A 115,343-nucleotide genomic window follows, 5' to 3' on the forward strand; every position below is an offset into this window, starting at 1 on the left:
TCCACATATGGCGTTACCTTCATTGTATGAAATACATGAATGAGATGAAAATCAATACTTAAATTGTCTTGAGTGCAAGCCTTGCCTAAAACCGGCAACTGCGGTACAAAAAACATATGAGAGAAATTGCGCTAGATACAGAAACGACAGGTCTTGATCCCTTAACGGGACATCGGGTAATTGAAATCGGTTGCGTGGAGATGTTCGACCGTATCCGCACCGGCAAGACTTTCCAGGCATATATCAATCCTGAACGCGATATGCCGGAAGAAGCCTTCCGCGTTCACGGTATTTCTTTGGAATTCCTGAAGGATAAGCCTGTTTTTGCTAAAGTTGCGCAGGAATGGCTGGATTTCATCGGCGATAGCAGGCTGGTCATTCATAATGCCCAGTTCGATCTGAAATTCCTTAATTACGAATTGGGATTATTGAAATTACCTTCCATTTCAATGGATCGGGCGACAGACACCATCAATATCGCAAGGCGCAAGTTTCCGGGCGCACCAGCCAAACTTGACGCGCTTTGTAAACGTTTCAATATCGATCTTTCCGCGCGTACGAAACATGGCGCGTTATTAGATGCGGAACTGCTCGCTGATGTCTATCTGGAGTTGATGGGCGGAAGGCAGGAAGCCATGCTGCTGCAGGCCGAGCCGGCAAATGCCTCGCTCTCATCTGTCCTGGTGGAAACGGTGACAGAGATAATCACAATAGTAAAACGTGAATTCCCGCCTTCGGAAGATGAACTGGCCGCGCATGAAGAGTTCCTGAAAAAGATTAAGAATCCGCTCTGGAAAGTGGTTGCCTGATTTCACTCCTTGATTGTAAAGTAAACGCTTCCTCCAACTTTCAATGGAGGAATCCGCTTTATAATTCGTCAATCCAAGGAGGCTTATATGAAGACGCTATACACAGCACGTGCCAATGTCAGAGGCGGTCGCGAAGGACATGCCGAAACAGACGATAAGCAGATTTCCGTTAATCTGGCGGCGCCCGGTAGCGGCAAGCAGGGAACGAACCCGGAACAGTTATTTGCCTGCGGTTACGCAGCTTGCTTTGGCAGTGCTGTTCAACACGTGGCACGCCAGCAGAAGATCGACGCAGGTGATATCGATGTACAGGCGGATGTAAAGCTGAATCAGGATGATCAGGGCTTTTCCATCGCCGTCGAACTCAATGTAACGCTCGCGAAAGTTGATGCCAAAACGGCAGAAAAGCTGGTAAACGACGCCCACCAGGTTTGCCCGTATTCTAAAGCGACACGTGGAAATATTGAGGTCAAGCTGAAAGCTAACGGCCAGCAACTTGAAAAAGCGGCATAACGTTAAAGAGGAGCCCCAGACGGGGCTCCTTTATCTTTCGTGTCCATCCCCCGGCAGTAACGCCCCCAGCGCCCTGCCACCTAGCAGATGCACATGGAAGTGCGGCACGCTTTGTGAAGCGTTCTTCCCGTGATTGGTGATCAGGCGGTACCCGCTTTCCTCCAGCTTCAGCTGTCTTGCTATCTTTGTGATAGTATTGAAAAAATAAGCAATAGCCTCCGGTGTGGTATTGCGGGTGAAATCGTCAAAGGAAATATATTCGCCCTTAGGCAGGATAAGCGCATGAGCCGGGGCAGCAGGCGCGATATCCTCAATGGCCAGAACCGACTCATCTTCATAGATTTTTTTGCAGGGTATTTCGCCGCGGATTATTCTGGCAAATATATTGTTTTTATCGTATTTCATAGGTTCCTCTAAAATATTCCAAACTTACGGCAAATATAAAAACCCTATGGCGACCAGTAAATCGAAAAATACCAAAAAAGAAGCGCAGGCGAATCCCATGTGGGGCGGGCAGTTTGCCAGCGGTCCGGCGGAAATCATGGCGCGCATCAACGCTTCCATTGATTTCGACAGTAAGCTTTATTCGCAGGATATCAAGGGGTCGATCGCACATTGTACGATGCTGGCCGAAACAGGGATTATCACAAAGAAAGAAGCCTCTGCAATCATCAAAGGGCTGGAATCCATCAAAGTGGAAATCGAGTCCGGTAAATTTATCTTCAAGCAGGAGCTGGAAGATATACACATGAATATCGAAGCCCGTCTGGCCGAATTGATAGGGGACGTTGCCGGAAAGCTCCACACGGCGCGATCACGCAACGACCAGGCCGTGCTGGATTTCCGCATGTTCGTGAGGGATGCCGCGCAGGCGATAGAGGAACTGCTTAAAGGACTTCAGGCGGCCTTGATTGCCCGTGCAGAAGAATATTGCGACACGATCATGCCGGGCTTCACGCATCTGCAGAGCGCTCAGCCTGTAACGCTTGGCCACCATATGATGGCGTATGTCGAGATGTTTGGGCGCGATCGCGGCCGTGTCAACGATTTGCTGGCGCGCCTGGACGAATGCCCTCTCGGTGCAGCGGCGCTCGCCGGGACTTCGTTCCAGACAGATCGTCACATGACGGCAAAACTGCTCGGCTTTGCCCGTCCGACTGCTAACTCACTGGATTCAGTTTCAGATCGCGACTTCGCCTTGGAATTCTTAAGCGCAGCCTCTATTTCCGCCGTGCATCTTTCACGTCTGGCGGAAGAATTTGTCATCTGGTCGAGCGCACCGTTCGCATTTATCCGCTTTTCTGATTTGTTCACGACCGGAAGCTCAATCATGCCGCAGAAGCGCAATCCGGATGCTGCCGAACTTGTGCGTGGTAAAACGGGCCGCATTGTTGGTTCGCTTATGTCATTGCTGACTACGCTTAAGGGACTGCCGCTTGCATATAACAAGGACATGCAGGAGGACAAGGAACCCGTGTTCGATGCTTCTTTGCAATGGCAGATGGTGTTGAGTGCCACGGCCGGAATGGTAGAAGATTTCAAAGCTGATAAACAGCGCATGCACGCGCTGGCGGGAGATGGCTATTCCACCGCGACCGATCTTGCCGACTGGCTCGTGCGCACACAAAAAATGCCATTCCGTCAGGCACATCATGCCACGGCGCGTATTGTGAAAATTGCTGCCATGAAGAAATGCCAGCTTTCGGAACTGGCGCTGGAAGATATGAAGTCTATTGAACCGGCCATCACGAAGGATATTTACAATTACCTAACAGTAGAGAAATCCGTGGCGAGCCGCACAAGTTTCGGCGGTACATCGCCGGTAAGGGTAAAGGAAGCGATTAAAGCTGCAAAGAAGAAATACCTATGAAAAAACTTGCATGGATAATGGCATTGTGCGTTTTGGTAAGCGGCTGCGGTATCAAAAAGCCGCTGGTACAGCCGGGACAGGAAAAGGGAAACGCAACGCAGCAGAAGAAATCTACAACGCCTGACGCGCAGCCTATAGCGCCGCAGCCGGATAACAGCAATCCGGATATACTGCCAAGCCAGAATGTCCCGCAGAATTAGAGATAACCTTATTTATTGAATACTGAACGATGGATCACTTTACCTATAAAAATTCCGTACTTCACGCTGAAGACGTGGCGTTGAGCGAAATCGCTGCTGCTGTTGGCACGCCGTTTTACTGCTATTCCACGGCGACTCTGCAGCGCCACTATCGCATCTTCAAGGATGCATTGGCAGAGCTTGACCCCCTTATTTGTTACGCGGTCAAGGCCAATACCACCATGGCCGTGCTCAAGACGCTCGCTCAGGAAGGCAGCGGCGCGGATGTGGTTTCCGAAGGCGAAATAAAAGCTGCGCTCGCCGCAGGCATTCCGCGCGAAAAAATCGTTTTCTCAGGTGTCGGCAAAACGCATGACGAAATGGCTTATGCGCTTTCTCAGGGCATATTCCAGTTCAATGTGGAATCGGAGCCGGAACTGTATGTGCTGAGCCAGGTCGCGCACCATATGGGCAAAACCGCGAATATTGCTTTGCGTGTGAATCCTGATGTCATACCGGATACGCATGCCAAGATTTCCACTGGTCAGAAGGAAAGCAAGTTCGGCGTTCCGTTTATCGAAGCCACGGCGTTATATGCGAAAGCGGCCAAGCTTCCGGGCATCGGCGTGCAGGGCGTGTCCGTGCATATCGGCTCGCAGCTGACCAATCTTGCCCCGTTTGCAAGCGCGTTTGCGCGCGTAGTTGAGCTTGTGCGGGAACTGCGTGCCGCCGGGCACCAGATCACCACGCTCGATCTGGGCGGGGGACTTGGCATTCCTTACGGCAATCAGGCGGAGCCGCCATTGCCCGCGGCCTATGCGGATATCGTGAAAGAAGCGACCAAAGGCCTGCAGTGCAAGCTCATATTCGAGCCGGGACGCCTGATTGCGGGTAATGCTGGCATACTTGTCAGCCGCGTGATTTACGTGAAGCACAGCGAATCCCGTGTGTTTGTGATTGTGGATGCTGGCATGAACGATCTTATGCGCCCGACATTATATAGCGCATATCATGACATAGTGCCTGTGAAAGCCAGCGATTCCGGGGAAACCGAGACGGTGGACGTGGTCGGTCCGGTATGTGAAACGGGCGATATCTTTGCAAGCGCTAGACTGCTCAGGGTGCCGGAATCCGGGGATTTACTTGCTTTCCGCTCTGCAGGCGCGTATGGTGCGTCGATGGCGTCAACCTATAATTCCCGTCCGTTGCTGGCGGAAGTCATGGTAAACGGTGAACAATATGCGGTTGTCCGCCTCCGCCAGACCTACGAAGAACTGCTGAAACGCGACAGAATACCGGATTGGTTGTAACTGATTGGAGACGAGGATGGATATGCAGAAGAACACAGAAAAGAAACAGGATAACGCCGCTTTTGACGTAACGCGCGGCGCATTGCCGTCATCGCAGAAAATCTATGTAGCGGGCGAACAGCACAAGGATATACGCGTTGCCATGCGTGCCATTAAATTGTCGGATAAAAACCTGCAGGACGTGAATGTATACGATACGTCCGGCCCGTTCACAGACGAATCCGCACAGATCGACATCCAGAAAGGCCTGGCAGAACTGCGCAGCAGCTGGATTCGCGCACGCGGTGATGTGGAAGAAGTAATCGCACGCACTGTGAAGCCGGAAGATAACGGCAATGCGCGGGAAACGCTGGAATTCCCGAACGTGAAAAAGAAAGTTCTGAGGGCAAAGGACGGCAAAGCCGTTTCCCAGCTGGCTTATGCGCGCGCAGGCCTCGTCACGGCGGAAATGGAATATATCGCCATCCGCGAAAACGAAGGCAGGAAGCTGGAACAGGCCGCCAAAAAACCTGCATACCGCGCAGGCAATCCTTTCGGCGCGAATATCCCGGAGGTGATTACGCCGGAGTTCGTACGTGACGAAATCGCAGCGGGCAGGGCGATCATCCCGGCCAATATCAACCACCCGGAAAGCGAGCCGATGATCATCGGCCGTAATTTCAAGGTCAAGATCAACGCTAATATCGGCAATTCCGCAGTAACTTCAAGCATCGCGGAAGAAGTCGAAAAAATGGTATGGGCGATCCGCTGGGGCAGCGACACTGTGATGGATCTCTCCACCGGTAAGAACATCCATAATATCCGCGAATGGATTATCCGCAATTCACCCGTGCCGATCGGCACCGTGCCGATCTACCAGGCACTGGAAAAAGTCGGCGGCATTGCCGAAGAACTGACCTGGGATGTCTACCGCGACACGCTGATCGAGCAGTGCGAACAGGGCGTGGATTACTTCACGATCCATTCCGGCGTGCGCCTGCCGTTCATCCCGATGACGCAGAACCGCATGACGGGCATCGTCTCGCGCGGCGGCTCCATTCTCGCCAAATGGTGCATGGCGCATCACAAGGAAAACTTCCTCTACACGCATTTTGAGGATATCTGCGAAATCATGCGCGCTTATGACGTCAGCTTCTCGCTGGGTGACGGTCTGCGCCCGGGTTCCATCCACGATGCGAATGACGAAGCGCAGTTCGCCGAACTCAAGACGCTGGGTGAACTGACCAAGGTGGCCTGGAAGTATGACTGTCAGGTGATGATCGAAGGGCCGGGCCATGTGCCGATGCACCTGATCAAGGAAAACATGGACAAGCAGCTCGAATATTGCCACGAAGCGCCGTTCTATACGCTTGGGCCGCTCACGACCGATATCGCGCCGGGTTACGACCATATCACTTCCGGCATCGGTGCGGCCATGATCGGCTGGTACGGCACGGCGATGCTGTGCTACGTCACGCCGAAGGAACATCTGGGCCTGCCGGACCGTGATGACGTGAAAACCGGCGTAGTGACCTATAAGATCGCGGCGCACGCCGCAGACCTTGCGAAAGGCCACCCGTCCGCCTACCAGCGTGACGATGCGCTGTCCAAAGCCCGCTTCGAGTTCCGCTGGCAGGATCAGTTCAACCTCGCGCTTGATCCGGAAACGGCCAAGGATTTCCATGACGAAACCTTGCCTGCCGAAGGTGCAAAAGTGGCGCATTTCTGCTCCATGTGCGGCCCGAAATTCTGCTCGATGAAAATCTCGCAGGAAGTGCGCGATTTCGCCAAGGAAGAAGCCAGCAAAAATGCTACGCAGACCGAGGTCGAACAAGGCATGGAAGAAATGGCGCAGAAATTCCGCGAAGGCGGCAGTGAGCTTTACCGCAAAGTGGGCTAATCAAACTAGCCAAACATAAAAGGCAGGCGTGAGATTCACGCCTGCCTTTTTCTTTTCCAGCAAATTCTCAATTACTGCTTCGCGGGCTGAGGCGCGAGCTGCGGCTTGGCTGGTGCTGCTGCGGGAGCCGGGGCAGGGGCCGCCGTCGCCGGAGCGGCAGAAGCAGCAGGTGCGGGCGCAGGCGTTGCAGCGGGGGCTGGTGTCGCCGTTGCCGGGGGCAACGGAGCTTCCTGCACGGGCGTTACCGCTGTTTCCACAGGTTTGCCAGCCGGAGCAGGCTGCGGAGCGGCCGCAGGGGCAGGCGCAGCCGGGGCTACGTTAGAGCGGATTTTCAGCATGCTGCTGTCATACCCGGCCTTGGTGCTGGTGATATGCGCCTCGTCGCATGGGATTTCGCTGTAAAGCTCCTTATAGGAGCCATTGGCTGCCAGCAGGATGTTCTTCTCCACCGCCGGGTCCGCATGGGCGACGCTTAGGCTCTTGCGCAGCGAACCCATGATAAGATCCAGGTCGCTTTCCTCCACGGCAGCGCATTTATGCAGGTAATAATACGTGATCAGCCAGGTCTCATAACGTTCTTTAAGGAAATCGATATAAGCCTGCTGCTTCCCGTTCACCTCCTTGAATTCCGTAATATCGGAATAGGGGATGTCGGTGTTATTGGCGGGGATGGAATATTTGCCCGTATCCACAGGCTTCTGCGGCGTGGGGTGCTGCGCGGCAATGGCAGGGGGCTCGGCGGCAACTGCGGCGGAGTCGGCCTGTTGCTGCGTTTTCAGGTCGCGCACCTCATTGCCGACCAGCACGACCAGCAGCATCGTCGTCAGCCAGAAGATATGGACATTGCGCCGGTGCAGGATGCGGAGCAGCGCCGCGCTGATGGAAGAATCATGGAATTTGCGGACTTTGATCTTGTCGCGGTAGATGCCGTAGGCAAGGCACAACCAGACCACGAGCAGAATCGCCCATTTCAGCAGCGAGAACATCAGCGTGGAGGAAAGCAGATCCTGTATCATATGCAAGCCCGGGTACGTTGGAGGGATGGCGCATAGTCTAACCTACTGAAATATATGCCAGCTGAAAGCCGGGGGCAGCGCGTGCCTTTTCAATAGGTCCAAGACTTGTGTAGCCCAATGCGCCAAATTATGCAACCGCTTTGGGAAAATAGAAAATTTTCCGGTTATCAGGCACATTAATGATTGACAATTTTCGCTTTCTCCATATTTTTCCTACACGTCTTTTCGTTACGAAAGCGTGCGTAAAATGCCTTATCAAAGGCGCATTGTTGCCCTGCAGCAGATACGCATAGCGGTAATAGAATGATCTGGTAGCTCAGTCGGTAGAGCACCTGACTTTTAATCAGGTTGTCGCGGGTTCGATTCCCGCCCAGATCACCATTTTCCTCAAGGATTTACCTCAATCAAATGGCAAAGCTGGTTAGCTGATTGTGCCGGAATCGTGTCTTGAAGCATGTTGTCTACGATCATTGCATGTTTCCCGAACTTCTCAGGAGCCAGATGTGCATAGCGTCTGACCATCTCGACAGACTCCCATGCCCCCATTTCCTGAATCACGTTCAGAGACACACCACCTTGAGCTAACCAACTTGCCCAAGTATGCCGTAGATCATGCCAACGGAAGTCTTCAATTCCAGCTTCTTTTAATGCATTATACCAAGCTTTTGTTGTTACCTGACCAATAGGATTTCCCTTGTAGGTAAAAACCCGCTTTGGATGTTTACCCAACTGGTTCAGCAATACATCAATCGCCGTAGCATTAAGCGAAACGTGAATATCCCTTCCGCCCTTGGCTTGGTCTGCATATATCCACGCCACTTTACGCGGTATGTCTATCTGTGACCATTCCAATTCAAGCACGTTTGACTGGCGTAGTCCGGTAGCAAGTGAAAACCTTACTATATCGACCAGATGTTCTGGTAGTTTAGTAAGTAGTGTCAGCACTTGTTCCGGCGTTAGCCAACGGACACGCCTTTTAGGTTCAGGATAAAGCCGGATACGCGGAGCTTTATCAATCCATTCCCATTCAAAGGCAGCCCGGCGAAGGATAGAACGAATCAGAGCAAGAACACGGTTTGCTGTAGCAGCACTGTTGTTCTCTTTCTTCTTAGCTCCAACCTCTGCAATCACGTCACGCGTTAGGTCTGTTAAAAGCTTGCCCCTAAAGAATTGTTGTAACCACCGTATAGTGTCCACATCCATCTGATGTGTTTTCTTATGCGAGGTTTCCTGCAACCATTTCAGGGCAGCTTCGTCCCAACTGCGTTTTGGCTTCTCTCCTAACTGCTCAGTCCGCCACGATTCGGCTTTTAGCTTGTCGTGGTATTCCTGAGCGGCTTTCTTGTCTTCTGTGCGAGCAGAGCATCTAATGCGCTGGCCGCTTGGTGTGGTGAAACTAATCCACCACGTGTTTCCGCGTTTAGTGAGTGACATTCAGGGGTCTCCTTATACTGCACTCGCAACGCTTGCCAAGAAGGGTTATACCGGGAACGCAAGTATTCCGCAAGGTCGTCATCAATGAAGACCCAGCATTTGCCAGCCTTCGCACCGGGAATAACGCCTAACTTAGCTTTGCGCCGCACTTCTTCCGGGTGCATCTTGAGGAAGGTTGCAGCTTCTTTGAGGTTAAGCGTTATCATTAGTGATGCTCCGGATTGCATTGCCTGCAACGACATTCATCTTGAGTCGTATCATGTGCTATACAAGGCTCAAACTTATGGCATGGATATAAGGCTTGCGTGCCAGCATTTATAAAATGAATTTGAAACAGTGTTTTATAATCGGTCGCATAACCAGCCTTCATGCATGTAAAGCAGGTACAAAGAACTTTTTTGCCTGAGGGAGTTGTATAAAAGGTGGTACTACTCATGACTACCCTCCACCGGAGAGAGTTTACGAGGAGAATTTAAAATCAGATGAAGGTAGATATCGTCATTGATCGTGGAAATATCAAAAGGCAAAACATCAAAACTGCTTATTTCAGCCTGTTGTAATCGCAATGTAGATAAATCCAGCACAAATGGGCTACGGAAGGAATAACCAATGGTTTCATTATACCAGTAGCCAGCAAAGCGCTTTTTTACTCTATCACCAACCTCCGTTATTTTGCGAAGCCATGCATCCAATGACCAGTAATGTGCTATAGCCCTTGCATAAGATGAAATTCCAGAGAAACCATATGTTTTAGCACCCTTGGGATACTGACAATGTTTGCTTTCCCACTTACTGAGATATTTTGCCATGTAACTGGATGGATTTCTTACCCACTTCACATTGCTAGAGCCATGCTTCCACCAACCTTGTTTATCAGGCATTGGCGGAGTGATACCGGAGGGTAGAAAGATAGCCAAATGGTAATGGGGTTTGCCCGATCTCATAAGTTCCATTACCCAGACGACTTTTAACTTTATCCTACGGGTACGAGCCCAAGACCTATAACAGTCCTGAAGACGTTTTATGTCGTAAGGATGATAAGCTGCATCCGGTCGATAAGTGAGAGTAACAAAGGCGCATTTACTTTTATCTTCCCCGCATTCAGAAGCGCACTGCAACAACACGTGAAAAACGATGCGCGAGATCTTACTAAGTCTTCGTCTTTGATTAAGTCCGTCTAAGACATTATCGGAGTATGATGTGGTAGAGGAGTGTGAGCTAGTTTTCATAAACTCTCTTTCCATAAGGTTTACCCAATCGCCGACCGGCGCATTGGTGAACCGCATTGAGAGAAATGATGAACAGCCCAAGCAGTTCCTATGTGGTAACTTTATCACACATAGGAGCGGTAATCAATCACGTTTGACGAGATTAAATCCCGCTTAATGAATTATTTTAATTTTTCAACCTGATTAGTGCGTATGCCCGGAATATGGCCGCTTACTGCTTTCCAGAAATTTGAAGCTTTTTGAGCGAGCTTCCATGCAACTGATTTATCTGATAATTCCCCAACTTCAGGTAAAACATCCCGGAATTCTATACCAAGTATCTTTTCATACTTTCTAAGGGTTTTCTTATCGTGCATGAGTAATAAAGGTTTCCAGCCAACATGACGGCCAAAGACTAAGGCGCCTATAGCAGTCTCCATCTCCGTGCATATCCCGGAGAAGTCTTTAGCAGCGGCATCAATGATTTTTAATAGCTCTTTATCATTCATGGGGGGCTCCATAAGCGAGTACCAACACCGCTTATACTACGTTATCAAGAAGCAAAAAGCTATTAAATGATACTAGAGGACACAAACGAGCAATAACACGAGCTGATGTATTACTTGTTACAATAAGAGACAAGCCCAGCACTTGCTAGCCGCCGTCCTCACTCCGTTGCGGGCGGGGCGCAAGAAAGTACTGGCAATTTACTGATTGATAATTAATATTTGATACCTAAATAACTAATTGTAATTTTATGACTGAAGAAAGAAATCCTCAACAGCATATAATTAATATCCTTAAGAATACCAAGGAACACCACCCTAATTTTGCATTGTTTTTAGGGGCCGGAGCTAGTGTTACTAGTGGCATTCCATCAGCTAAAACTATGATTGAGGATTGGAGAAAACAATATCAGGATCGTACGCCATCGACTGACATTAAGAGCAAACCGTGGTATGAAGATGAACAAGAATATTCAACGCTTTTTGAATTATTGTACGATCAGCCTAGCCAGCGTAGAGAATATATAGAAAAATGTGTTAATAACGCTACCCCTTCTTGGGGATATATCTACCTAGTTAATCTATTACAAAAAGTTTTTAACACTGTTTTTACGACTAATTTCGATGATTTGCTAAACGAGGCTTGTTATCTGTATTCAAACTCAACTAGGCCAATTGTATGCGCGCATGATTCAAGTATTTACTCAGTTAGAATAACTACCAAACGCCCCAAAATAATAAAGCTTCATGGAGATTTTTTATTTGATAACATTAAGAACACCTCTCGAGAACTAGAAACTCTTGAAGAGAATATACGAAATAAATTTAAACAATATGCGTCAGAATTTGGCTTAATTGTTATAGGTTATGCAGGCCATGATAGATCGGTCATGGATACGTTGAATGCTCTCTTACGTACAGAAACAAACTTTCCTCATGGTGTTTATTGGTGCGTTAGGAAAGGCAGCAAACTAAGTAAGAAAGTGGAAGATTTAAACAGGTTTCCTCAATTTCATATTGTTGAGATTGAAGGCTTCGACCAGTTTTTTGCTGAATTGCATTCACAATTAGACATGTCTTTGCAAAAAGAAATGTCGGATCCTTATAATGCACTTACAGAAAGATTAAATAATTTAATAAATAGTGCCAATATACCTGTTGGCTTAGAAAATAATCCTAATAAAAAATCACCAACACATTCAATTATTGCTTCAGATATTGCTAAATTAGTTGAGCAAATAAAAAGCAGCTTTGTAGGCGATTCTAATAAATCTCGGGAAGTACCTGCCTCTTCAGTAGCCCAACAAGCTTCACCACCATACCAATTAATGGCTCAGCAACAATGGCAAAAAGGTGAAGTTACTGAAGCTAAGAAGACAATTATCAAGCAACTTGAGACGCAACCAACTATAAGCGCTTTTAATACAGCTTTTGAGCTATTAAATATCGTTTGGGATGATGTTACAGGGCAGCATGTTATAAAAGTTCTTAAGGAACGGGAAGATATTATAGCAAGTAATCCAAATTGCGTGCACAATTTTGCGGTCAGCTTAATTAATACACAACAGTTTTCATATGCTGAAGAGGTTTTAAATATAGGCTTTGAAGTCGATAGAAGAAATAAGCAATCCTTATTTAACAAGGAATATTTTTATCTTAATAAAGCACAAATTTGTTTATGGTCTCAAAAGCCTATCGATCCGTCATTAAAAGAAAATATTGAAATATTACAAAATAGTGCAAAAAAAGATATACGGCTAGGAGCTTCAATAATTCTTGGCCAGTATGAGGAAGCAAAAAATATTCTTCTTGCTTACAGCAAAAATGAATTTATGAGCAAAATCGTCTGGCCTATTCTTTTATTTATTCCTGAGGATATTCAGGCAGAGATACTGAAAAAACAAATTTACTTATGCGATAATCCTAATAATGCATTTTATTATGCTATTTATTATATAAAATTTAAGAGATTCAAATTAGCTGAAACAGTGCTAAAAATAGCCTACGATTGTAATCAAAAAGGGCTTACCAAAGTTCCTTTGGATAATAATTATTATCTTCTGAATAAAGCTCAGATAAAATTACATCAAAGTAAAAAGTTACCACCAGCAGAAGTAGCCAAGATACAAGAATTGCTGACTTCACCGGAACCACTTGTGCGGATAGGAGCTCATATAGTCCTTGGGCAGACTGAGCAAGCTGAAAATCTATATAAAGAGGTTAAAAATGAGGCAATCAGACAATGGCCTATTTTCCAGCTCTTAAATAAGAATATGCAAGCCCCAGTACCTAAAAAACCAGAATTAATTAAGAGTAACAAGTAAATCAATATTAGGAATAATTGTTAATAGAATAATAAAAAGACTTAATATGGCAGTAAAACTACGAAATAGCATAATAAAAAGCATATATAACCATCTTGAGATATCAGGCTTTTCCCTCCGAGACTTCAAAATAAATACAGATCACGGACAATATTTGGCACATATTGTATTTATTCCAAAGCCCGAGTATGAGTTTATTATTACAGAAAAGGACTATGCAGCTAAAAGTATTGCTAGCATTGTGAGTCTTACTACGCAGCCAGAAGATTTAAAATTAACTACAGTTGAATCACCGGGAGAATACAAAACAAGAGAAGTAACAAAACATAGTACTATTCATGAATGCATCAATAGAATCCGTGACTGGTGCCAAAATATAAAAGAAGATTTAGCGACTAGAATTCCTCTTCAAAAAGAGCTAGACGAATTTGAAATTGAAATTGAGCAGCGAATTAATGATGCCGCTGGCAATAGTCAGGAGCATTTTTCTGAGTCAGAAGTTAATAATTTAAATAATAAATTAGATAATTTCTTGGCAAAATTTGAAGAGCTTGAGAAAGCCAAAACAATTACAGAAAAAGAACTAAAAGAAATAAAAGCAGAACTGGAAAGATTAAAACGCACACTGCCTATGTATCAAAAAGATATTTGGTACAAGACTGCAGGCCATTCTCTTTTAGATATGACAAAAAAAGTATTTAAAACAAAGGAAGGAAGAGAATTTCTTTTTGACGCAGCAAAAAAATTCTTTCTTGAATAGACGTGCCAATCTTGTGTCATCGCATTATTAAAAATATAATGTTTGATATGTATTTGAGATTGGAATGGCACACTGGCAAGCGTCACAAGTATATGAATAATAATAAATATAGGTTTTATTCTTCAAACTTTTAATCAGGTTGTCGCGGGTTCGATTCCCGCCCAGATCACCACTTTCCTCAATCTCCATAGTTCAGCTTCCTTCATCTAGAAAGATTATCAATGAATAATGATTCCATAAGTTATGAACAAATTTTAGTTGAAGTTGAGGATGTATTAAGAACAGCACCGGACAAAGCAACATTTCGCCATGAAACAAATGAAAATTACCAATGGTTAGGGCGGGCGGCTGCTGTAATCGAGGTATGGAATCCTAATAAGCTTGTACAACTGAGAACAATAATGGGATTATATCAGAGTCCTATGGGAGCTCCATCTATACAAGGATTTCGAGAAATTATGGTGCTCTTGCATCAAGCAAGAAGTGATCTGCGTATGCGAACTACAGGTCCAACTAATGTAGCTATTGGACAAGGACAGGTGTTTGAATATTTTGACGAAATCCGGAAGAATATTGAATTAGCAACACAGGAAGTGTTTTTTATTGATCCGTATCTTGATGCCGATTTTGTTTCGCGCTACCTCCCACTTATAAAAACTGGTGTTAATGTTAAGCTTCTTACTGCCAGAAACAAACTTACAACTCTGCTACCAGCGATCGATTTATTTATGCAGCAGCATGGACATGCAATCGGTGTACGTTCAACGACAGGATTGCATGATAGATTTCTGTTCATCGATAAAGGTAGTTGTTATCTTTCGGGGGCTTCATTTAAGGATGGTGCGAAAAACGCTGGAACAATAATTACACAAATTACTGATGGGTTTACTTCTATGTGGAATACATATGATAAGCTTTGGAGCGCTGCAAATATAGAAAGGTAAGACATCTCGTTTATTGGTGCCGCTAAAGTGTGGCTATGTCTCTACAAGAGAGACTTAATTGCCGTAAGCGATGGCGCTGGCAACCTTATGAATTTGCTTAGGTTGAATGCCACCGCTCGACAATCCCCCGATAACCTGCTATTATGCCTATATTATGTTCAGCCTGCGCACATTGTTAGCAGCCATTTTGACCATAGCGATTGCCGTGGCTGGGGTGCCTGTGTATGCGGGTTCAAGCTGCGCCATGAAGTCCGGCGCGCATCAGATGATGAAGGACTGCCCGGATTGCGCCGATCACGCAGATAGCAAAGGCGAGAACAAGGAATGCGGCAAGACGGATTGTGCCGTCAACTGCTCCTCTGCCGTCAGCCTGAGCGCCTCTCCCGCTATCGCTTCTGTCTTCCTGCCGGTGGTTTATACGGTGGCTGCCTTCCACCCAGCGGACGATATGGTGATTTCATTCTTCTCCCAGACCCAGGAACGCCCTCCCAAACACCTTGCTTAAATTTACCTGACTGTTCGGGCTCCGCCTGAGTAGCCGTAGTTCATTTTAAGCGAGGAGTTATGTCTGTATTCCCAATACTGAAAGCCTTGCCCCCGGTAATCTTAGGGGCGTCATGCGCGGCGCTTGTGCTGGCCGGCAGCGTGTATGCCAAGCCGATTTCCTATGTGGGCGGCACCATGATCATGCAGGAAAACGACGAAACCGGCCATACCGTCTCTCTGGATTATACACTCGATCCGCATTACGCGGTCGGCTGGTATGATAAATGGGAGGAGCATGAGCGGGACGGCAGGGATTTCTCCGTGCACGGCCCGGAAGTGAATACGCTGATTCACCGCTGGAACCTGCCGGATGGGCAGGCTAACATCTTCAATTCCACAGGGGCAGGGCTCGCGGTGGGGGATGGCAAGACGCGCAACGCTGCCTGGACATCCTTCCTCGCGGATTATGAGACAAGGCGCGTTTTCAGTTCTTACGAAATACGCGGCATGTATGCGGATACGATCAGCGAGAGCCTCTGGCAGCGCGCGCGCATAGGCATCGCTCCTTATAAGGCTGGGTACGACGATGTTTCGACATGGTTCATGCTGCAGGTGGATGACCACCCGAGCAAAACCAATACCTGGGTCGTCACGCCGCTCGTGCGTTTCTTCTATAAGACCACTTTGGTCGAGGCCGGGTACAGCAGCAATCATCACATCATGTTGAACTGGGACTTGCAGTTCTAAGGAGGAATTATGAAAAAACTTTTGATACTGACCATGATTATGGCAACGTTCTCACAGACTGCTTATGCTGGAACGATCACGGCCTCCGTCAACGGGCTGGTCTGCGCTTTCTGCGCGACCGGGATCGAAAAGACATTTCGCAAACAGCCCGCCGTCGACCGGATCAAGGTCGATCTGGAAGATAAGCGCGTGACGATCGACACAAAAGCAGGGCAGGATCTGGACGATGCGACCATCACAAAGCTCCTGACCGACTCAGGCTACAGCGTCACCGGCATTGTGAGGCAGCAATGATGGGCAAAAAGAACGGAATCCTCTCCACGCTGACGCTGTTTGCCTCTTTCAGCACGCTGGTCTGCTGCGCATTGCCCGCGCTCTTTGTGGCGCTGGGAGCGGGCGCGACGCTGGTAAGCCTGCTGAACACTGTGCCGCAACTGATATGGCTCTCCGAACATAAGGTGATGATCTTTATCTTCGCAGGCGCGATGCTGACGCTCTCCGCTATCGTCCGCTACCTGAACCGCAACGCCCCATGCCCCATAGACGAGCATCAGGCGCGGGCGTGCATGCAGTTGCGGCGGATAAGCGGCCTTATTCTCTATCTATCTATAATTGTATATGGAATCGGCTTCTTTTTCGCGTTTATTGCGCCTTACCTGCTGAAATAAGGCGGTTGTGCCTATGGCACCAGATCAATTTATAATTGTATAATAGTGGGTTGCTATACAACCGCGCTTCTCATAATTTGCCGTATTCCCAGAATTATGTTAATAATCATAAAGTCTTTTTATGTATTAAAATGGGAATATGCCGGAATTAGAGGCTGCCAAACCCAATTACGATGCTGCCGCCTCCTATGTACAGGGGATGGCTGCGACGCTGACTTATTTACCCCGAATCATAGAACAACAGCCGCCTGACGGGCAAGGCTTCGGCGATCTCGAAACCATAATCAAAGGCGATCCGGAGCGCCTCAAAGAGGCAGTGCACAAAGCGCGTATCGCAAGCAATCAGGGCGTCATCAACATATCCCAGAAACTGGCCGAGCATGACTGGGGCGGATGGAGAGTCAAATCCATTGAGGCAGATGGAATTGCCAGGGCGCTGGTGTTCAAAACACCGGAAAATAATACGCTCGTCAGTTTTCGCGGCACGCAGCCGACGCATCTGAAACAATGGGCGAAAGATGCTGAATTCCTGCTGCAGGAGATGAAGCTGCCGTCCGGAGACCGGTGCCGTGGGCATCCGGGCTTCCTGGAGGAACTGGGGATGATCAGCCTCCCGCTGACGCGCGAACTGGAAGAAGGCAGGTTTGCCATGACAGGTCATAGTGCTGGCGGTGCAATGGCAGTCATGTACGGCTTGCAGCAGCCGGAAAAGGACAAAGTGGAAGGGATTATCACACAGGGCCAGCCGCGGGCATTGGACAAAGAGGGCGCCGAGTTGGTCAAAGCTTACTTCCCCGACTATTTCCGCGTGGTAAACGGGAACGATATCGTACCCTACCTGCCGCCGAATCTGACCGTGCCGGTCCCGCTGCTCAACAGGATTGCATTAAATCAGACAGATTATTTTCACGCAGGGACGGAGATTGCGTTCAGGAACGGCCTCAGAGTGGAAGAATCCCCCGAAGCGCGCGCAACGATACAGCAGGCGCTCATTTCGGTTATGGGCAGGCTCAGAGTCCTGCATGAGGTGGGAGACCATTCACCCGGCAACTATCTCGAAAGCCTGAGACGGGATATGGAGCGGGGTTCTCTCATCATCGCGCAGGAGCATGATATTACAGACCCGCCCGTATCCGGGCTGAATGCTTCTGCCAAAGCGCCTCGTCAGCAAACAAAGCCGCCCGGATTAGGGTAAAGATTTCCTCACTGCGTTCTGACATTGGAGCCGCTGGGGCTGACCACGCCGCCCATCGGTTTGGGGGCCTGATTACCGTAAGCGGTGGCGCTTGCAATCTGGTTTGTAAAATTAATCAGGCTGAATGCCAGGCTGTGATTGCCGCTCTCAACCAGTTTATTGCTGTTGAACTTTCCATTGGTGACGGCCCCTACATTGATTACCGTCCATGAAGAGAGGTAGCCTTTCGTGCGGGTGATGATGGTGTTGTTGCTGACATCTGGCGCATTGATGGCACGGGCGCTGTTGAATACATCAAGCCCCCTGGCGACCGGGTCGTCATATGTCACATTGCGCGAATAACCATTATTGCAGCGTATGCTGGAGCCGACAGTGAAGTGGATGACCTTGGCGCCCTCAATACCGGAGCCACTCTCGCCAAGTCCGGTATAGAAGCCGTAAGTGTCGGTATTTTCCCATAAGCCTGTCTGCGTATTGGTGCGGGCGACAGGCTTGGTGCTGCCGATCAGCGTAACGCCGGGGTGAACGCGCACGGTTGCGGTGGAACCGGCCGTGTTATTGCCGATTCCTTTCACAAAACCGGATGCATCGATATATCCGCCCAGCACATCCAGCGAACCGGTAGTGTTGCCTTCCCACGAGATGCAGTTGAAGTTTTTCTTGCCCACATCGGTCTTTGCACTGACTGGTGTGAAATCAGCCGCTTTGGTCACAACCACATTGCTCAGTACATTGGTGCCGGACTGGTATTTGGCGCAGCGCCGCGTATTACCGTTATAAACAACTTTGAGATTATTAACGGTGCCGCCCGCATTGTTGATGTTGACCTGAAAACTGTCGGCTTCTTCGGCGTCGCTTCCCGTCCAGTCGACCAACACATTGCCAAGCTGGTAAGGCCCGCTATTGATCATCATAATGCCGCGCGCAGCGCCGATATTATCACCGATAGTGTGGTCGCCAAGGGCATTAAGGTGAGCGGCCGTGAAATTATTGCCGTGAATCGAGGTGACGCCGTTGAGCATCAGGCCAGCGACGATATTGTTCGGCATGCGGGTGCGGGAGCCGATATGGTCGACAGTAATCGTGTTAAAATTAAGCGTGCCGCCATCCATATGCACGGCCTGCTGAACTATACCTTTCCCATCGATGTTGAGGTGAATGAAATTAAAATTGCAGTTATGGCATGACAAAAGCGCGTCCGCATATCCTGCCGGTTCCCAGACCGAACCCGGTGCGAAATTAATGGTAAGGGTTCTTCCGGAAAGGGTAATACCCTGTGTCCGCACTGTGCCTCTGAAGTAATAGGTTCCGTCCTTCGAAAGTAACGCGCTGATCTCTTTGGTCTGGTCGGCGCCGTTGCCGGTGAAAGTTATAGCTCCGGTTGCAGAGCCGGTGCAGGGGATGGTTACAACCATACATAAAAACAGGCAGGCAAGCAGCATGGCTCTCAGGCAATAAGGCATAGTATAATCCATTGATTAAGATGAAATGAGAGGGGTAAGATAAATATAATTTATTATCAAATCGTTAAGACGAGGCAAATTTATTGTGCCGGAATAAAACGATTACTCCGGTGCACGTAAATAACGATGGGATAATAGTGGCGTGTTTGGTTGGAACAACTTTAGGTTTTATGCCTACTGGTTTTTTATTTCAACCTGTTTTGTTTGCCACCGCTTCGTATCGGCAATAAAATTTTTGGCAAGTGCATGGTAAAGCGAGAGCGGGCATAACATCCGCCCGAGTGCGGCGGCGATAAGTGCCACGGCGATGAGTGGAACGGCGGTTGTGGCTTTTCCGGTAATTTCCAGCACGATGACAAAGGCCGTAATCGGAGCCTGCGTAACGCCTGCAAAATAGGCGGCCATGGAAAGCAGGATAATCCCCTGTATCGGCGTATGAGGAAACAGGGCGGCAAGCTCGCCACCCATCGCCGCGCCGACGGAAAGACTCGGAGAAAAGATGCCGCCCGGCATGCCGGTGATGGCGCACAACGCTGTAACGAAAAGCTTGGCCGGAGCCTGCCACCAGGCGGGATCGAGCGTGCCGTGCAGCAGGGAATAACCCATATCGTAGCCGGTACCGTAAGTAATGCCTTTGGTCAGGATGCCGATGGAAGCAATGATGAGACCGCATAATGCAGAAAATTTAATCGGATTACGGCTGCCAAACTGGTGATAAAGCTGTTTGACGAATTTTCCGCCGTGAATGATCAGGACTGTGAACAGGCTGCCGAACAATCCGCCTGCAACGCCCAGCACGGCAATCGCCAGCCAGTCACGGTTGATGGAGAGCTCAGCCATAGTATAGCCGAAATAATTGTAATTGCCGGAAATGGACATGGCCGCCGCGCCGGAGAATACAATCGCAGCCAGCACTATTGAGCTGTTACGGTGCTCGAATGCTCTTGCCATCTCCTCGATCGCAAATACGATACCGGCCAGTGGCGTATTGAATGCAGCCGCCACGCCTGCGGAAGCGCCCGCAAGCACAATGCCGCGTTCGGCGCTTAAGCCCCCAAGTTCGGCAAATAATAATAAAAGCGCGGCACCGACCTGCACCGTCGGGCCTTCACGGCCGATAGAAGCACCGGCAAGCAGTCCAATGATGGTAATGAGCATCTTTCCTACGATCACGCGCGGGCCGACAAGATAGCGTCGGCTCTGCGCATCACGCAGGAAACGCGCTGCCATAGCCTGCGGGATTCCGCTGCCGGGAATGGAGGGAAAATATCTAAGCGTGATCCAGGTACAGAATGCAAAAAGAGTAGGGCTCACAATCAGCGGCAGCCATGGGGAGTGCTTCACCATGCTGTTGAATGTATGTTGTGCCCAGTCTGCCAGCAGTGCGAAATAGGAGGCCACCAGCCCCACAAGAATGGCGCCCATCCAGAAGACAAGACGCTTACGCCAGAGCGAGCGGGAAAGCAGCATCCGTTTGGCCTTGCGGATATAGGCGCGATCGTTTTGAAGGCCTGTATGCATTTATTTCTCTATGGTGCTATTCATCATCCCTGAGAATGCGTTCGGCATTTCCTTTGGGATCATCAAACTGTTCATTCCGTAGCGCCCAGAAGAAAGCGATTAACGCAATAGACCCCAGCAAAAGGGCTAATGGAATGAGATACAGCAGAACACTCATGACTTTTGCTTGCCTATACGATTGAGCCTCAGGGCATTGGCAATGACTATAATCGAGGAAGAGGACATTGCAAGCGCCGCAATCAGCGGAGTCACCTGCCCGGCAATCGCGAGCGGTACGGCGATAATGTTATAGAGGAACGAAAGGACAAAGTTCTGTTTCACCAGTCTGCCGCTTGTGCGTGCGATATGAAGCGCGTCAATCACCGGCATCAGATGTTCGCCCTGGAACACGACATCGGCCGCATTCTGGGTAATATCAATTGCCGAGGAGGGGGAGATGGAAACATCCGCTGCCGCAAGCGCCGGAGCATCGTTTAATCCGTCACCTACCATGAGAACTTTTGCGCCTTTTTCCTTCAATGCATGGATGCGCGAGCTCTTATCCAGCGGCGTTATATGCGCGGTGAAGTCCGCAATCTCGAGTGCCTGTGCAACAGCTTTTACAGCTGGTTCGCGGTCGCCGGAAAGCAGCACGATATTGCATCCCCTGCGCTTGAATTCGCGGACGACGTCTGCGGCATCCGGCCGCAGTATATCCGTAAAGGTAAAGCGCACTGGCGATTTTTCCGACGTGTTCAGCCATAGCTCCAGTGCCGCATCCTGCGATGCGCTTTCATCGCCGCACCAGCCGCGCCGCCCAAGCCTCACGTTTTTGCCCTGATATTCAGCGCTGAGCCCGTCTCCGGGAACTTCCTGAATCGTAAGCTTGAGCAGTTCACCGTTCCACGCCTGATGGATAGCGCGCGAAAGCGGGTGTTTGCTGTGCGCTGCCAGCGAGGCGGCCAGTTGCAGATCCTGCAGCATATAACTGCCGGCATTTTCGAGTTGCGGTTTGCCGAGCGTGAGCGTACCGGTTTTATCAAACACGACCGTATCAATCACGGCAAGGCGTTCCAGTGCATCGCCGGACTTCAGCAGCATGCCCTTCTTGAACAGAAAGCTGGAAGCGACCACCTGCACCGCTGGAACAGCAAGCCCCAGCGCGCACGGACAGGTGATAATCAGAACGGTAGTGGCAATCATAAGGGCTGGCTGCCAGGCAATCCCCATTGCAAAAACCCAGAATAAAAAAGTACCTCCTGCAAGCAGATGCACGACCGGAGTATAATAGCCCGCCACTTTATCGGCGACGCGGACATATTTTGCCTGCCCCTGTTCGGCATTTTCCATCAGCCGCACAATATCGGCCAGCAGGCTTTGTTCGCTCGCAGCGGAAACGGTGAGTTCCAGCGGTGCGGAAATATTGATCATACCGGCAAAAAGCTTCTGCCCTTCGGCTGCACGTTGCGGAACGGTTTCGCCGGTAATCAGACTTGTATCAATGTCAGAAACGCCCTTGGCCACGATACCGTCCGCAGCCACTTTTTCTCCCGCCGCGACCAGCAGGCGCATGCCGGGCAGAATATCGCGTATGGCGATACTACGTGTTTTGTCGCCTTCACGCAGCGTCGCTGTGCCTTGCATCATCGCGAGCAGGTCCTGCGCCGCTGCACGCGCTTTCCCGCGTGCTCTTTTATCCAGATACCGCCCGACCAGCAGCAGGAACAGCAGCATGACCGAGGAATCGAAATACACATACGGCCCGCGACGTACGGTCTCAAAAAGGCTCATCCCGGCGGCGAGCAAAACGGCAAGCGAAATGGGCACATCCATATTGGTATGGAAACTGCGCAGTGCTTTTAGGGCGGAAGCGAAATAAGGGCGGCCCGAATAAGCAACGGCGGGCAGGGCGATCATGGCGGAAATCCAGTGGATAAGATCGCTTGTTGCCGGTCCCATCGCATCGCGCGAAGTGGACCACAGCGCAAACGAGAACAGCATGATATTGCCAGCCGCAAATCCTGCCACCGCGATGCATTTGAGCAGGAAACGTTCTTCGTTCGCTTCGGCATTGTTCTGGCTGCTCGCATCGAAAGGCAGGAATTTGAAGCCGAGATCAGCAGCCTTGGCCACAAGCGCATTACCGCGTGCAGTATCGCCTTTCCAGTTCAGCACCATGCGGTTGGTCGAAAGATTAACGCGCGCATTGACATCGTGTTCACTGTTCAGCGCCGATTCGATACGCCATGCGCAGGAAGCGCAGCGCATCCCTTCCACCATCAGATTGATACTATGAGAGTCTTCTTCCTTACCGGGCTGTACGAAGCTCGAAAAGTCTATCTCAGGCGAGTGCGTATTCATGGAGATACCATTCTACAGTGCTTTCGAGCCCTGCCTCAAAGTCGTATTTACGGCGGAAACCGAGTTGCTGCTGCGCTTTTGTATCATCAATTGCGTAGCGGTAATCATGGCCGAGCCGGTCGCGCACGAAGGTGATTTGCGAAGCATAAGAAGCCCCGCTTTTTGCCGGGCGCAGCCGGTCAAGAATGCGGCAGATCTGGTTGACGACTTCGATATTGCGCCGCTCGCTATTGCCGCCGAAACAGTAAGTCTCGCCAGGGATCCCTTTGCCGAGCGCGAGTGCAACGCCATCGCAATGATCTTCCACATGAATCCAGTCCCGGATATTGCTGCCGTTACCGTAAACCGGCAGAGGCTTGCCGGCGAGTGCATTCGTAATAGTCAGCGGAATAAGTTTTTCCGGAAACTGGCGCGGTCCGTAATTATTGCTGCAGTTGGTAATGATCGTGGGCAAACCATAAGTCGCAAACCAGGCATGGGCCAGATGGTCGCTCGCCGCTTTGGAAGCGGAGTAGGGGGAGCTGGGTTTTTTGGGAGTATTCTCATCGAACTTTCCCGTTTCGCCGAGTGCGCCGTAAACTTCATCCGTAGAGACATGAATGAAACGGAACTGCTCTTTCTTTGTTCCTTTCAGCTCATTCCAGTATTCACGCGCTGCTTCCAGCAGCACATAGGAGCCGACGATATTGGTCTCAATAAAAGCAACCGGCTTGCTGATAGAGTTATCGACATGCGATTCCGCAGCGAAATGCACGATGGCGTCGATGGAATGTTTGCGCAGGAGAGAATCTACGAGCGGACCGTCTGCAATATTTCCGACCACAAGCTCATAGCCTGCAGGATCGATCCATTCGAGATTAGAGCGTCTTCCGGCATAAGTCAGCGCATCAAGCACGATGACTTTTTGTCCGCGCTCCACAGCCTGGCCGACAAACGCACTGCCGATAAAACCAGCGCCGCCGGTGACAAGAATTGTAGGGTGTCTGAGCATTATTTATCCATCATTATTGCAGCGTGAAGCTGACGGGAATCTCAAATGCAAGTTCACTGTCTTTGGGGTAGTTGGCAGGAACAGCAGGCACGGGATCGGAAGCATGTACCATCGCCATAGCAGCCTGGTCAATAAGGGCGCTGCCGGAAGAACTGCTGATTCCGCTGTAAAGGATACGGCCCTGACGGTCGATGCGGATGTGCACGACGACGGTGCCTTGAAGCATCTGCCGCTTTGCATCCTCAGGGTATACTTTATGCTGCGTTAGCCACAGAGAGATTTCCTGCCCATAATTGGCAATGATTTCCTGGCCTTCCTTCGTGCCTTTCATTGTCGTGCCGTTTCCAGTGCCTTTACCGTTCTTGGAAAACATCGCTACGTCATTCTCACGCACATATTTCTTAGGCTGGAGGAGCGCATGATTGCGGGCGGGATGAGGCTGCTTCTCACCGGTCTGGGAAATAATGGAGATCAGTGGCTTCGCATCTTTGGCTTGCGCGCGCGGGGGAGCTTTAGGAGGTGCAGGCGGATTCGGTTTAGGAGCTTCGCGAACCTGGATGACAGGTTTTTCCGGTTCCACCACGGGCGGCGGCGGGGGCTGATACCCCGGCATGGATTCAGGCTTGGGCATATCGAGCCCGGCGGCGCCGCTGTCGAGCTTGATATTCAATGCGCGCACGGGAATGATCAGTGGCATTTCATGCGGCGACAGGGAATATATAAAGACGATGAACCCATGCAAAAGCATGGCGGCGGCCACCATCAGCATAAAGTGTCGCGACTGCAAATGTGAGCCGAACTCCGAATACTGGCTTAACGTCTTGACTTTAGGCGGCGCAAAAAACATAAAGCTTCGAGTTTAAAAAGGCGTTGTAATAAGGGAAATATTATCTCCCCCGGCTTCCTTGATCTGGTTCATGATGGAAATCATGAAAGTGGCAGGCAGGCGGTTATCAGCTTTGAGCGATATAACTCTGTGCTGATTACCGGAGAGCCGCTCTTTCATCGTTGCCAAAAAGTCAGGCGGCTGGATGAAATCGTCATCCACAATGATTTCACGATGCTCACCCAGCATTACGACAACCTGGCCGTCTGTAAGGCGTTTGCCGTTTTTGGCAACGGGAAGCTCCATTTTAATAACGTCGAATTTCTCAATGGACCCGGCCACAAGAAAAAACACAAGCAGCAGCAGCACCACATTGATCATAGGGATCAAACCGGGCTCACGTGCGCCCTGTTTATTGCGAGGTATATCAACCATTAGCGGCCTTCTGCTCCGGTGGTTTAGGAGGAACGGTGACGGAAGGCGGCAGGATCCAGTCTGCCACAGCGATATTACGTCCACCAGCGGTATAGATACGGTCCATCACGCGCACCAGCACCTGCACAGGCACTTTGGAAGCGCTCAGCACCAGCACGCCGCGATCCGGAGTCTGCGTGAATATGCCATGAAGATCGCGCACCATATCCTGCTCATTGATGCTCTTATTTTCAAGGAATGTCTCGCCGACATCGGAGATATAGATATGCAGCGTTTCCTCGGCATCCTTCCTGATATTATGCGCAGTCGGTGGAGCTGATGGCGGCAGCAGGAGCTCAAGCGATTCCGTCTTGGTAAAACTGGTCGTCAGCATGAAATAAATCAAAAGCTGAAACACAACGTCGATCAGCGATACAAGCGGTATCGATTTCGCCTTGCGTGTCTGCCTCTGGATGTCAATCATACGGCGCGGCTTTCCCTAGAGAACGGAATAACGCGGATTGAGCAGGTGAAGCGTGCTGCTGTTTTGCGGTGTGGAACGGGTGTTGCTGGCTGAGTTCTTCACACGGTCTTCCAGCTCGCGCATTTCGATTTCACGCTTCACGGCTTCCTTACGCTTGATTTCTTTTTCATTGCGCTTGAATTCATCCTCGAGCGCCAGAATCTGAATGGAAACGTCGCGCATCGTTGAGCGTACACGTTCAATCAGCGCATCGATGGCGTAATAGGCGCCGATGGCAGGAATCGCCACCACCAGGCCAGCCACAGTGCTCAGGAACGCTTCCCAGATACCGCCTGCAAACAGTGAGGGATCAACGCGCGCGCCAGCGGCTTCCAGTTTGGCGAATGCCGTCACCATCCCCATCACGGTGCCGAGCAGCCCAAGCAGCGGCCCCACGTTGGCGATCATTTCCAGTCCGCGCAGATGCGATTCAAGATAGCGTATATCCGCAGCGCCGACGCGTGCGATTTCAGCTTCTTTGCTGCGCTGTGAGATTTCGCGGTTGGCTACGCAATCCAGTGCTACGCGCATGATACGGGCCACCGGGCCTTTGACGGTGGAAAGAATGCGCGAAGCTTTGACGATATCGCCCTGGCGGATCTGGTGCACTGCCTGTTCGATATAGTTATCGCGTGCAAACAGACCGGCATTCCAGAACTGGTAGATCTTGAACATGATGACTGCGACGCCGTAAATCGAAAGGCAGAGCAGCACATACATGACGGGCCCGCCTCTGTGAAAAAAATCTAAAATATTCACGGTCACCTCATTGGTTTATAATAACATTTTACAATCGGAATGATCTGCGCAAAAGCTGCAGATATTCCAAAAAAATATCTTAAATTAGTAAGTTAGTGCCATTGCTCGTGTGGGTAGTTTTTGCTACCGTTGGGGGAAATGACGCCACGCAAATCTAGCCGATCAGGCCCATGGTCGCAATGAAAAATATTGCAATAATGTGGCGTCGTAAACAGCGCTCAGCCTAGCCGGCAACCATTTTCAACGTATGCAGTTGTTCAAGCGCGCGTTTTTCATCTATCAGGTCAATCACGAAGGTCGGACCTTCTGCATGGTTGAGCTGCTGAGGAGCCGCCTCGGGGATTTTGTCGCCCGGCTTGACGGCGGAGATATGGTAGTCATCTTCCTTGGGATTCTTCGTGCTTGGAACGCCGGAAGAGGCAAATAATCCGAGGACGGAGCTGTCATTGGGAACGATTTGGATGTAATAAACCTGATCGGGCTGGACATTTTGCAGCACAAGCTGCGTGGGGGCGCTGCCGTCGCAGCGGGAAGCGGCAACAGGAAGCCTGCCTGGAGTTACATCATACAGTGAGAAGGTGCCGCTTTTGAGCGTGCAGCCGCTTCTGGCGCCAAGCGAAAGATTGACATCCGTATCTTTCCAGAAGTGTGATGCGGGATAATAAACGGCAATACGCGCCATACCGGGTTTCGGATGCATCATATCCGTTACGGAATCATGGACATAAGACGGCTTGTCGGAAGAACAGCCTGTAACAACCAGTAAAAGAATACCAAAGAGAACCTGTTTTATGCGCATTATATCCCTCGCGATTTATGCCCTGGCAGAGGCGAAGATGACATTGTAACGATGCAAATGCAGTTGTCATCCATAAAGAACTGGAGCGGGCGAAGAGGATCGAACTCTCGACATCCACCTTGGCAAGGTGGCGCTCTACCGCTGAGCTACGCCCGCTTTTTCTCAAAACAGGAGGGCAATATAGACAGCTATCACCATTTTGCAAGCATTTCTTCACGATAAAATCGAACTATTTTTCAGCGTGTTTTATTTGCACGCGTAGCACCGCCGGTATGGACCGGTCACTGCTCGATAAGGTAAAGAATTATGCCGGCGCGGAGGTCTTCAGGGCAAGCGCATGCAGTGTACCGCCCATATTGCCTTTGAGGGCATTATAGACCAGCTGGTGCTGCGCCACACGCGACTTTCCGCGGAACTGCTCGGAAACGATGCTGAGCTCGTAATGATCATTGTCGCCTGCCAGATCGACAAGCTTCATCTGCGCATCAGGGAACGCTTCCTTGATCATCGTTTCAATAGCCTGTGCCGACATCCCCATGGTTTACGCTCCCATGTAGCTCGGAAGCCAGGACTCATTAACCTTCTTCAGGTTTGCCACGTCTTCCTCAAACTGTCCGGTAACGCAGAGCTTACTGCCCCCGGTCTTGCCTAACTGCAGAGCCGGAATTCCCTGTTTTGCAGCGACTTCCAGAACAGTCTTGGTTTGTTGCGGCTGGGTAGCGATAAGGTAGCGTCCCTGATCTTCACCGTAAGCGAACGCATAAGCGGGCAGGGAAGCGGGGAAGGTTACCGTGGCGCCGACATTGCGTGCGAAGCACATTTCAGCAAGGGCAACCAGCAGGCCGCCGTCGGAAAGGTCATGGCATGCGCCAACCTTGCCATCCTGAATCAGGCCGCGCACGAAATCGCCATGCAGCTTTTCTTTTGCCAGATCAACCGGCGGCGGTGCACCGTCTTCGCTGCCTGCGATTTCACGTAAGTAAAGCGAACTTCCCAGATGCCCCTTGGTTTCACCGATAAGCACGATATCCAGCTCTTCAGCGGTAAAGCTGTTGCCGACGCGTTTGGTGATATCCGTGAGGATGCCTACACCGCCAATAGCCGGGGTCGGCTGCACGGCGGAGGCATTGTCACCAATGGCGGTTTCGTTATAGAGCGAAACGTTGCCGGAAACGACGGGGTATTCAAGCGCAAGACAGGCGTCGCGCATACCTTCAAGGCAGCCGACGATCTGGCCCATGATTTCCGGTTTCTGCGGATTGCCGAAATTCAGGCAGTTTGTGATCGCCAGCGGTTTCGCACCGACAGCGGTCAGGTTGCGCCACGATTCTGCCACAGCCTGCTTACCGCCTTCGGTCGGATCGGCATAGCAGTAACGCGGTGTGCAATCGGTCGTAATCGCCAGCGCTTTCTGTGTATCATGAACACGTACGACAGCAGCGTCACCACCGGGGCGCGCTACAGTATCATTCATAACCATATGGTCGTACTGTTCCCAGATCCAGCGCTTGCTGGCAAGGTCGGGGCAGCCGAGCAATTTTTTGAGGGAATCGGCAAGTGCAGGCTGATTGCCAGCCAGCTTTTCCTGCCATTTATCGCCTGTAGCAGGCTGTTTCTTTACGTACGGGCGAGAATAAACCGGCGCATCCGTGCTGATCGGGGCCACGGGAAGGTCGGCATAGGTTTCGCCGTGCATTTTGAGCACGATATTGCCCGTATCGGTGATTTTTCCGATAACGGCGAACGACAATTCCCATTTCTCGAAAATAGCGCGCGCCATCGCTTCTTTTTCCGGCTTCAGAATCATCAGCATGCGTTCCTGCGATTCGGAAAGCATGATTTCATATGGTGTCATGCCGGATTCGCGCATCGGAACCTTATCCAGCTCCAGCTCAATACCCGTACCGCCTTTGCCTGCCATTTCCAACGAGGAGGAGGTGAGACCTGCCGCGCCCATATCCTGAATGGCGATAATGGCGTCCGTAGCCATCAGTTCAAGGCAGGCTTCAATGAGAAGCTTCTCCGTGAACGGATCGCCCACCTGAACGGTTGGGCGTTTCTCTTCGGAATCTTCGCCGAAATCAGCCGAAGCCATCGTTGCACCATGAATGCCGTCGCGTCCGGTCTTGGAGCCGACATAGACCACCGGATTGCCGACACCTGCGGCTGCGGAATAAAATATCTTATCTGTATTGGCTACGCCCACCGTCATAGCGTTGACAAGGATATTACCGTTATAGGAGGAGTGGAATGTGCACTCGCCGCCGACTGTCGGAACGCCGACACAGTTGCCGTAACCGCCGATACCAGCCACAACGCCAGCCACCAGGTGGCGGGTTTTGGGATGATCGGGCGAGCCGAAACGCAGCGCATTCATATTGGCCACAGGGCGTGCGCCCATCGTGAATACGTCGCGCAAGATACCACCTACGCCCGTTGCCGCGCCTTGATAAGGTTCGATATAGGAAGGATGGTTATGCGATTCCATCTTGAAGATAGCTGCCTGTCCGTCACCGATATCGATCACGCCAGCGTTTTCACCGGGACCGCAGATCACATGCGGAGCTTTCGTTGGCAGAATACCGAGCCACTTACGTGTGGTCTTATAAGAGCAATGTTCGCTCCACATAACGGAGAAAATACCCAGTTCCGTGATATTCGGCGCACGGCCAAGGATGGCGAGGATTTTCTGGTATTCGTCCGGCGTCAGCCCATGTTCGGCGACGACTTCCGGGGTGATGGAGATTTTTGCGTGGGCAGTAGCGGTCATAACAGGCTTTCTTTATGCAGCGGCAAGCAGGCTTTCAAACATCGCGCGGCCATCGATATTGCCGACGATTTCCTCGGAGTGGCGCTCAGGATGCGGCATCATGCCAAGGACATTCTTTTCCTTGTTGTAAACCCCGGCGATATTACCGAGCGAACCGTTCGGATTCGCTTCTGCAGTGATATTTCCGGCTTCATCGCAATAGCGGAACGCAACCTGCTTATTGTCTTCCAGCGCTTTGATCGTGTCGGCATCGGCAAAATAATTACCGTCATGATGGGCGACCGGAACATTGATCACCTGATTCTTGCCGTATTTGGAGGTGAAGCGGGTATCGTTCTGCTCAACGCGCAAATACACTTCACGGCAGATGAATTTAAGCTTGGCATTGCGCATCAGCGTGCCAGGCAGGAGACCGGACTCAGTCAGTATCTGGAAGCCGTTACAGATACCGAGCACGAGACCGCCGCGCTTCGCATGAGCGATCACTTCCCGCATAATGGGGGACTGAGCCGCCATTGCGCCGCTGCGCAGGTAGTCGCCATAGGAAAAGCCGCCGGGAACGACGACCAGATCGGAAGCGGGCAGGACGGAGTCGCCATGCCACACCATTTGCGGCTTGCAACCCGTGAGCTTGAGAATGCTGAAAGCATCGCGGTCACAGTTTGAGCCGGGAAATACGATTACGGAAGATTTCATACGGCTCTCTATATCCTATATAAGCGGCCTATTATCAAGTATTTTATAAGGCGTCTTGCAAGCTTAGGCGCTTTATTTTATGGTTGCGGCCTAGTCTATGTAAATTAAAGGATAAAAATCATGACCATCGACGCCAAACTCTCCTCTTTGGGCCTTTCGCTTCCGGCTGTCAGCATGCCCGCTGCAAACTACGTTCCGTATGTGATTTCCGGAAATCAGGTTTATTTTTCCGGCACTTTGCCCATGCAGGACGGAAAACCGCAGTTTGTCGGCAAAGTCGGCAAGGAATTCACGATCGAGCAGGGCCAGGAATGCGCTCGCCTGTGCGTGCTGAATATTCTTTCCCACCTGAAAAACGCGCTGGGTGGCGATCTTGGTAAGGTTAAACGTTTGATCCGCCTTGGTGTTTTTGTGAACTCCGCTGCCGGGTTCACTGACCAGCCCAAAGTTGCCAACGGTGCTTCCGACCTGATGGTCGCCCTGTTCGGGGATAACGGGAAGCATGCGCGTTTTGCCGTAGGCGTCAGTGAGCTGCCCTTCGGTGTGGCAGTCGAAGTCGATGCTACGTTCGAGATATAAGCAGGCAGCGACTTTCTTAAATAACAATGCCGCCGTTTTACTCAACGGCGACAGCCTTAAAGTAATGCGTAATATGGGGGATGAAAGCGTAGATCTGATCTTCGCCGATCCCCCGTATTTCCTCTCCGGAGGCGGGATAACCTGCGCTTCCGGCAAAGTATCCTGCGTGAATAAAGGGGTGTGGGATAAGCCCATTTCCCTTCAGAAGCTTCATGCTTTTAACCGGCGCTGGCTCAAGGAATGCAGGCGCCTGCTGAAGCCAGAAGGCACGATTTTCATCAGCGGCACAAGCCACAATATCTATAGTATCGGTTTTGCTCTGCAGCAGCTGGGCTTCAAGATCATCAACGATATTGCATGGTTCAAGGTCAACCCGCCGCCTAACTTAAGCTGCCGCTGTTTTACGCATTCCACTGAAACCATCCTCTGGGCAAAGAAAAGCGGGCAGGCCAAGCATGTTTTTAACTATGAAACCATGCGTGAAATGGGCGACCCTACGCCGGGGCGACAGATGCTGAGCCTGTGGCATATCACCCCGCCCAAGGCTACGGAGAAAAGATACGGCAAACACCCCACCCAGAAACCGGAAGCCTTGCTGAACCGCGTAATCCTGGCTGCCAGCCGCGAAGGCGGCGTGGTGCTGGACCCGTTTTGCGGCAGTGGAACGGCGGGCGTTTGCGCGGTAAGGAATAACAGGAAATTTATTGGTATTGACCTTAGCGCGGAATATCTGCACATTGCCCACAAGAGAATTGAAGATGCATGCGCACATTAAAAAAGCCAAACGCTTAGTAATCAAGGTCGGAACCTCCATTCTGACCGGCGGCAAGGGAACCGTCCGGCGGGATTGGATGAAAGCCATTGCCCGGGATATTGAAGCGGCTAGAAAACGCGGTACGCAGGTTGTTGTGGTCACGTCCGGCGCGGCGGACCTTGGGCGTAAAATGCTTGGCATGACGGATAGCAAGCTGAAGCTGGAAGAAAAACAGGCCGTCGCTGCATGCGGGCAGATATTGCTGATGCAGGCCTGGCGCGAGAGTTTGCTGGAAGTCGGAATCGACGTAGCGCAGGTGCTACTCACAATTGATGACAGCGAAAACCGCAGACGTTACCTGAATGCGCGTGGCACGCTGGAAACATTGCTGGCCAATAACATTGTGCCCGTTATCAATGAAAACGACACAGTAGCAACGGCGGAGTTAAAATTCGGTGATAACGACAGGCTGGCGGCGCGTGTGGCACAAATGGTCAGTGCCGATTGCCTTGTATTATTCTCGGATATTGATGGCCTTTATACCGGCAATCCCCATACGGATAAAAACGCGACATTGATTCAGGAAGTGCGGGAAATCACGCCGCAGATTATCGCCATGGCGGGCGCGCCGACTTCAGGTGTAGGCTCCGGCGGCATGATCACGAAAATAGAAGCGGCTAAAATCGCCCTTTCCGCGGGCTGCCACATGGCCATTGCCGCAGGGAAAGAGCTGAATCCATTACGTAAACTGGAAGAATCTAATCATTGCACATGGTTCATCGCATCTTCCACGCCGATCAGCGCGAGGAAAAATTGGATTGTAGGCTCCATCGCGCCCGCCGGCGTCATTATTGTCGATGACGGTGCTGCTCAGGCGCTTGGCCAGGGCAAAAGCCTGCTGCCTGCGGGTGTGAAGCAGATAGAAGGAAAGTTTGAGCGCGGGGACACAGTGCTGATCCGCAATCTGGAAAAGAAAGAACTGGGGCGTGGACTTATTGCTTACTCAAGCGAAGATGCGGTGCGCATTATAGGTCACAAAAGTCAGGAAATCGAAAAAATCCTCGGCTTCAAAGGCAGAACCGCGATCATACATCGGGACGATCTGGTGTTGGGTGGAAATCGGTAGTATGAAGCGTGTCGCAGCTTCTGTGCTGGCTTGGATTATATTGACTCCATATTCCCATATAGCTTGTGCCGTTGAAGGCATAGAAAGAAACACCACCAATATACAAGAAGCTTCCCCTGATCTGACGGCTGATGAAGTAAATGCTATAATGCAGCAAGTGCAAAAATGCTGGGAGGTTCCAGAAGAGGCTTGGAAAATGGATCATCCCTCCGTCATATTAAAAATGGAAGTAAGCCGGACAGGAAAAATAAGTAATATAAAACTTGTCGAAGATACTGCCCGTGCTAAGTCCAGCGCATCTTACCGAAAGTTGGTGGCTGCAGCCATACACGCTATGTCGACTTGCAGCCCCCTAAAGAAATTACCGCCTCAAAAATATGAGACATGGCATGAGATGGAAATGAACTTTGATGCAAGCACATTCGATCCTCCGCCATCTGTGATGGAAAACCATTCTGGAAGCAAAATACTGAATTTCCTGTTACGTTAATTCAGGCAGTAAATTACTTTCTTTCCAACTCAGGCGCTTTCCGCCAAACGCGTATGGTTCAGCTTGCGGTAAAGCGTGGAACGCCCAATGCCGAGGCGGCGGGCAACTTCCGTCATCCTGCCATCGTAATGTTTAATGGCGCGGTTGATTGCTTCCTGTTCCAGTTCCTGGATCTGACGCACATTTCCATCATCATTCAGGAGCGAAAAGCTCATCACGTCATCTGCGTTGTTATACAGCGATGGGGTGGGCTTTCCGTTCTTGGCGGAGTAGATACGGCTCAGGATCAGCACATTGCGGAACGTAATATACATGCGCTCAAGTGCCACGGGCTTGGTCAGGAAGTCCTGCGCGCCGGAATTGACCGCGATCATGGCAGATTCATAATCCGCATATTTCGTCATCGCGATCAGCGGAATATGATGGCTGGCCATTTTGACTTCGGCGATTTTCTGGCTGAAATGAGTGATGCTGGAAATATCGAACAGGATAAGGTCTGGCCGCTCTTTCTGCGGAGAAACCAGGAAGTCGATAGCTTCGGCTTCATTGGCGCATTCCAGTACATTATAGGAAAGCTTATCCTTGATAACTGCACCTAGCATGGCGCGTTCTGTGGCATCTTCACCGATAAGAAGTATAGTTTGTGTCATTACGAATCTCCCAATATTCTTAAGGTAGTAGATATACAATTAATTTACTACCACGAGGTTGACTAGTGGGCAAGAAAAAATCATGCTTCAGAATTAGATAACAAATAATATCTAGAGCATAATTAGAATCAGAATCGATATAAGGATTCTATATTGTTTTGATATTGGGCAGGGTTTCCTTTAAAAACAGCCGCGCCTGCGACAAGCACGTCCGCCCCCGCAGAAATCACCTGTTTCGCCGTTTCAGGATTAATTCCGCCATCAACCTGCAAGTCGATGGTTCTTCCCGTTGCCTCAATCATTGAGCGAACTGTGCGGATTTTGCTCAGTTGGGAAGAAATGAAACTCTGGCCGCCAAAACCGGGATTCACAGTCATAACGAGAATAAGATCCACCATATCCATCACATATTCAAGCGCGGATGGCGACATCGAAGGAACAATGGAAACACCGCATTTTTTACCGGTGGCTTTGATGTTCTGCAACGTCCGGTGCAGATGGGTGCAGGCTTCCGCGTGAACGGTGATAATATCTGAGCCCGCTTCGGCAAAAGCGTTGATATATTGATCCGGATTGGAGATCATCAGATGCGTATCGAACGGCAGGCTGCTGTATTTGCGCACAGCCTTAACGATCATCGGCCCGATAGTGAGGTTCGGCACGAAATGCCCGTCCATAACGTCGATATGGATATAATGCGCGCCAGCTTCGCTGACAGCCTTGATCTCATTGCCGAGATTGGCAAAGTCTGCGGACAGAATAGAGGGGGCGATACGAACATTCTGCATAAATTATACTGCTTCCGCTTTAAATGCCTTGCCGAGCTTGCTGTTGAACTGGCTGTAGAGAAGATAGACGACGATACCGGCGACGAAATAAAACCACAGCGTCACGAAAACGGTCTTGCCGACGCCGTAAATGAGGTAACCGCACGCAAGAATGCCAAGCAGCGGTATGAACGGCATAAAGGGGGTACGGAAGCTGCGCGGCAGTTCCGGATGCTTATAATGCAGGTACAATACACTGAAGCAGACGATGCAGAATGCAAACAGCGTGCCCATGCTGACAAGATTCCCCAGTACGCTGATAGGCGTCACGCTTGCAGCAACGCCCACAATCAGGCCTACCAGAATCGTGTTGATGTAGGGAGTCCTGAACTTGGGATGCAGTTTGCAGAAAAGCTGCGGAATCAGACCATCCTTACCCATCATATAGAAAATGCGGGTCTGGGAATAAAGCAGCACCAGCATCACAGAGCTTAAGCCCATGACCGCGCCGAGCTTGATCAGCATCGGCAATACACGCCAGCCGCCGAAGGTGAGCCAGGGAACATTGATGCGATCGATAGCAACGGCCATCGGGTCAGGAACATTCAATTCCTTATAAGGAACGATACCCGTAAGTACGGCGGAAACAATCATGTAAAGCAGCGTGCAAATCAACAGAGAGCCGAGAATGCCGATCGGCATGTCGCGCTGCGGATTCTTGGCTTCCTGCGCGGCCGTGGAAACGGACTCAAAACCGATATAGGCGAAGAAGATAACGCCCGCGCCTTTCAGGATGCCATCAAAACCGAATTTACCCGGCCCCGTATTCTCTGGGATGAAGGGATGCCAGTTTGCAGTATCGATATAGCAGGCGCCGATGGCGATAAAAGTAAGCACAACGAAAAGCTTCACGAACACTATGACGTTATTCACTTTTGCGGATTCACTGACGCCGATGACCAGCAGCGAGGTAACGGCCATGATGCCGATAAGCGCGGGAAGATTGAAATGTCCCGTTGCGACCAGTGCGTCATTCGGCCCGGAAAGGTCGAAATAAGGTTGTGAAAGCGCAGGCGGAATGACAACGCCAAAATCTTTCAAAAAGCTCACGATATAGCCTGACCAGCCAACCGCCACCGTTGCGGAGGCTAAGCCATATTCAAGAATAAGTAACCAGCCCATTGCCCAGGCGATTGTTTCGCCGAGTGTGGCATAGGCATAGGTGTAAGCGCTGCCGGAAACGGGCAAGGCGGATGCAAGTTCTGCATAGCACAGCCCTGCAAACGTGCAGGCAAGGCCGGAAAGAATAAAGGAAAGAACGATGGCCGGTCCGGCATGCTGGGCGGCGGCCTGGCCGGTAAGAACGAAAATACCTGCACCGATAATGCAGCCTATACCAAGGCTGACAAGGTTGACGGCATTAAGGGTGCGCTTGAGTTCGTGATTGGCGCTTTCTTCTTGGATCGCAGCCATCGGTTTACGAATGAAATACCGTGCAAGGCTCACTATTTTCAAGCTCCCTAAAAGATTACACCAGATACTTAACTAACGTTTAATGCACAGAAAGTACATCAATTTATGTGCTCTTTCTGTACGAAGTGCATAACAGGGCTAAACCCCGATCATGCCGCCGCTTTTAACCGGTTCTATTCCCGTCGCAAGTCCCGTTTTATCGTCGGTTTCCACGATAACCCCGCACACAGTTGCTTCACCGGATGCTGCAACCATACGGTTGTGTTTGCTGATCTTGCTGGTAAAGCGTTTGAGGGGAGCGGCTTTTTCCATGCCGATCACGGAATCGTAGTCACCGCACATGCCCGCATCTGTCTGGTAAGCCGTGCCTTTGCGAAATATTCTTGCGTCACTTGTGGGTACATGCGTATGACTGCCGATGACGGCGCTAACACGCCCGTCAAGATGATGGCCCAGCGCCATTTTTTCTGAATTAGCTTCGGCATGGATATCCACCAGTATGGCCGAAACATTCGCGCCAAGCGTGTATGACTTCAGTGCGTTGTCTGCACAGGCGAACGGACAGGGGAGATGTTCGTGCATGAATACCTGGCCCTGCAGGTGTAGCACCAGCAGGCTTTGACCCTTAGCGTTCGTAGCCAGATGCATACCCGTGCCAGGAGTGCCTTCAGGGTAGTTATGCGGGCGCAGCACGCGGCTGTCCTTGGAGAGGCGGGGAATGATATCTTGCTGATCCCAGACATGGTTTCCAGTGGTGAGGACATGAGCACCGGCTTTGAAGAAGTCATCGCAGATGGCAGGGGTGAGCCCGAATCCGCCAGCGGCATTCTCGGCATTCACAACAATAAAGTCGAGGTTATGCTTGTTGCGCGCATGGGTGATATAAAGACAGGCGGCTTCTCGTCCGCTGCGTCCCACTACATCCCCAAGAAACAAAATTTTCATATAACTTACTGCTTAGTGCCCTACAGGCGTGTCCTGAAAAATAAAATAGGCCGCTGCAATCATGCAGCAGGATGCATAGAGGAAATTGAGGGTAAGCGCTTTTTCCATATAAAAATAGGAAAAACCCGCAAACACACACATAGTGATGATTTCCTGGATGATTTTCAACTGGCCTAAGCTGAACACCCGGTAGCCGATACGGTTAGCCGGGACCTGCAGTACATATTCAAAGAACGCAATGCCCCAGCTCACTAAGATGGCGAAAATCAGGGGCTTGTGGTTCAGATTTTTTAGATGGCCGTACCAAGCGAATGTCATGAAGATGTTCGAGCCGATCAGCAGAAGTATGGTTTGCATAATAAACCCTTTCAGAGGGGCAGCCGTTAGCTGCGGTAACTTCCGTTAATATCGATATAACCATGCGTCAGGTCGCACGTATAAACGCGGGCACGCCCGGTGCCCATGGCAAGCCCGACAACGATTTCGATATACTGGCCCTTCATATGAGCATTGACGGGAGTTTCATCGTAGCCCGGCGCGCGTGCACCGTCCTTGGCTACCGTAACTCCACCGATCATCACGCTGATGCGTTCCTGTTCCACTTTTTCGCCGGATTTGCCCACCGCCATAACGATGCGGCCCCAGTTGGCGTCTTCCCCGGCGATTGCGGTTTTCACGAGCGGGGAATTGGCAATGGTCATGGCGATGTTATGCGCGGCCTTGTCGGAATCCGCACCTTCCACGGTAATAGCGATGAGCTTCTGCGCGCCTTCACCGTCTTTTACGATCTGTATGGCCAGATCCGTCAGCACTTCCGTAAAGGCCGTTTTGAAGCTATCAATTCGCGGGTCCTGCAAAGAAGCGACAGGTTTATGCGCGGCTTTGCCCGTGGCAAAAGCAATAAGTGTATCGTTCGTGGAAGTATCGCTGTCTACCGTAATTGAATTGAACGAAGCCTGATTAGCCTGCGCCACCAGCTCCTGCAATAGGGAAGCGGGGATGCTGGCGTCCGTAAATACGAAGCTCAGCAACGTCGCCATATTCGGTGCGATCATGCCGGAACCTTTGGCGATGCCGTTGATGGTGATCTTAACACCGTCAATCTCAGCCGTTGCCGTAGCGACTTTCATGAATGTGTCGGTCGTCATGATCGCGCGGGCAGCGGTCTCCCATGCACCGGCGGATAAAGCATTCTGGAGCGAGGGAAGTGCGCCGGTAATTTTATCGTCAGCCAGCGGTTCGCCGATGACACCTGTGGAGGCAATCATAACCTCATGCGGCAGGCAGGAAAGAATGGAAGCAGCGGTGGCGGTGACGCGTTCAACGGACTCCATGCCGATTTTGCCGGTGAAGGCGTTTGCATTGCCGGAATTAACGATCAGCGCACGTGCCATACCGGAAGCAAGGGACTGCCGGCACCATTGAACGGGAGCGGCGGCAGTCAGGGAGGTTGTGAACACTCCGGCGGCTTGCGTGCCTTCGTCGAGCGTTACAAGCAGTACGTCGGGACGGTTCTTATAACGGATATTGCATTCCGCCGCAGCCAGCCTCACCCCGGAGATAGACGGCAGGCTGGGGTAAGAGGCTGGTGCGAGCGGTGACAGTTTCATAGTTACTCAGCAGCAGCCGGCTTGCTGGGAGCTGCTTCAGGAGCCGGAAGCGCTGGAAGTTCACGCGATTTGCCGCTGGCATCATACGCGGTAACTTTTTCGCCCTTCATCAGGTCGTTGATATAGTCGCCGACGACCTTGTTGCCCAGTTCCTGCGCCAGATGCGATTTCATCTGGTCAAAGCTCGGCGGTGTGGATTGACGGCGGCCTTCAACCTTTATGATATGCCAGCCGAAATCGCTTTTAATCGGATCGGAAACCTGACCGGGCTTAAGCGAGAAAGCAGCCTGCGAGAATTCCGGCACCATTTTGTCTTTGGTGAACCAGCCCAGATCGCCGCCGTTATTAACGCTGGAAGGATCGGTAGAATTCTTCTTCGCCAATTCTTCGAAGTTTGCGCCTTTCTTCAATTTCTTTTCAAGAGCTTCTGCTTCTTCCTTGGTCTTTACCAGGATATGAAGTGCATGTACTTCTTCTTCCGGTGTCTTCGTGCGTTCAGCATAAAGCGCCTTAAGCTTGTCGTCGGTAACGAGCTGTTTGGCTTTCTGCTTCAGGAATTCCTGGATAACGATCTGCTTTTCAGCAGCGGCAATGCGTTCTTTCACTTCCGGATCATTCTGAACGCCAGCCTTTTCAGCTTCCTTCTCCACAATATGTTCGCTCGCAACGCCGCGAAGCACATTGTCTTTTATTTTCTGTTCGAATGTGTCGAAATCGGGCGGGTTGCCACCGGGGAAAATGCTTTTCCACACCGCATCCACTTCCGAGCGTTTAATGTCGTCGCTGCCAACTTTCAGGATCACGTAATCCTGCTTTGTCTTTTCGGCATGGGTTGTATCCTGTGCATGTGCCGGAAGCGCGAACAGAAGCGCGGCGGCGGAAAGCGTAAGAACGGTATTCTTCATGGAATTCCCTTTTTATATTTAGAAAATCTGCCCGGAGGCGGGGAAGCATTTATGGCATAGTCATAAAGTGATTTCAAGCCCTCAAAGCAATCACTTGATAACCTCAAGCCCGCCCATGTATGGACGCAAAGCGTCGGGCACGCGAATGCTGCCGTCTTCCTGCTGGTAGTTCTCCAGAATGGCGACCATCGTCCGGCCGATAGCAAGGCCTGAGCCGTTCAGCGTATGGACGAATTGCGTACCTTTGGCATCCTTCACACGAAAACGCGCTTTCATACGCCGCGCCTGGAAATCGCCGCAATTGGAGATGCTGGAAATCTCACGGTAAGCGTTCTGCCCCGGCAGCCAGACTTCAATGTCATAGGTCTTGCGCGAGCTGAATCCCATATCGCCCGTGCAAAGCTGCATCACGCGGTAATGCAGGCCGAGGCGCTTCAATACTTCTTCCGCGCCTGCCGTCATGCGCTCATGTTCCGCGTCGGACTGATCCGGATGCGCGATGCATACCATTTCTACTTTGGTGAACTGGTGCTGGCGGATCATGCCGCGCGTATCCTTACCCGCAGACCCCGCTTCCGAACGGAAACACGGCGTATAAGCGGTCAGGCGCATTGGCAACTCGGTTTCAGCCAGGATTTCATCGGCCACGAGATTGGTGAGCGACACTTCGGACGTGGGGATGAGCCAGTGACCCGTGGTAGTCTTGAACAGATCTTCGGAGAATTTAGGCAACTGCCCGGTACCAAAGACGGCGTTATCCTTCACAAGCATCGGCGGCACGACTTCCGTGAAACCGAAATCCTTTGTATGGATATCGAGCATGAAGTTTGCAAGCGCGCGCTCGAGCCGCGCAAGCGGGCCTTTAAGCGCAACGAAGCGTGCGCCGGAGATTTTTGCTGCGCGTTCAAAATCCATCATGCCGAGTTTTTCACCAAGGTCGAAATGCTCCTTTGGTGTAAAGGAAAATACAGGCTTGCTGCCATGTTCACGGATCTGCACGTTATCATGTTCATCCTTGCCGACAGGCACATCTGCGGCAGGTAGATTTGGCAAGGATGCCAGCGCTGCCGTCAGCGCATCTTCTTCATTGACCGACTTCTCCAAAGAAGCGATGCGTTCATTCACGTTTTTGGACTCAGCCATGATCGTGCTGACATCTTCACCTTTGGCTTTAGCCTGGCCGATCGCTTTGGCAAACTGGTTACGCTGTGCAAGCAGTTCCTGCAGTTCGGTTTGCTTGGCGCGTTTTTCTTCATCCAGCTTAAGAAAATTGGCAGATTGCGGTGCGAGTCCACGTTTCTCTAATCCCTTGTCGAACACTTCGGGATTTTCGCGGATGAATTTTATATCGTGCATATTACTGTTCCGGTTGCGGTTTGTTAGCTTCGATTCTTCTACAGCATAGAATGCTGATTTCGTAAAGCAGATAGAGAGGGATGGAAAGGCCGATCTGGCTTAATACGTCGGGCGGTGTCAGGAAAGCCGCCACGATGACGATGGCCAGTATCGCATAACGCCTGCCTTTGGCGAGAACGCGGGAATTTGTAAGACCGACACGTGCCATCAGCGTCAAAATAACGGGTAACTGGAATGCCAGTCCGAACGCGATCAGCACATGCATCACAAGCGATAGATATTCGCTTACACGTGCTTCCAGCTGGATGCGCACGCCACTGCTTTCCGTGGTTTCAAAACTCAGGAAAAATTTCCATGCCATCGGGAAGATATAGTAATAGGCGAGTGCTGCGCCTGCAAAAAACAGCAGTGGCGAGACAACCAGATACGGCATCACGACCTTGCGTTCGGTCTTATACATTCCCGGGGCGAGGAACATATAGAACTGATAAGCAATCACCGGAAACGCAAGGAAAAGTCCTGTAAAAAGTGAAAGATGCACATACGTCATGAAGGCTTCGGTAAGCCCGGTGTAAATCAGCCGCCGCGATTCCGGATCGGGATAAGCGCTGGCCAGCGGCTGTACAAGAAAGGAATAGATCCGTTCGGAAAAATAATAGCTGATGGAAAAGCCCGCAAGCAGCGCCCAGCAGCATTTAACCAGCCTTGAGCGAAACTCGACAAGGTGGTCCATCAACGGGGCGCGGCTATGTTCTATTTCCTCATCCATTGGCTCACTTCGGTGCGATCATCATGACCAGTTGACGGCCTTCCATGCGCGGTGACATCTCGATCTTTACCGTATCCGCTAAATCCGCCTGGATCTGCTCGAGCAGCTTACGGCCGATTTCCTGGTGGGCGATTTCGCGGCCACGGAATTTCAGCGAGAACTTCACCTTGTCGCCTTCTTCAATGAACTTGTGAACAGCGCGCATTTTGACATCAAGATCGTGCTTGTCGATGGTCGGACGCAGCTTGATTTCCTTAATGACAATGACTTTCTGCTTCTTGCGCTGGTCAGCAGCCTTCTTCTGGGCTTCGTACTTATATTTGCCGTAATCCATGATCTTGCACACGGGCGGTTCGGCATTTGGCGAAATCTCGACAAGGTCAAGCCCGGCATCTTCGGCGGCGCGAATACCTTCCCTGGCCGACACAACACCAACCATATTTCCCCTGGCATCAATCAACCTGATGGAGGCAGTCCTGATTTCGTGATTGATACGCGGTTCGTCGTTATTGGGTTTTTGTGTCGTCATAGTATTCCTTTGATTGGTTGATAAGAATAGGTAAAGCCCACCGGGTTAAGGGCGGGCGATGAGATACCCAGGCATATATGCCGGGAAATCATAGCGGTGATCTGGCTTCAAGGCTCAGCGATTCAGCCGCTTGTTCGAGCGACATCACTTCCTGCTTGTCCGAGCCGATGCGGCGGATGGAAACGGTCTTTTCCGCCTTCTCGCGTGCGCCCAGCGCAAGGATCACGGGGATCTTCGCATTGGAATGCTCGCGGATCTTATAATTGATCTTGTTATTACTAATATCGAGCTGAACGCGCAAGCCCGCTTTTTCAAGCGCGGCTTTCACTTCCTGCGCATAATCGTCCGCTTCGTTCGTGATAGTGGTCACAACGGCCTGCACAGGAGCGAGCCACAGCGGGAATTTACCGGCATATTCTTCGATCAAAATGCCGATGAAACGCTCCAGCGAGCCGAGGATCGCGCGGTGCAGCATAACCGGACGGTGCTTGGCACCATCAGCGCCGACATATTCCGCATCAAGGCGTTCTGGCAATACGAAGTCCACCTGCAGCGTGCCGCACTGCCAGTCACGGCCGATGGCATCACGCAGCACGAATTCCAGTTTCGGCCCATAGAAGGCGCCTTCGCCTGGATTGATTGTATAGGGCAGGCCTGCCGCTTCCACGGCGGACTTTAAAGCGCTCTCGGCCTTATCCCATGTTTCATCCGTACCAGCGCGTTTGGCGGGACGGTCGGAGAACTTTACACTGATGCTGGTAAACCCGAAATCCTTGTAAACCTGCTTTAGAAGCTCGCAGAACGCCACTGTCTCAGAGGTGATCTGGTCTTCCGTGCAGAAAATATGAGCGTCGTCCTGCACGAAGCCCCGCACGCGCATGATACCGTGCAGCGCGCCGGAAGGCTCGTTACGGTGGCAGGTGCCGAATTCGGCCATACGCAGCGGCAGGTCGCGGTAACTCTTGATGCCCTGACGGAAAATCTGCACGTGGCAGGGGCAGTTCATGGGTTTCAGCGCGAGAATGCGTTCTTCGGATTCTGCCGTGAACATGTTTTCGCCGAACTTTTCCCAATGGCCGGAAGCTTCCCACAGGCTGCGATCCACAAGAATAGGGGTCTTGACCTCAATATAGCCTTTGCCGCGGATCTTCGTACGGATGTAATTCTCAATCGTGCGGTAAAGCGTCCAGCCCTTATCGTGCCAAAAGACCTGGCCGGTCGCTTCTTCCTGGATATGGAAAAGCCCAAGCTCACGACCAAGCCTGCGGTGATCGCGCTTTTCGGCTTCTTCCAGCATATGAAGATATGCCTTGAGCTGTTTTTCGTCCGCCCATGCCGTGCCGTAAATACGCTGGAGCATGGCGTTATTGCTGTCGCCGCGCCAGTAGGCACCGGCAACTTTCATCAGCTTAAATGCTTTTACATGCGCTGTGCTCGGGGCGTGGGGGCCGCGGCACAGATCCATAAATTCGCCCTGGCGGTACAGGCTGATGGTCTGGTCGGCCGGGATGCTGGAGATAATTTCAGCTTTATAGTCTTCGCCGATCTTTTTGAAGAATGCCACTGCGTCGTCGCGCTTCCATTCCTCGCGGCGTACGGGCTCGGCGCGCTGGCTGATTTCCTGCATACGCTTTTCGATTACTTCCAGATCTTCGCTGGAAAAAGGTTTATCGCGCGCAAAGTCATAATAGAAACCGTTTTCGATCGCCGGACCGATGGTCACCTGCGTATCGGGGAAAAGCTCTTTCACCGCTTCCGCCATCAGATGCGCAGCGTCATGACGGATAATCTCCAAACCTTCTTCCGATTGCGGCGTGATGATTTCAATTTTGGCGTCATGCCCGATAGGGAGATAAAGATCGCGCAATTCACCATCAACTTTGACGGCAAGCGCAGCCTTCGCCAGGCTTTTGCTGATCGATGCGGCTATCTGTTCACCGGTTGCAGAGGATTCATACTCACGGATGTTGTTATCGGGAAAAGTAATCTTGATGGCCATGCGTGTAGCGCTTTAATCCTCTAAATTATTGGGGAATATATTTTATATGGAATGCTCTAACTGTCAATGCGAAAAAAGCCGTTTTCCAGCCAGGGATGGAACCAGCTTTGCAGGCCGGCCAGTATATCGGCCTCATAAGCGGGGTGCTTGCCGATAGCCTGCACAAGAGCGTCTTCAACGGGATGCCCCAGGGCAAGCTCCGAAAGCAGCGCGTAACCGGCAGCGCTTAGTTCATGCCTGTGCACATTATTCTTGTGGCGCACTATGCAGACATAACTGGCTTGCGGCGCGGGCGAGGGAGGGGCATTATTTTCGGCGCGCATCGTATCCAGCCACCCGTTGACAGGGTAATCAAAATGCAAAAGGCGGAATGCTTTGCGTGGCAGCAGCCGCAGGGCGGCAAGCGATTCGGGGGCGAGTGTTTGTAGTATTTCCGGACTGAGTGGCGCACTGTCTTCAGCCATGAAAACGGTGGCTATGGCATGTTCCAGCAGGGCGACTTCAACTGCAAAACGGTTTTGCAGCTTCTCACACAGAAAAGTGCAGAATCCATGCGGATAGCGGTCCAGATTGTAGTCTTGCGAAGGACACTGGGCGATAAATTCAAGCGCCAGGCGATCAAACTCTTTCTCCCCCAGCAATGCAGCCAACGAAGGATAGTCATCTTCCAGTGCCTGTGAAAGGCGGATGCGGTAGCCTTCGGCATAAACATCGAAATGGCCGCCTGGCTTAATGTCGGATGTGACCGCATCCGCATTATTGCTGACAATAGCGGTCTGAAAATGCTTTAATATGCGAAGGGGAAGCGTCATGCGGCGATGCTCTGTGGATCAGCGGCGATTTGACGGGCTTTGTCGAGTTCTGCCAGCAGCACGGGAAAATCCGGGATATTTCCATCCCATTCAACCATAGTAGAGATCAACCCACTGCGCTTCAGAACATAACAATATAATTCCCAGACTTCGCGGATAACATGATTATCATGCGTATCCACAATGTGAGTGCCGAGATTACGGTGCCCCGCAAGATGGATCTGGACAATGCGTTCCGCAGGAATCGCATCGATATAGCGGCGCGCGTCATAGCCGTGATTGAACGCGTTCACATACACATTGTTGACATCCAGCAGCAAGCCGCAATCGGCTTCCTCCGCCATGCGGGCGATAAATTCCCATTCCGGTATGGAGGAGGCATTGAATTCAACATAGGTTGATGGATTTTCCAGCAGAATACGCCTGCCCAGTATATCCTGCACCTGGCGGATGCGAGTCACGATATGCTGCAGCATCGCCTCAGTATAAGGGACGGGAAGCAGGTCATGCGTGTTTATACCGTTTGTGCCAGTCCAGCACAGATGGTCTGAAATCCATGGTGGTTGGAGAAAATCCGCCAGCAACCTGAGCTTGTCCAGATAATCGGCATTCAGCTGATCTGGCGAGCCGATGGAAAGCGAAACCCCATGCATGACGATAGGGTAATCCTGCCGCAGGTCGGCCAGAAAGTCCCAGTAGCCGCGATGCGATTCGAGGAAGTTTTCCGAGATGATTTCGAACCAGTCAACGCTTTTGGGACGGGTTTCGAGAATCGTATCATAATGCGGCGTCCGCAGCCCGAGGCCGAAACCAAGAGCGGGATATCCAAAAATATTTTTTGCTGCATTTTCTGTTTGTGTTTGCATGGATTTAGCTTTAACAGAGTGGGAGATTGCTGTCTAATATTTACGGCATCGTTTCACTTCATCAATGGAAGGCAGAAAGGTCTGTTGACGGAAGCCATGTGCAGGAAGATTTTTGAGCGGTCATGGGCCAATTGGGTAGCGATTGCACTGCTGGCGGCGGTGCTGTTCGGCATTGGGCTTGGCGGCAGGCCATATTCCGCGCCAAGCGAATCGCGTTACATTGAGATTGGCCGCGAAATGGCCGAATCTGGTGATTATGTGACGCCACGCCTGGATTACGTAAAGTATTTTGAAAAACCCGCCCTATTTTACTGGGTGCAGGCGGCATCGAGCAAATATCTTGGAATAGACCCGTTTTCGGCCCGCGTTCCGACCGCTTTTTTTGCGGTATTGCTGTGTGTGCTAACGTATTTACTGGGCGAAATGCTGTATGACCGGCTGACGGGCTGGCTCAGCGCATCTATTCTTGCTACAACGCTGTATGTATTTGCGCTCTCGCGCATAGTGCTGGTGGATATGCCGGTAAGCGTTTTTCTGGTGGCGACGCTTTCAGCGTTTCTGTATGCGGCAACCCGGCCTGCTGGCAGTAAGCGCACGGTGGTTATATACGCAATGTATGCGGCGGCAGCCGGTGCAGTGCTGAGCAAGGGGCTTATCGGCATGGTGCTGCCCGGTGCTATCGTGCTGGTTTGGCTGGCGATGACGAAGAAGTGGAAATTGCTGGCAGAAATGCGTATTCCGACAGGCCTTGTGCTGTTCCTGTTGATTGCCGTGCCGTGGCATGTGCTGGTCGTGCAACGTAACGCGGATTTCCTGCAATTCTATTTCGTCCGCGAGCATTTTCAGCGTTATTTGACCAAAATCGAAGGGCGTTACCAGCCGCCTTGGTTTTTTGTCACCGTGCTGGTGGCGGGTTTATTCCCGTGGGTAAGCTTTGCATGGCAGGGAGCGAGCAGCGGTCTCAAAGGTTTCTGGGAAGCGCGTAAAACGGATGGCGTCCAGCTTTTTCTGGTCATCTGGATGGTATTTATTTTTGTATTTTTCTCACTGTCGGATTCCAAGCTGATTCCCTATATCCTGCCTATCTGGCCGCCGCTGACGGTGTTGATAGGCCGTTATTTTGCCGGGATCTGGCGCGAGCAGGAAGTGAAAGGCTTCGGTATCGGGTTTGCGGTGTTGCTGCTGTTACTGGCTGCCACAGCTATTATGCCTTCCGTATTTGCCGGTACGATGGATCGTAGCAGCAAGGTCATGGTGGCGATAGAGCAAGGTGGGGACGACGTCCGCAACTTCTCGCTTGTCGCGATGTTTCTGGCGGCTTCACTGCTAGTGACTTACATTCAGGGCAAGCGCCATCATCTTGTGATTGCTATGATTGTGGCGGCGGGGGTACTGGTGCAGATGGGCGATATGGTAGCCTCGCACTATAATAAGGACTCCATGGAGAAAATTGCCGGCGCGATCAAGCAGCTCGATAAACCCGGTGATGAGGTGGTGCTGTTTGATGAATATTATCAGGATCTGCCGATCTATCTGGCGCGCAAGGTCTCCGTGGTCTCGTGGCAGGGAACAGAACTGACTTTCGGCGCCACGCATGGCGATACTGCCGGCTGGATGATCAATGATGAGGAATTCTGGAAACGCTGGCTGAAAGACGATCACCTGATGTTTGTTGTTATGCGTGAGGAATCGTACAAACGCGTGACCAAGGATAAAAGCCCGCAGGAGCTGCACCTGTATGGTGTAACGCAGAGCGGCCGTAATATTCTTTTCATGAACCAGTTATCGAACAATACTGTAGGAATGGTTAAAAAATGAGTGAAGCCCCTTTTCTCCCTTTTGCACGCCCCACGCTAAGCGAAGAGACTTATGCGGATGTGGAAGCAGTGCTGCGCTCCGGCTGGCTGACCACGGGCCCGCGCGTCGCGCAGTTTGAGCAGGATCTTTCGGCTTATTTTGGCGGTCGCGCCGTGCGCTGCCTTGCTTCGGCAACAGCAGGGCTGCAGCTGGCTTTAATGGCGATCGGTTTAAAACCGGGCGATGAAGTCATTACTACGCCGCTCACATTCGTAGCGACGCTTAACACGATTGTGCAGGCAGGCGGTAAGCCCGTGCTGGTGGATATTGACCCTGACACGCGCAATATGGATGTAAAACAGCTGGGGCGTGCCATCACGGCTAAAACCCGTGCAATCATGCCGGTACATTTCGCAGGGCTTCCGGTGGATATGGATCCGGTATATGAACTGGCAAAACAATACGGTCTGCGCGTGATTGAAGATACGGCGCACGCGATCGGCGCGGAATATAAAGGCAAGCGTATCGGCAGTTTCGGCGATATTGCTGTGATGAGCTTCCACCCGAACAAAAATATGACCACGGGCGAAGGCGGTGCGGTGGTGACGGACGATAAGGAAGTGTTGCGCCAGATTGAGCGTCTGCGTTTTCATGGCATCGACCGCGAAGCATTCAACCGTTTCAGCAAAGGCGGCAGCCAGCATTACGATGTCGTCCTGCCGGGCTTCAAATATAATATGATGGATATCCAGGCGGCCATCGGCCTGCGCCAGCTTCCGATGCTGGACGGGTTTATCGACAGTCGTAAGGTGCTGGTGGAAGAATACCGCAAGCGGCTCTCCGGCATCAAAGCTCTTTCCCTGCCCACCGATCCGTCTTACAGCCACCGCCATGCATGGCATTTGCTGACGGCGCTTGTGCCGGAGCGTGATGCATTCATCGAGAAAATGAAGGAAAAGAATATAGGGATCGGGATGCATTATGTCAGCGCGCACCTGTTTACCTATTACCGCGAAACGTTCGGCTTCAAACAGGGAGACTTTCCGAATGCGGAACGCGTAGGCTCGCAGATTTGCAGCCTGCCGCTGTTCCCGCGCATGACACAGGAAGAGCTGGACCGTGTCGTAAAAGCGATTGAAGAAACATTATCATAAATCATGGGTAGGATATGTATTTAAGCGTCGTCATTCCCGTCTATAACGAATCCGCAAATCTTGACCATCTCTGTTCGAGGCTGCTGCCCGTGCTGGATGCGCTGGGGAAGTCGTATGAAGTCATCATGACCAATGACGGCAGCAGGGACGATTCTCAGGCGATCCTGAACCGTCTGCACGCTGCACGTCCCGATGTCATCAAGGTGATCCAGTTTGCGCGCAATTACGGTCAGCACCCGGCGATTATGGCGGGCTTCCAGCTTTCCAAGGGTGATGTAGTCGTGACCATGGATGCCGACCTGCAGAACCCGCCGGAGGAAATCCCGAAGCTGCTTGCGCTGATCGATGCCGGTCATGACGTAGTCGGCGGTTACCGCGGAACACGTCTGGATTCAGCCTATCGCAAGTTCGTCTCCAAAATGTCCAACATTGTGCGCGCCAAGATTACGCGCATCGAGATGAAAGATCAGGGCTGCATGCTACGCGCTTACCGCCGCAATATCATCGACCTTATCCTTGAAAGCGATGAAAGCACACCCTTCATCACGGTGCTTGCGCAGTATTTCGCTAATAACCCCACAGAGGTGGAAGTGGCGCATGAAGAGCGTCATGGTGGCGTGTCAAACTATAATCTTTACAAGCTCATCCGCTATAACTTTGACCTGATGACAGGTTTTTCGCTTGTGCCGCTGCAGTTATTCACGATTCTGGGGATTGTGCTCTCCGGCATGAGCGGCATGCTCGTGATCGTGCTGGCGCTGAGGCGCATCTTCATCGGGCCGGAATCGCAGGGAGTGTTCACGCTTTTTGGCATTTTATTCCTGCTGGTGGGGGTGGCCATTACCGGGCTGGGGCTGATCGGCGAATATGTAGGACGTATTTATCTTGAAGTGCGCAAGCGTCCGCGCTATGTGATACGCAAGGTTTTGGGACAGGATAATCAATGAAAATTCTTATACTCGGCGCTAACGGCTTTATCGGCAGTAATCTGATTGAACATATTGTGGCCAATCGGCCGGACTGGCAAATTACCGCGTTGGATATCGCCACGGATAAACTGGGCGATCTGGTTTCCAATCCGCGTGTAGGCTTCATTCAGGCCGATATGCGTGAAAGCCGCGCATGGATTGCCGATCAGGTGAAGCAGGTGGATGTGGTGCTGCCGCTGGTTGCGATTGCGACTCCCGCGACCTATGTCAGCGACCCGATTTCGGTATTCGAGTTGGATTTCGAGGCGAATCTCGCCGTAGTGCGCGATTGCGTCAAATATAAGAAGCGCCTGATATTTCCCTCCACTTCAGAAGTTTACGGCATGAGCGACGATCTGCCGTATGATGAAGAGGAAAGCCGCCTGGTGACAGGGCCGATTCACAAGCAGCGCTGGATCTATTCCTGCAGCAAGCAGATGATGGATCGTGTGATCTACGCTTATGGTGCACGCGGTGACTTGCAGTTCACGCTGTTCCGTCCGTTCAACTGGATGGGACCGAAACTGGACAATGTCTGGTCGAACAAGGGCAAGAGCAGCCGCGTTGTTTCGCAGTTCTTAAGCGACATCTTTCATGATCGTGACATCCAGATCGTAGGCGATGGCAGCCAGCGCCGTTGTTTCCTGTATATTGACGACGCAATCGAAGCGATGATGAAAATCATCGAGAATAAAGATGGTGTTGCGGATAGCCAGATCTTCAATATCGGCTGCCCTGAAAACGAAGCCTCCATCATGGAGTTGGCGCAGCAGCTGCTGGCGGCGGCGAAATCCTATCCGGAATTCGCAAACGTTAAAACGCAGATTCGCACCACCACAGCCGATGCGTATTACGGCAAAGGTTATCAGGATGTGGACCGCCGCGTACCCAGCGTAAAGAAAGCCAACACCATATTAGATTGGCATGTAAAGACCAGCTTTGCCGACGCACTGAAGAAAACCGTGGATTATTACATCAGCAATAAACCTGCTGCAGAGCAATCAGCCTAGCTTTTTTGTAAGGTTAATACAGCATTGCTGATAAGCAGCGCGGGAGGAATCACGCCGGATTTGATCTCTTTCTCCGTACGCAGCAACAGCGTGAGCGATTGCGATATTCGGGCGGGCGACAGCCGAGAAAGCGCGCGTTCTATAATCGGTACGGATTTAAAAAAGACCGGCGGCCGCAGCATTTTAATCGCCTGTTCGCGGCTCTGACCCGAAGCAATATGGCCGTGAGCGATATCAAGCCGCTGGAAATAACGTATCAGTGAGCGGACGATTGCCACAGGCTGTGTTCCCTCATTGAGCAAGTGCGCAAGCAGCTTTCCTGAGTCTTCGGACTTGCCAAGTGCAATACTATTGCATAAATCGTCAATGCTTTCCGAGGCGTTATTTCCTGTAAGCTGCATGGCGATGGGGAGCGTCACTTCTTTCTCATTGCCCATATAAAGCGCGAGCTTCTCCAGTTCGCTGCGCGTGACCATTCTGTCATTGCCGAGATTATCCGTCAGATACATCAGCGCATCCCGGTTTACGTTTAGGCCAAACCCGGTAAGAGTGGTGCGGATAAGTTCTTCCAGCCCGCGTCCTTCCTCAAGATAGCAAGCGATAGCGGCAAAATAATCTTCCTTCTCGAAAAGCTTGCGTAGCGCTGAGCTTGTTGGCAGTTCCTCCGCTTCGATGATCAAATAGGTAGAGTTTTTCCGTTCGAAAGCAGATTTGATAATCGGTTCGATTTTTTCTATCGGATCGCGCACGATCACCACGCGGTTTCCGCCCATCAGGCTTAAGGCATTGAGCTCGTCCAGCAGAAGTGCCGGATCGGACTTGATCTGATTGCCATTCAGCTCGATACGGTTAAGCGGGTCCGGATTCTTTCCAAGAATAGTGGCGGCGATTTCTCGTGAACGTTCCCGCACCAATCCGCTATCCGGGCCATATAGCAGGGCGGCCTGTGTCTGCCGGTCCGGCTGCTTCAGGAAAGCTGCTATATCTCGCGGGGTTATTTTCATTCTTTTCCGGCAAAATATCCTGACAGACGCAGCATGTAATCTTCGGCAAGCTCTTCAATGCTGCGCTTAATCACATCCTGTTCTGCTTCATAAGTGGCGAAGTTAGCGTTAACCGTGACGTTATAGCTGCCGGTACGTTCCATATGGCCGGTTAGCAGCAATTTATTATCTGCTGTACGCAGGAGTTTGAAATCGGATTGGATCTTTACGTTATAACGCTGAATAGTGCCGTCACTCTGCACAACTGCGGGAATGAGCGCTCTGGAAATCCCTATCTGTAAGCGATAATCCGGAGTGGCCGTGCGTTGACCTTCCGGATTAAGCTTGTCTTCCAGTGAGTTCTTCAGCATCTGCCCTTCATGCCCCGGAATGGGATCAATAGCCAGGTTGCCGGAAAGCGGGCTATCGGAGCTGAGACCAGAATGCTGGCCGTACATCGGCTGGAATCCGCAACCAGCCAAAACCAGAAAACAGGCTATAAAAGATACGCTGACAGCTTTACGCAACGACCACATTGACGATTTTCCCCGGTACAAAGATGATTTTTTTGATCTGTTTGTCCTGGATGGAATCCTGCACGTTTTTGGTGGCCATTGCAAGCGCTTCGACTTCCTCTCGCGGTGCGTTGGCTTTGCAGGAGATGGTCGTGCGCAGCTTTCCATTCACCTGCACGGCAATCGTGATCTCATCTTCCACGCACAAAGCGGGGTCTGCTTTAGGCCATGAGCGCAAGCAAAGCATGTCCTGATGACCGGACTGCAGCCATAATTCCTCCGCCAGATGCGGCATGAACGGAGCAATAAGGTGCATAAGGGTTTCACGCGCTTCCTTCAACGCTTCAGCCGAAGCCTGCAAGGACTTTTCCAGCAGATTGCTTAGTTCTCTAATGCGGGCGATAGCCTTATTGAAATGAAAACGTTCGATATCTTCCGTGACGCGCACAATGGTGCGATGCGTTTCCTGCTGAAGCTTGAATGAAACGCTTTCGTCGATAGCGCCTTGCGTTCCTGTATTCTCCAGCAGCACGCGCCATAATTTATTCACGTAACGCCAGGAACCTTCAATCCCTGCTTCCGTCCATTCAAGGTCACGGTCCGGCGGGGAATCGGATAGCATGAAAAGGCGGGCCGTATCCGCACCGTATGCGGTGATGATAGCGCGCGGATCGACCGTATTTTTCTTCGACTTGCTCATCTTTTCGGAGCGGCCGACAGTGACAGGTTTGCCGTTCTTTTTATCAACCAGCGCATCGCCCTGCTTAACGATATCTTCCGGATAGAGCCAGTTTCCTGCGGCATCCTTATAGGTTTCGTGGCAGATCATGCCCTGTGTCATGAGGCCCTTGAACGGTTCCTCCACATCCAGATATCCGCAATGTTTGAGCGCACGCGTGAAGAATCGGGCGTAGAGCAGATGCAGTACGGCATGTTCCACACCGCCGATATATTTATCCACCGGCATGAAGCGTTTGATCGCTTCCGCATTAAGCGGAACCTGTTCGGAAGGCAGGCTGCAGAAGCGCGCGAAATACCAGGAAGACTCGAAGAACGTATCGAAAGTGTCGGTCTCGCGGGTGGCTGCTTTGCCGCAGGTCGGGCAATTCACATGCTTCCAGGTCGGGTGATGCGCGAGCGGATTGCCGGGTTTGTCGAAAGTCACGTCTTCCGGCAGCTTCACCGGCAGGTCTTTATCCGGCACGGGAACGGCGCCGCATGCATCGCAATAAATGATCGGAATCGGGCAGCCCCAGTAACGCTGGCGTGAAATACCCCAGTCGCGCAGGCGGTAATTGATCGTCTTTTCTCCTGCACTGAGCTTCACGAGCTCTGCAATCGCTTTTTCCTTGGCTTCAGCTACATCCAGTCCGTTGAGGAAGCCAGAATTGATGATTTTTCCGTCACCCGTATAGGCTTCGGTAAGTGTTCCGCCATCGCCAACAACCGGAATAATCGGGAGACTGTATTTTGTGGCGAAGTCAAAGTCGCGTTGGTCATGCGCTGGGCAGCCAAAAATAGCGCCCGTGCCATATTCCATGAGCACAAAATTAGCGACATAGACCGGATGTTCACGACCCGCTTCAAACGGATGCTGGACTTTCAGGCCGGTGTCGAAGCCTTTCTTCTCAGCCTTCTCAATGGCTTCTTCGCTTGTGCCAATACGGTTGCATTCTTCAATGAAAGCGGCAAGCTGTGGATTGGAAGCTGCGAGTTCCTGCGCCAGCGGATGATTCGGCGAAATGGCGCAGAATGACATGCCGAACAACGTATCCGGCCTGGTGGTGAAGACTTCAATATCTTGCGCCTTATTGTCGGCCACTTTGAATGTCAGCTTTGCGCCGATGGATTTTCCGATCCAGCGTTCCTGCATCGTGCGGACTTTTTCCGGCCAGTCGGAAAGCGTGGTCAGGCCTTCCAGTAGCGCATCTGAAAAGTCAGAGATTTTTAGGAACCACTGGGAGAGCTTTTTGCGTTCTACCAGTGCGCCTGAACGCCAGCCGCGCCCTTCAATTACCTGCTCGTTAGCGAGTACAGTGTTATCGATTGGGTCCCAATTAACGAAGGATTCCTTGCGATAGGCTAGGCCCTTTTTCAAAAACTCGATAAAGAATTTCTGCTCATGGCGATAATAATCCGGATCGCAGGTCGCCAGTTCACGCGCCCAGTCATAGGAAAGCCCGATGGTTTTGAGCTGATCGCGCATCGTAGCGATATTCTGGTAGGTCCATTTGCCCGGGTGGATACCACGTTCAATCGCAGCGTTTTCCGCTGGCAGTCCGAAAGCGTCCCATCCCATCGGGTGCAATACGTCGAAACCGCATGCTCTCTTATAACGTGCTACAACATCGCCGAGCGTATAATTGCGCACATGCCCCATATGGATATTGCCGGAGGGGTAGGGGAACATTTCCAGCACATAGTAAGAAGGGCCTTGCATTGCCCCCGCACTAAAAACCTTTTTTTCTTCCCACAGCTTCTGCCATTTCTGTTCGGTTTCGCGGAAATTATAACGGGGCGCTTCTGACATATGCTGGTGATGATAGAAAAGAGCTTATTTAGGCTGGGCGATGCGCAGTTCCCGCGCACGGGTCAGGATAGCATCTTCCAGATCATGCGCCATGCCGGGGGTGACATCAATATCGCGCCACACGCCTTTATTGTCGCGACGCTGCTTGAAGACGCTGACGCGAATGGCATCCGCGCGCAATGCGCTGTCCGTGATAAGCGCGTTGACTTTGTAACGCTCACCCCTGGCTTTGGGATCTTCATACCAGTCGGTAATGATGACGCCGCCGAACGGGTCGGCAGAGGCAAGCGGCATGAAGGAGAGCGTATCGAGCGTAGCGCGCCACAGATAGCTGTTCACGCTGATGCCCGGGACACCGCTGCTTTTATCGCCGGAAGAGAACAGACCGGCGCCGCCCGTAAGGCTGCCGCGGCTTTCCTTCAGTTCGAGGTTGGAATTGACAGGGGCTTCCGCCTTGCCGTTCGCAAACAATCCGCATCCACTGACAAGTAGCAGGAGAGCAGCGCTTGCGCAGGAATTTATGAGTGGTTTTTTGTTCATGGAATATGTATATAAGCAATACTAAACCTTAGATCAATAAATTAGATATAACGAACGATGAAAATTCTTGTCATAGGTTCCGGCGCCAGGGAACATGCGATTGCATGGCGCATCAAACAGTCTCCGCTTGTCTCTCAGGTGTTCTGCGCTCCCGGTAACGGCGGGATCGGGCTGGACGTGACGAATGTTGCCATTTCAGCGCAGGCGGAAATAGTGGCTTTCTGCCAGAAAGAAGGAATCGGCCTGGTCGTAGTGGGGCCGGAAGTGCCGCTTGTGGAAGGGTTGGCGGATACTTTGAATGCAAATAATATCCCTGTCTTTGGCCCCTCTGCCAAGGCGGCGCAGCTGGAAGGCTCCAAAGGCTTTACCAAAGATATCTGCCGTAAATATAATATTCCCACGGCAGATTATGAACGATTCACCGCGCTCGCTCCGGCGGTAGATTATATAAAGCAAAAAGGCGCGCCGATTGTTGTTAAGGCGGATGGGCTTGCAGCGGGCAAAGGGGTTGTAGTGGCCATGACGCTGGAGGAGGCGGTTGCAGCCGTAACGGATATCATGGGCGGCAAATTCGGCGAGTCCGGCGCTTCCGTTGTGATTGAAGAGTTTCTGGAAGGTGAGGAAGTGAGTTTCTTTGCGCTGACGGACGGCGAGGAAGCCATTGAGTTCGGCTCTGCGCAAGACCATAAACGCGCCTATGATGGCGACAAAGGACCGAATACAGGCGGCATGGGAACCTATTCACCCGCACCCATCATGACGGATGCCATGCGCAAGCGCGTGATGGATGAGATCATCCATCCTACAGTGAAAGCCATGGCGGCGGAAGGCATGCCCTATAAAGGTGTGCTGTTCGCAGGACTTATGATGACAAAAAACGGACCGAAGCTGATCGAATATAATGTGCGTTTTGGTGATCCTGAAACCCAGTCGCTCATGATGCGCCTGGAAAGTGATCTGGTGCCGGCGCTGATGGCTTGCGTTAAAGGCGGCCTGGATAAAGTGGATATCCGTTTTAAGCCCGAAGCAGCGCTCTGTGTCGTCATGGCGGCAAAGGGTTACCCGGAAGCCTATGAAAAAGGTAGCGTGATTAACGGACTCGATGCCGTATCGTCTATGCCGAACGTGAAGGTATTTCATGCAGGCACGCAGGCTAATGGCGGCAATGTGATTGCCATCGGCGGACGTGTTCTGGGCGTGACGGCGTTGGCACCGACCATAGCCGAGGCACAGACGCGCGCCTATGAGGCGGTAGATAAAATACACTGGCCGCAAGGCTTCTGCCGCAGGGATATCGGCAGCAAAGTGGTAGGTAAATAAATGATGGCCGAACCGGAAGTCGTCAGCCTGCAACATAACCAGTTCGCTTACAGTGTCAGCGAGATTTCGACGGCGCTGAAGCGGGTGGTCGAAGATAATTTCGGCCAGGTGCGCGTGCGGGGTGAAATTTCCGGCTGGAAACTGGCCAGTTCAGGCCATGCTTATCTAAAGCTTAAAGACGCCAATGCGGTGCTCGACGCGGTATGCTGGAAAGGTATTGTCAGCAAATTGCCATTCAGGCCGGAAGATGGAATTGAAGTCATCTGTTCCGGTAAAATTACGACCTATCCGGGCCGCTCCAATTATCAGATCGTAATCGATTTCATGGAACCCGCCGGGGCAGGGGCCCTGATGGCGCTGCTCGAAAAACGCAAAAAAATGCTGGCGGCAGAGGGCTTGTTCGATGAAAAGCGCAAGAAGCCGTTGCCGTTCATGCCGCAGGTTATAGGTGTGGTAACATCCCCGACAGGGGCTGTGATCCGCGATATACTGCACCGCCTGAGCGACCGTTTTGCATGCCATGTGGTGGTCTGGCCAGTGGCCGTACAGGGCGAGGGCGCAGCAGAACAGGTTGCCCGTGCGGTAGAAGGATTTAATAAGTATGGAATCCAGATAGCAGGCAATGGCTTTCAGGTGAATTTATGCGAAGGGGCAGAGCAGGGGGCTGATCTCTTTAGTGGAAACGGCATCGCTCCAACCTCTATCAAGCCTGACCTTATTATCGTGGCGCGCGGTGGCGGTTCGCTGGAAGATTTATGGGCGTTTAACGAAGAAGTGGTCGTGCGCGCGGTCGCTGCCTCCGCCATTCCGGTGATCTCAGCCGTAGGGCATGAAACCGATACCACGCTGATCGACTATGTTTCCGACCGGCGCGCGCCCACTCCCACGGCGGCAGCGGAAATGGCGGTGCCGGTGCGGGCTGAACTGATCCTGGCGATCAACGAGCTTGAAAAGCGTATATCCGTGGCGGCGTTGCGGACGGTGCAGGTGCGTGAGGACAGGGTAAGCGGGCTTGCAAGGGGATTGCCTAATCCCGTAGTCCTGCTGGAAACCGCAACCCAACGTCTGGACGATTGGAGTGAGCGTCTTGCTGGGGCGCTGCCAGCTTCTCTTAATGGCAAGAATCAGCAACTGGCTGTTGCGGCCGCAAAGCTGCAGCCGGGGAATCTGCTTACTCATATTAAAAATGACACGGCAAAGTTGGAAGAAGCAGGAGGACGCATGGCGCGCCTGATGCTGCGCGGCATCGAAGACCGGGAAAGCAAGCTTGAAGCGATGGGTAAATTACTGAATTCATTGGATTATAAAAGTGTTTTGGAACGCGGATTTGCGGTGGTACGCAATGAAAATGGACAGGTTATAACGCGTGCTGCTGCGCTGCAGCAACAAGAGAAGCTTGAGTTAGAGTTTTTTGACGGTATAAAGACTATAGCAAATTGTGTTATAAGGGAAAACTGACATTGAAAACGCTCTATCTGTTACGCCACGCCAAAGCCGAGCCCGCCAGCAGCAAGGGAGAAGATATCGACAGAAAGCTCGCTCCGCGTGGACGTGAGGCGTGCGGCACGATCGGTGAATACATGAAACGCAAAAATTATCATCCCGGCCTTGTGCTCTGCTCCGCAGCCGCACGCACGCATGAAACCTTTGAGCTGGTAATGGAAGCGGCCGGGCTCTCACCCAAACATATATTCGAAAAAGATCTGTACTATTGCAGTGCGGAAGAAATCATTACCCGCCTTCATGATATTGAGGATGAAGTAGACTCTGTCATGATTGTAGGGCATAATCCGGTCATGCACCATCTGGCGCTGGTGATGGCCCAGCCTGTGAGCAGCGACCTGCATGCGGAACTGGAGCTGAAATACCCGACCGGTTCGCTGACGGTCCTGCGTTTTGCGGAAGGTTCCTGGGCGGATGTCAGGCCGGGAAGTGGCGAACTTGCTGATTTTGTAACCCCTTCGGGTTCATAAGGATGAGCGGAAATTCATATGGCAAAAAAACCGGCCGACCCTTCAGCGAATAAGTCTAAAAGAAGAATGGGCATCCTCATGGCGCTTTCGATTGCGGGCGCAGGGGTGCTGAAAATGAGTTTCCTCTTCTTTTTCATCGGCATGATTCCCGCCATGGTGGCCTATATCGTGGACCATGATCCGAAGAAATATACTTCCTATACCGTCGCCGCGCTTAACTTTGCCGGTATGTTTCCGTATATGATGGACGTTTACGCGCAAGGGGGCACACTGCTCGCTATTAAAGACCGGCTGACCGATCCGCTAGTCTGGTTCGTCATGTATGGCTCGGCCGGGCTCGGGTGGGTGATTGTGCATTGCAGTCCGCTGATTGCAGCCGTGGTGCTCGACGGCCTCTATAAAGGCCGCATCCTGCATCTGGAAATACAGCAGAAAAGAGCCATCGAGGATTGGGGCAAGGAAGTGGTCGGACGCGAGGAATAACCGGGTTTACAATTGCCTTTTCGGGTATTAGTCTGCGCTCGCGCACCTGCACAATCATTACCATTAATAGATTTGAGTGAAACGATGTCGGAACAAATGCATAACACGGATATAGTCATAATTGGCGCTGGGCCGGTCGGACTGTTTGCCGTTTTTCAGGCTGGGATGCTAAAGATGCGCTGCCACGTGGTGGATACGCTGGATATGATTGGCGGTCAGTGCGCGGCCCTCTATCCTGAAAAGCCGATTTACGACATTCCGGGTTATCCGGCGATTGACGCGGCCGATCTCGTTAAGAAACTCGAAGAGCAGGCGGCTCCTTTCGCTCCCGTCTACCATCTGGGCCAGCGCGTAGAGAAAGTGGCTGAAACACAGGCCGGTGCTTATACGGTGACCACTTCCACCGGAACAAAGATCCAGTGCAAGGCCATCATCATTGCGGCGGGCTGCGGTGCATTCGGGCCGAATCGTCCTCCGCTGGACGGTCTTGAACAATATGAAGGCAAGAGCGTATTCTACATGGTCGCTCGGCGCGAGGATTACCGCGATAAAACCATCGTAATCGCAGGCGGTGGCGATTCCGCTGTGGACTGGGCGATTTCCCTGGCTCCGCTGGCAAAGAAAGTTTACGTCATCCACCGCCGCCCTAAATTCCGCTGTGCGCCCGAAAGCGCTGCAAAGCTGGATGCGCTTGCTAAAGATGGCAATGTAGAGCTTGTGATCCCATATCAGCTTGCCGCACTGAAAGGTCATAATGGAAAATTAAGCCATGTTGTGGTTGAAACGCTGGACGGCGAGAAGCGGGAGCTGGAAGCGGATGCATTGCTGCCATTCTTTGGTCTGGCAATGGAGCTGGGACCGATTGCGGAATGGGGGCTGGGTTTAAGCGGCAGCCATATCGCGGTGGACCGGACGACCCAGGCGACCAATAAACCGGGAATCTTTGCCATTGGCGATATTGCGGCTTATGAAGGAAAACTGAAACTCATATTGTGCGGGTTCTCGGAGGCGGCTTCGGCCTGCCATGCGATCTATCCGATCGTGCATCCGGGCGAAGCGTTGCATTTTGAATATTCGACGACAAAAGGGGTACATGCGTAATGACGGAAGGAAATATGGAAGAAGGCAGTATTATCGACGGTAAAGCATACGCCGCGCAATTGCGGGGTAACATTAAGGACGCCGTTGCGGAAATGAAGGCAAAGCACGGAATCACGCCCGGTCTGGCGGTAGTGCTGGTCGGTAACGATCCAGCGAGCGAGATTTATGTTGGCAGCAAGGGCAAGATGTGCCGCGAAGTCGGTATCGAACCGTTCGATTTTCGCCTGCCGGAAACTACAACGCAGGCCGAGCTAATTGCAAAAGTCGAGGAACTGGGCCGAGACCCGAAAGTCAACGGTATTCTGGTGCAATTGCCACTGCCCAAGCATATTAGCGAATCCTCCGTTATTAATGCGATCAATCCGGAGAAGGACGTGGACGGGTTCCATGTCATCAACGCGGGCAAACTCGCCACGGGGCAGGACGGTATGGTTCCATGCACGCCGCTGGGCTGCGTGTTGCTGCTCAAGCGTGTCTTCAGCGATCTTTCAGGCAAACATGCGATTGTCATCGGCCGCTCCAATATCGTGGGTAAACCGGTGGCGCAGTTGCTGCTGAAGGAAAACTGCACGGTAACGATTGCCCATTCCAAAACCAAGAACCTGCCGGAACTGTGCAAGCAGGCTCATATCATCGTGGCTGCGACAGGCAGGCCGGAAATGGTGAAAGGCGAGTGGATGCGTAATGGCGCGGTCGTTATTGACGTAGGCATCAACCGCATCACGCTGTCCGACGGCAGCAATAAACTGGTAGGCGATGTCGCGTTTGCCGAAGCGGTGCAGCGTGTGAAGGCGATTACCCCCGTTCCAGGTGGCGTTGGTCCCATGACGATTGCCTGCCTGCTTGCAAACACGCTGAAGGCCACCTGCATTCAGAATAATCTCGACAGTGAACTTTTCGGTATTCCGGTCAATCTTTCCAATGTGGAGTCGGTGAATCTATGAGCTATGTTTTCCATTCTTCTATCTTGCGTGAATACGACATACGTGGCGTGATCGGCGAAACCCTTTCAGCGGATGATGCCTATGCGATCGGCCGTGCGTTCGGCAGTTTCAAGCCGGAATGGAAGAATGCAAAACCGCGTATTGCCGTTGGGCGCGACGGCAGGCTGAGCTCTCCGGCGTTGGAAGAAGCGCTGATTAAAGGGCTTAAGGAATGCGGTGCCGAAGTGATTCGTATCGGTATCGGACCGACACCTTTGCTCTATTTCGCGGTCTGCACGGATAAGCTCGATGGTGGTATCATGATTACCGGCTCGCATAATCCGCCGACGCATAACGGCTTCAAATTCATGCTGGGGCGTAAATCCTTTTACGGTGAAGACATCAAGAAGCTCGGCGTTATCGCGCAGGAAGGCGCGTATATTTCCGGTGAAGGTAAGGTTGTAGAAAAGGATTTCGGCCCGCTTTACGTGGAAACGCTGGCAAAAGCATTTGGTGATGGCCGTAAGCTGAAAATCGCATGGGATTGCGGTAACGGCGCTACGGGGCGCGTGGTTGAAGAACTGGTGAAGCGCCTGCCAGGCGAACATACCGCACTCTTTACCGAAATTGACGGCGGTTTCCCGAATCATCACCCTGATCCAAGTGTTGCCAAGAATTTGCAGGATCTGATTCGTACCGTACGCGAACGCGGCTGTGATGCAGGCGTAGCGTTTGACGGCGACGGTGATCGTGTCGGTGTAGTGGATGAAACAGGTGAGATCATCTGGGGTGACCAGTTGCTTGCAATTTTTGCAGCCGAAGTACTGAGCGAGCATAAAGGCGCGACGATCATCGCAGACGTCAAGGCAAGCCAGACCTTGTTTGATGAAATTGCAAAGCTTGGCGGCAAGCCGCTCATGTGGAAAACTGGCCATTCGCTTATCAAGACCAAGATGGCGGAAACCGGCGCGCTGATCGCAGGTGAAATGAGCGGCCATATGTTCTTCGCCGATAAATATTTCGGCTTTGACGACGGTATTTATGCCGCCGTCCGTCTGATTGCGTTGCTTGCGAAAGCCAATGTTCCGCTTTCCAGCCTGCGTAAGAAACTGCCGGTAACCTGCTCCACGCCGGAGTTGCGTATCGAATGCGAAGAAACCCGCAAATTTGCCATTATTGACGAAGTGAACAAACGCCTGAAGCAATCCGGCGCTTCGTTCAGCGATGTAGACGGAGTACGCGTGATGAATGAGGACGGCTGGTGGCTGCTGCGTGCCTCCAACACGCAGGCCGTGCTGGTGGCGCGCTGCGAATCGGGTTCCGAAGCAGGGCTTGAGCGTCTGAAAGAGAATCTGAGCCGTGAACTTTCCGCCAGCGGCATCAAGGTAGCGGCTTAAGCAATGACGCAGTTCACCATCAGTCTGGTGCAGCTTAACACGCAGGACGATCTGGCCGCGAATATCCGCGCCGTCGAATCCTATGTGCGTGAGTCTGCCCGGAAAGGTGCAGAGCTGATTTGCCTGCCGGAAAATACCTTCATCATGCGGGCGCAGGAAGATGCGCAATATTCCGATCAGGGCGAAGGCGTTGAAACTTGTCGGAAGCTGGCGCAGGAGCTTGGCGTATGGATACTGATCGGCTCCATTAAGACTCCGGCTACAGGTGGTAAATTCTATAATCGCTCGCTGCTTATCAATGCCAGTGGTGACATCGTCGCGCAGTACGATAAGATCCATTTGTTCGATGTAACGCTGAAAAATGGCGAAACTTACCACGAATCAGCGCGCATCGAAGGCGGCCAGAAAGCGGTGATTGCACAAACTCCCTGGGGCAAGCTCGGCATGACCGTGTGTTATGACGTGCGCTTCCCGCATCTATACCGCACGTTAGCGCAGGCAGGTGCGGATTTCTTATGCGTTCCTGCGGCTTTTACCTATACGACAGGTTCCGCGCACTGGCATACATTGTTGCGCTCCCGCGCTATCGAAACGGGCTGCTATGTGCTTGCCCCCGCCCAGTGCGGAACTCACCCCGGCAGCCGCCGTACCTACGGTCATTCGCTGGCATTCACGCCGTGGGGAGAATTAATTGCCGAAGCACCGGAGGCAGAAGCTGGCATTACGCTCGTGCAGGTGGATACGGATAAAATACGCGAAGCGCGATCCATGGTTCCTTCGCTTACGCATGACAGAGGGTTTGGCCTTACAACCTATGAATAACAGTGCGCAGCGTCTGCAGGAAATAACGCAGAATATCGAAAAATGCCGAAAGAAATCTCCGCTTGCAGCGGCAGCGGTGACGCTCGTGGCCGTGAGCAAGACGCAAAGTGCGGAAGCAATTGGCGAGCTGATTGAAGCTGGGCAGAAAGTCTTCGGTGAAAACCGCGTGCAGGAAGCCGAAGAAAAATGGCCCGGCATCCGCGAGCGCTATCCGGATATCAAGCTGCATCTGATCGGTTCGCTACAGACCAATAAGGTAAAACATGCGCTGCAACTTTTCGATGTGATGCACACGGTCGACCGCAAAGCACTGGTGGATGCCATCGTTAAGGAAAGCGCGAAGCTGTCGGATATACGCTGCAAGCAGTTCTTTGTGCAGGTCAATACTGGGGAAGAGCCGCAGAAAGGCGGCGTAAGCCCTGCCGAATTGCCTGAACTGCTTGAATATGCAAAGCAGGCGGGACTGACCATATCCGGCCTGATGTGCGTTCCTCCGGCGGATGCCGTACCGTCACCGCATTTTGCATGGCTTCACGAGGCAGCACAAAAATTCGGGCTGCCGAATCTCAGCATGGGAATGAGTGGAGATTACGAAGCGGCCATACGCCTAGGCGCAACGCATGTGCGTATAGGAACGGCGCTGTTCGGAGAGCGTAAGTATTAGCTAACGGCGCGGCGGAAGACTGACTTGCGATGGTGCAGGAGCTGGTGCGGTCACTCGTTCAACCCAGCTCGGGGGCTGCTGAGGAAGAGAAACCATTCCCTGATTATCAAAAGGTGAAACACTCATAACTACTCCTTTGTTTGGCAGCAGAAAGGTGCGTAGCAACCTGTTCGCCAGCAATTAAGCATAGCGTGAAATGAAGGGAATAAAAGTGAAGGTTTTGTGACGGCTTTTAAGCAGCCAGCGTCTTACTACCAGCCAGGGCAACCTGTTCGTCTTCCGGGGATTTTACGCCTGAAACGCCGATGCCTCCGACACACTCACCCTCATAAAGCAGCGGTACGCCGCCCTGTACGGGCACGCGTCCGGGGAAAGAGATCATGGCGGGACGTTCTTTCACCGAATCTTCCAGCATGCGCGTGGCAACTTTAGCAAGCGCTGCGGTGCGCGCTTTGCCCATGGCAATATCCGCGCTCGTGAGCGAAGCCCCGTCCATGCGCTCGAACTGCAGCAGGTAACCGGCTTCATCTACAATGGCGATGCTGACCTTCCAGTTATTCTTCTGCGCTTCAGCCTTACAGGCGGTCATGATTTTCTGGGTATCGGAGTTCGTAAGGGATGGTTTGGTACGCATGGATGCTTCCTTTCCTTAAAACGCTTTTATTGAAATTAGATGACGCCCGCGCGCAGGCAGTCATGTACGCTCAGTATCCCGACCGGCTTGCCGGCTTCATTCACCACAAAAAGACTCGTGACGGACTTGGATTTCTGGTTCACGTTCATTGTGCGCAATGCTTCGGCGGCGAGCATTTTGGGCGTAATGGTCAACGGATTTTCCGACATGACATCGATGGCGTGCTGAAACAGCAGCTCCGGCGACATATGGCGGCGAAGATCGCCGTCAGTGATGATGCCAACCAGCTTACCGTCTTCGTCCACCACGCCGGCGCAACCGAAAGATTTTTCCGTCATCATGATCAGCACTTTGGACATCGGCATGTCTTTGTCCACCACGGGAGTATCCTCGCGTGAGTGCATGAGGTTTTCAACGCGGATGAACGCTTTGCCGAGCTTGCCGCCGGGGTGGTACACATTGAAGTCTTCGCGCGTGAAGCCGCGGCCTTCGAGTACTGCCACTGCAAGCGCATCACCCAGCGCCATCATCATGGTGGTGGAGGTGGTAGGAGCATTCACAGGAGATGCTTCCGGAATATCCGGTAGCACAAGTGCTTCATCGGCAGCCGTAACAAGCATGGAAGTCTTGCGTCGCACCATCGCGACCATAGGAATAGAAAAACGCTTGGCGTATGAAATCATGTCGCGCAGTTCTTCCGTCTCGCCGGAATTGGACAGCAGGAGCAATACGTCGTTTTCTGTGATCATGCCCAGATCGCCGTGACTGGCTTCACCGGGATGAACAAAATGGGCGGGAGTACCTGTGGAGGCGAATGTCGCAGCAATCTTCCTGGCCACATGACCGCTTTTACCCATGCCGCTAATAATCAGCCTGCCGCGTGTATTCAGTATGCGTTCGACAACGGCGTCGAATGTAGTTCCCAGTACGGTCTTCAGGGCATTAAGCCCTTCTACTTCGCGTTCTATGACTTGTCTGCCTATCTCACTTGCTGCCATGCGGGTTATATTCTTTACGGATTGTTTCATTGAACGCATCTTAACGGCTGGCATATGAATTACAAGTCGTATCGCCAGTGTTTGACGGGGCCAGTATCGATGTGTACAAAGTCTGATCCCGGGTAGTAACCTACACCGCCCTTGTGCATGGAGGTGGCCATATCGCGCACCTGGCGCAGACGGCAATCATCAAGACGGATATCGATAGCTTTACCCTGCATATGCAGGCTGTTGGGATTGACACCGCCCGTATGTTTATGGAGGTAAGCATTGGTGCGTGGCGTGCGGTAGCCGGAGATCACGTCAAACGGCTTGCGCGAGTCCAGGTTTTTATGCAAAAGTGCGATGACGTCCAGCAGATGCGGGTCGATGTCGATCATATCGTTGCTGCGGTAATCGCGCATGATATAAGCGATATCTTTCATCGCGTCGCTGACATATACGCCCTGTTCCCAGTAAACTGTTTTAAGGCTTTCACCCGTATGAACATTATAGAAATGCAGCGAGCGCTTTTCTTCTTCGGCAAAAGCGTGAACGGCAGCCATGACAGAGGACGGCATAACACTGCTGGTGGCAAGTGCAAAGCCAGCCTTTAAAAGAGAGCGTCTTGTCAGTAATTCTGTCATTTTCATGCACGCTCTCATAGAGCAAGCGTTTATTTTTATCAATATTTTTATTCGAATTTATTTATGAACAATATAGCCGATAAGCAAGAAAAAGGCGAGCGAATCGCGAAGGTTATTGCCCGCAGCGGCATCTGCTCCCGTCGGGAAGCGGAAAAAATAATTGAAGAAGGCGGCGTCACGGTTAACGGGAAGCGGATTGCAAGTTCGGCCCTGAACGTAACTGCTGAAGATGTGATAATGGTGCGCGGCAAGCGCGTAACGCAGGCGGAAGAAGCACGTTTATGGCTATATTACAAGCCATTAGGGCTTGTAACGACACACAAGGATGAAAAAGGGCGTACAACGGTGTTTGAAACGCTGCCCAGGCATTTGCCGCGTCTAATTTCAGTGGGTAGACTCGATCTGAATACCGAAGGATTGTTGCTGCTGACAAATGACGGCGGACTTTCCCGCTTTATGGAACTACCGAGCACAGGCTGGAAAAGACGCTACCGGGCCCGTGTTTATGGAACTATCCTACCGGAATCACTGGAAAAGCTTGCGCGTGGCGTAACGGTGGACGGAGTAAAATACGGCTCCGTCGAGGTCTCGGTGGAAAAACGGGAAGGCACGAGCCGCAATAGCTGGGTGATGGTGACACTAACAGAAGGTAAGAACCGGGAAATCCGCAAAATATTCGAACATATTGGCTGCCAGGTCAGTCGCCTGATCCGTCTTTCTTATGGGCCGTTCCAGCTTGGGAATCTGAAGCCGGGTGAGATCAAGGAAGTACCCCGCAAAGCGCTGTTAGAGCAGCTGGGAAATTATATCAGAAAAACAGATTCATAGTTGGCATATGAAATTCATTGCAGATATGCTAATATCTGTTAGTACCAGAAGGTACGGTTGAAAATATAGCAATTTAAGGTTGCTTTGTGCCTTTCGCTTCCTCGAATAAAATAGAGAACGGCTTTACGCTTATAGAAATAAGCATCGTGCTCGTCATTATCGGGCTGATAGTAGGCGGTATCCTGACAGGCGAAGACCTGATCAAGGTGGCCAGGGTGAACACGATCATCAGCGAGAGAACCCAGTATCTCACGGCTGCGTATGCGTTCCGCGGCAAATACGGGGCAATGCCCGGCGATTTCTCCAATGCAGTAGGGATGATCGCGCCTGCAGCCGGAGGCAACACGTCTGACAACTACACGCTTACCTGTTATGGCAATAAAGTATACACAGGCACTTGCAATGGTAATGGTGACGGCACCATAGGTTATCCTGCAAGCCAGCAGGGCGGGCAGGGATGGGCGTCCATTAACGGCGGCAATCAGAGTTCCGGTGAAGCGCCAGAAACCGAAGGGCTGCTATTCTGGAACCAGATGGCATTCGCAGGAATGATAGCAGGAAAATATATGCCTGCTTTCCGCCCTACCGGAACTCCGGTGGATGATGGCTACGGTAATGGCCCGGAAGAATATCCCGGTTTCAATATCCCGGGTTCAAGAGCGTATAGTAACGCAGCGTGGTCGTTATGGAATATATATGTCCAGCCGGTGGATACTACATTGGGTTTATCGAACAATAATACCAGCGGGCATATGTTATTTTATGGGGCTGCGACGACCAGTACTAACGCCAATTACGACGATACGCCTCTATATCCCATCCTGACACCACTTCAGGCGCAATCTATCGACCGTAAAATTGATGACGGTAAAGCGATGACGGGTAAAGTTCAGGCAGCGCTTAAAGGATCGGATTTTACGCCTAGCTGCACCACGACTAACGATCCGACAACCAGCCAGTACGACCTGTCCAACACAGGCATATTGTGCAGTTTATATTTTATGGTGTTCTGATTCAGAGAGTAATGGCTTTGACCTTGCGGATAAACTCCGCAATCTTCTCCGGTGATTTTACACCGGGAGCAGTTTCAACTCCGGAAGAAATATCGAGTATGCGCGCTCCACTGATGCGTAAAGCCTCTTCTGCATTACCCGCATGGATGCCGCCGGAAAGAAAGTAAGGCTTTGTAAAAACCCGGCCAGCCAGCATTTTCCAGTCGAACGCCGTTCCCGTTCCGCCATGCAGGCCTTTGGGAGATTTCGCATCGAACAGCAGCATATCGGCTGTCTGTTCATAGGCAGCTACAGAGGAAAAATCTTCCGGTGTCTGTATATTGAAAGCCTTAATGACCGGTAGGCCGAAATGTGCTTTGATTTCTGCCACGCGTTGCGGTGATTCGCTGCCGTGAAGCTGTATGTAATCAGGGGCAAACTGGCTGCAGATAGCGTCCAGTAAATTATCGTTAGGGTTAACCGTCACGGCAACGGTTTTGCGCTGTGCATACTGCTTAAGCTTTCCGGCATCTTCCGGTGCTATATAACGCGGAGAAGGGGGATAGAAGATAAAACCGAGATAATCCCCCGCATTGGCCGCCTCAATAGCCTCACGCGTTTTAAGCCCGCATATTTTGATTACGGGCTGCAAAACGGTTACGCGGCCTTCTGACCGTTTTCAAGGAACACGGAAACGCATTCCGCCATCGTCCTGGAAGCACGGCTGATCGGGTCTGTCATATAGTAATTTGCAACCGGGTAGATGAACGGGGTGGTAGTAACTCCGGCATTGGCATCGCCCTTGCCAGCCTGCCATACGGCCTGCGGGGCCTGCGGAATGAGTGCGCGCAGCTGCTCGAGCGTATCGAACGCAAGCGTTCTGCCCAGCACTTCCGAAAGGGAACGGATGATCTTCCAGTCTTCCTTCGCTTCACCGGGAGGGAAAACCGCCTGCGCAGTATGTTGTGTAAAGCCCTCGGTGTTGACGTAAGTCGCATTCTTTTCAGTATAGGCAGAGCCGGGCAGAACAACGTCGGCACGGTGAGCGCCCGCATCGCCGTGATGCCCCTGGTAAATAACGAAAGCCTTACCGAGCGCTTCTGTCGGGATTTCATCTGCGCCGAGCAGGTAAACCACATCCATGCCGCCGCGGCTCGCCGCTTCCAGAATACCATGTGTATCCTTGCCGTTCGGGCCGGGTACAAAGCCGGTATCAAGACCGCCTACGCGTGCAGCCGCCCTGTGAAGGACGTTAAAGCCGTTCCAGCCGTCCTTGACGAGGCCGAAATTATCCGCGATATAACGCGCGACTTTGAGGATGCCTTCACCGTCCGTGCGTGAAAGAGCGCCCTGGCCGACGATAATCATCGGGTTGCTGGCTTCCTTGAGCTTCTGGCTGAGCGGATGTTTGCCGGAAGCAATTTCTTTCAGGATTTCCGGATTGTTACCCAGCCATTCGGTCTTGTAGGTGAGATCCGTTTCATCGCCGATCACATAAATCTTGAGCTTGCCCTGCAGGTAGCTCTTGCGGATGCGTGCATTGATGATGGTGGCTTCATGACGCGGATTCGTGCCGACGAGTAGCAGCACGTCTGCCTGTTCAATTCCGGCAATAGTCGAATTGAAAAGGTAAGAAGCACGATCGGTCACATCGATCTTCGCGCCGTCCTGCCTGCAATCCGTATGCGGAGAACCGATGGCGGTCATGAGCGCCTTCAGGGCGAACATGCTTTCAACGCAGGCCTGATCACCGGCAATGGCGGCAATCTTCGTCGGCACAGTATTATGCAATCTGTCTGCTACAACAGCCAGCGCTTCCTGCCAGCTTGCTTCCTGCAGCCTACCATCACGGCGGACATACGGGCGATCAAGGCGCTGGGTGCGCAAGCCGTCGCACGCATGGCGGGTCTTGTCGGAAATCCATTCCTCGTTAATCTCTTCATTCAGGCGCGGCAGAACGCGCAGCACCGTATTCTGGCGCGAATCGACACGGATATTGCTGCCCACAGCATCCATCACGTCAATGGATTCAGTTTTACGCAGTTCCCACGGGCGTGCGGTAAATGCATAAGGGCGGGAGGTCAGTGCGCCGACCGGACAGATATCCACGAGGTTGCCGGAAAGTTCGGACGTCAGCGCTTTTTCAACATAAGTACCGACTTCCATATGCTCGCCACGGCCCGTTGCGCCGAGTTCCGGCACGCCGGCGACATCAGCGGAGAAGCGGATACAGCGCGTGCAATGAATGCAGCGCGTCATCTGGGTTTTGATCAGCGGCCCCATATATTTGTCCTGGACGGCGCGCTTGTTTTCATCGTAACGGCTGGTGCCGCGGCCATAGCCCATGGCCTGATCCTGTAGATCGCATTCGCCGCCCTGGTCGCAGATCGGGCAATCAAGCGGGTGGTTGATAAGCAGGAATTCCATCACGCCTTCACGGGCCTTTTTAACCATGGGCGTATTTGTTTTGACATTCATACCTTCCGCGACAGGAAGTGCGCAGGAAGCCTGCGGCTTCGGCGGGCCGGGAGAAACTTCGACAAGGCACATGCGGCAGTTGCCGGCGATCTTGAGGCGCTCATGGTAGCAGAAACGCGGGATTTCAACTCCTGCCGCTTCGCACGCCTGGATCACGCTGGAACCGGCTGGCACTTCAATTTCTTTTCCGTCAATAGTCAGTTTTGTCATAGTTTTCTCTTTAGCCAACGTGAAAGAATATCAGTTACGCAATGTATTGCTTATTTGAATTTGTGCAAATGATTTCTTTAGGAAACCCATGGTGCGCAGGACAATATGTAAACGGTGTATTATACCCGCAGCCATGCAATCATTTTATCCAGTACGCTCAGGACTTTCTTAAGCTCTTTCGGGTCGGAAAGCGTGTGGCTGCCATTTTCTACGAGGATAGTTTTGACATCGTCCGATTCCAGCCTTTCATTGATGCGAATGGCGATATCCCAGGGAACTTCATCGTCCTTGGTGCCGTGCAGCAGGCGGACGGGGCATTTGATCGGGATTTTCTTGTTCAGCAGCAGGTGCTGGCGTGCTTCCTCGATAAAGCGCTTCGTAATGGGGTAATCATCTCCCATATCGGATGCCACCATGACCTGGCCTTTGGTCTGCAATTCCTTGACCTGGCTCTTCTTGAGCTTTTGCAGTACGGCATATTCGGTGAAATCGGGAGCGGCGGCGATGCCGATAATACCAGCGACATTACGCGGTTTCTGGATGGCGAGCAATAACGCGAGCCAGCCGCCCATCGAAGAGCCGACGAGTATCTGGCGTCCATCGGTCAGCTTGGTCAACACCTGCAGGGCATCTTCCTTCCAGCGGCCGATGGTGCAATCCTCGAAATCTCCGGAAGATTCGCCATGTCCTTCATAATCGAAGCGGATGAACGCACGGCCCTGTTTCTTGCAGAAATTTTCAAGCGCCAGCGCCTTTACGCCGTTCATGTCGGAGCGGAATCCTCCGAGAAACATAACTCCGGGGGAGGCGCCTTCGATTTTGTTGTAGGCAATCTTGCCGCCGTTCTTGAGTTTCAGGTAGGAAGTCATGCTAGTAAACCCGCTAAAATTTGATTGCCAGGATGCTGTTTGACGATGGTTATAACCCGGGAGGATAAGTTTTCAATATGATTTATGATTTTTCCCGCTGCAATCTTCTCTTGCAGACATCCTCGAGCGAGATGTTATTGAAATATTGATAAATATGCTTGCCGAGCCCTTCCCAAAGATCATGGGTCAGGCATAGTTCTTTACTCGCCATGCAACCGTTATGCGTCTGGGTCTCGCAGCGCGTCATTTTGATCTCTTCCTCAACCGCCGTGACGATTTCGGAAATCGGAATATCGGCGACCGCACGTTCCAGCACATAACCGCCTCCGGGGCCTTTGACGGACTTCACAAGCTGGTTCTGTCGCAGCTTGGAAAAAATCTGTTCAAGGAACGAGAGCGGTATTTCCTGGCGCTCCGCAATTTCCGAGAGGCGCACAGGATGCCCGCCGGAATGATTGGCGAGATCCGTCATCGCCATGACGGCGTATCGGGCTTTAGCGCCGAGAATCACGCTTTGGTCTCCCACCGCTCAGCGGTCTGGGCGGAGTCCTGCATGGTGGATTCCAGCGTCTGGATGCGGTTCTGCAGGATGCCGATCTGCTTGATGAGGGTTTCGACGGTTTTCAGCACGGGATCATCTTCATCCTGTGTGCCATACGCGTCGAAGTGGGCACTGACCGTAGTTTCCGTTTTGTGTTCCACCTGATGGGCCGGAACCCCTACCATCGTCGCACCGTTGGGGACGTCCTTCACCACAACGGCATTGGAGCCGATGCGGGCATCATCGCCCACATGAATGGGGCCAAGCAACTGCGCACCCGCGCCGATGATGACATTATTTCCGATCTGCGGATGGCGCACGCCTTTGTCGAACGAAGTGCCGCCCAGTGTGACATCGTGGTAAATCGTTACATCATTGCCGATGGTTGCCGTTTCACCGATCACCACTCCCATACCATGGTCGATGAAGAAACGCTCGCCGATGCGTGCGCCGGGATGGATCTCAATGCTTGTGAGAAATCGGCCGATATAGGAAATAAAGCGCGCCAGCAACTTAAAGTTGTGCTGCCACAGCTTATGCGTCAGTCTGTGAATGAGAATCGCATGGAACCCTGGGTAGCAAAGTACCACCTCAAGGCGTGAGCGTGCGGCCGGGTCACGGGCAAAAACGGCGTCAATTTCTTGGAGGATACGCTTGAACATTGCAATTATCAAAACAATATATTAATAAACATGTGAAATCTAATATAACCTCCCATAACAATCAACAAATTAAGCAGTCATAAAATCATGCCGGAAATATTTTTCAGTGGACCGGAAGGCCGCATCGAAGGGCGCTATCACCATAACGAAATGAAGGGCGCGCCTATTGTCGTGGTGCTCCACCCGCACCCGCTTTATGGCGGCACCATGAATAATAAGATCAATTACAACCTGTATCAGGCATTCGTGCGTTCCGGCTTCTCGGCATTGCGTTTCAACTTCCGCGGCGTGGGTAAATCCCAGGGAAAATTTGACGATGGGATCGGTGAACTGGCAGACGCCGCAACGGCGCTCGACTGGATTCAGCAGCAGAATATGGATGCTTCCGCCTGCTGGATTGCAGGGTTTTCCTTCGGTGCATGGATTGCCATGCAGCTACTGATGCGCCGCCCGGAAATCAACGGTTTCATGGCGATTTCGCCGCCCGCGAACCTCTATGATTTCAGCTTCCTTTCGCCGTGCCCGACCGCAGGCCTCATCACGATGGGCGACAAGGATGAAATCGTCTCCGAAGAGGCAGTGAGCAAGCTCGCGCACAAACTCTCAGGCCAGAAAGGTGCTAACCTGGAATATAAGATTATCCCGGGCGCCGATCATTATTACCGCAATAACCTGGATGAGCTGAACACCGTCATGGAAGATTATATCGGCCGCAGAATGTCGGATTTCACACAGAACCGCAAGGTAAGGCCGGACCGCAAACGCCGCCAACTGCCCAGAGACTAAGGAAAACGGCCATTTTAGACTCTTTGGCGGTTTAATAGAATTTTCCCTTGTATTTGTCGTGGGTTTTGCTATTTTGCCGCCTCATTCCTTACGCACTCGTAGCTCAACTGGATAGAGCATCAGACTACGAATCTGGAGGTTAGGGGTTCAAGTCCCTTCGAGTGCACCATTCTCTTTCGATATGCTAGCAAGTATTTGCTACCTTCTAGAAACATCTCCATCAATTTAATCAAGCTAATGTCGAACACAGTTGTAGATTAAAATCCTGTTTCTTGCCTATGCAATTTTATAGCCTGCTTGTTAAGCTATGCCTCCGTATGCGTGCAAGTTGCCCTTTGCGTTGTGATAGTTCGCTTTATCCTATCTCTTTTAGCCCATCCTCAAGCTTGTCTTCGCGGTTGTTTTTATAAACACGTATTGCCAGCCGAAATCCCTTGGTTTTTATTGTTTGGCAATTTTTATCTTACGAGTATAAGTATTCCATAAATACTAAATTATTAAAGCTTGTGAATTGAATATGAAAACACAGTATTACCTTCTTGGCGGCATATTAGTTTTACTGACTATAGGTGTATTGCTCGTCGCACACTCAGAGCCTTCGACTTATGCACTAGATAAAGATTTAGCAGAGGTGCATGCTGCTATTGAAGCTGTAAATGCAGAAGCAGCCCAATATAGCGGCGGACTGATCCTCATACAGATACAGCTACAAAAAAGTGTACTCCAGAACACAGAAGCGATGCTCTTACAAAAACGGAAAGCTCTGCTCAGGCGGATAGAACTGGGCTATACTATTGACGGAAAAAAGTCCGCTCCTGCGACCACTGAGCAATTAGATAAAATACAGAAAGATATACAAGAAGTTAAATCCAAGATAGAAAAAACAGAACAAGAAGCAGCGCAATATAATGGAGGATTAATACAGGTCACATTACTGATGAGTGCGGAAACACAGAAGATGACTCTAGCAGCCTTAGAACAGAAATATTACACCGCAAAATATGGCATTCCATTTGTATCAGTGGATTTCGATACTGCAAAAGATAAGAAAGCTGTATCGCCGGGTAAGATCGTAAATGATAAAGATGCATTATAGATCCTAAGGAAATCAATATGAGAACTCGTTTATCTCCTTTAATAGTACCTCTGCTCTGCCTGTTATTGTCGCGACAAGCATGTGCTACAGAAGAAAAAATAACTCCTACTGCTGAATCCAAGCACGAAACGTCCGCAGAAGCTCCATTCGGTCTCAAGTGGGGAATGAAGGAAGAAGATGCCATGGCTGGAGGAATTACATTAGTTGATATAAGCAAGCCCGGAGATGGAAAAGGATTTACCGCTACAGGATTATCCAAAACACTTTCAGATACCGGAGTTGTGTTTTTAAATTTTGGTTACGATGACAAGCTCTGGCTTATTGTGGCCGTAAGCAAATCTTTTACTAACGATCCATACGGAACAGCAGTTAGTGCACGCTATAATGAGTTGAGCAGTTTGCTTGAGAAAAAATATGGAAAGGGTGAGGTTAGGCATATTAATGATCAGCGTTTATACACAAGGGCTGATGAATTTCTAGCGGGTATTAAGAATGGTAGAACGCTACACTTCACCACGTTCAAAAATCAAAGAATCTATATAGAGTTAAGTATTGGAGCAGAGTCTTATGATTCTGGGTATTATAAAATAAGGTACGAGAACACCGAGCTTGGGAAAGAGTACGAGAAAAGTAAAAAAACTAACGAAAAGGATGCATTGTAGCGAGAACGATGCATATCAGAGGCATCTAACCTTGATGAAAAGAGGCAGCAGAATGAAATTACAGGCTCCCACAGCAAAGCTCAATGAAGCCATAAGAAATAAAGAATATATTGGAGCTGAGCCAAGCTTAAAGACGCTGGATTTTCTGGGGGTGTTTATTCTGCCTGGTTTTCTGGAGCACCCCTTAGTGGACAAGCTGCTCACTCTCTGTAAGAGCGATGAAAATAACAAGGCCGTGCCATTTCATCCAACGAGAGTAGAATCTGCAAATGATGACATTTTAAACACGTTGCTTTCAAGTGATAAGCTTATGCGCTTATTTGAAAGCGGAATATTCTTTGGTGGAAATGTTGCCGTTTACAGGCCGGTGATTTTCAGGAAAGACAAAGATAACGCTAAAACCGTTCAGCTGCATAGCGATTTGAATTACATGATGGGAACCAGCGAACGCTATTCCTTCTTCTTCGCTTTAACGGAGGCAAAAAACTCCAATGGAGGATTAATTGTTTATCCGGGAACACATCATTACGGATTGCTGAGCGATGCAGGCGAAATCAATGCAAAGATTTTGCCGGATGACTACCCAATGCTCGCGACTGATATGAAGCCTGGCGACGTATTCATAATGAATTCCGCTACGTGGCATATGTCTAATCCGAATGAAGATAAGACGGATAGAGTATACCTGGAAATGAACATACAACACGCGGACGATCCGACGTCACATAAAATTGTATCGGGACATTCCAAGTCAGAATGGAAAAATCCTTTAACTGCGGAAGAAATATTTTTGAACTCACGTGTCCAGAGGCTAAAGGCTTTTTATAATAATGCTAGCAAGGGTGTTTGATGGGGATATGGCATTTGCCTAAACATAGAATGTGTTAAACAAAAAAGAGCCGCTAGTTTAATGCTACCGGCTCTTTTTACATTTAGCTATAGACACCCGTATTAAATGGTCGTCTGCGGAATAGTTCCATGCACAGGCTGAAGCTCTTCGTCCTGATCAACATGCTTATGGTGATCAGCGCCCAGCAGCATATAGAAGGCCGGAACGATGAACAGCGTGAAGAACGTGCCGATCGTCAGGCCGCTGGCAATCACGAGGCCCATGTTAAAGCGGGAAGCTGCGCCTGCGCCGGAGGAGAAGATGAGCGGGGTGACGCCCAGTACCATCGCGGCGGTGGTCATCAGAATCGGGCGCAGACGGATGCCTGCGGCTTCTTCAATAGCCTCACGTTTCGACTTGCCCTGCTCCTGCAGGCGGTTGGCGAATTCCACAATCAGAATGCCGTGCTTACTGATCAGCCCCATGAGCGTCACCAGACCTACTTTGGTATAGATATTGACGCTGGCGTCGCCGACGCCTGTGCTCACGAAGATCATCGCGCCTGCAATCGACATCGGAACCGAGGTCAGGATGATGAACGGATCGCGGAAGCTTTCGAACTGCGCTGCCAGAGTGAGGTAAATAATGATGACCGAGAAAGCGAAGGTCAGCACGAACCCGCTCGATTCATGCACGAACTGGCGCATTTCACCACCGTAATCGAGCGAATAACCCTGCGGCATGACCTTGGCGGAAATACCTTTGAGCGTATCCAGCGCATCCCCCAGCGGTGCAAGCGCCACGCCCTGAATCGTCGCAGAGTTCATCTGCTGGAAGTGGTTGAGCGATTCCGGAACAGTCTTAGTCTTGATCGTAGCGATGGTGGAAAGCGGAACCGTCGTACCGTCAGCAGCCTTGATATAGTAATTGCGCAGCTGTTCGGTATTCAGGCGTGAACTCTGCTCCACCTGCGGAATGACCTTGTAGGAACGGCCATAAAGGCTGAAATAGTTCACATAACCGCCACCCAGCATCGAAGCCAGCGCATTACCGACATCGCTCATTGTCAAACCGAGCTGTGCGGCTTTGTCGCGGTCGATCTCTACAGTCGCCTGCGGAAGATCGATCTTCAGGTCGAGATCAAGGAAGAAAAACTTGCCTGACTTCATGGCTTCCTGCAATACGCTGCCTGCAACTTCCTGCAGCTCATCAAACGACTTGGTCGTCTGAATCACGAACTGCACCGGAAGACCTGTGCTGCCCGGCAGCAACGGCGGCGGGAATACCGCGCTTCGGACGCCGGGAATAGAGTTCAGCTTCTGCTGGAGAATGCCCTTAAGCATCTGGGCATTGCGTTTGCGTTCATCCCAGGGCTTGAATACGGCACCCTGAATGGCGCGGCCTGGCATGTCCAGCTGGAAGATATGGTCCGACTCAGGAAACGAAGCCAGGATTTTATAGGCTTCGTGCGAATAAATCTGGCGCTGTTCCAAAGTCGCATTGGGGGCATTGAAGTTGATGGAGATAAGCGCGCCCTGATCTTCTTCCGGAGCCAGTTCGTTCTTTGCCGTCGTCCACAATCCGTAGATGCACACGAAAGCAATGATCGCGAACGTATAGGTGATCGGGCGGTAGTTCAGGCTGCGATCGAGCACCTTGTGATAAATTTGGCGTATACGCTCAAAATAGCGGTCGATCGTAAGCACTAGGCGCTGGTCCCAGCTGCCGCCGTCAAGCGTATGCGGCTTCAGGAAGCGCGAGGAAAGCATAGGCGACAAGGTGAGCGCGACAATGGCGGAGACAGTGATCGCAGCCACGAGCGTAAAGGCGAATTCCGTAAACAGCGCACCGGTAAGTCCGCCCTGGAACCCGATAGGCACATACACTGCGACGAGTACGATCGTCATCGCGATAATCGGGCCGACCAGTTCACGGGCTGCCTGAATGGCCGCTGAAATGGGTTTCATGCCTTCTTCAAGATGGCGGTTGACGTTTTCCACGACAATGATTGCGTCATCCACCACAAGGCCGATGCCGAGCACAAGTGCCAGCAGCGTCAACAGGTTGATGGAGAAACCAAACGCAAGCATGAATACGAATGCGCCGATCAGCGAAAGCGGAATCGCAACGACCGGAATCAGCACGGAGCGCGGCGAACCGAGGAACGCGAACACCACGAGCGTCACGATCAGCAAGGCTTCGATCAACGTGCTTTCCACTTCATGGATGGCGCTGTTAACGAACTTGGTGGAGTCGTAAACGATTTCGCCGTTAAGCCCTTTAGGAAGCTGCGCAACGATTTCCGGGAACATGGTGCGTACGCGACCGATCACTTCAAGCAGGTTGGCATTCGGCGCGACCTGAATACCGATGTAAACTGCTTTTTTGCCATCGAACTGCACTTCGGATTCGTAATCTTCAGAACCGAGTGTTACCGTTGCCACGTCTTCCAGCCGGACAAGCGAGCCGTTGATCTGGCGCACGACCATATGCTTGAAATCTTCCAGCGAATGCAGATTGGTGGATGCATTCAGGTTGACCTGAACCATCTGGCCCTTGGTGTTGCCAAGGCCCGATATATAGTCATTCTCCGCAAGCGCTTTGCTGACATCGGCCGCGGTAATGTTGTAAGCCGCAAGTTTTTCAGGATTAAGCCACGCACGCAGCGCGAAATTCTTGTTACCGATGAATTCCGCCGTCTGCACGCCCTCGATGCTCTGCAGCTTCGGCTGAACGACACGCAGCAGATAGTCGGTAATATTATTGGAAGGCAGGACATCGCTGCCGAACCCGATATACATCGCGTCAATCGTCTGGCCGACCTGGACTTTCAGGATAGGTTGCTGGGATTGCGGCGGCAACTGGTTGAGCACGGAGGAGATTTTGGTCTGAATTTCCGTCAGCGCTTTGTCCGGATCATAGTTAAGGCGCAAATTGACTGTAATCGTGCTGAGTCCACTTGTGCTGGTCGACGTCATGAAGTCGATACCGTTCGCCTGAGCGATGGCATTTTCCAGCGGCGTGGTGATAAAGCCCGCTACGATATCCGGATCAGCGCCGTAATACGTTGTAGTAACCGTAATGACGGCATTTTCCGTGCGCGGATATTGCAATACCGGCAGCGAAAATACAGCGCGCAAACCCAGCACCAGTATCATCAGGCTGACAACGGATGCCAGAACAGGGCGGCGGATGAAAAGATCTGTAAAATTCATGGCTTGGCCTTATTACTCAACAGGATGGGGATTGGCGTCGTTTTTAGGGGTCACTGAATTATTGATGTCGATAGCCGCGCCATTCTGCAGCTTGATCTGGCCGGCGCTGACCACGATGTCACCGTCCTTCAGGCCCTTTAGCACCTGAACCTGATCGCCGCGCGTTTCGCCGACAGTCACAAAGCTCTGCTCAACGACGAGATCCTGGTCTTTCTCATCAATCGGCTTGTCTGACTTATCCTTGTGATGGACGACATAGACCGTATTGCCGTACGGGTTATACGTGATTGCCGTCTGGGGCACGGTCACGAACTTCTCTGGCGTGCCCACGGAAATCTTAGCTGTCGCATACATACCCGGCAGCAACGCATGGTCGGCGTTGGTAAGTTCCGCACGGACCGAAACGTTGCGCGTAGCGGTATCCACTTTGGGGTTGATCGCAGCAATTTGTCCATGGAATACACGGTCGGGGTAGGTATCGTTCTTCACAGCGATTGCCTGCCCCGGCTTAACCTGCGCAAGTGCCTGCTGCGGTATGTCGAAGTCGAGATAGATCGGGTCGAGCTGCTGCAGCGTCACAATGTTGGTGCCGGCTTTGATATACTGGCCGACATCTACATTACGGATACCAAGATGGCCACTGAACGGAGCACGGATGAATTTCTTATCTACGATAGCCTGCTGCTGCGCCACCTGTGCGCGGGCGCTGGCAAGCGTTGCCGCATCTGCATCCAGCGTAGCTTGCGAGATAGCTTGCACAGCTAACTGTTTCTTGTCGCGCGCATAGTTGATTTGCGCGAGCTTGGAAGATGCCTGCAGCGAAGCGAGCTTAGCCACGTCATCTTCGGCGCGTTGCTTAATCAGTAATGTGCCCTGTTTAACATCATCTCCGGAGCGGAAGTTGATTTCCTCGACAATGCCGTCAAGCTCATTGGAAAGATCCACGCCTTTTTCTGCGCGGATGCTGCCAACGGCCCTCATTTCCTGGCTCCAGTCGCTGGAAGTCGCTTTTGCAGTGGAAATAGTCTGCTTCATCGACGCCATACCGGATTTCATCGCCATGAACGCCTGGTAGCCTTTATATTTTGAATAGCCAATGATACCCAGCACCACCGCCACGCAGGCGAGCATGATCATCATCTGCTTCAGCATGCGGTAGCGCAGGCCGATAAACGTGACGATAGCAGCGAAGACCAGGAAAATAATAAAAGGCATCATGATTATTTCTCACTCTTTGAGGTGGGTTGTTTTTCGGTTGTCGTGGCAGGAGCCGCAGAATTTTGCGCTTTTTCCGCATTCTGCCATCCGCCGCCAAGCGCCTGGAAGAGGGTGACGGTGTCCGTCAGGCGTGCTGCGCGCGCCTGCACGAGCCCGATGCGTGCCTGAGCATAGGTGCGCTGCGCATCCAGCAATTGCGGATAGCTGATCGCGCCGACTTTATACTGTGTCCGTGCAAGATCGAGGCTGTTATGCGCGGCCTCTTCGGCATTGACCTGTGCAGCTAAGCCTTCCGCATCATACTGTAATGCGCGCAACGTATCGGCGACATTTTTGAAGGCCTGCAGCACAGTGCTCTTATATTGTGCGCTGGCTTTGTCGTAAGCGGCAACGGCAGCGCGCTTTTCATGCAGTAAAGTGCCGCCGTGGAATAAAGGTTGCAAAAGTCCGCCGCCGATGCTCCAGACTTCCGTGCCGGAAGTAAAAAGCTTGCTGAAGCTGGTGCTTTCAGAGCCATAAGCGCCATTGATGCTGATCTGCGGAAGCATATTGGCGGTGGCGACGCCGACATTCGCGCTCGCCGTATGCAGCATGGCTTCTGCCGCGCGGATATCCGGGCGCTGTTCGACCAGCGAGGAGGGGAGGCTGAGCGGTAATTGTTCCGGCAGTTTCAGATCCGTAAGGTTGAAATTCGCCAGTGTATTATTGCCGGGGAACTTACCAGCCAGCACGGCAAGCTGGTTGCGTGTCTGCGCAAGCTGTTTTTCAAGTGACGGCAGAGTCGTCTGCGTCTGTGCCAGCGTAGCTTCCTGTTCCAGTACAGTGGTTTTGGGAACCGCACCGACAGCAAGCTGCTTCTTCAAAAGATCCAGCTGTTCGCGCTGGATGTTGACGATATCGTTTATTTCCTTGATCTGCTCACGCAACGAAGCTTCCTGGATGGCGGTCGTCACTACGTTAGCCGTCATACTGAGATAGGCAGCCTCGAGCTCAAATCGTTCGTAATCCACCTGTGCTCCCGCTGCTTCCAGTGCGCGTCGTGTGCCGCCGAAGAGATCAAGATTATAGGAGACGTTGACTGTTCCCTGATATAGGGTAAAAATGGAAGCCGGTGCGCCGGTTTGACCGAAGGCAGCCGGATTGAATTTTTCACGCGTTGCTTTGAATCCTGCATCGATGGAAGGCAGGAAATCGCCGCGTGTCGCGTAATAAGCTTCCTGGGCCTGACGCAGGGAGGCGGTGGCGGCCTCAAGATCAGGATTTTCCTTGAAAGCCTCATCCACAATTTTATTCAGCGGTTCGGAGCCGAATTGTTTCCACCAGTCCATGGGCACATCGGCACCTTTGGCAAAGCGCTGTGCGGCGCCGGTATCGCCTTTGGCGGAAGCAGTCTTTCCCGGCATTTCACTATCGGTATAGCGTGCTATATCAGGCCCTTTGGGCGATTTGAAATCGGGCCCTACGGCGCATGAAGACAGCGCAAGAGTGGCGGTTGCCAGTAATAAAACCTTCATCGGGTGCATAATCAGGATGCCTTGGGTTGGTCGGTGGTTAAGCCGTAAATTTCACATTCTTCCAGCACGCCGCGCTCAACGAGCGCTTTGCGCATTTTCAGCAGCAGGGCAAGAAACTGCTCCTGTTCGGGATGGGTAAAGTCAGAGAAAACTTCCGCCACACGGTTACGGAATTCCCCACAGTTTTCCGTCAGCATTTTTACGGCTTTCGGAGTGATTTCAATCATGGTCGCGCGCCGGTCGGTATCATGGGCTGTACGCACTACCATTTCCTCTTTCTCAAGAGCATCTACCAATGCGGTGATATTGGTGGCGCTGACTCCCAGTTCATCGCGCAGGGCGCTCATCATCATCGGACCTTTTTCCATCAGCGGCCACATCAGGCGCAGGCGCTGCGGTGTCAAACCCTTCTCATTCATATGCGACTCGGCCCAACGCGTATAAGCAGGGCTTAACACCCAGAAAAGCTTGATAAGCTTATGGTCCAGGGGAAGCGGCTCCTGGGTGGTGAGGCAGGAATGAGGTTTATTTTCCTTGGTCATGCTACGATCATATATTGCGTAATAATAATATGCAATAAGAAATAGTTTATATATGAACTTTATTGGATAAGTGTATAAATAATAACCCGAAAGTTACTGAATCCTATTGATAGGATTTAAACTTAAAACGTATGACAATCAAACTGGAGAGTCTAGCGATTAGAACCGAAGCCCGCAAAATAAAACAGGATGATCGCTATGGCAAGCGGAGAATGAGCGGAAGATTCACTATCCCATAAGGAGACAAATTTCTACGAAACCTTTAGTACCTTCGCCCCGCGTATATGTCCGGATTTAAGTTCAAGCAAGGCGCGATTAGCATCTTCCAAGCTATATTCTTCCACGGCAGGCTGGATCGGGATTTCCGCAGCGATGCGTAAAAATTCGCTAACATCGAAGCGTGTGACATTGGCAACGCTCTTGATCTCTTTCTCTCGCCACAGATGCTCAGAGTAATGCAGATTCAATAACGCTTCCTTATCGGCATCTTCCTTGCGGATGGCATTAATAATCAGGCGTCCGCCCGGTGCAAGATTCTGCATTGCCATCACCACGGGTTCCCACGCGGGAGTGGTATCAATGATCGCATGCAGAGGAGCAGGGGCTTGTGCCTGTATCTCGCCTGTCCATGCAGCACCAAGTTCCTGTGCGAAAGCCCGCCCTTTTTCGTCGCGTGCGAACACAAACACATTGCTTGCCGGATACATATGGCGGGCAAGCTGCATGACAAGATGCGCGGAAGCGCCGAATCCCATCAGCCCCAGATTCTGCCCGTTTTCAAGCTTGGTAAGGCGTAGCGACCGAAAGCCGATCGCCCCGGCGCATAACAAAGGAGCGGCCTGAGCATCGCTGAATGTATCAGGAATGGGATACACAAATGCAACCGGCGCAGTCATGAGTTCTCCGTAACCGCCATGCGCATCGGAGCCTGTGGCTTGAAAATGAGGGCAAAGATTCTCTTCGCCTTTCTGGCAATATTCGCAGCGGCCGCAGGCGGAATGAACCCATGCCACACCAACCCGGTCGCCTACATTGACCCCCTGCACACCTTCGCCAAGTTTTTCAATCGTCCCTACCACCTGATGCCCTAAAATAACGGGCATACGAGGCATAAGGCGGCCTTCTATTTCATCCAGTTCCGTATGGCACACACCGCATGTGCTGACACGGATGCGGACTTCGCCCTGGCCCGGTTCCGGTGCGGGCCATTCAACTAACTCAAGAGGATTATCCTCAAGAGAAGCCTGCTGTCTGAGTATCATCGCTCTCATGATTACAACGCCGAAAGATGTTTGGCGAACCAGTCGGAAGCGAGCTGCGCTACATCCTCCAGCGTACCGGGTTCTTCAAACAGATGTGTAGCGCGGGGAACAATATCCAGCTTCGAGCTGGTATTGAGTTTAGTAATTGCGTTCTTATTAACTGCCAATACTTCAATATCCTGTTCACCGACAATAAGAAGCGTAGGGGCTTTAACCCGTAACTGATCGTCTCCTGCCAGATCGGGACGTCCTCCACGGCAAACTACTGCGGAAACGCCTTTGGGGCGCCTCGCAGCTGCGGCTAGAGCTGCCGCTGCACCTGTGCTTGCCCCGAAATATCCTATCCGCAATCCTTTCAGCGCCGGGTGGTGAGCAGCCCATTTCTGTGCTGATAGGAGGCGTTCCGTAAGAAGCTCGATGTTAAAGCGCAGTTTGCGTGTGCGCAGATCAAACTCTTCTTCCTCCGGCGTCAACAGATCCATCAGCAGCGTGCCAATCCTTTTGTCATGTAAGACACCGGCCACAAACTGGTTGCGCGGGCTGTGTCTGCTGCTGCCGCTGCCATGCGCAAAAATAACAATGGAATTGGCTCCTTCCGGCATGTACAGATCGCCGCTGAGAGTAGCTTCCTCTGCGGGGATCCATACCGCGGTATCTTCACCGGTAACAACGGGATGGATGACATGCTGTCGTAATAAACTGTCCATAGATAAACACCTCTTCTCATTGACGCATTGAAGCCGGAACTGAGCAAAAAGCATTACATTGTATATTTCATAGGAAATTAAAAACCTATAATGATGTCCCTATAATCCGCTTGGATAAGTTTCGAATACCTCACCCTTATGCCAGAGAGCCTCAGGCTCAAGTGGCTGCAGCGCAGTGGTTCTGTCGATATGAATAATAGCGTCGAACTGTTCAGGCAGTTTGGAGAAGAAATAGTGGCTCTGGCGCTCGTATTCGGGCAGGTACAGCACGCCAATCGCCCGCTGCAAACGGCTGATATCCAGGTGATGCATCAGATTGTCATTCTGGCGTAACATCAGCAGGAAATTCGCAATGCCGGTTTCATGAAACAGGGCCTCATAACTTTCCGGCATGGCGTGACGAACCGTTTTCTTCTCTGCGGTGCCATCCCACTGAGAGGCAGCAGTAACTGTGCCGTTGTAAGTAGAAAATCCTATCAGTACGGAATTGTTGCCATAGGCTTGCCGTACCAACTGGCCGATATTGAATTCACCCTGGCTTCCCATTTCGGTCGCCCGCGCATCGCCAACGTGCGAATTATGCGCCCATACCACCAGCTTGGCCACTTCGCCGCGCTGCTGGCTCAAATGGTCTGCAAGCGCATACAGTGTATCGGTCATATGCTTGTCGCGCATATTCCAGGAGAGCACGCGCCCTTTGAACATGGAGCGGTAATATTCTTCCGCGTCCGCCACCAGTTTGGCATTCTGTTCCGCATGAAAATATTCTTCGCCGGCAGCAAATCCATCTTTCTTCACATAGTCGAATTTGCGCTGCCGCAGCATCACCAGTTGCTTAACGACATCCTGTTCACATGTGCGCGGTAATCCCAAAGCCGCTTCATAGCCGTATTCCTGTGGATTATAAAGCTGGCGCTCAGTGAAGCAGCCGTAATAATGACGTGCGCGCAGTGCGGCGTCCGGATCGACATTATCCAGGTATTTCAACACTGCTTCAATCGAAGTACGCAGGCTATAAAGATCGAGTCCGTAAAACCCGATCTTATCCTGCGGCAAGGATTTTCCAGTATTATACTCCCGCATCCAGTTGATAAAATCGGCAATAACGTGGTTACGCCACATCCATGTCGGAAAGCGCAGGAATTCAGAAAGCGCGCTGTCGGCGTTATGAATGTGCTCATGTCCGCGCACATAGCGGTTGACCCGGTAAGAGTCCGGCCAGTCCGCTTCCACGGCGACGGCGCTGAAACCGTAATACCGGATCAATTGCTTGGTGATTTCCGCACGAATACGGTAGAACTCATCCGTACCGTGTGTTGCCTCGCCGATGAGAACGAATCTGGCATCGCCGATCATCTCCAGCAATTTTGTATAATCATGAGCATGTCCGGTAAGCTGGATCGCGTGATTACGGATTTCCTGAATCAGATGACTATGCGCCTTGATGTTCATCTATGTTCTTTCCTTTGATCTGTTTAAGCAGGGTTTTCACTTCTTCATCACTGGTCTGTGAAAAATCCTGATAAAAACGGCCTACGCCGTAAAATGGCTCTGGTATATCCAGCAGGATAACGTTGTCAGCCAGAATATTGAGTGCCTCAAACGCCTCTCGGGAACTGACAGGCGTAGCTACCACAATCTCTGCGGCTTCTTGCCTTCTCATTGCTTGCACGGCAGCGCGCATATTGGCACCTGTCGCTATGCCATCGTCAATCAGGATCACCGTTTTCCCCTTTACATCAGGTTCCGCCTGGCCGTTGCGATAGGCATTATTTCGCCGCGCGAGTTCAGTCCTTTCAGATTTGATCACTTGTTCAAGGTTTTTGGGAGAGATATGGAAACTCCGGATTATCTCTTCATTCAGTACGATAACAACCCCCATGGCAATAGCACCCATGGCGAGCTCTTCATTCTCCGGCACGCCAAGTTTGCGTACCAGCATCAGGTCTAGTGGGATATGCAGATGAATAGCAGCCTCATAGGCCACCGGAACGCCGCCGCGGGGCAATGCAAGAATGATTGTATCAGGCTTGTCTTTATAAGCATTCAGCGCTCTCGCCAGTTTCTGGCCCGCGTCTTTACGATCTGTAAAATACATAAATATTTCCCCGATGAGGCACCGGCGCAAGTGAAGCCTTGCGCCGGGATTAAGAAACGTTATGCAGCTTCCTTAACGTCTACTTTGCGTTCTTTGGCTTGAGCTCCAGCCTGTTTCGGCAGTGTGAGAGTCAACACGCCATTCTTGAAACTGGCTTCAGCTTTCTCAAAATTAGCAGTATCCGGCAGCGCTACTACACGCTGGAATGAACCATAAGAGCGTTCCTGGCGGTAATAACCTTCTTTCTCTTCTTTCTTTTCCTCTTTCTTTTCACCCTTAATGGTGACGTAGCCGTCAGCAGTCGTTACCTGGATTTCTTTTGCATTAAGTCCTGGAAGTTCGGCGGTGATTTTGAATTCTTTGTCGGTTTCGCTGACATCCACGGCCGGAGCAAGCGTAAGGGCAGGTGCTGTAGCGCGGCTCCAACTCGGGAAGGAAAGCTCGCCGAAGAATTCATTGAACAATTTGTTCACTTCATCCTGAAATGCAACGATAGGATTGCTGCCACGGTTGACGGCAACGGGAGTCCTGCCCAGATGCAATAATTCACGTACGGTCATAAAATTTCTCCTTTTTGAGGTTATCCGGCTGCATGTCTCACAGCGGTTATGTATGTCTAGCAGACTATTTCATTGCCTTGTTTGACCGGAGTCAAACTCAGCAGGAATGATGGAGTTCTGACTTTAACTGTTCCCGTAAACGAACCAGCAATCCATCAGCCAGATGAATGACATGCCCCAGTTGCTCTGCGATAAATTGAGGGGATTGTGCATCCCATTCCCAGGATTCATTCGGCGTATGTTTTACCCGCAGCTGCTTGTATAAATCATGCGTGGCATCCCACATCTGTGTGGCAAGCTCTGACGCAATCTGAATTTCGCATTTAATACTAAGTGAAAGGGACTGGTTACCGTTCCTGAAAGTCGTATTTATGCTAATAACGACATGTTGTGCAAAATAGCCGCGAAGCTGGCTTTTTCTCTCGCGTTCGTCATAACAGTTCATATCCTTGGCGAGCTGGGAAAACTTGGTGGCCAGAAATTCGGCGCCGTCGATGTATTTACAGGAGATCCGGGTGCGGACGAGATCATGCAGTCTAGAGGCAATGTCTACAATACTGCTTTGGAATGCATCATGTTTGCCATTCATACCAGAATATTCCTGATACTGGCGGAAAAGCTTGTCCTGAATACTGGCGATGGGTTTCGCTGTAAAGGCTGGCAGTGAGAACTGCGTAAGGAGGGGATAGCCAGTCATATCTTTATATTCATCCGACCATTCCTTAAGCTTCTCCTCCGCCTGTTGCCAAAAGGGCTGTGCGCTGGCTTCTATGACCCATTGCGTACAGTTATTCGCCAGTACATTCCAGAAGCTGGGAAAGTTTTTATTCTCGATATATTCCGCCAGTTCCCTTTCGGAAAGTATGGTTATTTCCATATAAGCGTCCTAATGGTGCTATCGCAATTGCTGCAGATGCTGTAAGAGCGTCTCTTCATCGCATTTGGTGTAATCTTTGGGCAATTCTGCAACGACAGATTTTAATACATCGTCCGTGAGGTGTTTTTTAATTCCGCCCAGTATTTCCCCCGGTGCAATCAGCACCAGCCGGTCAAAGCTCTTCTCTGATTTTGCAGCGGTGAGTTTGGAAGCAATAGTTTCCAGGAAATGTTGCCTGATCTCTTCATGGAGATCTATATGCGGTTCTGCCATATGATGCGCTGTTCCATGGCTTTCGAATACCCTTTCGAGACGGTCGTTGCCGGTTTCATATTCTGCCGCGGATGTTGCCTCAAGCTTCATACCGGCCACTGGAACCAGCACCTGTTCTCGTGATTCAGCGTAGTGTGAGTGCTTGGAGTTACCGCTGCAGGGAATACGCTTTTCCACCTGACTGTAAGTATATGTCTGAGCGGTTTTTCCATCTGCTACCAGAAACCAGGTAATGGGAAATGGATGGCTGTGCGTTGAGTGGTGAAGCATAAATCCTCCATAGGTTGTATGAAGAATATATACATGCAAGTAGGGGCGGGAGCTTTGATTGTAATCAAGCATCTATATGTCATTACTATAGTGATTATCGCTGATGCCAAAGGAATCCATTATATAATTTGTAGATTTCCTGAAATAAAATGGCGAAGTGGAAATCTAATGTAATGTAGTTTCATGAAATTATAGCAGTATCTTTCTTCTATATATTTATTTTAATTAATATTTTTAGCGGTATAATATTATGGAAATGGTTTGACTCCAACCTCGGGTTGTGATTTTATCCAAAATATATGCATATAATATAAGTCTTTATTTAACTTTTACTGGAGCAATGGTCACAATCCAGTAGATGCTGAAAGGGAATGTGACATGGCAGACGCTATTTTCCCGAGCTCTATAAAAAGCATACCACTGTTTGCGGGCCTTACTGAGCAGGAGCGCGATAATTTGCTCAGTGCCGGGCGTACTCACAATTACTCTAAAGGCGAGCATCTGTTCATGCATGGTGACCCGCTGAAGAACTTTTATATTATATGCAGCGGCACTGTACGCTTATACCGTTCAACAGCTGAAGGTAATGAAGTTACGACAGATATCGCCATCTCAGGCAAAACAATGTGCAAAACAGAAATCTTTCAAGCCGCGCGCAATCACACCGTCAATGCCTTAGCCGTGGATGAGGTTGTGGTGCTGGAGTTTCCTGTAAGCTGGCTGAGGGATGCCGTTAAAAATAATAACACGCTTGCGCTCAATGTGATTTCCGCCCTTTCGCGCTATGCCTTTATGGTCGAGGTAGAAGCGGAGCATCAGGCCACCATGTCTTCCACGCAACTCGTAGCGTGTTTCCTGCAGCGTTTATGCATTCTGCATGAGTTCAATCCGCAAGGCTTTGAACTGCCTTATAGTAAATCGCTCATCGCTTCACGCCTGGGCATGGAATTGGAAACATTCTCACGTACGCTGCCTAAACTGAAAGAGAACGGAATCAGGGTGGAAGGTACGCGTGTCAGTATCTATGATCTGGATGCTATCGATGCCTATGTATGCGGAAACTGCTCGATCATGGAAGATTGTCCCACGCATCAGACACTGGACAAAATGATGCATAAGAAAAAAGAAGGCCTGGCGTAATCCACATAATTTGCAATATGCTTATGATTATAAAAGAATATTTTATGGTTCAGTGCGTGCGGTATTGGCCTTAATAAAGGTTTAACAAATCTGCGCTATGCTAACCGCGATACAAACGCGGTAAAAAATGACTGATATATATAAAATATTAAATAAAGCTTTGGAGCAAACTTACAAAAAACTCCAAAGGACAGACTATCCTAATTCCAGGATACAGTGGCCCCAAGAAGGGCTTGAGTTGCGTCCAAGCCATCGTCCTGATTTGTCGGACTTGCAGATTGCGCTGCCAAAAACTGCAAAAGCTGTTTCTGCTGTATCGGATCTATACGGCACGACTACCCTGGCTCCCCAAATAGCAAAAGCGATTATAAAAGACCTCTCGAGCGAATCCGAGTTGGCAGGTATTGAATATGGTTTTGATGCGGGGGGACCTGCGCCAGACGATGAAAAGCGGGATCCGCGCGGGCAGTATCTAAATATCCGTTTTTCAGATGCGTTTCTTGTCAGGCAGATTCAGAATATTGCGGAGAGCGAGGCGCAAGATCCTACTGCCAAAAAACAAAAGATATTGATCGATTATGGCAGCCCGAATATCGGCAAGGCTATGCATGTGGGGCATATCCGGTCGGGTGTGATAGGACAATCCCTGCATAATCTGGCCGAAAAACTGGGCCATACGGTCATTGCGGACAGTCATGTAGGGGACTGGGGACAGCCGATGGGGATGATTATAGCGGAACTGAAAAGCAGGTTTCCGCACTGGTCTTGCTTTCAATCAGATTTCAACCCGCGAAGTGGATTTGAATTACCCATCAGCGAAAACGGTGGGGAGGGGGAACTAAGTATAAGCGAACTTAATGCCGTATACCCGACTGCTTCCCAAAAGGCTAAGGACGATGCGGATTTCCTGGAACTTGTCAGGCAGACAACGGCAGATCTGCAGTCGGGGCAATATCCGGGGTATACGGAATTGTGGCGCGCTTTCAGAGCGCAGTCATTGAAGCAGGTGAATGAGACATACGGAAAACTCGGGGTTTCATTCGACAGAGAAGAGGGAGAAAGCGCTTATCATGACGAAATAGGCGAAATGATCGAAGAACTGACTGCCAGAGGACTGGTCAGGAGGAATGAAGAAGATGAACTGGTCATGGATGTTGACAGAACAGCGCTCATAAAAGGATTGGAGGAGCGAGGCATCATTGTACGGTACGGTTCATCATTGTTTGTGAATAAGGATAAGGAACAACTGCTTACCGATATTGTCGGACGGGAATTTCTACAGTCCAAGGCGGATGGCACATTGCGAAGAAATCACAATGGGCAGTTAATAATTGCCGCCAGCCGGACGGAAATGATTGCTACGCTTAAGGAAGGCGGAATAGTGCATGCGGATGCGGATGGTCAACTGGTCGTTGATAAGGAGAAAAGCGACTACATTGCTGCTCTGCGCGAGCAGGGGCTGCTGACACGTCAAGGCGAAGATGTTGAAAGGAATAAAGAGGGCGAGCCGATTATCGACCCAAACAAAATCCAGGATATAGCGATCCGCCCCATTAAGCTGCAGACATCCGATGGAGCTTATACTTACGGCGCATCGGACCTGGCTGCTATCCGCAAAAGAGTCCGGGAAGACGGGCCCGATGCTATCTGGTATGTCGTGGATAAAAGACAAGGCCCGCATTTTGAGCAGGTGTTCAGGGCGGCTAAGATAGCTGGCTATTCGGGTGATACTCGGCTTGAGCATCTTGCATTCGGCACATATAACGGGCCGGATGGAAAACCGTTCAGGACTCGCGCGGGCGGTATCATGTCGCTCGAGCATATGCTTCAGGCTGCGGAAGATGAAGTAAAAAGGAATTGCAGTGTTGATAAGGATAATATTCCCGGACTGGCCGCTTCTTCGCTCATCTTTAACGACTTGATTAACAATCCGGAATCGGATGTCACTTTTCTCTCGGAGCAGTTGCTGGAATTTGGCGGGAAATCGGTTGCCTCTGTGGAATACGCTTATGGCCATTTGAGTTCGCTGCTGCAAAAACCACTGAATGATGCGTCCCCCGAAGGGATTTCTCTAGATGCTCCGACGAGGCAGCTTGCAATGCTGCTTACACAAAAAGAGCATATCATGGAACGCGCTTTTGAACTGCGCACGCCTAACCTTATGACGGAATATCTGTATGATGTATCGAGGGCTTTTGACAGAGTATATCGCGATCTTGATGCTGCAGAAGCAACCATCACCCCATTTATGGCGTCCCTGGCGAAAGCGACCCAAAGTACAATGGAGGAATACGCCAAGATTCTGGGTATTACACTGACAAGTGGAGTCCGGCGCAAAGCGGAGGAGCATACCAAAAATATTGAAGCTATTAATACTGCGCTTCTAGATAATGTTCCGCCACCGCCGCCGCGGCAATCTCAACCTGTGCCTTTGGCGGAAGGCGAGTTTGATGCTTTTAAACAAAAATGTGAGCGGTTTGCAGATCTCCTGGAGGCTAAAAGGCCGGAATTGCTGAAAGCACTGCAGATATATGAGCCCGCTTCAACGGCTGAAGATGAAATTGATCTGGCCTGCCGTTGCCTGCGCGATCTGGACCAGTACAGGGATAATTTTACGCATAAAGTTCCTAAAGTAGCCGCGCTTTTGCATGCGAACCTGCCGATCTATTATTATGTGGTATTAGGCGTGATTCCCTCGCTGATGGCGCAGGAAGTGCATGTCAGACCCAATCAGCATATGCAGGATAAAAAAGTGATCGATGCGCTGAAAGCAATACAGATCGATCCCGATGATTCCGGCAAGAATATATTCAATTATTTCGATAATATTATCACTCACGCTAAAATGGGGAGGGATCAGTTCTTCGCCACGCATCTTGCTAACTGCGATTACGGTATTGTGAACGGTTCTTATGAAGCCGGGCATGAATTAATGACTAAATATATGAAACCAGGGGCGGTTTTGGTTTCAGAAGGCAAGCATCACGATCCTTTTATTGTTACTTCAACGGCGGATATTCCTAAAGCGGTCGAGCGTGCGGTGCATCTTAAAGCATATAACGGCGGGCAGGAATGTGCCGCGCCGGATGCGATATTGGTGCATGAGAGTGTTGCAGAAGAGTTCACCCGTCAATTTAAGGAAGCCTATTTCGGTCTTAAAGTAGGAGGATCGTATACCGATCCTGAAGTAAGAATCGGGCCGCCGGCTGCAGGTGAAGCAGATTTAAAGCATGCGGCAGAATTTCTGAGCCGTTTCAGAGCCGCGCATCCTCATGTTCCTATTCAGGGCGGTCATATTGACTGGGAGAAGGGAGTCATCAATCCGGCGCTGATTGTCTCAAAGCTCGGGGACATGAGCGTACCCCCTAATTATGAGGAATTATTTAATCCCATCCAGTTTATTCATACTTATAAGAATACGGGCGAATTGAGGCGGTATTTTACCGATGAACGTTATGGTGTGAATAAAGGATATGTTTCCCTTTTCTGCAATGAAGACGCTCAGGACGATAAGATTCGCGATTGGATTCTAAAGCGCAATGACGATGTATTAGGCCTGACAGAGAATGAAAGAGCGAGTGGCTATCTTAGTGGAATTGATAAGTATGGCATAGGCCGTGTCATTGTAAATGGAAGTATTCATAACCTTCTGCAGGACGAGCCGCTTGCTCCCTTTGGCGGATACTCGGCAGCATCTTTTATCATGCGCAAAGTAGATTGGATGGATGATGGCAAAGATTTAAGGATAGAAAGTGCTTGCCTGCCTATTTCCCATTCTGAAATTATGCGTGATTATCTGATCCGGCAAAATCCCGTTACCCGGATTGGAAAAGTCCCTAAACTGCCAGAGATCAGCATTCCCGAATTGACAAATATCGATCCGCCGCATGGATTAATCGGTACAAATGCGGTGGAAGTGGCTGCCGCTTATCGCGACCCTCAGAGTTTAGATGTGAATGTCGCATATTTTCTTGACCAGCGCAGACAACCTGATCCGTCTGCGCGAGGTGAAGCGCGTGCCGGGGTGGAGCGGAGATTGGCACGGCATAATAACAGTATGGGTGACCTGACATTCGTGACAACGGATTATGTAAGAAGGGAGTTAATGAAGAGCCCCAGTTTTTATGAAGCTCCCGAGCAGCTGGTTAAAGCGGTGCTGGCACTACAAGTATCTGTAGGTATGACGACCGAAAACCATAGGATGGATGGCGATAGTATGGTTGCTGAGGAACTGCGTGTGATGGGAAAGCAGGCACTGGAACGATGGAAGCTCAATATTCTGCAGGAACTTCCTTATGGGGATTCGGGAGAAGCTCACCGCATAAAGGAGCTTGCCCAGAAAAGGCCGGAAGAAGTGGTTGCAATGGCAATGAAGGCAACGGGTGTCCAGGGAATACAAAGCGCACATGCTGATAATATTTCGGAGGAAACTGGGGAGAAAAAGCCGATACCTGAGCTGCGATTGGGAGGGGGGCAATATCATATGTCTGCGCTTGTGGAAGCGGACTATGAGGATCTTTTAAAGATGGCTCAGACACCGAATTTCTTATTTGCACCGCTCAATGGACGCAAGGCGCTCGAGGGGACGGGGAGAATGCCACTCGAAGACAGCGAGGGAAGTAAAGGCAGCGTACGGCGTTATATAGAAGAAGCGGCAGAAGGAAATAATTATATTTTTGCGATTCGTGATGCCAGCAACAAAGTGGTCGGTGCAATAGAATTAATAGGAATACAGCGTAAAGGAGAAGGGTACGAAGCAGAAATAGGTATATTTGTAGAACCCGCACACCAGAATCAGGTAAACTTAAATAGCGCCCTTACCCCTGTGCTGCAGTGGGCTAACGCTAATCTGGGTATCAACTCATTAAGGGTGACGACAGATCCGGATAATCGGAATGTCAGGAAACTGATCGATTCTATGCGCAAAACAGTCCAGATAGCGCAAATTCCGTCGCAGGAGACCTCTTATACAGACCTTAATGGGGAGGAGCGTCCCCGCGCAATGTATCTGATTCCTCCCGCCCAGTTGAGTGCCGTTATGGCCAGAGGCGGATTGGAGCAGGCAGGTGCATGGACAGCAGAAAGTCTGGCTTCACGGCAGGCTATCGGATTGGGCAAAGCAGGATAAATCCTCTTTATTGCTTGTTTAACCACGAATTAATAATTTCAAAAGACTGCTCAGCCGTAGGATGCAGTGTCAAATCATGCCCGGTGTCAGCAATCGTATCCACCTCAAGGCTGGCGGCGCTTGTGTAGTAGGGTTTTTCGTGTGCAAGCACGGCGTCCTTATGCGTGCAATCGATTCCGCTGCCTTGAAAACATCCCGTAGCATCAAGTTCTCCCACCACCAGCAAAACAGGCGCTTTAATGCTATTGGAAAGATTACTTCCGGCGGCGACAGTGCGGTCACCGAAGAAACCTCCGAAACCGGTTGCACTGACGAGGTCTTTATGGGCTTCATCAAACGCAATGACGCCAGGGTCGGCAGAGGCGGAATAAAAAGATGTTGCGCGCGTTCCTGGTTTGGTCGTCAGATAACCATTATCGAGTTCTTGCCCTGCAAACTGCGGATCTTGCGCGGCAGGATAGGTTGCATCAGCTACGACCGCGTTTCTTGGGGCATGCAGATATCCGGTCAATACAAGACATCCTACATCTTGATAAACAGCAGCTTCATGCATAGCAATTCCTGAGCCGTAGGAATGGCCGATAGAATTGATCCGTTTATATCCTTCATGATAAAAATGGCTAATCAGCTCATGCAGAATATAGGCATCTGCATCCATGGAAATGAGAGTGCTTGAGGGGTGGCTGCTTTTTCCACTTCCAAGGCGATCATAGATGAATACGGAGCGGTTTACCCTTAAAGTCTTTTCAACATATGAATAAAGTAGCGGAGTTTGCGGCCAGTTCCAATAGAGATGGCTATAGGTTGCCCCCGCCGTTAATATATCCAGTTGCCGTTCACGCAATTGCCATCCGCGGGGAATGCAATATACGCCATGGATTTTTTGAGTACGCGGCTGATCTGGATTTAAGGCAACCCGAAAAGTAAGTTCGGTGCACACGCCATGCCGCCACGGAACCGGTAAGGGAACGGCAGATTCAACCTGTAAAGCAGATACGGCGGAACTAACTCCAAGCATTAGCGCTAATGCCGCACATATTGCAAATGTGAAACGGTAGGAAATCATAATCACCTCCTGCAGGAGCTTATCCTATCCCTATTTTACAGGGTAATCATGATGACCTAAAATTGAGGCAGTTTTCTTTATTCTACATATAAGGGGAATATAAGCTAATTCACTATGTCGGAATTTACTGGCAACTCTGGGTTCATCGTGGCTAAATAAGCACGCGATAGTTGTTATGTAAATTCACCAAGGATAAAGGCATAATGCGATTGTCTCTTAAATCCCTGATAGTATTGATATTCGTAATCAACCTAACGGTGCTATCCGGTGTTTTGTTCTATTCTCATAAAATTATCAATGAGTCTTCGGATGCGGTAGAAATTATTTATGACCGGCCTTTGATGGCCAGTAACTTTGCCAGGGATACGCTGATACAGTTTCAGAAGTTAGCGGAATATCTCCGGACTGATAATCAGTGGGATGAAGAGTTCATTCAGAAACAATATGATGCTATAACCGACGATCTGAATGTAGTGTCGGAGCGGCTGGTATCGGAAAAGTCGCGTCCTTTTCTTAATAATATTCAGTACGACCTGAAGAAAATGCACTCTGCCATACAGGCAAGGAACGAAAAGGACATCGAAGTCTTAATGACAAAAATGTCGAATAATTTCGACCGCTTAATCGAAAGTGAGTTTTCGTCCGGTTTTGATTATGTGATAAGCGCCAAGCAGGATATTAACCAATCCAACAGATTGCTCACGATCAGCGAGGCGGTGGTGATTATTATTACGCTGGCCAGCGGATTATACCTGCTTCTTGCGGTTACTCGCCCCATTCGTAAATGCATAACGATTTCGCAAAATATCGCCCAAGGTAACTTCGATAATGAAATAGAAATGAAGGGTAATTCGGAGTTTGTTGCATTGTTCCAGGCTTTTCAGGCAATGCAGAAAGATCTGGTGCGTCATATTGAAGACCGCCAGCGGCCTATCATAGAGGATCTTGCCGTCGCTAAGGAAAAGGCCGAAGCAGCCAATAAGGCGAAGTCGGACTTTCTTGCCAATATGAGTCATGAAATACGCACGCCGATGAACGGTGTTCTGGGAATGACGGATCTGTTGCTGGATACACCGCTCACACCGGAGCAGCGCGGCTGGGCGGATGTGGTACGTAAATCCGGAGAGAGCCTGCTGGTGCTGATTAATGATATTCTCGATTTCTCTAAAATAGAGGCAGGGGAACTGACGCTGGAATCCGTCAGTTTCGATCTGCTCGCGCTTCTCGAAGAAATCACGGATCTTATGTATCTTGCAACTCAGGAAAAGCGTGTGGAGCTTCTGGTGCAGATAGAAGAAAACTTGCCCCGTATGGTAAAAGGCGACCCTGTAAGGCTGCGACAGGTGATTACCAATCTGACCAATAATGCGATCAAATTTACGGAACGTGGTCACGTGCTGATCCGTGTGCATCATGAAAAAGAGCAGGGGGATAAAGTACGCCTGTATTTTGAAATTGAAGATACCGGAATGGGGATTGCAGAAGAAAAACAGCTGCATATTTTTAGCCGGTTCTCTCAGGCTGAGGAGTCTACCACGCGCAGATTCGGCGGCACCGGTCTGGGACTGACCATCAGCAAGCGCCTGATAATGATGATGCATGGCGATATTGGAGTTTATAGCACACTCGGTTCGGGTTCGACCTTCTATTTCAATGTGCGTTGCTCGCTCGAGGCGCAGAATCATGTGCCTGTTTCCAGTGATTTGGGGGCTGCCGATCTCAAGGCAATGCGTGTGCTGGTGATAGATGATTACGCACTTAGCTGCGAAATACTTGCCCATTATCTTGCAAGTCTCGAAGTGCAATGCGACGTATGTAGCGGGCCTGAAGAGGCAAAAACGCTTCTAAGTGCAAAAGAGCCCTACGATGTGGTGTTTGCGGATTATCATCTGGCAGATAGCGGCAGCAACGGTCTTGAACTGATTGAACAGACGCTGGCGGATGAGGAAACGAAGAAGAATAGCTGCATCATTGTCGTCACTGCGTTAGGGCAGCCCAAGCCGTTTAAGGATATGGAAGCGCTTGGCGCGTGCGGCTTTCTGATAAAGCCTCTGTACCCTAATCATTTAAAGCTTGTGCTGCAGATGGTTTCTCGCAGTAAGAAGACAGGCGAAAAGCTTCCCTTCATTACCAAGCATGTGCTTGAGAATGCTTCCTTCCAGGAGGAAAAAGCAGGAGAGGGGGGAGCAGCAAGACAGGCGCTTAAGCTGCGCGCTTTGCTGGTAGAGGATATTAAAGTCAACCAGATGCTGATGTCCAAGATATTGGAAAAATACGGCTGCGCTGTGGAGATTGCCAATAACGGGGTAGAGGCTGTGGAGAAATATAAGACCGGCAGTTATGACATTATCTTTATGGATTGCCAGATGCCGGAAATGGATGGATTCGAAGCCTCGCAACATATCCGCGCATATGAGCTTGAATCAGGTAAAAAGAGAGTCTTCATCGTAGCCCTGACCGCAGACGCCATGATAGGAGACAGGGAGAAATGCCTGAATGCTGGCATGGACGACTATCTTAACAAACCGGTAAGAACCGCAGATATCCAGACAATGCTGGAGAAGGCTATCAACTCTTTATAACTTCAGCCAGCGGGCAACGGCCGCTACGGTCCAGCCTTGAATAAGCAGTGATGATACCACCACCACGAATGTGATATCGAAGTAAGTTCTTCCGCTATCAAGACCGGAAAGCGACGGTATCGTCGCGAGGAAAATAGGCACCGCCCCACGAAGGCCCACCCAAGAGACAAAATTCTTCTCTCGCCAGGTGAAATCGAAGGGGGAAAGACTGATCCAGCTGCCTGCCGGCCGTGCCAGAAAGAGCAATATGAAAGCTATTATCAGCGCGGGTACGATTTGGCTTATCAGCATACTCGGCGTCACCAGCAGGCCTATCATCGTGAATAGAATGATCTGGCAGAGCCATGCCAGCCCGTCATGAAAACGCGGTATTATCGTTTGATCGTGAATCTTGCCATTTCCTATAACAAGTCCGGCCAGATACACGGCAAGAAATCCGCTGCCATGTAATAACACCATTCCGCTGTAGAGAAAGAGTCCACCCGCGAGGGCCAGCACCGGAGTAAGTCCGAAGGCTTTAGGCAGTCGGTTCCCGATGTGAAGCAATAGTTTTCCACCGTAATAACCGGCAACGGCTCCGCTTCCCATCTGCCAGAAAAAGGAAGCCAGGCATTCCCACCATGTGGGGGCGGGGGTGTTTGACGATAATAACCCTACGAGTGTAAGCGTCAGAAAAACTGCCATAGGATCGTTAATCCCCGATTCCACTTCCAATGTGGAAAGCAGCTTTTTGCTCAGATTAACGCCGCTATTGGACAGAAGGATAAAAACGGCTGCCGCATCCGTGGAGGCGAGGATAGAACCCAGCAGCAGTCCCTGCGTCAGGGGAATATGTAAAAGCAGCATAGCCCCCAAACCTGTAATACCGGCAGTAACCAGCACACCTAAAGAAGCAAGGGCAAAGGAGGGTTTAATAACATGCCGAAAGTCATGGAACGTTGTATGCATGCCCCCGTCGAACAGGATAATGGCCAGGGAAAGCGAGCCGATCAGGTAGGCGACTTTCATATCGTTAAATACGATACCGCCAGGCCCTTCCTCACCAAAAAGCATTCCCACCGCAATAAACGCAAGCAGCAGTGGAGCACCGACACGCGATGAAAAAATCGCCGCGCTGATGCCCACAAGCAGAATCAGCGCCGTCAGGAATATAATATGATCCGCCCAAAACATTATTTACCTATTTGTTTCAGATTCTCTAATAGCAATTATAAAAAGAAATGCTTGTTTATAAAGCTTTTAGAGTGCCAGCAAGTTGCTTTTCCGAAAGCTGTTTACGTAACATAATAACACGATATTCAGTCATTTTTACCAAAAAGAGATAAGTTAAGCGTTTCTGTCTTACTGAATTTTAATTCACGCCTGAGTAGAGTGAAAATAGTTAATCACTAAGATGGAGAACGTTATGAATAAGACAGGTGCAAAAGGTGCTGCAAATCAGGCATCGGGTTCCATAAAACAGGCTGCCGGTAAGGGGCTGGAATCTTTAGGCAAGGCAACTGGAAGTGCAAAAATCGCCGCTAAAGGCGCAAAGCTAGACGTGAAAGGTGCCGCTCAGAAAACGGGCGGAAAGGTTCAGTCTGCCGTCGGTAATTTAAAAGATAAAATTAAAGGCGATTTCTAATCTGCCTGCCAACTATACAAAACAATAACAATAAGAGGTTCTTATGAAACGCTTTGCGATGGCTGTTGTCCTTTTCCTGCCGCTGCTTACCGCCGCCTGCAACACAATGGAAGGCGCAGGGAAAGATATCTCGAAAGGCGGCCAGAAATTAGAGGATTCAGCCCAGCAGAATAAACATTATTAATCCCAAATAAAAACAGGAGTGTGTCATGGACCTTTTATTAATAATTCTCATCCTCTTGCTCCTCGGTGGCGGAGGAGGTGGTTTCTATCTTGGCGGTCCCTATGTCGGGGGCGGATTCGGGCTGTTGATGCTGATCATCATCATCGTCGTCCTGACTCGCCGCGGACCACGAGTTTGATATTACCTTACTTAATGCCACAATAGGAGAAGCTTATGTTAGATTTTCTTGATAGCTTTGATGAAAAGCACGCCATTACCATCCTCAAAAAGGACCATGACACAGTAAAGGATTTGTTCGACAGATTTGAAGCGACAAAAGATTTTCAGGAAAGAAGAAGCATTATCGCGAAAGCGATTGAGGAGCTGAAAATCCATGCTGAGATCGAGGAAAAGCTCTTTTATCCGGCTGTGCGCCCCTATCTGGAGGCTGGTATTATGACCGAGGCCGATGAGGAACATCATGTGGCCAAGCTGCTCATTGCCGAACTTGAGCAAATGAAGGGTACGGAAGAACATTATGATGCTAAATTCATCGTGCTTTCAGAGAACATCCGGCACCATATCAAGGAAGAAGAAAGCGACATGCTTTCCAAAGCACACAAATTGGATATCGACTTTGACGCGCTGGGACTGCAGCTACTGGCCAGAAAGCAGGAATTGCAAACCATGGGCGTTCCCGTGTCGCTGGAAGAAAAACTGATCATTCAGAACAAAGGTCCTGCCGATTCTCCCGCAATGGCTGCAAAGGCGAAGTCAGCGGCTTAATAAGCAACGCATCTTTTGAGGTCCAATTGAGAAAAGCGCTTCTAGGAGGCGCTTTTCTTGTTTTCATCCGCCAAAAAATTCCTCAAGCCCAATAATGCCCAGGATTATCCACTTCAACCGCCAGACAAGCCATAAAAACACCGTCAACACACCTGCGCCAATAATTGCTATTTGCGTCGGTAAGAGTAAGCCGAAATTTAATCCCGCAAATAAAACAAAAAGAATAATCATCCAAAACATTGGTTTTTTCCTCTGTTATGCAAGGGCTGCAGTATCGCTTATGAGAATATATGACTAGCAGAGTATAATCTATTTAAATGGCGGAGAGGAGAGCAGCCAAGGGGGGTAGTTCCCTCCGTTTCAATGGGTGGCAATCAGTAAAGCAATTTTTTGATTTTTTAGAATTTTTCCCATTATTAATGGTTCGAGATGTTGCAAGCAGTATAAAAGAGTGGTAAGTTTTTTGGCAGCTAAGAAGGAGTGTAGCTATGCCAAAACTCGCAAAGGAATTGAGTGCCCTTGCAATCAAAAACATTAAACATTCCGGTAAAAATAACAACCCGGAAAGATATGCTGTCGGTAGCGTGCCAGGACTGTTACTGCAAGTTACCCCTAACAATGCCAAAAGCTGGTTACTAAGGACCACAATAGCGGGCAGGCGGCAATTCTTGGGATTTGGACCATACCCGGAAGTATCCCTAAAAGATGCAAGGGAAAGAGCAGCGGCGGAAAAGCAAAAGGTACGCACAGGCATTGATCCTGTAGTGGATCGTAAAGTCAAGAAAGCTGCTCTGAAAGCGGCATCTCTACGCGGCAAGACATTCCAGCAGGTGACCAGCGAATTTCTAGATACAAAGTTGACGGATAAAAGTCAAAAACATCGCGCTCAATGGCGAGCCACACTTGAAACTTATGCGTTGCCAGAAATGGGGAGCATTCTCGTTGATGATATAACCTCGTCCGACATTTTACGGGTTTTACAGCCGATATGGGAGAAAAAAACTGAAACGGCTTCCCGTCTTCGAGGGCGTATAGAGTCCGTTTTGAATTACGCTGCGGCGAAAGGATATCGTCAGAACAGTGATAATCCCGCAAGATGGAACGGGCACTTAAAAGAAATTTTGCCCGCTCCCGGCAAAATACAAAAAACAGTTCATCATCCCGCTGTCCAACTCAAAGACCTGCCTCAATGGTATACAACATTGCGGAAATCGCAAAGCATTGGTGCAATGGCTTTGGAGTTCCTCACGCTTACGGCCTGCCGTAGTGGTGAAGTACGTGGGGCAGTGTGGGACGAAATTAACATTGGAGATAAGATATGGGTTATTCCTGCTGACCGGATGAAGATGAGAAAAGAACATAGGGTTCCGCTGTGCAGCAGAGCGATCGAGATTTTAGAGCAAGTTCCACACTTTGAGGGCAGTACTCATATCTTTCCTGCAGTCAGAGGTGGCGCGCTGTCTGACATGACACTTTCCAAGCATATGCATGGTATGCATGAGCGCGAGATAAAAGCAGGTTGTCCGGGGTGGGTGGATGGCAAGTCAAAGCGTCCAGCAGTCGCTCATGGACTGCGCTCATCTTTCCGCGACTGGGCAGGTGAAAAAACGGATTATCCCCGTGAAATAATCGAATTGTGTTTGGCGCATGATATTATGGGCAGTGTGGAGCGTGCCTATATGCGAACGGATATTTTAGAAAAACGTCGGGAAATTATGAGCGCATGGGAAAAGTTCTTGAGAGGAAACTGAGTATGCACTGCTGTTCGTACGACACTACCTTTGGTGATGCCGTGTACCGGGCAGCGCAATACTTCTATCATAATGGATTAGGGCGAGGTGATCTACTGGCGCAAATGCTGATTGCAAGAGAAGAACTCATGGCCGATGAGAGAAAGGTGTTGGCGGATTTAGTGTCTGGTCTGCTTTATAATCCGGTAAATGGACGACCAAGAAAAGCAGAAAAACCAGAAACAATTGAAGAGGCTGTGCACGATGTGGCGCGATGGTTAAAGCCACGTGGTGGGAAAAGTGAGCGTAGTAATTTAGCGCGAGCGATAATGGAAGCGCCACTTGGTGCAGGTGAGATAACAATGCTTGCGGATTTAGTAGGTGGGTACCTGTACCCATACACTAAGGGACGGCGTATCGGGAAGTTTCTTACGCATACACAGAGATTGAAGCTCTTTAGGATGTATAGAAAACTGAAGAAACGGCGCGTATTGCATAAAGAAAACCTTCAAATACTAGTAAGCCAATTCAGAATTGGCAGGAAAACAGTTGAAGCATATATAACAAGTCAGAATCATCGCGCCACGGCTGTAAAAGATTCCAAGTATTTGTTATCATGGAATAAAAAACCCTAAACTTACTTAGGTCAGTGATTGAAACAACCTGTGTTAGGAACAACATGTTCAAAACAAGGAGGAATCACATGAACAAATGCAAATTGTTACAAACAACTTCATTTTTATTACAGCTCACTGCACACGCAAACTCGTTGCCCGTAACAGGACAACTTTTTTTATCAGCATCACAAGTTGCTGTGAGGATTGGGTTAAGTCGCACAACGCTGTGGCGACTTCTGAAAAATGATCCAACTTTTCCTAAACCTGTCAGGTTTGGCAAGCAAACGCGCCGATGGTCGCTACCTGAAATTGAAGCATATCTTGCCGCATCACGCACAAATTAATAATAAAAATTAGGAGGATAAAATGTTTAAATTAACTTTAAATCAAATAGAGAGTGCCTACGGTGTTTATACTGTGACTAATCTAGCCGGAGAATACATCTTTATTGGGCATAGTAGAATTAGCTCTTTACTCTCATTGAGCGATATTAGAGAAAACCCGCGCTTAGATAAAACTAAACCTATGATAATTGAAATTATTAGAATTTGTTTTACTCAAACTGAGGCACAGAAAGTAATAAACGAATGGATACACCTTAACAGCCGTCCAATGCTTAACTTACATCATCGCCTTGGGTACAGCACTGTGATTAGGTGTAATCAAACAAACCAAGTTTTCTGCAGCCAAGCTGAGGCCGCTATGACATTAGGCATTTGTAGGGCATGGTTATCAAAGCACTTGCGAAATATTCCGGGGCACAAAAGTTATAGAGGGCTTAGTTTTAGCAAAGTAGAAAATTTGCAGACACATATTCAGCCAGCACAACTTCCATCAACAAACCCTGCATACCCGATGCCTTCCTTACCTATGCCACCACAAGCTTTACCTGCACCGCCTTTTATACCATCTGCAGCACAGCCAATTTTACCCGTGCCGCCGGTATTTCCACCTGCTATGCCTCACTTTCCAGCAACAACACCTCAAGTTCCACATACACCGCCACCGTTGTTTCCTAGACCGAATTACTAGACTTCGCATCTCTGAATTCATATGAGGAGTAAAAAATCTAACCCCTCGCTGGTTTCTATCGGGAAAGAAAAAGTGTAATATACTATATTTAGACTCAAGTAGACACTACAATAGTAATATTACACACTTTTGGCAAAGTGAAAACTGTCCTAAAAGACTTAGATGGCTAATTCTAATTGAAGAATTCAAGGGGGCACTTCCCCCTTGAATTTGCTACGGCAATTATAAAGTGGAATTTTTTTAGCAGTACCAAATTTATTATTTGTGTAACTACAATATGTGTAACTAAACAGGGGATTTAAAAGATTGTTAGTGTTCTTTTAAATTAGTCTATTTAGATTGATAAGAAATGATAAAGTAAGCGATCCTTGAATAGTGCTATAGGACGCCTCTGTTTAAAGTCGCAATTAAATAGGATTCTTTATTGCCGCTTCTCTCGCAGCTTTCCTAGCAAATTCCGCTTTTTCATATATATTCATTAAATCATTATCTATAAGAGTAATTTGCATGATTTCATTGAATAATAACTCTATTTTGATCGTTTGAGTTTTGTTACTCCATATGGCTTCATCTTTGCTTCCCGGAGTTGGGGTAGTAGCAGCTGTTGGTTCTCCAAATTTTTTTGTTAATGCTTCTAACGCGATGCCATAAGCAACCGTGGAATAACTTCCGTTAAATTTATAGAAGCGAAGCGTGTGGTCCTTAGGAGTAGGTATGAAGCTAAAACTATAAGTAATTGTTCCATAGAGACTGATTACTCCAAGGTTCGAGCTAGGTAATAAAAGTTCGTCTAATGCAGAATTATTGACCCAAACACATTTCTTTACTCCCAATTTCTTTTCGGTTTCATCGACACGTAGCATTGCGGGATCAAATGGAACAAGCAGCGGTGAGCTGGCGTCTTCTGCGCGTAATGATGAATTCTTGTGTGTCGGGACTTTATCCCCTGTGCATATTACCGTAGAAGACTTGCTTTTGTAATCAGGATTACCTACGTCAGGATGGTGCATTTTTCTGAAGTCATCTAAAGATGTTCCGAGAGCAACACCTTTGAAATCAAATTGTTTTGAAGTGGAAGATTGAGCAAAAACAGGACAAATCATTGCATTTGTGAGCAAGCCAATGATCAAAGTTATTTTTAAAAATGTTCTCATTTTGATTATTCCACTGCCACAGAGAGTTACACAAAAAAGTCGCCAGACTTTTTTCTCTGGCGACTGGGTGTTTTCATCCGTATCAAGCGAAACGGCGCGATGCTTTTGGGCTTGCGCCTTGAACATAGCAATCGCCACCCAGCCATACTGAGTAGCGACACGCTTGCGGCGGTGTCTTAACCGCGCTTGATAAGGGGATGAAAAGCCCCAGCCTCTTGAAAAAAGGCCAATCACACGTCTAACCTATACAAAATGAAAAATATACAGATTTTTACAGGAAGTTTCTTCTTCTCTGTAACGTTACGGCGCTGTTTGGAACATATCAACAGATTGATATATAATGAATTGATTGTATAATTAGGTTGGAAATACCTGTTTTATAATAATGCGACGAGTCTTTCAAAATGAGCTACACCGATAATCAACGGGAAATAACGGGCCGGGATGTACAGGGACGGTTTGCGGCTGGTAATCCAGGGCGTCCATATGGCGCTAAAGGGAAGACGTCTCGTGAAGCACTAGAGCGCATTAAATTGATGAAGGAGACGGCGATTCAAAAGTTGTGGGAATCTGTCAATATAGGAGAGCGGTGGGCTATTGAGTTTGTGCTATCTAAAGTGCTTCCAGCCAGCCGTACTATTGAATTTGAAGGTCTAACGACTGAGGATATTAAAGCTGCTTTAATATCTGGTGATATTAGCCCTGATGAAGCAAAAGCGATTAGTGGAATTACTAGGGATATCAGTGAAATGGAGTTCTTAAAAAGAATGCGCTCAAGGTTTAAGAGCTAGAGGTTAACCGTCATTGCTATTTTGGTTGCTTGTGATCACTTCAAAATACAACCATATTCCAATCTTCCTTAGGAATTATTTTTCATCGACAAAGATAGATCCAATGATGAGACAAAAAATTCTATAGCCGCTTGAGTAATATGTGAACAATATATATTGCTATTTACTGATGTTTTAAATGAGTTGGTAAGAGTTTTAAGGATATAGATAGTGCAGAATATTGAACTCTATATTGGTGCTTCTATCGAATATGACTCTGAACGAATTGTGATTTTGCAACTCATTCGGGAATTATCTATTAAAGGCATTAGTGCAATTATATTGGCTAATGTGCACCTTAATAGACGCCAGATTGATCTTATTGTAGCAACAAGTGGGATGACCTTAGTAATTGAGGCCAAGGGATATACACGTTGTATAAGAGGAAAAGAAAATGGGCGCTGGGAAGTAAATACTGCATCGGGATGGAAATCCATTTCTAATAACCCGTATGTGCAAGCTCTAAACGCACAGCACGCTTTACGAGATGCGATGCAGGCTTTTTCAGGAACAATAGTAAATTATCCTGCGGCAGCACTAATCTTTACGCCAGATATTCCTATAGGGTCTTCAATTCCTAAAGGAGACTTTAAGGTTAAGGTAGGAGGGCTCCCTCTATTGGAGGACTTAATTAAGTATGAGCAAAAAGAAAGTTGGAGCCTAGAGCATTGGAGGGCTTTTGCTAAGCATTATAATCTTACTAAAATTGAGACATTAGCAGCAGCATTAAATCTAAAATTGCTTGAGGATGAAAAACTTCTAGCCGATTACTGTAATGCATTTGGGCATACTTATAGTCATATTGCGAAATCTCTAGTCCCCTTTGCATGCAAAACAGATAAAGGGAACATATCATCAAAGGATGTTAGGGCTGAAGTAATACAGGGCTCTGATATTTTGCTCCTAGGAGCATCAGGATGTGGCAAAAGCCTTTTGGCAAAAGAAATTGGCATCCAGGCTATTGCAAGGGGACAGATTCCCATTATAATTGAGGCAAAATATTTTACGGGACAATTTCAAACATTATTAAATCAAGAGCTTGGATTACTGAGCACTTCATCTGGGCTTCTTTTCCTTTCGGCCTGTATAAGGCTTAACCGCACAGTAATATTTATTTTAGATGGTTTCAATGAGTGCCCAAAGACTGAGCAGCATAGATTAGCTCGTTGTATAGCCGCAATAGCGCGACGTTATATTACTAAAATTGTCATAACATCGCAGCACGATCATGATACATTTACTCTTCTTAATTTGAAGAATATTGAGGTCCCTGAACCAAGCCTAGAGCTTAAGAAAACAATTGCTGGATTAACTAATGGTACTTTGCCAACTTCTTTGGAACCAATTTTAAAGGCGGTAAAGAGTGGGCTTGAAGCAAAAATTGTTGGTGAACTTGGAAAAACGAATCTAGATAATACAAATAGTTCTGCCTTATTCTATATTTACGCATGCAAGAGATTGAACTCATTTGCTTCTTCTGGTGTACAAACACTTATAGATTTGGCAGCATATTTATCAGAGAAACTCACTTTCAGCCTTTCTATCCGTGATTTTAACCGAATTGAGTATGAGCAGCAGATTACTAAAGCTACTTCTGATGCATTATTAGATTCGGGTCTAATAGTTCGTTTTGGAGATCGTGTAAGCTTTGGGCACGAATTATTTCTCAATGCCTTTATTGCAGAATCTGTTATTCGTAGTGCTGCGCATAATTCAGAAAAAGTTCTTTTTGCACTAAGCTCTCCTAAGCACTCTGGAAGAAAAAGTTTAATCGTAGGAGCAATAGATGACCAAATCCTACTTGAGCAAGTGCTTAACAATATCACCGATACAGGCATTATCTTAAGTTGTATGGCAGGTGAATGCGGCACTTATGCAAAAAAATGGATTGAGAATCAATTCGAGCTATTACTACCAAAAATTGAAACGGAAAGTCAAAATATCAGCCTTAAATATAAAGAAGATTGGCCACATGTTACTGTCAAAACCGGAGAGCTAACTAATTGGTCGTCCCAAGAACGTGCTCTTATTAGAGCACTGCCACATCTTATATATATTGAAGGCTTGTATCTTTCCCCGGTATTAAAAATCATAAAAACGACAGATTCTGTGCTGAAAGCAACATTCTTAGAATTAAAGGAGTATGCACAAGAAAAGAAAATATCTCTAAAGAGCGGATTATTTGCTTTCGCGTATATTGGGGGATACGACGATAATAAACCTGCTATTTCAATAATAACTAATGCAGTGCATAGCGGTATTGTACTTTCTTCAAAAGAAAGGAAAACTCAAATTTTAGCGCAAAAAATACAAGAACAATTTTCGGAAAATCTTACTAATGGACAGCTGTATTTATTATTAACTCTAGATCGTTCCAATTGGGACAATCAGATATTACCATTATTCTTACCCCAAATATTACATAATAATTGGCAGTATGCTCCCTATCACTTAAAGCTTGCACTTCTAGACGCGGCACATTCTTGTTGGAAAGTGCCAGAGCCAGAGCGCCTCGAACTTATTAGTGTATTAGAGACAATCTTAGAAGAAAAGAATATTGATATTATTTATTCTACGATGGTACTGGAAGCCTTGAAGGCATTAGGAGCTTTGGAAGAGGATGAGCAAGAACATATAGAAAACGTCAAAATGGAAATTAAAGAGTTCTTAGAGCATACTGAAGAACCTGAATACTGGTATCATGCTAATAGATGTTACTTTTCACAATTTGATCATCCATACGATGGTGCATATTGTGCTGTTTTTAATGAGATGCATGATACAGAGAAAAAAATTGTTTTAACAATGGCATTAAGAGGAGCAAGTCCACCGTATTTAATGTTTCTTAGCGCATTAATAACCGAAGTTGCAGCTTTTAATGACCCTACATTAAGTACCTATATTGAAAGATGGCTGAAACTTCCTGAAGAAAGACAAGTAATGCCACAAGAAGCTAATAATGTTTTTTTTATTGCCCATGCAGCAGTTGCTTATTTAGATTGTCCATTACCCTATATTGCAGCCAACAATAATAAAGCTGAGGCATTAAAAGCTTGTGCTGAAATATTCTATTGGATTAATAAACCCGGTCTTCTTCAAAAGGAGCTCGTGATAGCCTGCAGCAAGTCTTGGGATATATTAATGCAACACGAATTGGGTATAGCCGCTGATGTAATTAGAGAGTGTGAAGATGTCCACAGAGATATTTTGGCACGATTGGGAAAGTCTCAAGAAGATTTATCTATTATAAAAAACTTTCCGAAAGAAGTTTCAGAAATATGCAGACAAGCTATTAAAAACCCTGACGCACAACAATCTTATTATAATGGAGATTTTAAATTTGATGGATTTCGAAGCCGTTCGCTTTGCATTAGTGTATTAGGTGAGTATGGGGAAATCATAGATTTAGCACTTCTAAGAACAATGGTTGATGATAAATATGTAGGAAGAGATGCAATAGAAGCAATTGCAAGATTGGAGGAGAGGCATCTCAGTTAGCTTAATTTTATCACATCAATATTTAATGCTTAAACTGGAGGTAAGATCTGCAATGAATCTTCCGTAGTTCAGCATTTAATATAAAGTGATAAGACTGCGGCGAATGCTCTAGAGTTAAAGAGCCTTTCATTTTAGCCACCTTGTATCCAGCTGCATCAATCCAGAAAATTATTCCCTTTCCGATCAAAGGATATACGGTGATATTTTTTAGTGTGTATTTGCCGATAGGCTTTGTCAAAACGATCTCATAATCTTTTTCAGGTATGTCATCATGTAGCCGGAAGCTATCAGTATCCCTGAAAGCGGCCCAGTCCCTAATATGTCTTGGGTCAAGCAACTCGTTACCGAGCTCTTCTCCACCTACAAAGATGAAAGCACCAGATTCGGATTCATAATAGTACCGTGCAGATTCTTCCGCCTTCGCACGGTCGACAATATTGCTTGTTCTAGCCAATAAGAAGGCCGCAACAGGATCAAGCGTACCCCACGTCAGCAACTCTTTCAGCCAGAACGCAATCCAAGGAAGACCGCTTCTCGGCCAGTCATCCAATTCTAAGGCACGAACCGGATCGTCACCGATAACATCCTCATCTCCCATCACTAGATTGAGAAGGCTGCCGATGCCCCAGGTGATTTTATAGGCAAAATTCTTCGCAACATAATCATACCATTCCGATATTTTTTTTGGGTTTGGCTGTTCTTCTAGCGTATCCCGCGCAAACCACCAGCGCAGGATTTCGCGCCAGTCAAAATTTTTAGTGTTTTTGCCCAGCCTTTCAGACAGTTTGAATGCGGGAACTGCCGACACCATCTCGATAATATCTGCTATGAATGCAAGTTTCTCCTCCTGGTCCATGAAAGCGTAATTCCGGCCTTCTTCAATTTTATCTTTGAGTGCCTGCTGGTCGTTTATCAGCTTCCTGGCCGAACGCGGCGATAGGCTCGTCTTATAGATTTTCTCACGTTCAGCTTTGTCCGGGTATGCGGCTGGAATAGCTTTGCCTCTCGTAAGCCATATGTTTCTCAGCCGTTCCTCTTCATGGGTGGATACCATGGCATAGGTTGCTTGCCATATTTTTGTCAGTTCCGCTTCCAACTCACTGGCAGCGATACTGCTTCCTTCAAGGCTCTCAACTTCCTGGATCGCAGCAATGAGGAAAGCATCCAAAGAATCTAAGGCCTTGACGGCCACCGTCTCGTTGCCATCTGTGGTCACAGTCTGCTCCAACCAGCGCGTAAATTCTTGATCGCTGGTGCTGCCGCTTATTTCAGTCCAAGCACTTTTCAGAGAAGAAAGTAGTGCCAATAAAGGGCTTGAAGCGTAACCGGTGAGAACATTTTGCTGGCGAGCAGAGCCTTCTACATTCGCTATAATATTGTTATAGGCGCGACGCTCTTGAGCTGCTGTGCCATTTATTTCTGGGGGAAGAACTACCAGCGTATGTCCCTCGGTTGCAATGCCCGGTCTTCCGGCTCTGCCGACAAGATTGTTAAATTCTTGGGGGGCAAACGGCGTTGCTCCTCTTCTAACGGAAGGAAGCAGGATATAATTGACGGGAATATTCACCCCTTCCGAAAGAGTGGATGTGGCAATGACAACATTCACTAAATTAGCGTCAATCACCTTTTTAAGCTTTCTTGCCATCAAGGCTGGCATTTTGCCGTGATGCACCAAGATGCCGCGTTTCAATAATTGATATTCATATGAATCTTTGGAAAAATAATCTTGCGCGCAATCCAAGCATTGCTGCCATTGTGGACTATCCGTCGGCTCTTGAAAAAAATCGGGTAAATCTTCATTCTCCCACTCTTCCAGATTACTTAAGACGGACTCAGCAAAAGACGGGATATCCTGCGTAATAGAAACCAGCACGGTTGATTGCGTACCATCTTCTCTTTTGGCCGCAAGATGCAGGGCTGCCCATAATGTAGGCGCTCTCATGCGCTTTTGAGGGTGTTCCGCTGATTCCAATCGATGAGGCATTTTAGCGAATGGATTATTAATATAAGGTTTCTCGTCGCCCTGCCTATCTTCAAAAGACAGAGAATGGCCATTCATAAGATCGTATTCAATCTTGAATCCTCCCGTTGATTCGACCTCAAGTCGGCCAATCATCTGACGCGTGCTACGATAATCGGAGCGAATAGGATCGGATTCTGCACTGCGCGTTAGCCATTTCGAGATAGCGGGTCCAGCTCCAGCCGCAACGGCGGAAAGCGCGATGATACGAAAATTAAATGCCTGTTGGGCCATAAGCAGCCTGGTGCCAAGCATTTCCAGGCGATAGGCGCGCGATGTTCCCTCTTGAACGGATTGTGGTGACTGATCTGTGTATTCAACCATATGCGCCTCGTCTATGATGATAAGGCGGACACGGCTTAGAAACAATATACCTATATATCGCAAAAGCGCGTCCGCTTTCTCAAACGTACAGACAAGGACAGTGGGCTGATCACGAGAAATCCAAGCGTCAGTTGGCCCCCAATCAGTCCCGCCATACAAGCCTGTAACAACCGTCGGATGCAACGAAATCCCTGTTAGGTCTTGGGAAAGCCTTTCCTCTACTTCAGAGGCCAGCGCCTTGGACGGTACAAGATATAGAACCAAATTATCGGGTTCCAGTTCTGTAAACCCAAGCGTTTGGTTTTCTGCGTTTAACGCTTGGATCGCCGCAAGTGTGGCGATGGTGGTCTTACCGGAGCCGGTCGGTGTACAGAGCACGAAGGAACCGTTTTCGGCAAGCTTGTTGATGCCGACGATTTGCGCGGGCCATACGAGGGAACGTTTCTTGATAAACGATGCCTTTACGAATTCAGTCAAAGAGTCTTGTGTAGATTGCGGCGCGTCTTGCATTAGCGCACCGATTTTCGACCACAGGGATGTGTTGACGTATTCTTTAGATATTTCAGCAAGAAGTCGCGCCAATACCCATGAAAAATAATCACGACTAAGCAAAAAATTTCCAGCAAGTTTGTCCAATTTTTCCAATGTCCTAGCGACTCTAGTATCGTCACCCGTACGTAAGAAATCGCACATGATGCCTATGCACATAACGAGGTGATTGAAAGAAAGCGCTGAAATATCTTTGCCGATCTCTACGCCGTCTTCTTGCAGGTCGGTTTGCTCCTGCCAATACTTACCGGTTTGCGTGAGAACTTCCGCGAAGTCTCCCTTGATATAACTGAGCAATATCCTGGAATAAGCATATTCCTTTGGCGTATTCTGCAAATGTCCCAAGGCAAGTGCCGGGTAGCCCGCAACCTGGTATGCTGCAGCGGATAACAGGTGAAACGGTGCGCCATCGGGCAGCAAGTCTTTCTGGCTAAGCCATTCCAGTATCTCGCCAGCGCGCTTAATCCCGTCACGCCATTCGCCTTCCGGTGCGATTTGACGTTCAATCAAGGAGAAGTGAATCAGTAGCAGTGCATTATGGACTTGTTCCTCTATGTTATGCGCATTGAATGTAACCAATCCGTTCTGCCCCGTGTTTTTGAGCAGATTTTGACTGTAAAGCTTCGCCTGAAACGGGGTCAAGCGAAGCTGTGCCAGTTTCTTTCTAGTATCGGTAGCGATGCGGATAATTGTAGCGTCAGCCATTGTTGGCGCTCCGATAGATCCGCTCGATCACTTCGTCCAACTCCGGCATGTGAATTTCAAGCCCTTTGAGTTTGCGGGGAGTGGTGTATTTCTCATGCGGTTTTTCGTGTGGCATCCAACTTGTCGCTTGCTTGGGCGGATTGGTGCAAACGTATGACACGCCGTTGTAGCGATCTGCATTCTTATGGCCGCTGGCATAGTAATTTGTCAAAGATAGCCTCCATGCCTTCGCTTTTGTTGTGTCGTAATCTTTTAAAATTTCTAGTAACCTTAGAATATCAACCGGTGGTGTTCTTGTTTCCGAAATTTGAGTATGCGCATTTCCAAGTATGGTGGCGTTATGCGGGTCCACGCATTTGGCTTCGAGCACCAGCACGTCCGAAATTTGACCGTCATCGCCCATGATAAACGCTAGAACATCATCACCCGTGCGACCAGGACGCTTATTTTCGGGGGCGTCGGGGTCGTAGTTTTCTCCTTGGCGCAGTTTTTGGTTTATATTTTCCAAATGCTGCAATTCAACGACATGGTGCCGAAACAGATAGGCCGGAATGCACCAGCCGGATTTCCCGTGTGCACCTAAATGCTCGACCAGTAACCCAGCCAAAACCTCGCCCCAATAGCCTTTGAGAGTTATTTTATGTAGTATCGCAGGATAGTTTTCTGCCGGGTCCGGTGTGCTACTTGTAAACGGCGAAAGATCATCGGCCAAGCTGTCCCGCAACTTGCGGCGGGCATCTTCGTGCGCTTCTTGGATGTATTCCTTCAAGCTACCCTCAATCTGATCGAAAGCAGCAGCATCAGTGCGCAGTAAACGCAGATAATACTGGGGAGCGCCAGGGGTCGGAAGCGGCTGCGTCTTGAGCCATGTCTGCAATTGGGGAGTAT

The 115,343-nt window shown here is 50.0% G+C and carries 109 protein-coding genes and 3 tRNA genes (1 of these 112 only partly in view); 51 read left to right on the forward strand and 61 right to left on the reverse strand.

Annotated elements, in window-relative coordinates:
* Positions 1-116 precede the first annotated feature (116 nt).
* Together dnaQ and VFT64_01170 are read left to right on the forward strand one after the other, a co-directional pair.
* Positions 117-809: a DNA polymerase III subunit epsilon gene (dnaQ, locus tag VFT64_01165; GenBank protein HEU5046433.1), complete on the forward strand. Its 693-nt coding sequence runs from the start codon at positions 117-119 to the stop codon at positions 807-809.
* 87 nt (positions 810-896) lie between these two features.
* Positions 897-1,322 (forward strand): organic hydroperoxide resistance protein, encoded by a 426-nt coding sequence (locus VFT64_01170; GenBank protein ID HEU5046434.1) that lies wholly within the window; start codon positions 897-899, stop codon positions 1,320-1,322.
* Between the two features lie 30 nt (positions 1,323-1,352).
* Here VFT64_01170 and VFT64_01175 read toward each other — a convergent pair whose 3' ends face one another.
* The gene (locus VFT64_01175) at positions 1,353-1,727 is read right to left on the reverse strand and encodes a histidine triad nucleotide-binding protein (protein HEU5046435.1); all 375 of its coding nucleotides are present in this window, start codon (positions 1,725-1,727) and stop codon (positions 1,353-1,355) included.
* A gap of 46 nt (positions 1,728-1,773) precedes the next feature.
* Between VFT64_01175 and argH the strand changes: the two genes are divergently transcribed.
* Genes argH through thiC form a run of 4 tightly spaced genes read left to right on the forward strand, consistent with a single transcriptional unit; the run spans position 1,774 to position 6,560 of the window.
* The gene (gene argH, locus VFT64_01180; GenBank protein HEU5046436.1) at positions 1,774-3,192 is read left to right on the forward strand and encodes an argininosuccinate lyase; all 1,419 of its coding nucleotides are present in this window, start codon (positions 1,774-1,776) and stop codon (positions 3,190-3,192) included.
* Positions 3,189-3,392, forward strand: coding sequence for a hypothetical protein (locus tag VFT64_01185; GenBank protein ID HEU5046437.1), 204 nt, complete (start codon positions 3,189-3,191; stop codon positions 3,390-3,392). The genes argH and VFT64_01185 overlap by 4 nt, the downstream gene beginning before the upstream one ends.
* Before the next feature lie 29 nt (positions 3,393-3,421).
* Entirely contained in the window at positions 3,422-4,681 is a 1,260-nt protein-coding gene (gene lysA / locus VFT64_01190; protein HEU5046438.1) for a diaminopimelate decarboxylase, read from the forward strand.
* 22 nt (positions 4,682-4,703) lie between these two features.
* Positions 4,704-6,560, forward strand: a complete 1,857-nt coding sequence (thiC, locus tag VFT64_01195) for a phosphomethylpyrimidine synthase ThiC (GenBank protein ID HEU5046439.1) — start codon at positions 4,704-4,706, stop codon at positions 6,558-6,560.
* A gap of 71 nt (positions 6,561-6,631) precedes the next feature.
* Here the strand turns inward: thiC and VFT64_01200 are convergent, their stop codons facing one another.
* Positions 6,632-7,576, reverse strand: a complete 945-nt coding sequence (locus VFT64_01200) for a hypothetical protein (protein HEU5046440.1) — start codon at positions 7,574-7,576, stop codon at positions 6,632-6,634.
* 305 nt (positions 7,577-7,881) lie between these two features.
* On the opposite strand from VFT64_01200, the gene VFT64_01205 reads away from it, so the two are divergent.
* Positions 7,882-7,957 (forward strand) — tRNA-Lys (locus tag VFT64_01205).
* A gap of 6 nt (positions 7,958-7,963) precedes the next feature.
* Here VFT64_01205 and VFT64_01210 read toward each other — a convergent pair.
* The 3 genes from VFT64_01210 to VFT64_01220 form a co-directional block, all read right to left on the reverse strand.
* The gene (locus tag VFT64_01210) at positions 7,964-9,010 is read right to left on the reverse strand and encodes a site-specific integrase (protein HEU5046441.1); all 1,047 of its coding nucleotides are present in this window, start codon (positions 9,008-9,010) and stop codon (positions 7,964-7,966) included.
* 428 nt (positions 9,011-9,438) lie between these two features.
* Positions 9,439-9,954 carry a hypothetical protein gene (locus tag VFT64_01215; protein ID HEU5046442.1) on the reverse strand — a complete coding sequence of 172 codons (516 nt, stop codon included), beginning with the start codon at positions 9,952-9,954 and terminating at the stop codon, positions 9,439-9,441.
* A 446-nt stretch (positions 9,955-10,400) separates the two neighbouring features.
* A complete protein-coding gene (locus VFT64_01220) occupies positions 10,401-10,727 on the reverse strand; it encodes a hypothetical protein (GenBank protein ID HEU5046443.1) in 327 nt (108 codons plus the stop codon).
* Positions 10,728-10,975: 248 nt separating this feature from the next.
* On the opposite strand from VFT64_01220, the gene VFT64_01225 reads away from it, so the two are divergent.
* The 8 genes from VFT64_01225 (at position 10,976) to VFT64_01260 (ending at position 17,848) form a co-directional block, all read left to right on the forward strand.
* Positions 10,976-13,048: an SIR2 family protein gene (locus tag VFT64_01225; protein ID HEU5046444.1), complete on the forward strand. Its 2,073-nt coding sequence runs from the start codon at positions 10,976-10,978 to the stop codon at positions 13,046-13,048.
* A 46-nt stretch (positions 13,049-13,094) separates the two neighbouring features.
* Entirely contained in the window at positions 13,095-13,808 is a 714-nt protein-coding gene (locus tag VFT64_01230; GenBank protein ID HEU5046445.1) for a hypothetical protein, read from the forward strand.
* A 221-nt stretch (positions 13,809-14,029) separates the two neighbouring features.
* Positions 14,030-14,752 carry a hypothetical protein gene (locus VFT64_01235; GenBank protein HEU5046446.1) on the forward strand — a complete coding sequence of 241 codons (723 nt, stop codon included), beginning with the start codon at positions 14,030-14,032 and terminating at the stop codon, positions 14,750-14,752.
* 154 nt (positions 14,753-14,906) lie between these two features.
* Positions 14,907-15,257 (forward strand): hypothetical protein, encoded by a 351-nt coding sequence (locus tag VFT64_01240; GenBank protein ID HEU5046447.1) that lies wholly within the window; start codon positions 14,907-14,909, stop codon positions 15,255-15,257.
* 59 nt (positions 15,258-15,316) lie between these two features.
* Positions 15,317-15,985, forward strand: a complete 669-nt coding sequence (locus tag VFT64_01245) for a hypothetical protein (GenBank protein ID HEU5046448.1) — start codon at positions 15,317-15,319, stop codon at positions 15,983-15,985.
* 9 nt (positions 15,986-15,994) lie between these two features.
* The gene (locus VFT64_01250) at positions 15,995-16,279 is read left to right on the forward strand and encodes a heavy metal-associated domain-containing protein (protein ID HEU5046449.1); all 285 of its coding nucleotides are present in this window, start codon (positions 15,995-15,997) and stop codon (positions 16,277-16,279) included.
* Positions 16,276-16,653 (forward strand): hypothetical protein, encoded by a 378-nt coding sequence (locus VFT64_01255; protein ID HEU5046450.1) that lies wholly within the window; start codon positions 16,276-16,278, stop codon positions 16,651-16,653. Before VFT64_01250 ends, VFT64_01255 begins: the two co-directional genes overlap by 4 nt.
* A gap of 139 nt (positions 16,654-16,792) precedes the next feature.
* Entirely contained in the window at positions 16,793-17,848 is a 1,056-nt protein-coding gene (locus VFT64_01260) for a lipase family protein (protein ID HEU5046451.1), read from the forward strand.
* A gap of 8 nt (positions 17,849-17,856) precedes the next feature.
* Here the strand turns inward: VFT64_01260 and VFT64_01265 are convergent, their stop codons facing one another.
* The 14 genes from VFT64_01265 to purQ form a co-directional block, all read right to left on the reverse strand.
* A complete protein-coding gene (locus VFT64_01265; protein ID HEU5046452.1) occupies positions 17,857-19,311 on the reverse strand; it encodes a hypothetical protein in 1,455 nt (484 codons plus the stop codon).
* A gap of 174 nt (positions 19,312-19,485) precedes the next feature.
* On the reverse strand, positions 19,486-20,832 hold the full coding sequence (locus tag VFT64_01270) for a chloride channel protein (protein HEU5046453.1): 1,347 nt from the start codon (positions 20,830-20,832) through the stop codon (positions 19,486-19,488).
* 16 nt (positions 20,833-20,848) lie between these two features.
* Positions 20,849-20,989 (reverse strand): cbb3-type cytochrome oxidase assembly protein CcoS, encoded by a 141-nt coding sequence (ccoS, locus tag VFT64_01275; protein ID HEU5046454.1) that lies wholly within the window; start codon positions 20,987-20,989, stop codon positions 20,849-20,851.
* The gene (locus tag VFT64_01280) at positions 20,986-23,172 is read right to left on the reverse strand and encodes a heavy metal translocating P-type ATPase (GenBank protein HEU5046455.1); all 2,187 of its coding nucleotides are present in this window, start codon (positions 23,170-23,172) and stop codon (positions 20,986-20,988) included. The genes ccoS and VFT64_01280 overlap by 4 nt, the downstream gene beginning before the upstream one ends.
* Positions 23,153-24,163 carry a dTDP-glucose 4,6-dehydratase gene (gene rfbB, locus VFT64_01285; protein HEU5046456.1) on the reverse strand — a complete coding sequence of 337 codons (1,011 nt, stop codon included), beginning with the start codon at positions 24,161-24,163 and terminating at the stop codon, positions 23,153-23,155. The genes VFT64_01280 and rfbB overlap by 20 nt, the downstream gene beginning before the upstream one ends.
* A gap of 13 nt (positions 24,164-24,176) precedes the next feature.
* On the reverse strand, positions 24,177-24,932 hold the full coding sequence (locus VFT64_01290) for a TonB family protein (GenBank protein ID HEU5046457.1): 756 nt from the start codon (positions 24,930-24,932) through the stop codon (positions 24,177-24,179).
* A 90-nt stretch (positions 24,933-25,022) separates the two neighbouring features.
* Positions 25,023-25,424 carry a biopolymer transporter ExbD gene (locus VFT64_01295; GenBank protein ID HEU5046458.1) on the reverse strand — a complete coding sequence of 134 codons (402 nt, stop codon included), beginning with the start codon at positions 25,422-25,424 and terminating at the stop codon, positions 25,023-25,025.
* Positions 25,417-25,887, reverse strand: coding sequence for a biopolymer transporter ExbD (locus tag VFT64_01300; protein HEU5046459.1), 471 nt, complete (start codon positions 25,885-25,887; stop codon positions 25,417-25,419). The genes VFT64_01295 and VFT64_01300 overlap by 8 nt, the downstream gene beginning before the upstream one ends.
* Positions 25,888-25,902: 15 nt before the next feature.
* Positions 25,903-26,685 (reverse strand): MotA/TolQ/ExbB proton channel family protein, encoded by a 783-nt coding sequence (locus VFT64_01305; GenBank protein ID HEU5046460.1) that lies wholly within the window; start codon positions 26,683-26,685, stop codon positions 25,903-25,905.
* Positions 26,686-26,908: 223 nt separating this feature from the next.
* Complete coding sequence (locus tag VFT64_01310) at positions 26,909-27,484, reverse strand: hypothetical protein (protein HEU5046461.1); 576 nt, start codon at positions 27,482-27,484, stop codon at positions 26,909-26,911.
* An 81-nt stretch (positions 27,485-27,565) separates the two neighbouring features.
* Positions 27,566-27,640 (reverse strand) — tRNA-Gly (locus tag VFT64_01315).
* Positions 27,641-27,788: 148 nt separating this feature from the next.
* Entirely contained in the window at positions 27,789-28,022 is a 234-nt protein-coding gene (locus tag VFT64_01320) for a BolA family transcriptional regulator (GenBank protein HEU5046462.1), read from the reverse strand.
* Positions 28,023-28,025: 3 nt separating this feature from the next.
* Entirely contained in the window at positions 28,026-30,254 is a 2,229-nt protein-coding gene (gene purL / locus VFT64_01325) for a phosphoribosylformylglycinamidine synthase subunit PurL (GenBank protein ID HEU5046463.1), read from the reverse strand.
* Between the two features lie 12 nt (positions 30,255-30,266).
* On the reverse strand, positions 30,267-30,950 hold the full coding sequence (purQ, locus tag VFT64_01330; protein HEU5046464.1) for a phosphoribosylformylglycinamidine synthase subunit PurQ: 684 nt from the start codon (positions 30,948-30,950) through the stop codon (positions 30,267-30,269).
* A gap of 120 nt (positions 30,951-31,070) precedes the next feature.
* On the opposite strand from purQ, the gene VFT64_01335 reads away from it, so the two are divergent.
* The 4 genes from VFT64_01335 to VFT64_01350 are packed head-to-tail and all read left to right on the forward strand — an operon-like array spanning position 31,071 to position 33,899.
* Positions 31,071-31,529 (forward strand): RidA family protein, encoded by a 459-nt coding sequence (locus VFT64_01335; protein ID HEU5046465.1) that lies wholly within the window; start codon positions 31,071-31,073, stop codon positions 31,527-31,529.
* On the forward strand, positions 31,510-32,304 hold the full coding sequence (locus VFT64_01340) for a site-specific DNA-methyltransferase (GenBank protein ID HEU5046466.1): 795 nt from the start codon (positions 31,510-31,512) through the stop codon (positions 32,302-32,304). Before VFT64_01335 ends, VFT64_01340 begins: the two co-directional genes overlap by 20 nt.
* Positions 32,288-33,409, forward strand: a complete 1,122-nt coding sequence (proB, locus tag VFT64_01345) for a glutamate 5-kinase (protein HEU5046467.1) — start codon at positions 32,288-32,290, stop codon at positions 33,407-33,409. The genes VFT64_01340 and proB overlap by 17 nt, the downstream gene beginning before the upstream one ends.
* A 1-nt stretch (position 33,410) precedes the next feature.
* Positions 33,411-33,899 carry a hypothetical protein gene (locus tag VFT64_01350; protein HEU5046468.1) on the forward strand — a complete coding sequence of 163 codons (489 nt, stop codon included), beginning with the start codon at positions 33,411-33,413 and terminating at the stop codon, positions 33,897-33,899.
* Positions 33,900-33,928: 29 nt separating this feature from the next.
* Here VFT64_01350 and VFT64_01355 read toward each other — a convergent pair whose 3' ends face one another.
* The 13 genes from VFT64_01355 to VFT64_01415 all read right to left on the reverse strand — a co-directional run bounded on the left by VFT64_01355 (position 33,929) and on the right by VFT64_01415 (position 46,580).
* Positions 33,929-34,549 carry a helix-turn-helix domain-containing protein gene (locus VFT64_01355; GenBank protein HEU5046469.1) on the reverse strand — a complete coding sequence of 207 codons (621 nt, stop codon included), beginning with the start codon at positions 34,547-34,549 and terminating at the stop codon, positions 33,929-33,931.
* A gap of 128 nt (positions 34,550-34,677) precedes the next feature.
* Complete coding sequence (rpe, locus tag VFT64_01360) at positions 34,678-35,337, reverse strand: ribulose-phosphate 3-epimerase (GenBank protein HEU5046470.1); 660 nt, start codon at positions 35,335-35,337, stop codon at positions 34,678-34,680.
* Positions 35,338-35,340: 3 nt separating this feature from the next.
* Positions 35,341-36,822 carry an amino acid permease gene (locus VFT64_01365; GenBank protein HEU5046471.1) on the reverse strand — a complete coding sequence of 494 codons (1,482 nt, stop codon included), beginning with the start codon at positions 36,820-36,822 and terminating at the stop codon, positions 35,341-35,343.
* Between the two features lie 105 nt (positions 36,823-36,927).
* Positions 36,928-37,734, reverse strand: coding sequence for a TIGR00282 family metallophosphoesterase (locus VFT64_01370; protein HEU5046472.1), 807 nt, complete (start codon positions 37,732-37,734; stop codon positions 36,928-36,930).
* Positions 37,735-37,746: 12 nt separating this feature from the next.
* Positions 37,747-38,091 carry a DMT family protein gene (locus VFT64_01375; GenBank protein HEU5046473.1) on the reverse strand — a complete coding sequence of 115 codons (345 nt, stop codon included), beginning with the start codon at positions 38,089-38,091 and terminating at the stop codon, positions 37,747-37,749.
* A gap of 26 nt (positions 38,092-38,117) precedes the next feature.
* Positions 38,118-39,344: a bifunctional glutamate N-acetyltransferase/amino-acid acetyltransferase ArgJ gene (gene argJ / locus VFT64_01380; GenBank protein ID HEU5046474.1), complete on the reverse strand. Its 1,227-nt coding sequence runs from the start codon at positions 39,342-39,344 to the stop codon at positions 38,118-38,120.
* Positions 39,345-39,346: 2 nt separating this feature from the next.
* Positions 39,347-40,249 carry a peptidylprolyl isomerase gene (locus VFT64_01385; protein ID HEU5046475.1) on the reverse strand — a complete coding sequence of 301 codons (903 nt, stop codon included), beginning with the start codon at positions 40,247-40,249 and terminating at the stop codon, positions 39,347-39,349.
* Between the two features lie 90 nt (positions 40,250-40,339).
* A complete protein-coding gene (gene serS / locus VFT64_01390; protein HEU5046476.1) occupies positions 40,340-41,605 on the reverse strand; it encodes a serine--tRNA ligase in 1,266 nt (421 codons plus the stop codon).
* Between the two features lies 1 nt (position 41,606).
* On the reverse strand, positions 41,607-42,374 hold the full coding sequence (gene tatC, locus VFT64_01395; GenBank protein HEU5046477.1) for a twin-arginine translocase subunit TatC: 768 nt from the start codon (positions 42,372-42,374) through the stop codon (positions 41,607-41,609).
* 4 nt (positions 42,375-42,378) lie between these two features.
* The gene (gene infC, locus VFT64_01400) at positions 42,379-42,903 is read right to left on the reverse strand and encodes a translation initiation factor IF-3 (protein HEU5046478.1); all 525 of its coding nucleotides are present in this window, start codon (positions 42,901-42,903) and stop codon (positions 42,379-42,381) included.
* Positions 42,904-42,991: 88 nt separating this feature from the next.
* Entirely contained in the window at positions 42,992-44,902 is a 1,911-nt protein-coding gene (gene thrS / locus VFT64_01405) for a threonine--tRNA ligase (protein ID HEU5046479.1), read from the reverse strand.
* 56 nt (positions 44,903-44,958) lie between these two features.
* Entirely contained in the window at positions 44,959-45,714 is a 756-nt protein-coding gene (locus tag VFT64_01410; GenBank protein ID HEU5046480.1) for a DNA-binding domain-containing protein, read from the reverse strand.
* Positions 45,711-46,580: a DUF692 domain-containing protein gene (locus VFT64_01415; protein ID HEU5046481.1), complete on the reverse strand. Its 870-nt coding sequence runs from the start codon at positions 46,578-46,580 to the stop codon at positions 45,711-45,713. The genes VFT64_01410 and VFT64_01415 overlap by 4 nt, the downstream gene beginning before the upstream one ends.
* A 96-nt stretch (positions 46,581-46,676) precedes the next feature.
* Here VFT64_01415 and VFT64_01420 point away from each other — a divergent pair, with 96 nt between their 5' ends.
* From VFT64_01420 to VFT64_01435, 4 genes are read left to right on the forward strand one after another with little or no spacing between them, the layout of a single operon-like run.
* Positions 46,677-48,398, forward strand: coding sequence for a glycosyltransferase family 39 protein (locus tag VFT64_01420; protein HEU5046482.1), 1,722 nt, complete (start codon positions 46,677-46,679; stop codon positions 48,396-48,398).
* Entirely contained in the window at positions 48,395-49,531 is a 1,137-nt protein-coding gene (locus VFT64_01425) for a DegT/DnrJ/EryC1/StrS aminotransferase family protein (GenBank protein ID HEU5046483.1), read from the forward strand. The genes VFT64_01420 and VFT64_01425 overlap by 4 nt, the downstream gene beginning before the upstream one ends.
* A 14-nt stretch (positions 49,532-49,545) precedes the next feature.
* Positions 49,546-50,478, forward strand: coding sequence for a glycosyltransferase (locus VFT64_01430; protein HEU5046484.1), 933 nt, complete (start codon positions 49,546-49,548; stop codon positions 50,476-50,478).
* The gene (locus VFT64_01435) at positions 50,475-51,509 is read left to right on the forward strand and encodes a bifunctional UDP-4-keto-pentose/UDP-xylose synthase (GenBank protein HEU5046485.1); all 1,035 of its coding nucleotides are present in this window, start codon (positions 50,475-50,477) and stop codon (positions 51,507-51,509) included. Before VFT64_01430 ends, VFT64_01435 begins: the two co-directional genes overlap by 4 nt.
* Here the strand turns inward: VFT64_01435 and holA are convergent.
* Genes holA through VFT64_01455 form a run of 4 tightly spaced genes read right to left on the reverse strand, consistent with a single transcriptional unit; the run spans position 51,506 to position 56,077 of the window.
* A complete protein-coding gene (gene holA / locus VFT64_01440; protein ID HEU5046486.1) occupies positions 51,506-52,513 on the reverse strand; it encodes a DNA polymerase III subunit delta in 1,008 nt (335 codons plus the stop codon). The genes VFT64_01435 and holA overlap by 4 nt on opposite strands.
* Positions 52,510-53,028 (reverse strand): LPS assembly lipoprotein LptE, encoded by a 519-nt coding sequence (gene lptE / locus VFT64_01445; protein ID HEU5046487.1) that lies wholly within the window; start codon positions 53,026-53,028, stop codon positions 52,510-52,512. Before lptE ends, holA begins: the two co-directional genes overlap by 4 nt.
* Positions 53,012-55,537, reverse strand: coding sequence for a leucine--tRNA ligase (gene leuS / locus VFT64_01450; protein HEU5046488.1), 2,526 nt, complete (start codon positions 55,535-55,537; stop codon positions 53,012-53,014). Before leuS ends, lptE begins: the two co-directional genes overlap by 17 nt.
* A gap of 24 nt (positions 55,538-55,561) precedes the next feature.
* On the reverse strand, positions 55,562-56,077 hold the full coding sequence (locus tag VFT64_01455) for a DUF3576 domain-containing protein (GenBank protein HEU5046489.1): 516 nt from the start codon (positions 56,075-56,077) through the stop codon (positions 55,562-55,564).
* A gap of 57 nt (positions 56,078-56,134) precedes the next feature.
* Here VFT64_01455 and purD point away from each other — a divergent pair, with 57 nt between their 5' ends.
* From purD to VFT64_01500, 9 genes are all read left to right on the forward strand, one after another.
* On the forward strand, positions 56,135-57,397 hold the full coding sequence (purD, locus tag VFT64_01460; protein ID HEU5046490.1) for a phosphoribosylamine--glycine ligase: 1,263 nt from the start codon (positions 56,135-56,137) through the stop codon (positions 57,395-57,397).
* Positions 57,398-58,855 carry an exodeoxyribonuclease VII large subunit gene (xseA, locus tag VFT64_01465; GenBank protein HEU5046491.1) on the forward strand — a complete coding sequence of 486 codons (1,458 nt, stop codon included), beginning with the start codon at positions 57,398-57,400 and terminating at the stop codon, positions 58,853-58,855.
* 2 nt (positions 58,856-58,857) lie between these two features.
* Positions 58,858-59,370 (forward strand): histidine phosphatase family protein, encoded by a 513-nt coding sequence (locus VFT64_01470; protein HEU5046492.1) that lies wholly within the window; start codon positions 58,858-58,860, stop codon positions 59,368-59,370.
* A gap of 18 nt (positions 59,371-59,388) precedes the next feature.
* On the forward strand, positions 59,389-59,853 hold the full coding sequence (locus VFT64_01475; protein ID HEU5046493.1) for a hypothetical protein: 465 nt from the start codon (positions 59,389-59,391) through the stop codon (positions 59,851-59,853).
* A gap of 96 nt (positions 59,854-59,949) precedes the next feature.
* Positions 59,950-60,954 carry an NAD(P)/FAD-dependent oxidoreductase gene (locus tag VFT64_01480; protein ID HEU5046494.1) on the forward strand — a complete coding sequence of 335 codons (1,005 nt, stop codon included), beginning with the start codon at positions 59,950-59,952 and terminating at the stop codon, positions 60,952-60,954.
* A 14-nt stretch (positions 60,955-60,968) separates the two neighbouring features.
* On the forward strand, positions 60,969-61,898 hold the full coding sequence (gene folD / locus VFT64_01485; protein ID HEU5046495.1) for a bifunctional methylenetetrahydrofolate dehydrogenase/methenyltetrahydrofolate cyclohydrolase FolD: 930 nt from the start codon (positions 60,969-60,971) through the stop codon (positions 61,896-61,898).
* Entirely contained in the window at positions 61,895-63,274 is a 1,380-nt protein-coding gene (locus VFT64_01490; GenBank protein ID HEU5046496.1) for a phosphomannomutase/phosphoglucomutase, read from the forward strand. Before folD ends, VFT64_01490 begins: the two co-directional genes overlap by 4 nt.
* Positions 63,275-63,277: 3 nt before the next feature.
* On the forward strand, positions 63,278-64,096 hold the full coding sequence (locus VFT64_01495) for a carbon-nitrogen hydrolase family protein (protein ID HEU5046497.1): 819 nt from the start codon (positions 63,278-63,280) through the stop codon (positions 64,094-64,096).
* On the forward strand, positions 64,089-64,760 hold the full coding sequence (locus VFT64_01500) for a YggS family pyridoxal phosphate-dependent enzyme (protein HEU5046498.1): 672 nt from the start codon (positions 64,089-64,091) through the stop codon (positions 64,758-64,760). The genes VFT64_01495 and VFT64_01500 overlap by 8 nt, the downstream gene beginning before the upstream one ends.
* A 232-nt stretch (positions 64,761-64,992) precedes the next feature.
* On the opposite strand, the gene VFT64_01505 is transcribed toward VFT64_01500, so the two are convergent.
* Genes VFT64_01505 through VFT64_01515 form a run of 3 tightly spaced genes read right to left on the reverse strand, consistent with a single transcriptional unit; the run spans position 64,993 to position 67,024 of the window.
* Positions 64,993-65,394 carry a heme-binding protein gene (locus VFT64_01505; GenBank protein HEU5046499.1) on the reverse strand — a complete coding sequence of 134 codons (402 nt, stop codon included), beginning with the start codon at positions 65,392-65,394 and terminating at the stop codon, positions 64,993-64,995.
* Positions 65,395-65,429: 35 nt separating this feature from the next.
* Positions 65,430-66,422: a KpsF/GutQ family sugar-phosphate isomerase gene (locus tag VFT64_01510; protein HEU5046500.1), complete on the reverse strand. Its 993-nt coding sequence runs from the start codon at positions 66,420-66,422 to the stop codon at positions 65,430-65,432.
* A gap of 29 nt (positions 66,423-66,451) precedes the next feature.
* On the reverse strand, positions 66,452-67,024 hold the full coding sequence (locus tag VFT64_01515; GenBank protein ID HEU5046501.1) for a DUF882 domain-containing protein: 573 nt from the start codon (positions 67,022-67,024) through the stop codon (positions 66,452-66,454).
* Between the two features lie 57 nt (positions 67,025-67,081).
* Here VFT64_01515 and VFT64_01520 point away from each other — a divergent pair, with 57 nt between their 5' ends.
* Complete coding sequence (locus VFT64_01520) at positions 67,082-67,846, forward strand: pseudouridine synthase (protein ID HEU5046502.1); 765 nt, start codon at positions 67,082-67,084, stop codon at positions 67,844-67,846.
* An 86-nt stretch (positions 67,847-67,932) separates the two neighbouring features.
* Complete coding sequence (locus VFT64_01525; GenBank protein HEU5046503.1) at positions 67,933-68,859, forward strand: prepilin-type N-terminal cleavage/methylation domain-containing protein; 927 nt, start codon at positions 67,933-67,935, stop codon at positions 68,857-68,859.
* A gap of 1 nt (position 68,860) precedes the next feature.
* Here the strand turns inward: VFT64_01525 and VFT64_01530 are convergent, their stop codons facing one another.
* The 5 genes from VFT64_01530 to cysE form a co-directional block, all read right to left on the reverse strand.
* A complete protein-coding gene (locus VFT64_01530) occupies positions 68,861-69,490 on the reverse strand; it encodes a phosphoribosylanthranilate isomerase (GenBank protein HEU5046504.1) in 630 nt (209 codons plus the stop codon).
* Between the two features lie 5 nt (positions 69,491-69,495).
* A complete protein-coding gene (gene nuoG / locus VFT64_01535; protein HEU5046505.1) occupies positions 69,496-71,526 on the reverse strand; it encodes an NADH-quinone oxidoreductase subunit NuoG in 2,031 nt (676 codons plus the stop codon).
* A 119-nt stretch (positions 71,527-71,645) separates the two neighbouring features.
* Positions 71,646-72,395: an alpha/beta hydrolase gene (locus VFT64_01540; protein HEU5046506.1), complete on the reverse strand. Its 750-nt coding sequence runs from the start codon at positions 72,393-72,395 to the stop codon at positions 71,646-71,648.
* An 82-nt stretch (positions 72,396-72,477) separates the two neighbouring features.
* Complete coding sequence (locus VFT64_01545) at positions 72,478-72,906, reverse strand: Rrf2 family transcriptional regulator (GenBank protein ID HEU5046507.1); 429 nt, start codon at positions 72,904-72,906, stop codon at positions 72,478-72,480.
* Entirely contained in the window at positions 72,903-73,598 is a 696-nt protein-coding gene (gene cysE, locus VFT64_01550) for a serine O-acetyltransferase (GenBank protein HEU5046508.1), read from the reverse strand. The genes VFT64_01545 and cysE overlap by 4 nt, the downstream gene beginning before the upstream one ends.
* Positions 73,599-73,685: 87 nt before the next feature.
* On the opposite strand from cysE, the gene VFT64_01555 reads away from it, so the two are divergent.
* From VFT64_01555 to VFT64_01575, 5 genes are all read left to right on the forward strand, one after another.
* Entirely contained in the window at positions 73,686-74,384 is a 699-nt protein-coding gene (locus VFT64_01555) for an alpha/beta hydrolase (protein ID HEU5046509.1), read from the forward strand.
* A gap of 92 nt (positions 74,385-74,476) precedes the next feature.
* A tRNA-Arg gene (locus tag VFT64_01560) sits at positions 74,477-74,553 on the forward strand.
* A 348-nt stretch (positions 74,554-74,901) separates the two neighbouring features.
* Complete coding sequence (locus VFT64_01565) at positions 74,902-75,480, forward strand: hypothetical protein (protein ID HEU5046510.1); 579 nt, start codon at positions 74,902-74,904, stop codon at positions 75,478-75,480.
* 17 nt (positions 75,481-75,497) lie between these two features.
* A complete protein-coding gene (locus VFT64_01570; GenBank protein ID HEU5046511.1) occupies positions 75,498-76,142 on the forward strand; it encodes a hypothetical protein in 645 nt (214 codons plus the stop codon).
* Between the two features lie 52 nt (positions 76,143-76,194).
* Positions 76,195-76,992, forward strand: a complete 798-nt coding sequence (locus tag VFT64_01575) for a phytanoyl-CoA dioxygenase family protein (protein HEU5046512.1) — start codon at positions 76,195-76,197, stop codon at positions 76,990-76,992.
* Between the two features lie 101 nt (positions 76,993-77,093).
* Here the strand turns inward: VFT64_01575 and VFT64_01580 are convergent, their stop codons facing one another.
* The 11 genes from VFT64_01580 to VFT64_01630 all read right to left on the reverse strand — a co-directional run bounded on the left by VFT64_01580 (position 77,094) and on the right by VFT64_01630 (position 89,507).
* Complete coding sequence (locus tag VFT64_01580; GenBank protein HEU5046513.1) at positions 77,094-80,186, reverse strand: efflux RND transporter permease subunit; 3,093 nt, start codon at positions 80,184-80,186, stop codon at positions 77,094-77,096.
* A 12-nt stretch (positions 80,187-80,198) separates the two neighbouring features.
* On the reverse strand, positions 80,199-81,404 hold the full coding sequence (locus VFT64_01585; protein ID HEU5046514.1) for an efflux RND transporter periplasmic adaptor subunit: 1,206 nt from the start codon (positions 81,402-81,404) through the stop codon (positions 80,199-80,201).
* A gap of 2 nt (positions 81,405-81,406) precedes the next feature.
* Complete coding sequence (locus VFT64_01590; protein HEU5046515.1) at positions 81,407-82,927, reverse strand: efflux transporter outer membrane subunit; 1,521 nt, start codon at positions 82,925-82,927, stop codon at positions 81,407-81,409.
* 2 nt (positions 82,928-82,929) lie between these two features.
* Positions 82,930-83,460: a MarR family winged helix-turn-helix transcriptional regulator gene (locus tag VFT64_01595; GenBank protein HEU5046516.1), complete on the reverse strand. Its 531-nt coding sequence runs from the start codon at positions 83,458-83,460 to the stop codon at positions 82,930-82,932.
* Positions 83,461-83,711: 251 nt separating this feature from the next.
* Positions 83,712-84,731 carry a zinc-dependent alcohol dehydrogenase family protein gene (locus tag VFT64_01600; protein ID HEU5046517.1) on the reverse strand — a complete coding sequence of 340 codons (1,020 nt, stop codon included), beginning with the start codon at positions 84,729-84,731 and terminating at the stop codon, positions 83,712-83,714.
* A 2-nt stretch (positions 84,732-84,733) separates the two neighbouring features.
* Positions 84,734-85,429: a dienelactone hydrolase family protein gene (locus tag VFT64_01605; GenBank protein HEU5046518.1), complete on the reverse strand. Its 696-nt coding sequence runs from the start codon at positions 85,427-85,429 to the stop codon at positions 84,734-84,736.
* Between the two features lie 99 nt (positions 85,430-85,528).
* The gene (locus tag VFT64_01610) at positions 85,529-86,881 is read right to left on the reverse strand and encodes an erythromycin esterase family protein (GenBank protein ID HEU5046519.1); all 1,353 of its coding nucleotides are present in this window, start codon (positions 86,879-86,881) and stop codon (positions 85,529-85,531) included.
* Positions 86,862-87,527, reverse strand: a complete 666-nt coding sequence (locus VFT64_01615) for a phosphoribosyltransferase (GenBank protein HEU5046520.1) — start codon at positions 87,525-87,527, stop codon at positions 86,862-86,864. Before VFT64_01615 ends, VFT64_01610 begins: the two co-directional genes overlap by 20 nt.
* A gap of 59 nt (positions 87,528-87,586) precedes the next feature.
* Positions 87,587-88,087 carry an Hsp20/alpha crystallin family protein gene (locus tag VFT64_01620; GenBank protein ID HEU5046521.1) on the reverse strand — a complete coding sequence of 167 codons (501 nt, stop codon included), beginning with the start codon at positions 88,085-88,087 and terminating at the stop codon, positions 87,587-87,589.
* Positions 88,088-88,184: 97 nt separating this feature from the next.
* Entirely contained in the window at positions 88,185-88,964 is a 780-nt protein-coding gene (locus VFT64_01625; GenBank protein ID HEU5046522.1) for a hypothetical protein, read from the reverse strand.
* Between the two features lie 18 nt (positions 88,965-88,982).
* Positions 88,983-89,507: a host attachment protein gene (locus tag VFT64_01630; GenBank protein ID HEU5046523.1), complete on the reverse strand. Its 525-nt coding sequence runs from the start codon at positions 89,505-89,507 to the stop codon at positions 88,983-88,985.
* A 378-nt stretch (positions 89,508-89,885) separates the two neighbouring features.
* Between VFT64_01630 and VFT64_01635 the strand changes: the two genes are divergently transcribed.
* Together VFT64_01635 and argS are read left to right on the forward strand one after the other, a co-directional pair.
* Positions 89,886-90,647, forward strand: coding sequence for a Crp/Fnr family transcriptional regulator (locus VFT64_01635; protein HEU5046524.1), 762 nt, complete (start codon positions 89,886-89,888; stop codon positions 90,645-90,647).
* Positions 90,648-90,885: 238 nt separating this feature from the next.
* Entirely contained in the window at positions 90,886-95,775 is a 4,890-nt protein-coding gene (argS, locus tag VFT64_01640; GenBank protein HEU5046525.1) for an arginine--tRNA ligase, read from the forward strand.
* Positions 95,776-95,782: 7 nt separating this feature from the next.
* On the opposite strand, the gene VFT64_01645 is transcribed toward argS, so the two are convergent.
* Positions 95,783-96,841, reverse strand: coding sequence for an alpha/beta fold hydrolase (locus tag VFT64_01645; protein HEU5046526.1), 1,059 nt, complete (start codon positions 96,839-96,841; stop codon positions 95,783-95,785).
* A gap of 203 nt (positions 96,842-97,044) precedes the next feature.
* Here VFT64_01645 and VFT64_01650 point away from each other — a divergent pair, with 203 nt between their 5' ends.
* Complete coding sequence (locus VFT64_01650) at positions 97,045-99,423, forward strand: response regulator (GenBank protein ID HEU5046527.1); 2,379 nt, start codon at positions 97,045-97,047, stop codon at positions 99,421-99,423.
* Here VFT64_01650 and VFT64_01655 read toward each other — a convergent pair.
* The gene (locus tag VFT64_01655) at positions 99,418-100,596 is read right to left on the reverse strand and encodes a potassium/proton antiporter (protein ID HEU5046528.1); all 1,179 of its coding nucleotides are present in this window, start codon (positions 100,594-100,596) and stop codon (positions 99,418-99,420) included. The two genes, VFT64_01650 and VFT64_01655, sit on opposite strands and share 6 nt — an antisense overlap.
* Before the next feature lie 232 nt (positions 100,597-100,828).
* On the opposite strand from VFT64_01655, the gene VFT64_01660 reads away from it, so the two are divergent.
* From VFT64_01660 to VFT64_01670, 3 genes are all read left to right on the forward strand, one after another.
* On the forward strand, positions 100,829-101,047 hold the full coding sequence (locus VFT64_01660; protein ID HEU5046529.1) for a hypothetical protein: 219 nt from the start codon (positions 100,829-100,831) through the stop codon (positions 101,045-101,047).
* Positions 101,048-101,090: 43 nt separating this feature from the next.
* Entirely contained in the window at positions 101,091-101,231 is a 141-nt protein-coding gene (locus tag VFT64_01665) for an entericidin A/B family lipoprotein (GenBank protein ID HEU5046530.1), read from the forward strand.
* A 213-nt stretch (positions 101,232-101,444) separates the two neighbouring features.
* Complete coding sequence (locus tag VFT64_01670) at positions 101,445-101,996, forward strand: hemerythrin domain-containing protein (protein HEU5046531.1); 552 nt, start codon at positions 101,445-101,447, stop codon at positions 101,994-101,996.
* Positions 101,997-102,059: 63 nt separating this feature from the next.
* Here VFT64_01670 and VFT64_01675 read toward each other — a convergent pair whose 3' ends face one another.
* On the reverse strand, positions 102,060-102,236 hold the full coding sequence (locus VFT64_01675) for a hypothetical protein (protein HEU5046532.1): 177 nt from the start codon (positions 102,234-102,236) through the stop codon (positions 102,060-102,062).
* A 248-nt stretch (positions 102,237-102,484) separates the two neighbouring features.
* On the opposite strand from VFT64_01675, the gene VFT64_01680 reads away from it, so the two are divergent.
* The 4 genes from VFT64_01680 (at position 102,485) to VFT64_01695 (ending at position 105,375) form a co-directional block, all read left to right on the forward strand.
* The gene (locus tag VFT64_01680) at positions 102,485-103,747 is read left to right on the forward strand and encodes an integrase arm-type DNA-binding domain-containing protein (protein HEU5046533.1); all 1,263 of its coding nucleotides are present in this window, start codon (positions 102,485-102,487) and stop codon (positions 103,745-103,747) included.
* Positions 103,720-104,361 (forward strand): hypothetical protein, encoded by a 642-nt coding sequence (locus VFT64_01685; protein ID HEU5046534.1) that lies wholly within the window; start codon positions 103,720-103,722, stop codon positions 104,359-104,361. Before VFT64_01680 ends, VFT64_01685 begins: the two co-directional genes overlap by 28 nt.
* 68 nt (positions 104,362-104,429) lie before the next feature.
* Positions 104,430-104,687 (forward strand): AlpA family phage regulatory protein, encoded by a 258-nt coding sequence (locus VFT64_01690; protein HEU5046535.1) that lies wholly within the window; start codon positions 104,430-104,432, stop codon positions 104,685-104,687.
* 22 nt (positions 104,688-104,709) lie between these two features.
* Entirely contained in the window at positions 104,710-105,375 is a 666-nt protein-coding gene (locus VFT64_01695; protein ID HEU5046536.1) for a hypothetical protein, read from the forward strand.
* 407 nt (positions 105,376-105,782) lie between these two features.
* Here the strand turns inward: VFT64_01695 and VFT64_01700 are convergent, their stop codons facing one another.
* A complete protein-coding gene (locus VFT64_01700) occupies positions 105,783-106,763 on the reverse strand; it encodes a hypothetical protein (GenBank protein ID HEU5046537.1) in 981 nt (326 codons plus the stop codon).
* A 170-nt stretch (positions 106,764-106,933) separates the two neighbouring features.
* Here VFT64_01700 and VFT64_01705 point away from each other — a divergent pair, with 170 nt between their 5' ends.
* Both VFT64_01705 and VFT64_01710 read left to right on the forward strand, forming a co-directional pair.
* Positions 106,934-107,320, forward strand: coding sequence for a hypothetical protein (locus tag VFT64_01705; protein HEU5046538.1), 387 nt, complete (start codon positions 106,934-106,936; stop codon positions 107,318-107,320).
* A 210-nt stretch (positions 107,321-107,530) separates the two neighbouring features.
* Positions 107,531-110,857 (forward strand): NERD domain-containing protein, encoded by a 3,327-nt coding sequence (locus VFT64_01710; GenBank protein ID HEU5046539.1) that lies wholly within the window; start codon positions 107,531-107,533, stop codon positions 110,855-110,857.
* Between the two features lie 22 nt (positions 110,858-110,879).
* Here the strand turns inward: VFT64_01710 and VFT64_01715 are convergent, their stop codons facing one another.
* A complete protein-coding gene (locus VFT64_01715; protein ID HEU5046540.1) occupies positions 110,880-114,455 on the reverse strand; it encodes a DEAD/DEAH box helicase in 3,576 nt (1,191 codons plus the stop codon).
* Positions 114,448-115,343, reverse strand: partial view of a hypothetical protein gene (locus tag VFT64_01720; GenBank protein ID HEU5046541.1) — the 3' portion only. The gene runs 22 nt beyond the window's last position; 896 of the gene's 918 nt are visible here — the last part of the coding sequence; the start codon falls outside the window, past its right edge; the stop codon is at positions 114,448-114,450. The genes VFT64_01715 and VFT64_01720 overlap by 8 nt, the downstream gene beginning before the upstream one ends.

This window comes from Rickettsiales bacterium (genome assembly GCA_035765535.1).
Taxonomy (GTDB): Bacteria; Pseudomonadota; Alphaproteobacteria; order Rickettsiales; family JABCZZ01; genus JABCZZ01.

Bases quoted from the DNA above. Each gene is read 5' to 3' on its own strand.
- dnaQ (HEU5046433.1), top strand. From the start codon at position 117: ATGAGAGAAATTGCGCTAGATACAGAAACGACAGGTCTTGATCCCTTA.
- VFT64_01170 (HEU5046434.1), top strand. From the start codon at position 897: ATGAAGACGCTATACACAGCACGTGCCAATGTCAGAGGCGGTCGCGAA.
- VFT64_01175 (HEU5046435.1), bottom strand. From the start codon at position 1,727: ATGAAATACGATAAAAACAATATATTTGCCAGAATAATCCGCGGCGAA.
- argH (HEU5046436.1), top strand. From the start codon at position 1,774: ATGGCGACCAGTAAATCGAAAAATACCAAAAAAGAAGCGCAGGCGAAT.
- VFT64_01185 (HEU5046437.1), top strand. From the start codon at position 3,189: ATGAAAAAACTTGCATGGATAATGGCATTGTGCGTTTTGGTAAGCGGC.
- lysA (HEU5046438.1), top strand. From the start codon at position 3,422: ATGGATCACTTTACCTATAAAAATTCCGTACTTCACGCTGAAGACGTG.
- thiC (HEU5046439.1), top strand. From the start codon at position 4,704: ATGCAGAAGAACACAGAAAAGAAACAGGATAACGCCGCTTTTGACGTA.
- VFT64_01200 (HEU5046440.1), bottom strand. From the start codon at position 7,576: ATGATACAGGATCTGCTTTCCTCCACGCTGATGTTCTCGCTGCTGAAA.
- VFT64_01210 (HEU5046441.1), bottom strand. From the start codon at position 9,010: ATGTCACTCACTAAACGCGGAAACACGTGGTGGATTAGTTTCACCACA.
- VFT64_01215 (HEU5046442.1), bottom strand. From the start codon at position 9,954: ATGAGATCGGGCAAACCCCATTACCATTTGGCTATCTTTCTACCCTCC.
- VFT64_01220 (HEU5046443.1), bottom strand. From the start codon at position 10,727: ATGAATGATAAAGAGCTATTAAAAATCATTGATGCCGCTGCTAAAGAC.
- VFT64_01225 (HEU5046444.1), top strand. From the start codon at position 10,976: ATGACTGAAGAAAGAAATCCTCAACAGCATATAATTAATATCCTTAAG.
- VFT64_01230 (HEU5046445.1), top strand. From the start codon at position 13,095: ATGGCAGTAAAACTACGAAATAGCATAATAAAAAGCATATATAACCAT.
- VFT64_01235 (HEU5046446.1), top strand. From the start codon at position 14,030: ATGAATAATGATTCCATAAGTTATGAACAAATTTTAGTTGAAGTTGAG.
- VFT64_01240 (HEU5046447.1), top strand. From the start codon at position 14,907: ATGTTCAGCCTGCGCACATTGTTAGCAGCCATTTTGACCATAGCGATT.
- VFT64_01245 (HEU5046448.1), top strand. From the start codon at position 15,317: ATGTCTGTATTCCCAATACTGAAAGCCTTGCCCCCGGTAATCTTAGGG.
- VFT64_01250 (HEU5046449.1), top strand. From the start codon at position 15,995: ATGAAAAAACTTTTGATACTGACCATGATTATGGCAACGTTCTCACAG.
- VFT64_01255 (HEU5046450.1), top strand. From the start codon at position 16,276: ATGATGGGCAAAAAGAACGGAATCCTCTCCACGCTGACGCTGTTTGCC.
- VFT64_01260 (HEU5046451.1), top strand. From the start codon at position 16,793: ATGCCGGAATTAGAGGCTGCCAAACCCAATTACGATGCTGCCGCCTCC.
- VFT64_01265 (HEU5046452.1), bottom strand. From the start codon at position 19,311: ATGCCTTATTGCCTGAGAGCCATGCTGCTTGCCTGCCTGTTTTTATGT.
- VFT64_01270 (HEU5046453.1), bottom strand. From the start codon at position 20,832: ATGCATACAGGCCTTCAAAACGATCGCGCCTATATCCGCAAGGCCAAA.
- ccoS (HEU5046454.1), bottom strand. From the start codon at position 20,989: ATGAGTGTTCTGCTGTATCTCATTCCATTAGCCCTTTTGCTGGGGTCT.
- VFT64_01280 (HEU5046455.1), bottom strand. From the start codon at position 23,172: ATGAATACGCACTCGCCTGAGATAGACTTTTCGAGCTTCGTACAGCCC.
- rfbB (HEU5046456.1), bottom strand. From the start codon at position 24,163: ATGCTCAGACACCCTACAATTCTTGTCACCGGCGGCGCTGGTTTTATC.
- VFT64_01290 (HEU5046457.1), bottom strand. From the start codon at position 24,932: ATGCTGATGGTGGCCGCCGCCATGCTTTTGCATGGGTTCATCGTCTTT.
- VFT64_01295 (HEU5046458.1), bottom strand. From the start codon at position 25,424: ATGGTTGATATACCTCGCAATAAACAGGGCGCACGTGAGCCCGGTTTG.
- VFT64_01300 (HEU5046459.1), bottom strand. From the start codon at position 25,887: ATGATTGACATCCAGAGGCAGACACGCAAGGCGAAATCGATACCGCTT.
- VFT64_01310 (HEU5046461.1), bottom strand. From the start codon at position 27,484: ATGCGCATAAAACAGGTTCTCTTTGGTATTCTTTTACTGGTTGTTACA.
- VFT64_01320 (HEU5046462.1), bottom strand. From the start codon at position 28,022: ATGGGGATGTCGGCACAGGCTATTGAAACGATGATCAAGGAAGCGTTC.
- purL (HEU5046463.1), bottom strand. From the start codon at position 30,254: ATGACCGCTACTGCCCACGCAAAAATCTCCATCACCCCGGAAGTCGTC.
- purQ (HEU5046464.1), bottom strand. From the start codon at position 30,950: ATGAAATCTTCCGTAATCGTATTTCCCGGCTCAAACTGTGACCGCGAT.
- VFT64_01335 (HEU5046465.1), top strand. From the start codon at position 31,071: ATGACCATCGACGCCAAACTCTCCTCTTTGGGCCTTTCGCTTCCGGCT.
- VFT64_01340 (HEU5046466.1), top strand. From the start codon at position 31,510: ATGCTACGTTCGAGATATAAGCAGGCAGCGACTTTCTTAAATAACAAT.
- proB (HEU5046467.1), top strand. From the start codon at position 32,288: ATGCATGCGCACATTAAAAAAGCCAAACGCTTAGTAATCAAGGTCGGA.
- VFT64_01350 (HEU5046468.1), top strand. From the start codon at position 33,411: ATGAAGCGTGTCGCAGCTTCTGTGCTGGCTTGGATTATATTGACTCCA.
- VFT64_01355 (HEU5046469.1), bottom strand. From the start codon at position 34,549: ATGACACAAACTATACTTCTTATCGGTGAAGATGCCACAGAACGCGCC.
- rpe (HEU5046470.1), bottom strand. From the start codon at position 35,337: ATGCAGAATGTTCGTATCGCCCCCTCTATTCTGTCCGCAGACTTTGCC.
- VFT64_01370 (HEU5046472.1), bottom strand. From the start codon at position 37,734: ATGAAAATTTTGTTTCTTGGGGATGTAGTGGGACGCAGCGGACGAGAA.
- VFT64_01375 (HEU5046473.1), bottom strand. From the start codon at position 38,091: ATGCAAACCATACTTCTGCTGATCGGCTCGAACATCTTCATGACATTC.
- argJ (HEU5046474.1), bottom strand. From the start codon at position 39,344: ATGAAACTGTCACCGCTCGCACCAGCCTCTTACCCCAGCCTGCCGTCT.
- VFT64_01385 (HEU5046475.1), bottom strand. From the start codon at position 40,249: ATGAAGAATACCGTTCTTACGCTTTCCGCCGCCGCGCTTCTGTTCGCG.
- serS (HEU5046476.1), bottom strand. From the start codon at position 41,605: ATGCACGATATAAAATTCATCCGCGAAAATCCCGAAGTGTTCGACAAG.
- tatC (HEU5046477.1), bottom strand. From the start codon at position 42,374: ATGGATGAGGAAATAGAACATAGCCGCGCCCCGTTGATGGACCACCTT.
- infC (HEU5046478.1), bottom strand. From the start codon at position 42,903: ATGACGACACAAAAACCCAATAACGACGAACCGCGTATCAATCACGAA.
- thrS (HEU5046479.1), bottom strand. From the start codon at position 44,902: ATGGCCATCAAGATTACTTTTCCCGATAACAACATCCGTGAGTATGAA.
- VFT64_01410 (HEU5046480.1), bottom strand. From the start codon at position 45,714: ATGACGCTTCCCCTTCGCATATTAAAGCATTTTCAGACCGCTATTGTC.
- VFT64_01415 (HEU5046481.1), bottom strand. From the start codon at position 46,580: ATGCAAACACAAACAGAAAATGCAGCAAAAAATATTTTTGGATATCCC.
- VFT64_01420 (HEU5046482.1), top strand. From the start codon at position 46,677: ATGTGCAGGAAGATTTTTGAGCGGTCATGGGCCAATTGGGTAGCGATT.
- VFT64_01425 (HEU5046483.1), top strand. From the start codon at position 48,395: ATGAGTGAAGCCCCTTTTCTCCCTTTTGCACGCCCCACGCTAAGCGAA.
- VFT64_01430 (HEU5046484.1), top strand. From the start codon at position 49,546: ATGTATTTAAGCGTCGTCATTCCCGTCTATAACGAATCCGCAAATCTT.
- VFT64_01435 (HEU5046485.1), top strand. From the start codon at position 50,475: ATGAAAATTCTTATACTCGGCGCTAACGGCTTTATCGGCAGTAATCTG.
- holA (HEU5046486.1), bottom strand. From the start codon at position 52,513: ATGAAAATAACCCCGCGAGATATAGCAGCTTTCCTGAAGCAGCCGGAC.
- lptE (HEU5046487.1), bottom strand. From the start codon at position 53,028: ATGTGGTCGTTGCGTAAAGCTGTCAGCGTATCTTTTATAGCCTGTTTT.
- leuS (HEU5046488.1), bottom strand. From the start codon at position 55,537: ATGTCAGAAGCGCCCCGTTATAATTTCCGCGAAACCGAACAGAAATGG.
- VFT64_01455 (HEU5046489.1), bottom strand. From the start codon at position 56,077: ATGAACAAAAAACCACTCATAAATTCCTGCGCAAGCGCTGCTCTCCTG.
- purD (HEU5046490.1), top strand. From the start codon at position 56,135: ATGAAAATTCTTGTCATAGGTTCCGGCGCCAGGGAACATGCGATTGCA.
- xseA (HEU5046491.1), top strand. From the start codon at position 57,398: ATGATGGCCGAACCGGAAGTCGTCAGCCTGCAACATAACCAGTTCGCT.
- VFT64_01475 (HEU5046493.1), top strand. From the start codon at position 59,389: ATGGCAAAAAAACCGGCCGACCCTTCAGCGAATAAGTCTAAAAGAAGA.
- VFT64_01480 (HEU5046494.1), top strand. From the start codon at position 59,950: ATGCATAACACGGATATAGTCATAATTGGCGCTGGGCCGGTCGGACTG.
- folD (HEU5046495.1), top strand. From the start codon at position 60,969: ATGGAAGAAGGCAGTATTATCGACGGTAAAGCATACGCCGCGCAATTG.
- VFT64_01490 (HEU5046496.1), top strand. From the start codon at position 61,895: ATGAGCTATGTTTTCCATTCTTCTATCTTGCGTGAATACGACATACGT.
- VFT64_01495 (HEU5046497.1), top strand. From the start codon at position 63,278: ATGACGCAGTTCACCATCAGTCTGGTGCAGCTTAACACGCAGGACGAT.
- VFT64_01500 (HEU5046498.1), top strand. From the start codon at position 64,089: ATGAATAACAGTGCGCAGCGTCTGCAGGAAATAACGCAGAATATCGAA.
- VFT64_01505 (HEU5046499.1), bottom strand. From the start codon at position 65,394: ATGCGTACCAAACCATCCCTTACGAACTCCGATACCCAGAAAATCATG.
- VFT64_01510 (HEU5046500.1), bottom strand. From the start codon at position 66,422: ATGAAACAATCCGTAAAGAATATAACCCGCATGGCAGCAAGTGAGATA.
- VFT64_01515 (HEU5046501.1), bottom strand. From the start codon at position 67,024: ATGAAAATGACAGAATTACTGACAAGACGCTCTCTTTTAAAGGCTGGC.
- VFT64_01520 (HEU5046502.1), top strand. From the start codon at position 67,082: ATGAACAATATAGCCGATAAGCAAGAAAAAGGCGAGCGAATCGCGAAG.
- nuoG (HEU5046505.1), bottom strand. From the start codon at position 71,526: ATGACAAAACTGACTATTGACGGAAAAGAAATTGAAGTGCCAGCCGGT.
- VFT64_01540 (HEU5046506.1), bottom strand. From the start codon at position 72,395: ATGACTTCCTACCTGAAACTCAAGAACGGCGGCAAGATTGCCTACAAC.
- cysE (HEU5046508.1), bottom strand. From the start codon at position 73,598: ATGTTCAAGCGTATCCTCCAAGAAATTGACGCCGTTTTTGCCCGTGAC.
- VFT64_01555 (HEU5046509.1), top strand. From the start codon at position 73,686: ATGCCGGAAATATTTTTCAGTGGACCGGAAGGCCGCATCGAAGGGCGC.
- VFT64_01565 (HEU5046510.1), top strand. From the start codon at position 74,902: ATGAAAACACAGTATTACCTTCTTGGCGGCATATTAGTTTTACTGACT.
- VFT64_01570 (HEU5046511.1), top strand. From the start codon at position 75,498: ATGAGAACTCGTTTATCTCCTTTAATAGTACCTCTGCTCTGCCTGTTA.
- VFT64_01575 (HEU5046512.1), top strand. From the start codon at position 76,195: ATGAAATTACAGGCTCCCACAGCAAAGCTCAATGAAGCCATAAGAAAT.
- VFT64_01580 (HEU5046513.1), bottom strand. From the start codon at position 80,186: ATGAATTTTACAGATCTTTTCATCCGCCGCCCTGTTCTGGCATCCGTT.
- VFT64_01585 (HEU5046514.1), bottom strand. From the start codon at position 81,404: ATGATGCCTTTTATTATTTTCCTGGTCTTCGCTGCTATCGTCACGTTT.
- VFT64_01590 (HEU5046515.1), bottom strand. From the start codon at position 82,927: ATGCACCCGATGAAGGTTTTATTACTGGCAACCGCCACTCTTGCGCTG.
- VFT64_01595 (HEU5046516.1), bottom strand. From the start codon at position 83,460: ATGACCAAGGAAAATAAACCTCATTCCTGCCTCACCACCCAGGAGCCG.
- VFT64_01600 (HEU5046517.1), bottom strand. From the start codon at position 84,731: ATGAGAGCGATGATACTCAGACAGCAGGCTTCTCTTGAGGATAATCCT.
- VFT64_01605 (HEU5046518.1), bottom strand. From the start codon at position 85,429: ATGGACAGTTTATTACGACAGCATGTCATCCATCCCGTTGTTACCGGT.
- VFT64_01610 (HEU5046519.1), bottom strand. From the start codon at position 86,881: ATGAACATCAAGGCGCATAGTCATCTGATTCAGGAAATCCGTAATCAC.
- VFT64_01615 (HEU5046520.1), bottom strand. From the start codon at position 87,527: ATGTATTTTACAGATCGTAAAGACGCGGGCCAGAAACTGGCGAGAGCG.
- VFT64_01620 (HEU5046521.1), bottom strand. From the start codon at position 88,087: ATGACCGTACGTGAATTATTGCATCTGGGCAGGACTCCCGTTGCCGTC.
- VFT64_01625 (HEU5046522.1), bottom strand. From the start codon at position 88,964: ATGGAAATAACCATACTTTCCGAAAGGGAACTGGCGGAATATATCGAG.
- VFT64_01630 (HEU5046523.1), bottom strand. From the start codon at position 89,507: ATGCTTCACCACTCAACGCACAGCCATCCATTTCCCATTACCTGGTTT.
- VFT64_01635 (HEU5046524.1), top strand. From the start codon at position 89,886: ATGGCAGACGCTATTTTCCCGAGCTCTATAAAAAGCATACCACTGTTT.
- VFT64_01645 (HEU5046526.1), bottom strand. From the start codon at position 96,841: ATGATTTCCTACCGTTTCACATTTGCAATATGTGCGGCATTAGCGCTA.
- VFT64_01650 (HEU5046527.1), top strand. From the start codon at position 97,045: ATGCGATTGTCTCTTAAATCCCTGATAGTATTGATATTCGTAATCAAC.
- VFT64_01655 (HEU5046528.1), bottom strand. From the start codon at position 100,596: ATGTTTTGGGCGGATCATATTATATTCCTGACGGCGCTGATTCTGCTT.
- VFT64_01660 (HEU5046529.1), top strand. From the start codon at position 100,829: ATGAATAAGACAGGTGCAAAAGGTGCTGCAAATCAGGCATCGGGTTCC.
- VFT64_01665 (HEU5046530.1), top strand. From the start codon at position 101,091: ATGAAACGCTTTGCGATGGCTGTTGTCCTTTTCCTGCCGCTGCTTACC.
- VFT64_01670 (HEU5046531.1), top strand. From the start codon at position 101,445: ATGTTAGATTTTCTTGATAGCTTTGATGAAAAGCACGCCATTACCATC.
- VFT64_01675 (HEU5046532.1), bottom strand. From the start codon at position 102,236: ATGTTTTGGATGATTATTCTTTTTGTTTTATTTGCGGGATTAAATTTC.
- VFT64_01680 (HEU5046533.1), top strand. From the start codon at position 102,485: ATGCCAAAACTCGCAAAGGAATTGAGTGCCCTTGCAATCAAAAACATT.
- VFT64_01685 (HEU5046534.1), top strand. From the start codon at position 103,720: ATGGGAAAAGTTCTTGAGAGGAAACTGAGTATGCACTGCTGTTCGTAC.
- VFT64_01690 (HEU5046535.1), top strand. From the start codon at position 104,430: ATGAACAAATGCAAATTGTTACAAACAACTTCATTTTTATTACAGCTC.
- VFT64_01695 (HEU5046536.1), top strand. From the start codon at position 104,710: ATGTTTAAATTAACTTTAAATCAAATAGAGAGTGCCTACGGTGTTTAT.
- VFT64_01705 (HEU5046538.1), top strand. From the start codon at position 106,934: ATGAGCTACACCGATAATCAACGGGAAATAACGGGCCGGGATGTACAG.
- VFT64_01715 (HEU5046540.1), bottom strand. From the start codon at position 114,455: ATGGCTGACGCTACAATTATCCGCATCGCTACCGATACTAGAAAGAAA.